Here is a 115,343-nt window from a genome sequence, read left to right as displayed (position 1 = left end):
ATCTGCTGGAGCAGCAATGGAACAACGTGAGCAAGCCGGGCGTGCTGTCCGTCGCGGGGATCACCTACGCCTACGACGACACGGCGCCGGCCGGGCACAAGGTGGTGCCGGGCAGCGTGCACATCGGCGGCCGGCCGTTGGATCCCGCTGCCTCCTACCAGGTTTCGACGAACAATTTCCTCGCCGCGGGCGGCGACGGATTCTCCGTGTTCACCCAGGGCAGCCAGACCGCGGTCGGCCCGACGGATCTCGACGCCCTCGAGTCCTATCTGCGGACGCGGGGGTCGGTCGAGCCGCCGTCGGGCCGGATCGAACGCCGCTGACCGGCGGCTCACAGCCGATCGGCGGTGAAGTTCGCCGCGGCGAGGATGCTGTCGCCGTAGGCGACCACGTGCGCCTCCGGGTCGAGGCCGCCCGCGCACACCGGATCGCCCGGGGCACACCAGTTTCCGGTGCGGCCCAGATACGGACCGGGTACGGCCCAGCCGCCCAGTCGCATCGGGTCGCCGAACAACAGCACCGCCACTACCCGGTCGCCGAGATCGCCGGGAAGCCGGAGCCCGCCCGGTATTCCGCCGGTGACGCCGGTGCCCAGCGCGGTGTGGATCACCGCCGCGCCCTGCGAATAGCCGGCCAGCACGAATCGCTGCGCCGGGCAGGCCGCCGCTTCGAATGCCAAGTGCGCCACCAGATCCGCGCTGCCCGCGCCGACCGAGTAGAGATCGGTCAGGTCCGCCGGATAGTTCACCCGATACCCGGCGACGCCGACGGGCAATCGTTCCCGGAGCGCGGCGAGCAGCGGATCGCCCACCGCGCTGCCGAGATATCCCGGCTCCCCGGTGCCCCTGGCCACCACCACCTCCACCGCCGCGCAACTCTGCGCCCGGGCCGCTGGAGCGGGATACAGCAGACCGGCCGTGACCACGGCCGCCGCCACCCCCGCGATGCGCCACTTCCTGGACAGCAACATTTTTCGGTCGCTCATCGTTCTCACCTACTCACGCCGTTGTGAGCGGCTCGACCTTCGTCCTCGACGAGGGCCGGAGCCGACAAAACCCAAGGTAGGTGCGGTCCCGGGCAGCGGCAACGCGCGAGCCGGGAGTATATCCAATTGTCGCGCAACCGTATCCGGACGGAATGCCCGGCCGACCGTCGGCGAACCCCCGGCATCCGTGCCGAGACCTCGCCGGCCGCAGCCGATTCCGGCGATCAGGTGCAGACCGGCGCGGCGGCCGCCGCTTTCGGATCCGGCCCCGGCGGCGCGGGCGGCGGGGATCCTTCGTACAGCGCGATCCCGGTGTGCTGCACCCGTCCCGGCGACAGCACGATGCCCGGCACCCGGACCTGATGCCCGTCGGTGTCGGTCACCACGGCGTCGAACGGCCCCCAGCCGAGACCGGACATCGTCCACCAGTTGTCACTGCCGCGGGTGAGACTGTGCGAGGCGCCCCCCGCGGTGGGCCGAACCTCCACCCGGCTCACCGGATTCCCGGTCTCGGCGACGAGCAGACCCAGCCAGTCGGACGAGGAGCCGCTCTCGACCCGGTACATCAGATCCGGCGCCGGATTCGGATTGTGCACGCGCCCCACCCGGATGTCGGCGACCCCGGCGGCGCGATTCGCGATCCGGGTGAACGCCGCCGTGCTCACGTCGTATTGGTGTGCGGCACAACCGGGACACCGGTCCACCACGGTCGCCCGCACCGATCCCAGCGGCCCGGTGAGGTCCAGGGTGGCGCCGCACAGTGCGCCGCCGCCGAATTCGTCGCTGGGCAGCCCGACGTAGAGACCGTCGGGCGGAAGTTCCGGGAACGAGCACGCCACCTCACCGCTCCCGAGCGCGAAGTACCGGGCCTGCCGCGGGACTGCGGCGTCGACATGTTCGGCGTCCGGACCAGGCTGCGCCACAGGAGATCTCACCACTTTGATGGTGTTCGCGGGCGGTGGATTCGACGCACCGTGGCAGGCCGCCGGCGCCGGCAGCAGCAGCCACACCACCGCCGCCGCGAGCGCGGCCACCGCGAATGTGGTCCACAGCCACGGTCGTACCGCCCGCACGTGCTCGTCCCGCGCCACCCGATGCATCGGCCCACCTCCGTCGCGTCACCTGCCGTTTCCCGATCACATGCTGTTCCGTACGGCACTGTTCCGGACAGCAATTTCCGTCCAGCAAAGCAGGACAACGCCGGACGTATGGGGTGAACAGTCAGGTCGGGGCGGCCTACTCGGCGTGTCTACGGCGTGTCAGGTACCAGCACCGCCGCACCGGCAAACTTCCCGTGAGCCAGATCGGACAGCGCGCGGTCGGCCGCGCCGAGCGGATACGGATGCACGGTCACGTCGAGCCGGTGCGCACCCGCGAAGGCCAGGAATTCCCGTGCGTCCGCGCGGGTATTGGCGGTGACCGAGCGAATCTCCCGCTCCTGGAACAGATGTCGCTGGTAGTTCAGCGCCGGGATGTCGCTGAGATGGATGCCGGCGATCGACAGCACCCCGCCGCGATCCAGCGCCGCCAGCGCGGGCAGCACCAGATCGCCCACCGGGGCGAACAGGATCGCGGCGTCCAGCGCCACCGGCGGCGGGTCGGCGGCGCCCTGCGCGGAGGCCGCCCCGAGGGCCAGCGCCAGTTCCCGCGCCGCCGGATCCCTGGTCATCACGTGCACCTCGGCCCCGCGGGCCAGTGCGACCTGCGCGGCCAGGTGCGCGCTGCCGCCGAAACCGTAGATCCCGAGCCGGCCGCCGTCGGGCAACGCGGCCCGTCGCAACGCCCGGTACCCGATGATCCCGGCGCACAGCAGCGGCGCCAGTTCGGCGTCGGAGTACCCGGCCGGCAGCGGATGCGCGTAATCCGCGGGCGCCACGGCGAATTCGGCGTAGCCGCCGTCGGCGTCCCAGCCGGTGTATCGCGAACGCGGGCACAGGTTCTCGGCGCCGCGCAGGCAGTACCGGCACTGCCCGCAGGTGTGCCGCAGCCAGGCGATGCCCACCCGCTGACCGGGCTCGGCCCGCACGCCGGGGCCGGCCGCCACCACCTCCCCGACCACCTCGTGGCCGGGGATCACCCCGGGCCGATGCACCGGCAGATCGCCCTCGGCCACATGCAGATCGGTGCGGCAGACCCCGCACGCCCGGACCCGGACGAGCAGCTCCCCCGCCGCCGGTACCGGGACGGGCGCCCGGACCCGGTCCAGCGGACCGGTGCCGATCGGGCCGGGCCGCAGCGCCCGCCAGGCCGTCATCTCGGTCGGCGCGTCCGAGAAGCTCACTGCCACACCCCTTTCCACGGCACCGGCCGGGCCGGGATCACTCCGCGGGCAACTCCAGGCCCTCGGCGGCGGCCTTGGCCGCCACCTCCTCGGGGAAGATGTTGCGGAACAGGTAGAGATCCTGTCCGAGCCGCCAGCCGGGGGCCAGCGCCTTGGCGTAGCGCTCGAAGTAGGCCAGCTGCTTACCCATCAGGATCAGCTGTTCCGGCCCGGATGCCTTGCGCCGCTTGCCGAATTCCACGAGCCGGGCCGCCACCTTGCCCATGTCGAGATTGGCCAGCTGCCCGGCCAGCACCGGCGCCAGCGCGGTGGCCAGCTGCCGGCCGATCGTGGCGTCGTCGCCGGCCTCGGCGTCGACCATGTCCAGTTCGCGCAACGCCCGCGCGACCGGGCGGAAATCCCCGTCGATCGCGCTGGCGTGGAACAGCGCGGCGACGAAATCGCGCCAGGGACCGGCCATCCGGCCCACGATGCCGAAATCGAGCATCGCCGCGCGGCCGTCCTCGAGCAGCCACAGATTGCCCGCGTGCACATCGCCGTGGAACATGCCGTGCGTGATCAGGCTCTCCAGCCACGCCTTCACCAGGCGGCGGATCAGCAGCTCCGGATCCGGGTGGACCAGCCGGATGTCGTCGAACCGATCCAGCGGCATGCCGCGCATGCGTTCCATGGACAGCACCCGCGGGCCGCAGTACTCCCAGAACACCTCGGGTACCGTGACATGGGTGTTGTCGCCGAAGGAGCCGAGATTGGCGCGGGCGCGGGCCTGATTCTCCGCCTCGTTGCGGAAGTCCAGCTCCGCGACCGTGGTCTCGTACAGATCGCGGACCACGCCCTGCGCGTTGGCGACCCGCGCGTTCTCCGACCGCTTCTCCAGCAGTCCGGCCAGCCGGTAGGCGGCGCGCAGATCCACGATCATGCGCCGGGCGATGTCGGGCCGTTGCACCTTGACCACGGCCTCCCGGCCGTCGAGCAGCACGCAGGCGTGCACCTGCGCCACCGAGGCCGCCGACAGCGGCCGGTCGTCGAACTCGCGGAACAGCTCCTCGATCGGCCGGCCCAGATCGGCCTCGATGGTCGCGCGGGCGGCGGCGGCCGGGAACGGCGGCACGTCGTCCAGGCAGCGCAGGCAGGCGTCGGCCAGCTCCTTCGGGAACGCGCCCGGCGAGGAGGCGATGAGCTGCCCGAGTTTCACGAACATCGGGCCGAGCGTCTCGAAGCCGTCGACGGTGCCGTCGGCCATCGCCAGCCGCCGCTTGCGTCCGGCGAAGCCGCCGCGCGACACGATCCGCTTGGTGATGTTGCCGCCGAGCACCCCGGCGATCGCCGCGGTGCGCCACCGCTCCGCGAAACCGAATTTCTCCAGCGCCGGGCGCAGCACCGCCGGCACGGTCTCCGTCTCCACCGCCGCCGTCACCGGTCACCCGCCCGGTTGCCGGTCCCTGTTCCCGCCTCTGTCCGAATGCGACTCTGCACCGCTGACGACCGCCTTGTCCTCGTTGTTCCGAAACGCCGACGTCCGAATGCCGCCGATCCACTGTCGTCGACCGAGCACGCCCGGCATATCGCCCACCGGACCCGAAGCACAGAGTGTACGACGAGATCGCCCGGTAACCCGCCGCCACGACCGTGTCCGCGTGCCTCAGAGCGAACCGCCACCACCGAGCAGCCATGGGTTGAACGTGCACACGAGATTCGGATTCTGTTGCGGGTCGAGGGTGTTCAGGATGATCGAGAGCACCCGCGGCGAGTACATCAGCGTCAGGTGGTCGGACAGATCCTGGTCGCAGCCGTCCTGCAGGGTGATGTTGCGGACCGTGGCGCCCGGACCGGCCTGCAGGAAGGTCAGATCATAGGGCGTGGTGATCTCGTCGTAGCGGGTGCCGACCACGGTGTAGTCCACGCCCGGCACGGTGTCGCCGCCCTCGTTCAGCTGATTCACGAAATCGGACCCGACGGTCTGCTGAATCCCGGAGTGGCCCACGAAGATCTCCACCAGGCCGAGCACATCGATGCCGAAGTTGTTGATCGCGCGGCCGAGCGCCCCGATCCCGACCAGCGTGGTGCCGTGATTGGTCGCCCCGAAGGTGATCTCCCGGTGCACCTTCGCCGCGCCGCCGTCGAATTTGAGGTACCACCGCGACATCGGCCCGCCCTGCGAATGCGCGACCAGATCCACCCGCGGCGCCCCGGTGGCCCCCAGCACCTTGTCGACGAACACCGACAGTTGCTGCGCCGAGTCCTGGATGAGGCCGGTCCCGTAGGCGCCCGGCAGCACCGAGCCGAGACCGCCGCCCTGCGGCAGATTCGACCGGCCGTAGTCGAAGGTGAACACACAGAACCCGGCCGCGGCGATCGGCCCGCTGGCGTAGGCGAAGTTGCTGTACGCGTTCTCCCAGGTGCCGTGCACCAGCACCACCGGCTCCGGATGCGCCGCGGACGGTTTACAGTTCCAGTCGTTGGCGCCCGGCGGCGCCACATCGGGGTGGAACATCGAATATCCGAACGCCGCGAGGAAGGCGGTCTGGGCCGGCCCGGAGCCGGCCGTGTCGGACGAGTACCCGCCCGACGATCCGGAACTGGATCCGGATCCGCCGTAGCAGTTGCCCGATCCGTTCCCGGAACCGGCGCCGCTGCCCGAGGTGCACGCGGACCCGGTCCCGGCGATCGGATGCGAATCGGGATTCTTCAATCCCTGGTCGATGTAGTCGACGAGTTGCTGCTCCGGATCGGCCGCGGTGAGCGGGATCGGATCCGCGCTCGCGCCGATACCGGCGATTCCGGCGGCCAGGATCGCCGCCCCCGTGAGGACGGCCGCGCGCAGCGGCCGGCGGCGGATGGTACGTGTCATTCTTCGAGCCCTTCTGCGAACCACGATGTTCTCGTTCCGGGGCGCGGGTCCCTCCGGCGTTCCGGCACCCTGGAATCGCGCTCACGCTAGAACGGCCGCGAACCGGTCACGACGGGTCTCGATCGAGCCTTCGAAACCTCACGAGCCCCGCCGAATCCCGGTGGTGAGAAGCTACAAGCCCTACATTCCGGCGTCGCGTGAAACGATTCGCGAGCACAAACGGGATCGCATACGAGAACACCGCGGTTCGCACATTGCGAACCGCGGTGCCGAATCACAGAATTATCACGAAGAAACAGTCCGCGATCACGGGACAATTCTCTCCGGGCGCCGGCGCGCCGGATCAGGCGGGCACGGCGACCTTCCGCCGCTCGGCACGATCGCGGCGGTTGAGGACCCGTTCCCGCTGTTCCTCGAAACGCCGGGCCTTGCCCTCCAGATCGTCGAGGTAGGCCGCCAGCCGATCGCGGGCCTGTTCGCCGGGGCCGGTCAGGTCCGTGCGCTCGAAGACGTTCCAGCTGCGCAGCACCGGACGGATCACCACGTCGAGATGCTGCCGCAGGTCGTAGATGCCGTGTTTGGCCAGGATCACCGCGTTGCGCCGGAAGTTGGGCTGGGTGAGGCCCGGCATCTGGAATCGTGTCACGACGTCGGTGATCGCCCGCATCATGTCGTCCGGGCACAGGTCCAGGATCGCCGCGGACATGCCGCGATAGAAGATCATGTGCAGGTTCTCGTCCGCGGCGATCCGCTGCAGCATGCGCTCGGCGATCGGCTCATCGCACGCGCCCCCGGTGTTGCGGTGGCTGATCCGAGTGGCCAGCTCCTGAAAGGTCACGTACGCAACGCCTTTCAGCAGCTGCGGCCCCTCCGGGCTGGCGATCCCGGTGGTCATGTGGGCCATCCGGGCCTGTTCCAGCGCCACCGGATCCACCGCGCGGGTGACCACCAGATAATCGCGCATGACGATGGAGTGCCGGTTCTCCTCGGCGGTCCACCGGCCCACCCAGGTGCCGAAAGCGCCGTCGAATCCGAAGGTCTCGGCGAGTTCCCGGTGGTACGAGGGCAGATTGTCCTCGGTGAGCAGGTTGGTGACCATCGCGATCCGGGCCACCTCCGACAGCCGCGACTGGCCCGGTTCCCAGTCCGTGCCGCCCAGCGCGGCGAAGTTGCGGCCGTCGTCCCACGGCACATAGTCGTGCGGATTCCACGGTTTCGCCTTCCCGAGGTGTTCGTCGAGGAGGCGGGCGGCGACCGGTTCCAGCTCGAGGAGCAGGTCCTCGTCGGTCATGCCTGAGGTCACGCAATCTCCTTAGGTGTGAGAGTCGGATATGAGATCGAGGGCGAGCAGCGCCAAACTGGCGCGTGAGATCCCGGCGGGATGGCTCAGATCCACTCCGGCGAGTCGTTCGACACGCCGCATCCGATGCGACACACTGTTCGGGTGGATCTCCAGCCGGCGGGCGGCGGCCTTGCGGTCCAAACCTGAATCCAGATAGATCCTCAGGGTTTCCAGCAGGTCGGGGTGGGGTGCCAGCGGCCCGAGCAGCGCCGCGAGATGTTCGCGGGCGGGTCCGGGCCTGGTGAGCTGATACTCCACCGCCACGTCGGCCAGCCGGTACAGCCCCGGCGGACGGCCCAGGGAGCGTACCAGGTCCAGCAATTCCCGCGCCTGGCCCGCGAGTTCGGGGATCCGCTCGGTATCGCCGTCCACGACGGCCGCGGTGAGCGGCACCGACGCGGCCTCCGACAGCACCTCGACGGTGTCCGCGGTCATGGTCTGCGCGCCCAGCCGGGCGGTGGCGGCGCCGTCGCGCGGATCCAGCGGGACCAGCACGATGCCGCCGTCGATCGACAGCAGCGACAGCGCCCGCGAACCCAGCGTCGGAGCCAGGGCGCTCTGCAGCCGGCGCAGCTTGCGGCGCGCGGCCGATTCCGGGTTGCCGTGCCCGTCGCGCTCGCCCGGATGCGGCGGGATCGCCAACGCCACCACCTGATACGCGGGCGCGACGCCGATGCCGGTGCGCTGGGCCAGGGCCGTGCGGCCGTGCCCGCTGAGCAGGGCCGTGACCAGGGTCTGCGCGGCGGTCTGATGATGCCGGGCGGCCTGCCGGTGCTCGTCCAGATAGGCCGCGGTGACCGCGACGGTGACGGTCTCCAGCAGCCGCAGCGCCGCCTCGAACAGGCCCGGCAACTCGTCCGGGCGCCGGCGCTCGGCGGCGATCGCGGCGAGTTCCCCGCGGACCGTCTCGTGCAGGCCGCGCAGCACGGCGTCCAGGTCGACGCCCTCGCGCGCCCACCGCGCGGCCCGGCCGACCAGATCCACCGTGACGGCGGGATCGGGCTCCTCGCCCGCGCCCGCGGCCAGCGCGAGGCAGTTCCGCAGCGCGGCGGGTAGATCGGCCTCATCGGACCCGTCGCCCGGCCGGAACCGGTCGGCGAGGGCGGCTTCGGGGGGCCGGGGAATGTGGCGCCCGGCGGGTGGGTGGACGCCGGGTCCGGCCGCTCGCAGCGGCCGCGCGCGGCCCAGCACAGGTGCGGATCTTGTCATCGCCGATCACCCCAGACTCTTGTCCCAGCGCGGTGCGGGAATACGCCGGAAGAAGTGATTCGGTCTCGCACCACGACGGGCGGGGCCGCCGCTGTTCCGGCGCGTGCGACGTTGTCGATGAGCGTGGCGCCGACCGCGCATCCACCGGCGCCACGCTCGGTTATCACGCTACGGATACGGAAAGGGCAAGTCACCGCATCCGGACATAACGATGAGAATTCTCAATCCGGATACGCGCCGATTCGGGGCGGCCCACAAAATCGCTGCGAGCGAAAACCGGGCTCGTTTCGGCGCGAATTCCGCGGGAATTCCGGTAACGGACCCGGGGGTCCCCGACGATGACTGGTTGCACAGGCCACGAACCGGTAACGTACGGAGGTGGTGCCGACCCTGGCACCCGCGACCGGACGGTTGGCCGCGGCGGTACGGAAAGGCATCAGAAGGCATGACGGGCACGGCCGAGAAGCTGCAGGAACTGCGCAAGCTCCTCGAGGTCGCAGAGGAACCGGCGGGGCAGGCCGGGATCGACAAGCGACGGAGCAAGGGCATCCCCAGTGCTCGCGAACGGGTCCGGATGCTGCTGGACAAGGGCACCTTCGTCGAGACCGGCGCGCTGATGCGCCAGCCGGGCTCCGAGAACGCCTACTACGGCGACGGCGTGGTCACCGGCCGCGGCTACATCGACGGCCGGCCGGTCGTGGTGATCGCGCACGACCAGACCGTCTACGGCGGTTCGGTCGGCGAGATGTTCGGCCGCAAGGTCTCCGCGGCCATGGAATTCGCCTACGAGAACGCCTGCCCGGTGGTCTGCATCAACGACTCCGGCGGCGCCCGCATCCAGGACGCGGTCACCTCGCTGGCCTGGTACGCGCTGATGTGCCGCTGGCAGGGCGAACTGTCCGGTTATGTGCCGATGGTCGCGGTCATGCTCGGCAAATGCGCGGCGGGTTCGGTGTACGGCCCGGTGAATATGGACATTCTGGTCGCGACGGACAATTCGTACATGTTCGTGACCGGCCCGGACGTCATCAAGGCGGTCACCGGCGAGGACATCAGCGCCGAGGAATTGGGCGGCGCGGCCGTGCAGGCCCGCGACGGACTGCTGCACGCGGTCACCCACACCGAGCAGGAGGCGTTCGACTGGGTGCGCAAGTACCTGAGCTACCTGCCGTCCAGCTGCGTCGAGCAGCCGCCGCTGATCAACCCCGGCCTCGAGCCCGAGACCACCGCGCACGACCTCGAGCTGGACTCGATCATCCCGGACGCCGACAAGTCCGGCTACGACATGCACGAGATCCTGCTGCGGATCTTCGACGACGGCGATTTCCACGAGGTCGGCGCCGGCAACTCACAGAACCTCATCACCGGCTTCGCGCGCGTCGACGGCCGGCCCGTCGGCGTCGTCGCCAATCAGCCGATGGTGCTCGGCGGCGCACTCGACGCGCAGTCCGGCGACAAGGCCGCCCACTTCATCAACATCTGCGACGCGTATCACATCCCGCTGGTCTTCGTGGTCGACACCCCGGGCGTGCTGCCCGGCGTCGAGGAGGAGCGCAACGGCGTCATCAAGAAGGGCGGCCGGTTCTTCCGGTCCCTGATCGACGCGACGGTGCCGATCGTCACGGTGGTCGTCCGCAAGGCGTACGGCGGCGGCTACGCGGTCATGGGCTGCAAGCAGCTCGGCGCCGACATCAGCCTGGCCTGGCCGACCGCCCGGATCGCGGTCATGGGCGCCGAGGGCATGGTCAGCATCGTCGGCCGACGGCAGCTGGCCGCGGTGCCGCCGGAGCAGCGCGAGACCGTGCGCGGCCAGATGATCGACTTCTACAACGCCACCGTCGCCACCCCGTGGATCGCGGCCGAGCGCGGCTACATCGACGCGGTGATCGAGCCGTCGCAGACCCGGCTGGAGCTGCGCAAGGCGCTGCAGGTGCTGCGCGACAAGCAGGCGGTCCGCAAGCCGAACCCGCGCAAGCACAGCATCGTCCCGCTCTGATCGCCCGCGGGCGCCGGGCGATCAGCACTCGTCCGGCGCCGGCACCCCCTGCAATCGCTGGTCCAGCCAGGCGATCGCCTCCGGGTATCCGACCACGCCCGCGATCACGTGTTCGCCGAACACACTCCGGTATTCCGCCGTCGCGCCGAGCGCGCACTGCTGCCGGAACAGGTTGCGGGCCCCCGCCGCCGGGATCCAGAACTCCTGCTCGCCGTTGTAGATGTACAGCGGCACCGCGGATTTCAGGTCGGCCATGGCGGTGATCCGATAGACCTCCGCCGCGACCGCGCCGTGCAGCGGGTCGGGGATGTCGGCGGCCAGATCGATCGGCAACTGGAGCAGGCCGGGCACGGCGAAGATGCTGCCGCAGGTGTCCTTCAGCGGCGACACCGCCGCCCATCGGCCGAGATTGTTCATCTCGCCCAGGATCTCCGGCCGCTCGCGGCCGACCCCGAAGGTGGCGGCCAGGAAGAAGCCGGCGGCGAGGTTGGCGTTCATGCTGCGCCCCAGCAGTTCGTAGTCCGCGGGCACGCCGCCGAGTGCCGCGCCGGCCACCACATCGGCCAATTCCGGTGCGTACGAACCGATCAGGGCCACCGCGCCGCGGGTGGCGATCGCGCCGCCGGAGTATCCGGTCATGCCGAACCGGCTGCCGGCGAACTCACCGGAGGGCAATTCCCGTACCGCGCGAATCGAATCCAGCACCGCGTGGCCCGCCACGTACGGCTCCGCGTAGGCCATCCGCGGGCCCTCGTGATCGGGGATCAGCACCGCGTAACCGCGCCACACCGCCAGCTGCGTGGTCGGCGGCAGGAAGTCGGTGACGTTCGTGTAGACCGGCGAAATACCGTGCGCGAGTGAATAACTCGCCGTGCACGCGCGGCCCAGCGCGTCGATCGGCAGATTGTTCACCACCACCGGCCGGGAGCCGGCGCCGGTCCACGGCGTCGACGGCAGCACCAGCGAGGCGGTGGCGAACGACGGCGCGTCGTGCGCGTCGGTGGTGCGGAACTTCAGCTGCAATACCTGCCGCACCGGCGAGGTGAGCACCGGCGCCGCGGTCGCGGTGACGTCCCGGACCTCCAGCACCTCGCCGGGCGCCGCGGCGTCCAGCCCGTCCGGCCAGGCGTCGAAGAACGGATCGCCGACCGCCGCCGGGAGGACCGCCTGCTGCAACCGCGCCAGATCCGGCGTCAAGCCGGGCAGCGACGCCACCGCCGCCGACTGTGGCACGATCGGCGGCGGCGGGATCACCCGATCGATCCACTGCTGCACCTCGGGCAGATCGGGCAGCGCGAGCCGGCCCATCGCCGGCAGCGCGGGCGCCGCCGCCGGATCCGCTTGCGGGGCAACCGGTTCCGGCAAAGGCGCGGGGGGCGGCAGCCCCGGGATCGCCGGTAGACCGGGTATCACCGGCAACGGCGGTAGCGCGGGCAGCGGCGGTTGGGCGACGGCCGTCGCCGGTGCCGACAGGATCAGAATCGCCGCAGCGGGAATCCACCAATTCCGCACGGTCCACCCCCAACAGGCGAGATCACTTCGTTGTGAGCCGTCCCAATGCGGTTGCTACTGCGGCCGTCTCGGGCCGTCGTCCCGACCGCGCCGGACAATTCGAGGGTAGCGACGCGGAACTGCCTGTTCGGGCACCGTTTTCGTTTCGTGCACGGCTGGTTGCCGGTTCGCAACCGGCGACCGCCGAGTGACTCGATGCGGACACGGCGCCCGTCTCGTGCCCTGGCGCCCGTCGCGCCGCCGGTATGCTGGGCGCCGACCCGATCAGCGGTACATGAGCGAGGGAGACCGGATGCGCATCGTCATCGCGGGTGGACACGGTAAGGTCGCGCTGCTGCTGACCCGGTTGCTCGCCGGACGCGGCGACGAGGTGTTCGGTCTGGTGCGCAATCCCGCGCACACCGGCGATCTCGAGGCCGCCGGCGCCCGGCCCGTGCGAATGAGCCTGGAGGACACCACCGTCGACGAGGTCGCCGCGCTGCTCGACGGCGCCGACGCGGCGGTGTTCGCCGCCGGCGCCGGGCCCGGCAGCGGGGCCGCCCGCAAGTACACCGTCGACCGCGACGGTTCGGTGCTGCTGGCCCGGGCGGCCGAGGCCGCGAAAGTGCCGCGCTTCCTGCAGATCTCGTCGGCGGGCGCCGGTCAGCCGGTCACCCGCGGCGACGAGACGTGGGCGGCCTACATCGACGCCAAGACCCAGGCCGAGGAGGATCTGCGCGCCCGCCCGCTGGACTGGACGATCCTGCGGCCGGGCAGCCTCACCGACGAGCCCGGCACCGGACTGGTCACCCTCACCGAGCCGCCGGGCGCGCGCGGTGCGATCCCCCGAGCCGATGTCGCCGCGGTCCTCGCCGCCGTACTGGACGCGCCAGGCACAATCGGCAAGACCCTGGAACTCATCGCCGGTAGCACCCCGATCGACCAGGCGGTCGCGGTGATCTGACCCGGTGGCCGGCAGTCCGACCGGCCCGGCGGGTCAGCACCGCTCGGCCAAGCGGGTCGGCAACACCTCTACCCGGCGGCTCAGCAGTTGGAGGGCGCCGATTCGCCGCGCATCCGGGCGTCGAGCCACGTCATCACCTCGGGGAGGCCCAGAACGGCGGCGGTCAGGTGGTCGGGGACCGGGATCGCCGCGGACTGCAATCGGACACCCGCGCCGCACCAGCGGTGGTCGGTGTCGATGATCGCGTCCACCGGGACCAGGCCGTCGATCGGTGAATGCCATTCGAAGACGGGCATATTCGGCACGCCGTCGAAGAGTTGCAGGCTGTTGTCCTCGACAACCTTGCGGGCCACCGGATCCTGCGTCATCGACGTGGTCTTCGCGAAGTCGATCATGCCCTTGCCGGCCGCGGCGGTGAGCAGATCGTTGGTGCAGCTGTTGGCCATCGACTGCCGGACCGCCAGACCGCGGTCGTTGAGCTGATCTGACAACGGGAACCGGTCGGGATACTCCCGTTCCAGCCCGAGCCCGGCGGCCAGCGCCAGCCCGAACACCGGATGCGCGCCGAAGCCGAGCCCCTCGAGCATCGTCACCAGGTTCATCGGCACACCGCCCGCGGCGGCGCCTGCCACCCGCAGCTCGGGCGCGTACGAGGGGGCGAGCGCCGCCGCCCACGCGGTCGCCATGCCGCCCCCGGAGTAGCCGGCCATCGCAACCGGGCTCGCCGACACCCGCAGCTGCGGCAGCCGCTGCGCCGCGCGGATCCCGTCCAGCGTGATCTGGCCGCCGAGACGTGCTGCGCCGTAAGCGAATTGCGGGCCCAGATGATCCGGCATGGCGATGGTCCAGCCGCGCCGCAACAGCACGTTGTAGGCCGGCGCCTCACGCACCTGCAGCTTCGGATCGCTGGTGTAGAGCACGTGCGAGACCGCGCATTCGGTGCCCAGCCCGTTGATGATCGTCTGGTACGACAGCAGCGGGCCGTTGTCCGGACGGTTGCGCGGACTCAGTACCGTCGTGGTGGCCGCGATCGGCCTGCCCTCGGAATTGGTGGAACGGAACTTGATCAGCGTGATGTCGGTGTCCGGGAAGACCGCCAGCGGCGGCAGCGCCCGGGTCTCCAGCACGTCACCGGGCTGGTGATCGGCGATGTCCGCGGGCGCGGCGTAGAACGCGTCCGGGTCCGGCTTCGGATAGATCGGCTGCGCCGCAGCGGTTTCCGACCCCGCGGCGACCAGCAGCAGCCCGGCGGCGACCCCGATCAGCGTCCGCCGGAGTGTGGTTTTCCCCATGTCCGAGCAGGCTATCCGCCGGTGGCCGAAAGTCCCAGTACTCCACGAGGGTCAGGAGATGTCACAACGGGCGCGCCGAACCCGCTGCCCGCCACCGCGAATCGGCCCGCCACCGGCGGTGAATCCGGTGCGCACCACACCTGTACGTTCACCTGCACATACAAGATGAAAGTTACCTTTCACTCCGCGTTTCAACCTTGTGCACCGGGTGGTTTCGCGGTAGACCACGAGGGTGACAGTCGATCGGGCGCAAACCTCGGCGCACCGTCGTAGTTGGGAGGATCTTCCGAGCGAGGCGCGAGCCGCGGTCGAGGCGGCGACGGGCCCCATCTACTGTTCCACGCCGGTGGCCGGCGGTTTCTCGGCCCATCTCGCCGAGCTCATCGATGTCGGCGGCCGGCAGTTGTTCGTGAAGGGCCTGCGCGCCGACGATCCCGATGTCTGGTCGCAGCAACGCGAGGCCGAACTCGGCCGTTACGTCTACCCGATCGGCCCGCGGGTGCGTTGTCATCTTCGCACGGGTGGCTGGGATCTGGTCGTCTTCGATTATGTCCCAGGGCATTTCGCGGACTATCGCAGCGACGCGGATCTGGCCGAGACCGCGGCGGCGATGACCGCGCTGGGCCGGCTGCGCTGCCCGCCGCGGCAGCCGCTCGAGGACGCGGTGCGGCGCTGGGGCAGTTATCTCACCGACACGGCCGACGTACTGCGGTTCGGTGGCGACGCGCTGCTGCACACCGATTGGAACTACAGCAACGTGCTCATCACCGACACCGACGCCCGCCTCGTCGACTGGCCGTGGGCCACCCGGGGCGCGCCGTGGATCGACCCGTGCTGCTGGATCGTCTGGCTCATCTTCGCCGGGCGCACACCCACCGAGGCCGAGCAGTGGGCCGCGCGCATCCCGGCCTGGCACGCCGCGACCGAACGCGATCTGGAGGTGTTCGCGACCGCACTCGCCGCGGAGTGGACCTCGACCGCACATCGCCATCCGAACATGTGGACCTTCGGCCTGCGAGATGCCGCGCGGCAGTGGATGATTCACCGCTGGGCGCCGTGAGCCGAGCTACCGGCGGGCCCGGCCCGCCGGCCGAGCGTGCCGCGCGGGGTCGTACTGCGCTGCGAGGCAGCTCCGCCCCGCAGCGGCGGGGCACGGACGACCGCGCCGCCCGCCGGTGAGGCCGCGCCACGGCGAACGATTCGCTCAGCCCCGCCGGCCGCGGTCGGCGGTACTGAAGCGTCGATCCAGCCGGCCGGCGTTGATCTGGCGCCCCGCGTTGGCGACCGCGGTCACCATCGAACTGCCGAACGCGCCCTCGCGGTCGAACAACGTGGCGGTGCCCACCGCGAGACCGTCGCGGCTGAGGTGATTGTCCGCCTCGACGCCCAGTTCGCGGCCGACCGGCATCCGGGCCAGGGCCAGCGTGAGGTCGGTGTTGATGAAGCCGATGCCCTCGTCGCTCCAGTTGGTCACCATGCTGGTCTGCTCCCCCACCAGCGCGGCCAGCACGAACGGCGAAGGATCCTCGCCGACCAGGACATTCATCGGGTGCTGCCAGGTGCGTTTGCGAGAGGCGTTCTCGTGCGCGCCGAACGACTGCGCCCACGGGCCGCCGGCATCGCTGCCGAACCACGGGATGCCGGGACCGGTGGCCGGGGGCGCGAGCTCGAGCGGAGGCGGGGACGGCTGCCGCTCCCGGGTCCAGATCTCCCCCGGCGGTTGTTCGGACGGCCGCAGCAGCACCACCGTGGCGCGGGCCACCGGGGTGGCGTCGTTGCTCAGCACGGCGTCCGCGACCCGGATCCGGTTGCCGTCGCGCACCCGCGTGGTCGCGACCGACAGCGAACGCATTCGGGCGGGCGCGAACATGTCCACGGTCAGCCGCACCGGAGCGAAACCGTCGCCACCGTGCCGGACCTCGAGCGTGTGGGCCAGCAGTCCGCACACGGCCGGACCGACCACCTGGTCCGAGGACCATTGGCTGACGGCGAGCGGCTCGGGAACGAAGTTGTCCCCGTCCGCGCGGAAGTACCCGAATGACCCGCTCACTGTGCTCGTCCTGCCTGGTCGGGCCGCGTTCGGCCGCCGATCTCGATCAGATTCGACATATAGCACGATCACCGGCGAACAGCCAACAAACGTTGAAAGGCCAAGACAGGCGGTTGGGAGGGCTCCGGAGCAACCCTCCAGCAGCCGAAATCGCCTCTGCGAGTGCATTTTCGAAGTTGCAGATGTACTTGCATTTGTGAGCTACATCGCCCTAGACTCGTCCTGCAAGGCAAAACAGGGGAATACCAGGGAGCCGTAGAGTGAACCCGGTGCCAAATCTTGCCATCGGATGACTCGCGGCCTGGCGCTCAGGGGCGTTCACATGAACCAGCCAATGGACCTCGGCCGGATCGGGATCATGGACTTCAGCCGGACCGACAACTATAGCAATTCGCGAGAGACCGCGACTCGTTTCGTCATCAATGCCGTCGAACACACCGGCGCGGCCAGCCGCGACGATTTCGACATCGATCGGATCGTCACCACCGCCCACAGCCTGGTGAACGACTGGGACTTCCAGGGCATGCAGCCGGAAGCCTTCTGGCGCATCGCATCCACCTGCATCAGGCAGTAGGACGGCGCCGTGGGTGGCAACCCCCGATCGGCCGCTGCCACCCGCTCCTTCTCAGCCGAGTTCGCCGATCGCCTTCTCCAGCATGCGCCGTGACCGTTCCGGCGCCTCGGCCTGGACACTCAACCGGTCCATGACCTGTCGGTACAGCTCCAGCTCGACCTGCTTGTCGAGATACAGCGCGCTGGTGAGCTGCTCCAGATACACGATGTCCGGCAGTTCCGGCTCCGCGAACCGCAGCATGGTGAACGAACTGCCCACTGCCGCATGGCCGCCCGCCGCGAAGGGCAGGACCTGAATGGTGATGTTGGACCGGTGCGAGATGTCCAGCAGATGCCGCAACTGGGCCCGCAGCACATCCGCGCCGCCGACCGGCCGATGCAGCACCGCCTCGTCCACAACGGCCCACAGGGTGGGCGCGCCCGGCCGGTCCAGAATCTGCTGCCGGCGTTTACGCAGTTCCACCCGGCGGGTGGTCTCCACGTTCTCGTGCCCGAGGGCCACGATGGCGCGGGCATAGTCCTCGGTCTGCAACAGACCGGGAATGACCTGCCCCTCGAAGGTACGAATGGACTTGGCGGCGTGCTCCAGTCCGAGATAGGTTTCGAACCAGGGTGGCAGCAGATCGCTGTAGCGGTGCCACCACCCCGGCTGATTCGCCTTGCGAACCAACTCCAGGAAAGTCTCGCGCTCATCGGCATCCGCGACGCCGTACAACGTCAGCAGATCACGAATGTCGCGCTCTTTGAAGCCGGTCCGCCCGAGTTCGAGCCGGCTGATCTTGGCATGGGAGCCACGAATGTGGTCGCCCGCACGTTCGCGTGTGATGCCCGCCTGTTCGCGCAACTTACGCAGTTGCCCGCCGACCGCGATACGCAATGCGGTCGGGCCGCGGTCCGCCACAAGCGATTCCACACGGCCGATCCGGACGGGTTCTGCGATCATGAGGGTTTACTCCGATGCTCGACTGATCACCGGCAGTGCGGGCCACAACCGCCTCGTCGCGAACCACACCGCGCCGAATGCCAATGTTACCGTCCGCTAGGCGAGATCGTCGAATTCCCCGCTCTTTGCTCCGCGCAGAAAAGCATCGATCTCCGGACGGGTGTAGACCAGCACCGCACCTTCGGGATCCCGCGAATTGCGCATGGCCACCAGCCCGTTCGCCAGATCCGCCACTTCCACGCAGTTTCCGCTCGGATTGCTGAAGGTGCTCTTGCGCCACTTCATTTCGGACGTACGGCCGATACCGGCTGCGGACATCTCCGACATCACAGTCTCCATCCTCTCGGATCCGGGCCTGCCGCCTGCTGCGGAGCCTCGGCGCTTGCATCTGTTCTCGCAACTGTTCTTGCATTTGAGCGGAACGTCATCACGATAGCACGGTGATTACCACGGATCGAGACCTCGAGCGAAACGAAAACATATGCGGGACAAGCTATTCGATCTTGATCACGGGCACCGACCGGAAGTTTGCCGCAAACCCGCCCGAACGGACGCACTGTGCAGATGTACTTGCATTTGCACAACGCACATCCCTAGACTCGACGATGACGCGACTGGCCGCGAGGTCCACCGGCTCCTGGACCGGCCGACGCCGGCGTCGGCACCGACACCCATCCCGTCACAGGTCAGAGGCTTCCGGTGAACCAACGTCTGTTTCAACCCGGTCCACACGAATCGAGCAGCGGCGCCGAAGGATTCGGCGACTGCGCGACCGAGCCCGGCAATCTCACCTTCCGCCGGGCGCGAAACATCCTGTGCGCCCACGATCGTCATCTGGGTTGCCGGCAATGGATCGCGGCGGCCGCCTACCTGTCGGCGGGCCTCGACGACGAGTGATCCGCCGAGGTCACGACGTCGCCGATGGCGCGGGTGCGACACCGGCGCGGGCATGCCCGATTTCTCGGTGAACAGGCGGGTATTCCGTATCCCGTCCGGGCCCACTCGTGCCCGGGCTGCTGCACAATTGCAGTAGTCGCCGGCACTCATCGAGGAATTATGAACAGGCACAAGTCCGTTTCGGTCGTTTCGACCATTGCCGCAGTGGCGGCCACAGCATTCCTGACCGGTTGCAGCCACAGTGCCGCCGCCAAATCCGTTACCGAACAAGTGCACTCGCCCGTGGCGGCGCCACAGGCCGCCGGAAAAGTCCCGATCGGGCCGGGCCCGTCCGGCACGTACACCGTTGCGGCGCAACCGGCTCCGGGTACGTGCCATTTCCGCTATACCGCCGGCGGTCAGCCGCTGCCCGATCCGGTCTGCACCCCCGGCGCGACCAATCCGAAGGTCACACCGGAAACCGTCGCCGACACGATCTGCCACAGCGGATACACCTCGTCGATCCGGCCGCCCGCGTCGATCACCGACCGGGAGAAGGACGCCAACGCGAAGTCCTACGGCTACACCGCCAATCTGCACGACGCGGAGTACGACCACCTGATCTCGCTGGAACTCGGCGGCGATCCCAACGATCCGCGCAACATCTGGGTCGAGCCGCCCTCCCCCGGGCACCAGTCCGGTTCCGGGCCGGAGAACCCGAAGGACAAGGTGGAGAACCAGCTTCACGCGCTGGTGTGCGGCAAGAAGGTCCCGCTCGGCGATGCCCAGTCCGCGATCGCGACCGACTGGACCACCGCCCTGGCCACCGTCGGGCACCCCGACGGGAAATGATCAGGAGCGGGTCGCGGTCACCAGACTGATCAGCGAAGTCACCAGGGAGGCCGACGGATCCGGCGTCGGCGGCGTCCGGCCCAGGGCACGGATGTACGCGTCGACCTCGGTGCGCTCGGCATCCCAGCCGTGGTCGGCGAACCAGGCGGCGGCCTCGTTGCGCGGCTCGTTGTAGATCAGTTGCACCCACTCGGCGCGGCCGTGGTCGTTCTGATCCGCGTACGACTGCATCTCCTCGAGCGCCGCCGGGCTCAGCATCTCGGTCTGCTCGACCGCGGCCCGGCTGTCCCGGCAGCTCAGCGCATCGATCGACTCGAACAGGCGGTCCTGGGCGGCGGCGGGCAGATACGGCAGCAGCCCCTCGGCCAGCCACGCGGTCGGCCGGGACGGGTCGAACCCGCCGTCACGCAGCGCGCGCGGCCAGTCCTCACGCAGATCGACGGCCACCTCGCGGCGCCGCGCCCGCGACATCCCGCCCGCGGCGGCCAACGCCTTCGCCTTGAAATCCAGGACCGGGGCGCGGTCCAGTTCGTACACCACGGCGTCGTCGGGCCACGACAAGCGGTACGCGCGGGCGTCCAAGCCGGCGGCCAGGATCACCACCTGGCGGATCCCCGATTCGATCGCGGCGTCGCAGAAGGCGTCGAAGTAGCGGGTGCGCGCGGCCAGATACAGCTGGAAGCCGGTCCCGAAGCCGGGATCGGTGAGCGGATGATCCGCGACCAGGCCGTCGAGCAGATCCTCCCATTCCGGCCCGGCGGCGCGCACGAAGGTCTCCGCGAACGGATCGGACGCGAGCGGGTCCGGTTCCCGCGAGGCGAAAGCCCGACCGGCCGCCACGAACAGCGCGGTCGACCCGACACCGGAGGTGATGTCCCAGGAGTCTCCCTCGGTACGCATGATCGTGAAAGTACCGGTGATCCGGGCAAATCGAATCGCGACACTCTACGCCGGTCGGCAAGCGCGTACGTGACTTTTCGGCAACATCCGCCCGGGGATGCCCGAATTCACCGGCTTTCCGCGCATGCCGCTGTCCGGACGGACCGAAGTTCGGCCTAGGCTCACCACGTGGTCTCACCGATGGATGTCGCCAAACGCCTGGTCCTCGGGCAGCCGTTCCGCAGCGATCGGCTCGGTGAGACGCTGCTGTCGAAGCGCATCGCGCTGCCCATCTTCGCCAGCGACCCGCTGTCCTCGGTGGCCTACGCGACGCAGGAGATCCTGCTCATCCTCACGCTGGCCGGGGTCGCCTATCTCGAGCTCGCCTGGTGGGTGGCCGCCGGCGTCGTGGTGCTGCTGGCGGTCGTGGTGCTGTCGTACCGGCAGGTCGTCCAGGCGTATCCGTCCGGCGGCGGTTCCTACGAGGTCGTCGCCGAGAATCTGGGGCCGACCGCGGGCCTGGTGGTGGCCGCGGCGCTGATGGTCGACTACATCATGACCGTGGCGGTGTCGGTGGCCTCCGGTGTCGACAACATCATCTCGGCCGCGCCGGGGCTCAATCCGCACCGGGTCGCCATCAACCTCGGCGTCGTCCTGTTCCTCACCGCGATGAATCTGCGCGGGGTGCGGGAATCCGGCCGGCTGTTCGCGATTCCCACCTACGCGTTCGTGGCCGGGGTGCTGGTCATGACGGTGCTCGGGCTGGGCCGCACCGCGTTCGGGCACGCGCCGGTCGCGGAGAGCGCCCACTACCAGATCCGGCCGGAGCAGATCGGGCTGTCGACGGCCGCGGTGGCATTCCTGCTGCTGCGGGCCTTCTCCTCCGGCTGCACCGCGCTGACCGGCGCCGAGGCGATCTCCAACGGCGTGCCCGCGTTCCGGAAACCGAAGGCGCTCAACGCCGCGCGCACCATGACCGCGATGGGCGTGCTGGCGATCGCCATGTTCGCCGGTGTCACCGCGCTGGCCATGATCTCCCACACCAAGGTCACCGAGAACACCTGCGATCTGATCGGCTTCCCCGGCGACTGCGCGACCGACGCGCAGAAGACCGTCATCGCGCAGATCTCGGCGGCCGTCTTCGGCGGGCACAGCGTGGCCTTCTACTACCTGATGGTCACCACCGCGCTGATCCTGATCCTGGCGGCCAACACCGCCTACAACGGCTTCCCGCTGCTGAACTCGATCCTCGCGCAGCGCCGCTACATGCCGCGGCAGCTGCACACCCGCGGCGACCGGCTGGCGCTGTCCAACGGCATCATCATGCTGGCGCTGGTCGCGGCCGGGCTGCTCTACGCCTTCCACGGCTCCACCACCCGGCTGATCCAGCTCTACATCGTGGGTGTGTTCACGTCGTTCACGCTGTGCCAGGCCGGCATGGTCCGGCACTGGAACCGGGAGCTGCGGTCCCGCCGGGCCGAGGAGTCGCGGGCCCTCCGGGCCGAGGGGAACTCCGCCGCCGAGCGCTCGCGGATCCGCCGGGCCCGGATCATCAACGCGTTCGGATCCTGTTTCACCGGCGTCGTGCTGGTCGTCGTGATGATCACCAAGTTCACCCACGGCGCGTATCTGGTGGTGTTCGCGATCCCGGTGCTGGTGCTGATCATGTACGGGATCCACCGGCACTATTCCCGGGTGCGCGATGAGCTGGCGATCGCGCCGGACGACGAGGAGACCCTGCCCGGCCGGGTGCACGCGGTGGTCCTGGTGTCCGGCTGGCACAAGGCGACCCGGCGGGCCGTGCAGTTCGCCCGGGCCACCCGCCCGGACGCGCTGACCGCCATCACGGTCAACGTCGACGACTCCGACACCCGCGCGCTGACCCGGGACTGGGAGCGCGCCGGGGTGCAGGTCCCGCTGAAGGTGGTGGAGTCGCCGTATCGGGAGATCACCAAACCCGTGGTCGACTACATCAAACGGGTGCGGCAGGCCCGGCCGCGGGACGTCATCGCCGTCTACATCCCCGAGTACGTGGTGGGCCGCGGGTGGGAGAACCTGCTGCACAACCAGAGTTCGCTGCGGTTGAAGGCGCGGCTGCTGTTCGTGCCGGGCGTGATGGTGACCAGCGTGCCCTACCAGCTGCACTCGTCGCATTCGCGCACCGACGACCCGGTGCAGCACACACCCGGCGAGGTCCGGCGCGGGATCACCGGCCCGGCCTGAGCATCCGGGCCAGCGGCGCGAGCCGGGCGCGTTCGCCGGGAGTGAGAGCCGCCAGCCGCCCGGTGATCGCGTCGTCGAGGCTGTGCCGGATCCGGCCACGCAGATCGTCACCGGCCGGGGTCAGCCTGATGCGGGTGACGCGGCGGTCGTGCGGATCGGCCGCGCGGTCGAGCAGCCCGCGCTGCTGCATCCGATCTACCATGCCGGTGACATTGGTCTTGTCGCAGCCGAGGCGGGCCGCGACCTCCCCGAAGGACGGCTCTTCGCGGCCGAGCAGGCACAACAGCTGGGTCTGCTGACTGGTCAGGCCGAACTGCCGCGCGACCTCCGCGTAGAGCACCGACGTCTCCCGGTGCAGGGTCATCGCGGCGGTGACCAGATCCGCGTCGTCGTCGCTCACGCCGCACAGTCTACGTCCTGGACTGTTGACATCCTCATCATTATTGGTCGATGATCTCGACTATCGATGAAGTCTACTTTCTGGAGGATTCGTGACGGTCGCACTGGTCACCGGAGGCTCGCGCGGGATCGGCGCCGCGATCGCCCGCCGGCTCGGCGCCGACGGGCTGCGAGTCGTGGTCAATTATCGCGAGAATGCTACTGCCGCAGGAAAAGTGGTGGCCGAGATCGAGGCCGCGGGCGGCCGCGCGGTCGCCGCCGCCGGTGACGTCGCCGATCCCGCACGGCTGCTGGGACTGTTCGAACTGGCCGAGGGAACCTTCGGCGGGCTGGACGTCCTCGTGGCCAACGCCGGCACGGCCCGGTTCGCGACGCTGGCCGATACCACCGACGAGGATTTCGACACCCTGTTCGCGGTGAACACCCGGGGCACCTTCCTGGCGTTGCGGGAAGCCGCGCGGCGCATTCGCGACAACGGGCGCATCGTGGTCGTGTCCAGTGGTTCCACCGTGACCGGCCGGCCGGGTGCCGGTGCGTACGCGGCCAGCAAGGCAGCCGTGGAACAGCTGGTCCGAGCGGCCGCGGCGGAGCTCGGGCCGCGCGGCGTGACGGTCAACAGCGTGCGTCCCGGGGCCACGCGCACCGACGCGCTGCGGGTGGATCCGGCAGCCCTCGAGCAACTGGCGGCCCAGGTGCCGCTGCGGCGGATCGGCGTGCCCGCCGACATCGCCGCGATCGTCGCCTTCCTGGTCTCCGCCGACGGCGGCTGGATCACCGGCCAGCATCTGCACGCCGGTGGTGGCTTGTTCTGAGCTATCAAGGGCCGCAGGTGATTTCGATCACCCGCATTTCCTTGAAAGTACGATTCGCGGGTACTCGGCTTGCACGCCCGGGAGGGCGGCTCGAGAATTCCGGCCCGTGGAGCGCAGCAGATGAACAATCCGGACACCCCCGTCGTCTTGTCGGTCGTCATCCCCGCTCTCGACGAGGCGCGGGCCATCGTGACCACCCTGGACCGGCTGGTCGCGCAGGACGCCGTCGACGAAGTGCTCGTCGTCGACAACGGCAGCACCGACGGCACCCGGCGCATCGTCGCCGAATACGCCATCCGGAACCCGAAAGTCGTTCTGGTGGAAGAGGATCGGCGCGGCGTCGCACGGGCCCGCAACACCGGCCTGGACGTCGCGCGCGGAGAGTTCCTGGCCCGCACCGACGCCGACACCCTGGTCGCCGAGAACTGGGGCGAGGTCGTCCGGCGGTATCTCACCGAACATCCCGGCACCGCGGCGCTCACCGGGCTCACCACCTACTACGACTCCCCGGTGGGATTCCTGCTGGAACTCGGCTACCGCATCCAGATCCGGCGCGGCAAGCTCGGCGGCCAGGTCGGAAATCTGCACGGCCCCAACATGGCCATCCGCCGCAGCGCGTGGGAGCAGGTCCGCGACGACACCTCGACCCGGCCGGACGTGGTCGACGATCTGGATCTGGCGCTGTGCCTGAGCAAGCGGGGACTGCGCATCGACCAGCTACTGGACATGCGCGCCGAGACCTCGGCCCGCCGCCGCCACACCAGCCCGCGCCGCTGGTGGGACTTCCAGCTCAGCGGCCTGCGGACCATCCAGGCGCAGGGGTTCCATGTGCTGCCCTACCACCGCTTCTTCATCGTGATGGCCTGGTTCGCGCATACCGCGCAATGGCCGCTGTACCGGTTCTGGGATTTCGACCGCCGCCGATTCACGGTGCGCCGCAGCACGGCTCGCGCCTTCCCGCTGGCCGGGCAGGCGTGATCGGCGGTCAGTGTGCCGGTCGCGCCAGGCGATTCACGATCGGATAGCCGACGCCGACCAGCACCGCCCAGACGGCGCCGACGATCAGCGCGGTGCGGCCGCCGTCGGTGCGGAACAGCAGCACGATCACCAGCGCCAGGAAGGCCAGCGCGACGATCGTGGTGACGGGCGCGCCGGGCAGCCGGTAGTCGGCCGCGGGCAGTTCACCGCGGCGCACCCGGGCCCGATACCTCCAGTGGCACACCAGGATCACCGCCCACACCACGATGATGCCGACCGTGCTCACCGAGGTGATGTAGGTGAAGGCCCGGTCCGGGGAGATCACGTTGACGATCACCCCGATCACCATCACCGCCGCCGAGACGACGATGCCCGCCTTCGGCACGTGCCGGCGGCTCAACCCGCCGAGCCCGGCCGGGGCCTCACCGCGCAGCGCCAGACTGCGCAGCATCCGGCCGGTGGAGTACAGCCCCGAATTGCAGGACGACAGCGCGGCGGTGAGCAGCACGAAGTTGATGATGCCCGCCGCGCCCGGAATGCCGATCTCGGAGAACACCTCCACGAAGGGGCTCGCACCGGAATGGAAGGTGCGCCAGCTCGCCACCGACATGATCACGATCAGCGCGCCGACGTAGAACAGCCCGATGCGCAGCGGCAGCGAGTTGATCGCCTTGCGCAGGGTGCGTTTCGGATCGTGCGCCTCGCCGGCGGTGACGCCGACCAGTTCCACACCGACATAGGCGAACACCACGATCTGCAACGCCAGCAGGGCCTGCCCGAACCCGTGCGGGAACACCCCGCCGTCGGCCCACAGATTGCGGACCGTGGGATTCGGCGCGTGGCCGACGTGCAGGGTCAGCACCGCGATGCCGATCACGATCATCGCCACGATCGCGGTGACCTTGATCGTGGAGAACCAGAACTCGCCCTCGCCGAACAGCCGCACCGAGATCAGATTCGCCACGAACAGCACGCCGAGCACCACCAACGCCGTCACCCATTCCGGGATCGCGAACCAGTAGCGCACGTACTTTCCCGCCACGGTGATCTCGGCCATGCAGGTGGACGCCCACACGGCCCAGTAGGTCCAGCCGGTCGCGAAACCCGCGAAGCGGCCGAGGAATTCGTTCGCGTACTCGGCGAAGCTGCCCGAGACCGGACGATAGGTGAGCAACTCGCCCAGCGCCCGCATGATCACGAAGATCACCAGCCCGGCCGCCAGGTAGCAGAGGATCAGCGCGGGGCCGGCCTGTTCGATGGCGCCGCCGGATCCGTAGAACAGGCCGGTGCCGATGGCGCCGCCGATGGCGATCATCTGGATGGTCCGCGGATTCAGCCCCCGCTGATAGCCCTCGCCGCCCTCGCCCGGCACGGCGGCCACGACCCCGCCGTCGCCGGTCTCCCGGTTCATGGTCATGATCGGCACGTTACCGGTGGGCTACGACACGATCACGCCGGGGGCGGGCGGCGACCCCGACGGTATTGGACAGTAAAACTTGCAAGTTTCCCTGTGCATCCTTACGCTGACCGGGTGGCCGAGTCAGCCCTGCCGGATACCCCGCGCACCCCGGAACAGATCGCGGCCGCTGCGACCGAACTGCGCGTCGTGGCGGGCCGATTGCTGCGGCAACTGCGCGCGGCGCGGGCCGATTCCGAGGTCACCATGTCGCAGGCGGTCGTCATCGGCCGGCTCGCGGAGGCCCCGGCCACCGTCGCCGACCTCGCCCGCGCCGAACGGGTCCGGCCGCAATCCATGCGGGTCACCCTCGCCGCCCTCGAGGAACGCGGCCTGGTCGAGCGCACCCCGCATCCGACCGATCAGCGCAGCGTGCTGATGTCGCTCACCGAGGCCGGTCACCGATTGCGGCGCGAGACCGAGCAGGCCAAACAGAGCTGGCTCACCCGCGCGATGACCGAGAAGCTGACCGCCGACGAACTGGACCGCCTCATGGAGGCGGTGGTCCTGTTGCGCCGGCTCGTCGAACCCTGACGGTGCGTCGAATCCGATTCGGCCCCGCCGTCATTCACCCCCGCTACCGAAGGAGTCCGCTGTGACACCGGACCTGCTCGATCCCACCACCGCCCTCGTCGTCATCGACCTGCAGCGCGGCATCGTCGGCGCTCCGACCGTGCCGAACCCCATCGAGGATGTCATCGCCCGCAACGTCGAGCTGATCACCGCCTTCCGCGACCGGCAGTTGCCGGTCGTCCTGGTCCGGGTGAGCTTCTCCGCCGACAACGGCGACGTCCCGCCCGGCCGCACCACCTATCCCGCGCGTGGGGACCGGCCCGCCGACTTCGACGTGCTGATCGACGAACTCGACGTGCGGCCCACCGACATCCTCGTCACCAAGCGCAACTGGGGTGCGTTCCACGGCACCGACCTGGACCTGCAACTGCGCCGGCGCGGGGTCACCGGCATCGTGCTGACCGGCGTCGCCACCACCTACGGCGTGGAATCGACCGCCCGCTCCGCGCACGAGCACGGCTACCACGTGGTCGTCGTCACCGACGCGATCAGCGACCGCAGCGCCGAGGGCCACGAGCACTCCGTCACCCGCATCTTCCCGGCCCTCGGCCGCACCGCCACCACCGCCGAGGTCCTCGCCGAACTGCCCGCACCGGTCGAGGTCTGAGCGGGCCGATCGACGCTCCCACCGCAGGGGCGGTCCGCCCGGACTCGTCCCGGGCCCGGCGGACGCGAATAAAATCACTCTGGGTAACGTTCGACGCGGTATGCGCCGACGGCCCGAAAGTTTCGCGGAGCGGACGTCCGGCGGGTCCGCCCGGCGCTCGCGCACAGTGTGGTGGCAGGCGAATTCCTATGTCAGAGAGGCGGATCCAGCCTTGCCGAAGAATCCTCTCCCGGCGCTCGGACGCGCCATCGCCAATCGCCCGGCCGCGATGCGGGCCGCGCCGCTGATCATCCGGGTCGAGCGATTCGTGCGCAGGCTGACCGGCGGGAGGCACGGGGTGCTGGACGTCGCCGGGCTGCCGTCGATGGAGCTGACCGTGCCCGGCCGCCGGACCGGGGTGCCGCGCACGGTGTCGCTGCTCTACGTGCCGGACGGTCCCGGGGCCTTCCTGCTGGTCGGCTCCAACTGGGGCCGGCCCGGCCATCCGTCCTGGTCGGCCAACCTCGGGGCCGTCGATCATGCCGAAATGCACAGCGGCGGTGACCGTTTCGAGGTCAAGGTGCGGCAGCTCGACGGCGAGGAGCGGGAGCGGGCCTGGCAGCGGGCGACCGCCTACTGGCCCGGCTACGCGATGGAACAACGGCTGGCCGGCGATCGCCGCTTCCGGTTGTACGAGCTGACCCGGATCTGACCCTCAGGGCACCACGGTGACCGGCCAGCGGCCCGCCTTCACCAAGCGCACCGCGACCGAGCCGACGATGCGGTGGCCGGTGCGCTCGGAGGCTCCGACCATCACCGCATCGGCTTTGAGTTCGTCTGCGGCACGGGCCAATTCGGCGTACGGGTCGCCGCGGCGGGTGAGGAACGTCCACGGCACCGCGAACACGTCCCGCACCTCGTCGGTGCGCTGCCGCAACTCCTGGGCCAGGTCCTGGGCCACGTCCTCGGTGACGCTGCGGACGTCGACGCCGTACGCACCGGCCATCGTCAGCAGCGGCTGGACGTACAGCAGCGCCAGCTGCGCGTGCTGACGGCGCGCGGCGCCCGCGGCGTAGGCGGTGGCCCGCCATGAGGAGTCCGAACCGTCCAGGCCGACCAGGATCACCCGCGGCCCATCGGTGCCCAGCTCGAAACCGGATCCGGCAATCGGCGCCCACTCCGGCGTCCGCTCCTCGGTCATGATCCGAGCTTAGAACAGACCATCGGGCCCGGTGCGGGGCGGTATGCCCGATTCGCCGGGCCGGGCCGGTCAGCCGAGATACTTGCCGTACCAGTCGCCGACCCGGTGCCACGCCTCGGCGGCTCCGGCCGGGTTGTAGCGCGCGCCGGTGTCGTTGAAGAAGGCGTGATCCGCCCCGTCGGCGACGAAGACGTCGTGCGGCAGGCCCGCCTTCTCCAGGGCGGCGACCGCGGCCGGGCGGGTGGCGCCGACCCGCGCGTCGAGCGCGCCGTAGACCGCGAGCACGGCCGCCTTGGCCTGCGACAGGTCGCCGCCGTCGGGGAACGGGCCGTAGAACGGGGTGGCAGCGGCCAGCTCCGGCGTGCCGTGCGCCAGCAGCAGCCAGACCAGGCCGCCGCCGAAGCAGAATCCCGTGGCGCCCAGCTTCTTTCCCGGCACCCGCTTCCCGAGCTCGGCCACGCCGGCCCGCAGATCGGCCACGAACCGATCCTGCGGGATCTTGCCCAGCGCGGCGGTGGCGGCCGCGGGGTCGGTGAAGGATGTGGTGCCGCCCTCCTCGGACAGCAGGTCGACCGCGAGCGCGGAGTAGCCGATCCCGGCGAACCGGCCGGTGACCGAGCGGATGTGGTCGGTGAGACCGGTGTTCTCGTGGATGACCAGCACGCCCCCGCGCGGCTGTTTCGCCGCCGCCCACGCACCATGCAACGTACGTCCCTCCGGGCCCGCGAAGGTGACCGGCTCGGCGGGCACCGCGCCGGCGCTGCCCGGCGGGGCGGAAGTCGGTGCGGCGCCGGAGGTTCCGGACGCGGCCACGGACCCGGTCGTGCTGCCGGAACCCGAGCCGGAGTCGTCGGAGCAGGCGGCCAGCAGCGCGACCGCAGCCGGTGCGCTCAGGCCCAGCAGGCCGAGCCGGCGCAGCGCCTCCCGGCGACCGAGCAGACCGTCGACGTGATCGTAGGCGATTTCCTCGGCGATATAGCGCTGCAAGGGCTCCATGTCCCCACACCCTAGAGCGTCGCCACGGCCGGGTCGAGGGGCGACACCCCGGCTCGACCGGCACCGCCCGCACAAATTATGCGGCACAACCGGATCCGAGCCCGACCAACCCCTCGCGCACCCCGCCCACGACATAACCGCCTCGGCCACAGCGGAATCGGAACCGTCCCCGGGCCGGCCCGCATAGGCCCCGATGCGTTCCCGAGCGCGGCGCGACGGCCCAGCAGCCCGGCAACGCGACGGCCCAGCAGCCCGGCGGCTCAACTGCCCAGCGGCCCAACGAACCAACGACCCGGCAGCCCCGCGAACCAACGACCCGGCAGCCCGGCGGCCCCGGCGGCCCCCGGCGGCCCAACAGCCCAGCGGCGCGGCGACCCAGCGGCGCGGCGGCGACCCAGCGGCGCGGCGGCGGCGGCGCGGCGGCCCCGCGAACCAACGACCCAGCAGCCCGGCGGCCCGGCGGCCCAACTGCCCAGCGGCTCAACGGCCCAGCGGCGCGGCGGCCCAACGGCGCTTCAGTTCTCGATCTTGAGCAGTAGATCTCGCAGGGTGCGCAGCTCGCCGGGGGTCAGGCGGGCCAGTGCCGGTGACGGCGGGTCCGGTGTGGCGAGGGCCTCGGCCAGCAATGCTCGTCCGGCCGGGGTGATGGACACCAGCTTCGAACGCCGGTTGGCGGGGTCGATCTCGCGCACCACTAGTTCGCGTTCCTCGAGGGCGTTGACGGTGACCGTCGCGGCGGGTGGATCCATCCCCGCCGCCCGGGCCAGCTCCTTGACCGTCATCGGGCCCTGCGCGAGGCGGCGCAGCACTCGAATCCGGCTGAACGCCATACCCGTTCGCTCGATGACCGACCGCTTCCACTGGTCGCGGCTGTCGGCGACGGCGCGGCCGAGCAGGGCCCAGACCTCCTCGGCCACGGCAGGGTCCGGAACCTCCTCGACCACGGCAGGGTCCGGAACCTCCTGCGGCGCAGGCTCATTCGGCATGGCTGGACACTTTCTGTTCGAGCAACGGGGCGACGCGATCGCGGGTGCGGAACGCCCAGCCGGTACTCGCGGTGACCCCGAGTGCGACGATACCGGCGGCGAGCCCGGCCAGTACCCACCACAGGCCGGTATCGCTGAGCGCTCCGGCCAGCGCCACCCCGATGCTGATGCCGACCTGGCGGCTGGTGGACGCCACCGCCGACGCCGCGCCCGAGCGGTCGGCGGGCATCCCGCTCACCGCCGCCGTCGTGATCGGCGCGTTCACCAGGCCGAATCCGGCCCCGATCACCGCGAACGCGCTCAGCAGCAACCAGATCGGCGTGGTGGGGCCGAGGCGGGTGAGCGCGAGCGCACCGACGGCGATCAGCACGCCCGCCCCGACCATCGACGGCCGGGTGCCGTACCGTCCCACCAACCGGCCCGACAGCGGCGAGCAGACCAGCATCGCGAGCCCCATCGGCAGGTACAGCAGGCCGGTGTGGACGGCCGAGAAGTGCCGGGCGCCTTGCAGATAGATCGAGGCGGCGAACAGGAACCCGCCCAGGCCGGCGAAGGCGAACACCGCGGTGACGGTCGCGGCGGTGAACGGGAAACTCCGGAAGAACCGGGGATCGATGAACGGCGAGGCGTGCCGGCGCTCGAGGTACAGGAAGGCCGCCAGCGCCACCGCGGTCACCACGAAGATCACCGGCTCGCGCTCGATCAGCCCGAACACCAGCGTGAACATCACCACCATGGCCAGCAGTTGACCGAGCGGATCGATCCCCCGGCGGTGCACCGATTTCGACTCGGGCACGAACACGGTGGTGAGCACGAAGGCCAGGACACAGATCGGCAGGTTGATCCAGAACACCGACTGCCAGCCGAAGGACCCGATCAGGAAACCACCCACCAGCGGGCCCATCGCCGTGGAGATGCCGACCACCGCACCCCACACGCCGATCGCGCGGGCGCGCTCGACGCGTTCGGTGAACACCGTGGTGATGATCGACATCGCGACCGGGTTCAGCATCGATCCGCCGACGGCCTGCGCGAACCGCGCGCCGATCAGCACCTCGACCGTCGGCGCGAGGCTGCACAACAGCGAGCCCAGGGCGAAGACGGTGAGTCCGATCCGGAAGACCAGCTTGCGGCCGAACCGGTCGGCGGTCGCGCCCGACAGCAGCAGCAGGCTGGCCAGCGTGAGGGTGTAGGCGTCGACGATCCACTGCAATCGCGACAGCGGCGCGTGCATCTCGGTGCGGATGGTCGGGATGGCGACATTCACGATCGTGGCGTCCATCGACACGATCAGCAGGCTGAGACAGCAGGTCAGCAGCACGATCGCCTTGCGCCGGGCACTCATCCCCGAGACAGTTGTATGCACACAACTATTGTGTGGACACAACCGTCGGCCGGCAAGACCCGCGGCCCGTTGTGCCGCAGATCACCGGACGGGACCGGCGGCGGGCGCCGAGGTTCGCGGTTTGCGGCGGCAAGGCCCGGGTATTGGCTGAACAAGCGTTGGACGACGTTGGAGTGAACAATGATTCTTCTCATCGGTTTGATAGTGCTGATCGCGGCGATCGTCGTCGGAGTCTCCGCTATCTCCGCCAATTCCGGTCAGGGTCACATGCTTTCGACCCATTTCACCATTTTCGACCACCAGTTCAGCGGCTCGGAGAGCCAGCTGTTCGCCGCCGGGGCCGGCGTCGGCGCGGTGGCGATGCTGGGTCTGGTGCTCCTGCTCACGGGGCTGTTCGGTACGCAGCGGCGGCACGCGCAGACCCGGCGCGAACTGCGTCAGACCCGCCGGGAGGCCACGGCCGCCCAGCGTGATCTGGCCAAGACCGGCCCGGCGCCGGTCGCCACGCCGGCGGTCAGCAAGCCCGCCGTCACCAAGCCCGCCGCCACCGCGACGAGCTGATCCGTCCGAAATATCAGTCGATCGTGAATTCCGGTGAGACGCCGGTGAATTCGTTCACCGCGCCACCGGAATCACGGCTGTTTCCGGTGTATTCGATCCGGTAGCGGCCGGCGGCCGTGCCCGCGGGAACCGTCCATCTGATCTCGATCAGGGAGGCGGCGGACCGGCCGTCCGGCCGCGACCAGTGCAGTTCGGTACACCAGTCGTTGTCGTCGAAGATCCGGCGCCAGCCCCCGCCGACGCGCTGCTGCACCTCGAAATACGTTCCGCCCGTGCGGAAGTCGTTGTTCGGGTGCGCGCCACAGAAGGTCACCGAAATCGTCTGTCCCGCAACGCCGGACGTCGGCGGCGCGGTCACCACGTCCCCGAATCCGTACCCGGCCACCGGAACGTCCGGCGGCGGCGCGGGCAGCAGGTCCGGCTGCGGGCCGGAGGTCCAGTCCAGCGGCGCCGGGCCGCGGCCGGGATCCACCCGCGCGGCCAGAGCCCTTGCGAGCCGGTCGAATTCCTGCATGTACGCCGAGAGCGTCCACCGCCCGAACAGCGTCTCACCGCCCTCGTACTGCTGCGAGACGTATTCCTCCGGGGTGGTCACGTAGCCGCAGTAGCCGTTCGCGTAACCCTGCACGAGCACGTTGCCCAGCGGCACGCCGAGCGCCCGCGCCACCACCCGCCGGATCCGCAGGCCGGACACCACCGTGTACTCGGCGGGACCGGAGGCCAGCACCAGATCACCGATCCGCACGATCTGGATCGGCACCACCAGCGGCACCCAGGGCCGCGGCGGCAGGATCCCGAGCGGGACCGCGATCAGCTTGGGCGCCTGGGCATCCCGGATCCACTGCTCGATCGGGGCGGCGACACCGCCGAGCGCCGACACCACCGGATTCGTCTCGCCCTCGAACAGGAAGGGCAACTGGGTGTTCCAGTTGTCCTCGGAACTCGTGGCGGCGGCGGCCGCGCCCATCATCGCGGGGGTGGTGCGGGCCGGTTTCCCGTCCGGGGTGTAGTCGCCGTCGATTGCGGTGTCGCCCATGTCGACGTACCGCAGCACGGCGTCCACCCCGCCGGTGGTCATCGGCCGGGCGCCGTCGAAGGCCGACCGACCGGCCCGGTACTGCCGCTCGCCGATGAGCGCGCAGTCGGCGCGGTTGTCCCCGGCCGGGCCGGTGGGATGCCACGGCGTCACCGACAGGTTCGGCGTGATGTCGCCGGCGTTGGTCTGCGCGAAGGCGGCCACGAAGGCCGCCGGGCCGTCGCCGGGCCGCACGCCCCGCTCGTCGTGCTCCCAGCGGTAGCTGGCGTACCCCTTGTTGTCGGCCGAGATCAGCGTGTTGTGATCGGTCAGCGAGGTGCCGTGGGTGGCGAACCAGGTGATCGCGCCGACGTCCCGGCCGCCCTGCCGCAGCCGCAGCACCGTCACCGCCGGATCGATGCCGTCGGGGAATTCGGCCTTGTCCTCGGGAGGATTCAGCTCGAACGCCACCCGGGAGCGGTTGGCGCCGGCGTCGTGCAGTTCGCCGTGCCCGAGCGCGATGGTGCCCGGGGCGAGCCGATCGTGCGCGGCGGCGACGGCCGCCACGATGCCGTTCACCTCCGCCTCGTGCGAATTGCGCCGGAAGCCGTAGGCGGCAAGGGAATACGCGTATTCGCGGGCGGTGCCGCCACAGGAGTTGTGGTTGTGGGTGGCGTTGAGGTTGACGTTGCGCTCGGTGTACAGGTCGCCGTAGCGCTGCGCGAGCCGCCGCAGCACGGCCAGATGCACGGATTGGAACAGGCAGGCGTTGTCGGTGTTGACGAAGACCACCCGCCCGCCGGTGATCCGGTCGACGATCACATAGGCGCGAGCCCAGCAGCGGGAGAGCAGGCCGGTGGCGACCTGATCCAGTTCGGAGTAGCCCATCATGCCCTGCCCGGCGACGGCGCCGGTGATATCGGCCATGCCGCACCCGACCAGATAGTCCTGGCCGTCGGCGGGTTGCGCGCCGGCCCGCGTGGCGCCCGCTCCCACGGCCAACGCGGCAGCGGCGCCGCCCAGTATCGAGCGCCGGGTCATCGTCACGGGCAGCCCCTTCTCCGCGGCACTGGAACCTGTTCCGGCCGAATCATTGCCCGCACATTACTGGTCGTATGACCAGTACGCCAGCCGATCGCGCGGACCCCACATCGGATCCCGGCCCGCGGCAGCCGGCGGCGACACCGCCCGGCAGTACGGAAGGGGCATTTGTTCACCGATTCACCCTTGTATCGATACCCGGACGGCCGCGATGATCGGTTACCACAGCGCAAACGACAAGCGCCCGGCAGGATCGGTCCCCTTGATCCTGCCGAGCGCTCGGCGTTCGATCGTTCCTCGGACTCGGGCGCGAGCGCCTACCGTCGTCGGCGGTTCGCACCGCCCGGTGAATCCACGAACCATCGAAAGTTAACGCCGGCCGACGTGATTCACAATTGCCGAGCACGAACTCTAGGCCAGTTCGACGTGGATTGGCAGCCCCCTCCCAGCCAGAACCGCGAACTGACAGGATTTTCCCAGGTATGCCCCACCTGGGCGCGTGCTGGATCAGCGGGTGGACCGGCCCGGATCGATCCGGGTGATCACCGTGGCGCCGTCCTGCGGGCCTACGGTGACCAGCTGGCGGTAGGTGCGCGTGGTGTGGTCCGGCCGGGATTCGGTGACCACCACATCGAACCGGCCGTCCGGCTGCGGGGTGATCTGCACACAGTGATGGGTGCCGACGGGCACGGTCGCGATCCCGGCGTCGATGGTCTGCGCGCCGGACACCCAGGCGTCCGGCGCGGTCACCGTCCGCGCCGTGGTGCCGGAGCGGTCGACGTAGTAGGCGTGCTGGAAGGCCAGGATCGCGTCGGGGCCGGACCCGGTGGATCCGATGCCGTTGCCGCGCACCAACTCCGGCGAGCGCGTCGGCTCACAGCCGGGCCCGCCGCCGAGCGCCAGGTCGGCGGTGCTGGCCATGGTGGCCGGCGCGGCCTGCTGGATGCGGACCTCCAGCGAGAACACCACCCCGCCGACCACGGCCGCCGTCCCGACCACCGCGGCCGAACCCACCACCATCCGGCGCCGGCGGTCCGGCCGCGGCTTCGGCGCGGGAATCATGCCCGGCCAGATCACCGGTGGTGTGTCGTCCGATCGCGAACGCCGATGCCGTCGGCGGCGCCCACGCGCCACCGCCGACAGTGATCCCCCGGACCTCGCCCCCCTGCGCTGCCCTGCCATGACCCCACCGCACCCCTCTCCGAGCGTGACCGGTCGGTATCAGCCCGTCAAACATGTTGTGCTGGAACAACATTTTCACATTTGCGCCGATTCCGCGCGGCAAATGGGCAGTCCAGCGGTGATTTCTGCGCGCGGGCGACGGGTCAGCGGGTCCGCAGCGGGCCCGGCCGGGGTGCGCCGGCGACCGATTCGAGGAACTCCTCGAGCTCCGCGTTGAACGACAACGGCCGCTCCAAGCTGGGCGTGTGCCCGGAATCGGCCACCACGGCCAGGCGGCTGCCGGGGATGAGCGCGGCCAGTTCCGCCGCGAGGACGCCGCGATCGAAGGAGTCCTCGGCGCCGACCACCACCAGGCTCGGTACCGTCAGCGCCCGGGCCACCTCGGTGTAGTCGGGACGTTCGGCCCGGCCGCGCAGCGCGGCCGCGGCGCCCTCCGGATCGGCGGCCGCGATCATGGTCAGCGCATGCTCCACCACCGACGGACGGTCGCGCAGGGTGCGCGCCCCGAGCAGATGCGGCAGGAACTCCTCGGCGTAGTCGTCGACGCCCTCGGCCGCCAGCCGATCGGCCAGGGCGAGCCGCTCCGCGCGTACATCCGGGCCGTCGGCCGCGGCGGACGTGCCCGACAGCACCAGCGCGGTGAGCCGATCCGGCTGCGCGGCGGCGAAATCCAGCGCCACCTGACCGCCGATCGAATAGCCGATTACGGTCGCGGTCTCCGCGCCGGCGGCGTCCAGCACCGCGGCCAGGGCCGCCGAATGCGCGGTCAGCGGGATGGTGCCCGGCGCCGGCGTACTGTCGCCGAAACCGAGCAGATCCACGCACAGCACCCGATAGCCCAGCGGTACGAAGTGCACGATCTGCGGTAACCACATGCTCTTGTCGAGCAGGAAACCGTGTACGAAGACCAGCGCCGGACCGGCACCGTGGTCGGTGTAACCGACCGATCCGCTGGGGGTGGGAACTGCTCGCATCGTATCTCCGCTGGCGCTGCGAACCGGGCATTCGCCCCGCACGTTAACACCCGAACGGCGCTCGCGCGATCCATGGCGGAAATCGGGCCCGCAGAACCGATTCCGGACGCCGGTGCGCTCGGCGCAGCCGGAAACCCCGGTTGCCCAACACCTCTCGCGGCCGTTGCCGGCCGAGGGGGCCGGCGCCGGGGCGCGGTCAGTGCGCCAGGTCGTACCAGACGTGCGGGATCGACCAGTCCCACTCCTCGGCCACCGGCTGTTGCCCCTCGGCAGCGGCGGCGGCGTCCGGATCCACGTGGATGTAGTCGACATACAGCTGGATGGCACCGGAACTACCCGCGCCGAGCAGCACCAGGCCGCGCAGGAAATAGCGCCATGCCACGGATGTCGTGATGCGTCGTCGCATCTGAACCCTCCTCGTCGGCGAAGGATTGCGCCAGTGTGGTTGCAGCGATCGACGGACGCCGCCCAACCGGCACGGCATCGTCGCCAGGTTCGATCTTCGCCCGAGCGGGCCGATCAGGTGTACGATTTGTCGAAATTCGCGCCGGTACTGTGACATCCACGCCACGCCGTGACATTCGCGCCATCCGTCCGTCGCCCCCTCGCCGCTCTAGACGGCGTCCGACTGCCGCGCCACCTTGGCCGCGAGCAGCTGCTCCACCTCGTCGGCGGAGAAACCCAATTCGGTCAGCACCTCGGTGCTGTGCTCGCCGATCCCGGGCAGCATCGGCCGGGGTCCGTGCGCGGCGGCCGGGCCGTAGCGCAGCAGCGGGCCGATCTGCTCGAAGAAACCCCAATCGGCGGTCCGGTACGCGAGCACCCGGCCCTGCTGCCGGTTCACCGGATCGTCGAGCACCGCGCGCCGGAACCCGTCCCGATCCAGTGGTTCCACCGGCTCGGCGAGCAGACCCAGGCCGCGCAACCGCTCGGCCCACACGGCCGCCGGCGCGGTGGCGAACGCCCGCTCCAGGATCGGCTCCGCGGCCCGCGCGGCCGCGTCGGCGGCCCCACCGCGCAGCGGCGCGTACTCGCCCGGGAGACCGGCCGCCTCGGGCAGTTCGGTCAGCCGCCGCCAGCCGTCGTGATCCGGCACCACGAGCGCGAACCACTCGCCGTCGGATCCCGCGTAGAGCCGGTAGCCGGGACCGTAACCGGTCTGCGCGGCATCGAGCGCCGGCCCGCGAACCGGTTCTCCGTCGGACAGATAGACACCGCTGTGCGGCAGCATGCCCGCGGCCAGCAGGCTGGTGACCACCCCGTAGCCGTGCCCGTGCGCCGCCCGGCCGTACAGTCCCGCCAGCGTCCCGGCGGCGGCCAGCCAGCCGCCGGCCATGTCCAGCGGAATCCAGGTCGCCGCGATCGGGTCGTTACCCGCGCCGCCGATGGCCCGCTCGAAACCCGTGACCGCCTGCATCAGCGCGTCGTTGCCCGGCGCCTTCGCCCGCGGCCCGACCGCCCCGAAGGCGCTGGCGTGACAGTAGACCGCCCGCGGATTCAGCCGCGCCACGGTGTCCTCGCCGATCCCCAGCCGTTCGGCGACACCGACCCGGAAGTTGTGCACCACCACATCCGCCCCGGCCAGCAACCGTTCCACCACCGGCCCCGCGCCGGGCGCGTTGAGATCCAATGCGAGACTGCGCTTCCCGCGCTGACACGCCGCCACGGCATAGGCCGCCGCCCGCATCGCCTCACCGTCGGGCGGCTCGACCTTGATCACGTCGGCGCCCAGATCCGCGAGGATCTCCGCCGCCAGCGGCCCCGCCACGAACGCCGAGAAGTCCACCACCTTCAGCCCGGCGAGCACATCGCCGTCCGGGACAGCGGGTTCCGCCGCGCGCACAGCGGATTCCGCAGGCAGCGCGGCGGATTCACTTCGATTCGGGACGGACTCGGCCACACCCCCAGCGAACTCGGCCGCAGGCTCAGCGGACTCGGTCCCAGGCTCAGCGAACTCGGCCGCACGCTCAGCGGACTCGGTCCCAGGCTCAGTGGACTCGGCCGCACGCCCCGCGGACTCTACTGCGCGCCCCGCGGATTCAGCCGTCGATGCGGCAAGCCCGGCATCCGGACTCGCGGCGCGGGCTCGGATCCGGATCGGGTTGCCGATCGTCACGATCTCCCGGCCGTCGATGGATTCCGTTGCGGACAGGCCGATTTCGGCCAGGTGCGGATCGGCGAGGACCTCCCCGGGGCCCAGGACCGGTTCGCAGGCCACGCCCGCGGCTCGTAATCGCTCGACCCAGTCGGCGCGCGGGCGGGTGGCGAAGAATTCGGTCCAGCGGCGGGCGCGGTCGCCCAGCTTGCCGGTCATCTGGTCGGTGTAGTAACCCTCGGCGCTGGGTTCGTCGCCGAGCACCCGGATCACGGCCTCGTACATGCCTTTTCCGCCGAACCACACCTGCAGCAGTTCGCCGTCGGCGCAGCGGTACAGGAAGTTCGGGAAGGTCGAGCCGTGTTCCCAGTAGTACTCGACGTCGGCGGCGGCCCGCTCGGAGCGGCCGATCATGCAGCCCAGCGTCGCCAGAAGTCCGTCGTAGAGCGAGGTTTCGGCCCAGCCGCCCGCGCCGGTGCGGGCGCGGCGGCCCAGCAGCGCGAACACCGAGGTCAGCAGCAGCGAGGCGGTACCCCCGGCGGCGGCCCGCGCGTCGACGAAGATCGGCCCCGGCCGATGCCCGGACAGCTGGGTGCAGAACCCGGCGCGCGCCTCGACGGCCAGCCCGTAGTCGGCGACCGCGCCGCCGGAGGTGCGGCTGGGCCGGCACCGCGCGTAGATCAGTCCGGCGTTGTGCGGCGCCAGATCCCGGTACCCCAGCCCGCGGCCCTCGACGATCTCCTCGGACCCGTACACCAGCGCGACGTCGGCGGCCCGCAGCAGCGCCGCCGTCTCGTCGCGCTCGGCGCGCACGATTCGCTTGTGCCGGTGCCAGACCCGGCCCCACGGGACCTCCGCGTCGATCGGGACCGGCTCGCCGACCACCCGGACCACCTCGGCACCCAGTCCGGCGAGAATCATGCCCGGCACGCCGGCGGCGGCCCCGAATCCGAGTTCGCTCGTGCCGACCGCGAGTTCCACCACCGACAGACCCGCGCACAGCGGGGCGGACGCGCTGCTCACCGGATCGTCCCGGCGAGCGGGGTGGCCGGCAGCTTCAGCCGGGGCAGGACCTCCTCGGCGGCGAGCCGGACGATCCCGAGGGTGTCCTCGTGCGCCGCCGGGGAGATCACGAAGTGCCGGACCCCGGCGTCCACGTATTCCTGCAACCGGGCGGCGACCTGTTCCGGCGTGCCGGAGGGCGCGATCTTGTCCAGCATCGACGCGGGCTTGTCGCCGTAGGCGCCGCCGAGGAAACCGGCGACATCAGCCCGCGCCCGATCGCCGTCCGCGCGGACCGAGCAGTAGAGGTACATCATCCACTCGAACCCGGTCAGGTCGCGGCCCGCGGCGGCGGCCTCGGTGTGGATGGTCTGTACCGATCGGGCATAGGCCGACGGTGAGATCAGGTACGGCAGCCACCCGTCGCCGAGGCGCGCGGCCCGGCGCATGGCCGGTTCCTTGCGGCCGGAGACGATCAGCGGCGGGCCGCCCGGCCGCATCGCCGGACCGGACGCGCCCGGCGGCTGCACCGGCCGCAGTCGCAGATTCTCGAACCGGAAGAAGCGGCCCTCGTGGTCGACCGGATCGCCGCGCCACAGCGCGCGCAGGATGGCCATGGCCTCGTCGGTACGCGCGCCGCGTTCGCGCATCGGCACCCCGACGGCCTCGAACTCGTGCTGGAACTCCCCGCCGACCCCGATACCGACCGAAACCCGGCCGCCGGAGCGGGAATCCAGGTCGGCGAGCTGTTTCGCCACCATCACCGGCTGATACAGCGGCAGCAGCAGCACCGCGGTACCGATCCGGACCCGCTCGGTCCACGCGGTCATGAGGGCGAGGCGGGTGACGGCCTCACCGGTGTGGGTCGGGGGCAGCAGGTGCCCGCCCTGCCAGATCGAGCTGATCGGCAGGCGTTCGGCGGCCGCCAGCCACTCCCGGTCGGGCTCGGGGATCGCTGCCGCCCCGAAAAGGATGCTGTCGGTGGACAACTCGGCTCCTTCGGCAAATGACGCTCCGATCGGCGCCCTGCGCCCTAAGATAGCAAATGCTCACTTAGAAAGAGGCTGGATTCGATGGATGCGATCGACGCGACGACCGGGATACCCCCGGCCGTGACCGAGGAGACCGAGCCGTTCTGGGCGGCGGCCGCCGAGGGACGACTGGTGGTCGAGCGCTGCGCGAGCTGCGGCGCGGAGACCTTCCCGCCGCGCGGCATCTGCCACCACTGCCGTGGCCGCGACCTGGCGATCACCGAGATCACCGGCCCCGGCGAGGTGTACAGCTACACGGTCGACCACCAACGCTGGCTACCGGACCTGCCGGTCCCTTATGCGATGGTACTGGTGGAATTCCCGGATCATCCCGGCGTCCGGGTAGGGGGGCGGTTGCGCGGCTGCGCACCCGAGGACGCGGCCATCGGCATGCCGGTCGAGATCGGCTTCCAGCCCGGCCCGGGCGGATTCCACATCCCCAGCTTCGTCTACACCGGCGGCGCCCCGGCGAACGCACCGGTCGACGACGGCCCCGGCGGCGACAGCGGTACCACCGGCACCTGGCAGGCACCGCCCGAGCCGACCACCGTCGCCGCGACCGGCACGCCCGAAGCGGCCGCCACAGTGCCGGGCTCGGCCGGACGGACCCCGATCCGCCCGGCCGGGGACACGCTGCGACGCACCCCGGGCGCGGGCCTCGGCACCGAGTTGTTCGAGCACAAGGTGGTCATCTCCGGGGTCGGGCAGTCGGCGATCGGCCGGCAGGTGGATCGGTCCGGATTCCAGCTGACGCTGGACGCGATCATCGCGGCGGTCGCGGACGCGGGGCTCACTCTGGACGACATCGACGGCCTGGCCATGTATCCCGGTGGCGGCGTGGCGAATCTGCCCGGCTACTCCAACGGCAGCCTGTACGAGATCCAGGACGCGCTGCGGCTGCGGACCACCTGGCGGCAGGGGCTCGTGGAAGGGATGTCGCTGCCGTTCTACGGGCCCGCGCAGGCCGTCGCCACCGGAGCGGCCCGGCACGTGGTCATCTGGCGCACGGTGAAGGAGGGTAGCGCGGCGCGCAACGCCGGCGGCCGGCCCGCCTACGGTTCCACCAAACCGGTCGCGGAGGGTCCGAACGCCTGGCTGCTGCCGATCGGGATGCTCTCACCGGTCTGCCAGATCGCGCCCTACGCGACCCGCTACATGCACGAATACGGCGTCACCCGGGAACAATTGGCATGGTTGCCGGTGACCCAGCGCGCGCACGCCGCGCTCAATCCGGACGCGGTGTACCGCTCCCCGCTGACCGTCGAGGACTATCTGGCCGCCCGCGTGATCTCCTCACCGATCTGCCTGTTCGACTGCGACGTCCCGGCCGACGGGGCCACCGCGATCGTGGTGTCCGCGGCGGAGACCGCGCGGGATCTGCGCGCACCGGTCCGGATCGAGGCCATGGCCGGGGTGGTGGACGGCCGTCCGTCCTGGGAGCAGTGGGAGGACATGGGCCGGGTCGGGCACGGCACCGCGGCCGAGCTGTGGGCCCGCACCGATCTGCGGCCCGCCGATGTCGACGTCGCCGAGCTCTACGACGGCTTCACCATCGAGGCGGTCTGGTGGCTCGAGGCGATGGGATTCTGCGGGGTCGGCGAGGCGGGTTCGTTCGTCGAGGGCGGCAAGCGGATCGCGCTGGACGGCGAACTGCCGCTGAACACCTGGGGCGGGCAGTTGTCCGGCGGGCGGCTGCACGCCGGATTCGGGCACACCGCCGAGGCGGTGCGTCAGTTGCGCGGCGAGGCCGGGGAACGGCAGGTGCGCGACGCGCGGGTGGCCGCGGTCACCAATGTCGGGGGGATCGAGGCCGGAGCGGCGCTGCTCACCACCTGGTGAGTCGGATTGGATCGAAAGATGGAGCGGGACATGGCATATCGGACAGGCCGGGTCGAGGGCAAGGTGGCGATCGTGACCGGGGCCGGCTCGACCCCCGGGCCGGGTATCGGCACCGGCAAGGCCACGGCCGTGGCGCTGGCCCGGGAGGGCGCGAGCGTGCTGCTGGTGGACGTGGCGCCCGAGCGCGCCGAACTGACCCGGGAGCTGATCGAGGAATCCGGCGGCAAGGCAGCGGTTTTCGCGGGCGATCTGACGAAGGCCGCGGACGCCGAGGCGATGGTCCGCACCGCGGTCGACACCTTCGGCACCCTCGACATCCTGGTGAACAACATCGGCCGCGCGGCGGTCGGCACGGTGGTCGACACCGAGGAGGCGGACTGGGACCGCACCTTCGACATCAACCTGCGCACCGCATTCCTGGCGTCGAAATACTCCGTGCCGGTGATGGCGGAGAAAGGCGCGGGGTCGATCGTCAACATCTCCTCGATCTCCGCGCTGCGCGGCGACGGCACCATCGCGTATTCCGCGGCCAAGGGCGCGCTGCAGGCGATGACCGTCGACATGGCGTATTCGCACGGGCGCCAAGGCATTCGGGTCAACGCCGTCGCGCCGGGGCATATCACCACGCCGATGGTGCTGTCGGTGAGCGCTCCCGGTTCGCGCGCGGAGTTCATGAACACCATGCGCTCCGAGGCGGGCCTGCTCGGCACCCCCGGCGACGGCTGGGACGTGGCCTGGGCCGCGGCCTTCCTCGCCAGCGACGAGGCCCGCTGGATCACCGGCGTCACGCTGCCGGTGGAATCCGGCGTGCTGACCGTGACTCCGCTGATGATGGCCCCGCACCTGCGCGGGGTGCCGGAACCGGCGGAATGACGGTTGTGCGGTCCGGGCCGCCCTGGTTAAAGTAAGTAAGTAGATACTTTCATTAGGGTCGGCCCGAGCCCTGCTTCAGCCCTGTTCGCCGAATCGGCCGGTCACACTTGCGTTTCCGCTCATCCCGGGAACGCCTCAGTCAGGAGTACAACGTGGACGACACGCTGATGTACCGCCGGGAGTTCTTCATCGGCGGTCGCTGGGTGGCGCCGGCCGGCACCGAGCGACTGCCCGTCGTCTCACCGTCGACCGAGGAGGTCGTGGGTGAGGTCCCCCTCGCGACCACCGCGGACATCGATCGGGCCGTGGCCGCGGCCCGGTCCGCCTTCGACGACGGCCCGTGGCCGCGGATGTCCCCGCAGGAGCGCGCCGACGTGCTCGCCCGCGCCGCCGAACTGCTGCGCAAGCGCGAGGCCGATATCGCGGGTATCACCGTCGACGAGATGGGCTGCGCGATCAGCCAGGCCAAACAGGCTCAGACCGGCCTGGTCGCGCCGCTGTTCGACTACTACGCCGACCTGATCCGCACCTTCGAGTTCCGGCGCACGGTGAGCGTCGGCGAGCGCCGCGGCCTGGTCACCAACGAGCCGGTCGGCGTGGTCGCGGCGATCAACCCGTGGAACGCCCCGGTCACGCTCGCGGCCTGGAAGACGGCCCCCGCGCTGGCGGCCGGCTGCCCGGTGGTGCTCAAGCCCGCGGCCGAATCCCCGCTCAGCACGTTCGTGCTCGGGGAGGCGCTGGACGAGGCGGGCGTGCCCGCGGGCGTGGTGAACGTGGTCCCCGGCGGCCGGGAGGTCGGCGAACATCTCGTCACCCACCCGGGCGTGGACAAGATCGCCTTCACCGGATCGACCGGCGCCGGCAAGCGGATCATGAGCCTGTGCGGCGAGCAGGTGAAGCGGGTGTCGCTGGAACTCGGCGGCAAATCCGCGACCCTGGTCCTCGACGACGCCGATCTCGCCGCGGTGCTGCCGCCGCTGGTGAAGGGCGGTATGCATCTGTCCGGGCAGGTCTGCGGCGCGCACACCCGGGTGCTGATCCCCCGGGCCCACTACGCCGAGGCCGTCGAGATCGCCGCCGCGGCAGCGAATTCCGTGTCCGTCGGCGATCCGCACGATCCGGCCACCCTGGTCGGGCCGCTGGTCGCCGAGCGGCAGCGGGACCGGGTCGAGAGCTACGTGGCCTCCGCGCTGGCCGACGGCGCCCGGGTCGCCGCCGGCGGCGTCCGGCCCGCGCACCTGCCGAAGGGCTGGTACTACGCGCCGACGATCATCGCCGACGCCGACAACACCATGCGGGTCGCCCGCGAGGAGATCTTCGGCCCGGTGCTGTGCCTGATCGCCTACGACGGCGACGACGAGGCGGTCGCGATCGCCAACGACTCGCCCTACGGCCTGTCCGGCGGCGTGTGGACCGCCGATCCGCAGCGCGGACTCGACGTGGCGCTGCGGATCCGCACCGGCAGCATCGCGATCAACGGCACCTATCCGCCGTTCCCGGCCGTGCCGTTCGGCGGCTTCAAGGAGTCCGGGCTCGGCCGGGAACTCGGGCCCGAGGGGTTGCGCGGTTTCCTGGAACCACGCAGCATCGGACTTCCGCCCGCGTTGTTCTGACCCTTCACCCACCGGTCGCCGCGCTGCCCGGGGCGGCGGCCGGGGACCTATTCGGACGGTGCACCATGACGACTGTCTCGACCAGCGACTCCTTCCTCCCGGCCAGCCTGGAGTCGACCGGCCCGTGCCCTGCGCGGGCCGACTATCTGGAGTTGCGATTCGCCACCTCCGTCGGCCGCTGGACCTGGTGTGTCCCGCATCCCGACAACGAACCGCCGTACCCGGACGAAGAACCGGTGGATCGGCTGGCGATCGCGATGGGCCGCTACGGCATCCAGGCGTATAGGCACACCGACTCCGGTACCGGGACGGCGCTGCCGAGCGCGGCGGCGATCCCGCTGATCCTCGACGGCACGCCGGTCCAGGTCGCCCTGCGGCTGATCGAATCGGGCCGCTCGGGATGACCACGGGACCCCTGCACGGGGTGCGGGTGGTGGAGGTGGCGTCGCACGTCTTCGTGCCGATGGCCGCCGCCGTGCTCGCGGAGTGGGGCGCCGACGTCGTCAAGATCGAACATCCCGGCACCGGCGACCCCTACCGCGGGCTGGTGACCACCGGCCTGCACAAGGTCCATCACGGGGCCGACGTGCAGTTCCAGGCCGCCAACCGCGGCAAGCGCTCCGTCGCGGTGGATCTGAAGCGCCCCGAGGGCAGGCGGCTGCTGACCACGCTCAACGCCGGCGCCGATGTCTTCCTGACCAGCGTGCGCCCGGCCGGCCGCCGGACGCTGGGCATCGACCTCGCCGGGGTCCGCGCCGACAACCCCGCGATCGTCTACGCCTCGGGCACCGCGTTCGGCGCGCTCGGCCCCGACGCCGACCGCGGCGGCTACGACGCCGGCGCGTACTGGGCCCGCAGCGGCATGCAGCATCTGCACCGGCATCCCGCCGAGGACCATCCCGCCGCGCCCCGCACCGCGTTCGGCGACGTCACGGCGGCGCTGTCGATCGCCGGGGCGGTCGGCGCCGCGCTGTACCGGCGGGCCACCACCGGCGTCACATCCACCGTCGACGCCTCGCTGCTCGCGTCGGGAATGTGGCAGATCCAGGCCGATCTGGTGAATTCGGTGATCGACGGCCGCAGCCCGGCCCCGGCGCGGCCGGAACGCCACCGGGCCGCCAACCCGCTGATGCTCCCCTACCGCACCGCCGACGACCGCCACATCCTGCTGCAACTGCTCGCCCCCGACCGCCGCTGGCCCGACCTGTGCCGCGCCCTCGGCGAACCCGAGGCCGCCACCGACCCGCGCTTCGCCGACCTGGGCGCCCGCGCCCGCAACGCGGAGGCCTGCGTGACCTGGCTGGACGCGGTGTTCGCCCGGCGCACCTTCGACGAATGGCGCACGGCCCTGGCCGATTTCGAGGGTGAGTGGGCGCCCGCGCAACAACCCCACGAACTCGCCGCCGACCCCCAGGTCCGGGCCAACGGCTACCTCGCCGAGGTCGACCTCGGCAACGGCCACACCCTCCCCATGGTCACCACTCCCGCCCACTTCGACGGCGGCCCCGCACAACCGTCCCGCGCCCCCGAAACCGGCGAGCACACCGAGACGGTATTGCTGGAATTGGGCCTGACCTGGAACGACATCGCGGAACTCAAGGACCGCAAGGCGATCGGCTGATCTCGAGTTCCCACGACTCACCTGTTTGCCCGATTCGTCCTGCGGTAGCCTCGGCTCGACTCCGGGTGCGGACGACAGAGGTCCGGGCGGGGCGGAGAAGGGGACCTGATGTTGAAAGCCGACATCGACCAGCTGAACCGGCTGGCCGTCGTACTCGACGCGCTCGGCGACACCGTCGACGGTATCCGGGTGCGGGACAAGGACAACGATGTCGCACCGTGCATGCCGGGCTCGTCGGTACCGCTCGCCTGCGCACAGCTGGGCCTGCACGTCGAGGGCGCGTACCTCCGGGTGGCGGCGCGGATGAAGGGGCTGGCCGGCAAGATCCGCGACTGCGCCGGCAACCTGCAGATGTCCGACGACCAATTCGCGCAACAGATGCACGCGCTGGACTTCCACACCGCCGGGAACGCCTGATGCCGTCACGGTCGGAACTGGACCGCTGGAACCTGCGGGCCCTCGACGACTGGGCCGCCACCCTGCGGACCGGCAACGAGAAGTTCCTGCTCGAAATCGACCGGAGCCGAAAGCATTTCACCGACGTCGGGCCGGATTGGTCCGGCACCGCCTACCATGCCGCCTACGACCGGGTCGGCCAGGACCACGACGAGGCCCGGAAGATCCACGGCGACATCGAGGATTTCCTCGAGGCCTTCACCCGCGCCGTCGGCGACGTCGCCGCCCACCGAGACGTGTTGCGCACCAAGGCAGCCGATGCCGAGGCCGCGCAGCTCACGGTCACCGACGACTGGGTCGTCTCGGGCCACGGCACCGACGCGGTCCACGCCCACCAGGACGCCGTCGACACCGCCCGCCGCGAATTGGCCCGCACCGAAGGCGAACTCGCCCGCCTGCTCGGCGAACGCGCCGAACTCGTCCGTGCCGCAGGCGATCTGTACGGCTCCTCGATCGAGGTCGGCGAAGCCGCTTCGCAGGGTGGGCGGCTCGGCGCCGAGGACGGTAAACGCCTCGCCGACGCGGTGCGGGCCGGCGATCGCGACGCCATCGACGCCGTGGCGGCGGACATGCCCGCGTACTTCCTCACCCCGCAGGACCTCCAGAACCTCGCCGACGGAAAGGATGTCGCCACCGTCCCCGCCGAGGTCCAGGACTACTACCGGGAATTCCTCGACAAGTCCGGCAAGGACGGACTGCTCGGCCTGTCGGACCATCTGGCGCAGCAAGAAGCGCTCGCCCGCGGCGCGGGCTCGCCGAACCCGCTCGCCGCCGCCCAGCGCGACAACCTCGCCAACGCGATCATGATGCTGTCCAACGAGAAGGTGGGCAGCACCGCCGCCGACGGCACCTTCCGCCCCGGCGGCTACGGCCAGCTCCCCGACTACCTGCGGCATCTCGTGGCCGACCGCCTGGAGATCGCGCCCCCGCCCGGCCCGCTGGAGATGCACAACCGCTTCGCCGACCAGGCGAGGTTCGCGCAACTCCTCGGCGAGGCCAACCCCGGATTCGTCCCCGGCGCCGCGATGGCCTCGCAGATGCAGATAACCGCCGCCAGCATGAGCAGCTACCTCGACGGCCGTAATCCCGCCGCCACCCACCTCGTGGACCGATTCGAACACCTCGGCGCCGTCGACATCAACGCGGAGTACTTCGACCGGGACAAGCCGCGGATCGGCGACACCGCCCGCGCTTTCCTGGACCTCGGCACCCGCAACCACTCCGTCGACTACGGCATGCTCACCGACCCGCCCGGCACGGTACGCACCCCCGGCGACCTCTACGCCGACCCGAAAACCTTCCGCGAGCAGGTCTTCCACCACGATTGGGGCGACCAGGGCAAGGTCGCCTCCCAGCTGTACAGCTGGGCCGGTGAGCACGCCCACGACCAGACCCCCGACGGCGACCTGTCCCGCAAGACCATGGTCGCCCTGCCACACCTGTTCGCCCCCACCGATTCCGGCGGCGGGTCCGCGCTGACCGCCGGGACGGACGGGCACACGGTGTTCCAGAACAACGCGGACCTGTTCCGGAAGTATCCCGAGTTGGCGACCGGGTTGTCGAAAGTGCTGGCGCCCAACCTGGATGCGCTGGCCGATCCGGCCCAGATGACATCGCTGGCGCTGCCCGTGCCGGGCGACCCGCATCGGTACCCGGTGCCGGGCTCATCCGAGGTACGACTGGGCGTCGACGACGGCGACCGGTTGCTGTTCCTCGCCAACCAATCCGAGGACGGCCGTACCCTCTTGGAGACGGGTCGCGCACTGCGCGAGGCCGCCGTCTACGACCAGGCGATGCGTGCGGGAGGCGATCATGTCGGGGACTGGTTGTCCGAGAACGACGCGTACACGCACCTGCGAGACCTCAACGCCCGCATGACCGCCCAGCATTACAACGCGCTCTTCTATCAGGACGACACGAACGCCTCCGATACCGCGAAGCACCTCCAAGAGGTGTACGAGAGCAAGCAGAAGGCCGCCGAGATCGCCAAGCAGATCATCACCGACACCATCCCGATGGACAAGGTCACGTCGCCGATCACCGACCTGCTACCGGGCGTGGCGCAGGGCGCTGCCAAGTCGTATCTGAACGGGTTGCCGGGGTTGGCGATGGACAAGGTCATCGCGGCATGGAACCCGTTGCCGGATCCCGTTCATGTGCAGGACCCGAGCGGGAATCAGATCTCTTCCGAGATCCGGCGCGAGGCCATGAATAAGCTTATCGACGCCGACTACCGGTCCGGCCGGCTTCCCCAGAACCTACTGACCGGTGATCACAGCGGGCCGATACATTACGAGGACAACAGCGCCAAAGAAGCGATCAAGGACATAACCGCCCGCCTCAAGGAGCGCGGTCTCACCGGTTACATCGATGGTATCGAGACACGCGGCGACATCGCGGTGGTCAAGGACCTCGCAGGCGACCGGCAAAAGTTGCAGAACTTCCTGAACGGTGGATCCGAAAAGATCGAGGTCAAATGACAGGGTCCGGCAGTTCTCGCCGCTCGGGCCGAGTCGCATCGATTGCGATCGCGTGCACCGTAACCGGCATGCTACTGAACGCCTGCTCGACCGGACATCACCGATCCCCGAACCTGTCACCCGCGCCGCAACCGACGACACCGACCCAACCGGCGAAACAATATCCTCCGATCACGTCGACTTGGAACATGGTCACGCCATCGTCGGGACCCGCGCAGGAAGCAGCGCAGTTCGCGGCCGAAACCGAAGTGGCCAGCGATTTGTATACGCTCGCCAACGATTACAGTCCCGATCTGATGCGGCGATACAACGAACGCGTCGTCGGGACCTATATATGGTCCGAGAACTCTTGGCACGCAGCACAAACCTCGAGGCCCGGCACCGGCGGAACACTCTGGCGTGTAATAGATTCCATCCAGATCGACTCCGGATTCCGAGTTACCCTCTGCGATTTCGACAGTCCCGGCCTGTACGACATCATCGACGGCACACCGGTCCACGCTCCGAACGACAAGAAATCATTGTCCGCCGAGTGGGTGACAGTATCCAGGACAACGAAACCTTCCGCCCTCGATACACGCGACGCATCCACGCCTCGATTGTTGGTCACCGAAATCCAAAGTGCTGTCGGCAATCAAGTTCCCGGCACCTTATGCGACCAATATGCACCGGAACCGTTCATCCGGCAGCCACCCGAACCGGTCCAGTCCGGTCAGAAGTAGCACTGCCTCGCTCGACACTGAGGACGCCGCGCGCACGCGGTAGTACGAGCGCAGGCCCAGCGGCACCGGTAAAACGGCCGGACACCCTGCGGTCCAGCCGTATGCTAGGCGGGTAAGTACTCACTCAGCTGGAACCGCGCCCCGGGTCGGGCGCACCCCCGGACCCCGGAAGAGCACATGATCGAACTCCCCGCCGCCGACCGCTTCGGCGAAGGCCGCGACGACAATCCGTACTGGAACGAGAGCGTCTGGTTCTCCTTCTCCATCCCGCAGCGCCGGGTGCACGGCATGATCCAGTACTACTTCCGGCCGAACATGGGCATGCTCAACGGTGGTCCGGTCATGTGGGATCCGTCCGGGACGTCGCAGTGGGATTGCCTGTACTACAACTGGAGTCACCTTCAGGCGATGCCGGCGGGTGCGGAGAAGTTCGCGATGACGGCTCGCAACTCGTTGACCGTCGAGGTGCTGGAACCGCTGAGTCGCTACCGGATCGGTTACGACAAGGACGATTTCCGGATGGAGCTGATCTGGGAAGCCGTCGGCCCGATCCATGAGCTGCACACCGGCGACCGGGGCCAGCAGGCGACCGCGAAGTTCCATCTGGAGCAGCCGGGCCGGATGACCGGTACCGTGCACCGCCACGGCGAGAGTTATCCGATCGACTGCTTCTCGATGCGCGACACCTCTTACGGCGCACGTGATTACGAGTCGCTGGCCTGCGGCGGCTACTTCTGGGGCATCGCGGACGGCTCCGCTTTCCACGCGCTGTGCATGGGCGAGGGGCGCACGGCGAAGTGCGTCGGCGGATTCCTGTGGCGCAACGGCGAACTCGGCAGCCTGGTCGACGGCGGCCGGGAGATCCTGGCGTACGGCCGATTCGGCCCGTCCCGCGTGGCGTTCGACGGCACCGACCATCTGGGCCGCACGGTGCACGCCACCGGCGTGATCGATCCCGGCCTGATCTTCACCGGCTACACCGATCACACCGTCGTGTGGTCACTGTCGGAATGGGACGTCGACGGCGTCACCCATTGGGGTGACAATCAGGAGTTCTCCCCCGCCGAGCGATTCCGCCGCCTGGCTCGCGGCGAAATCGCCAGGGAGGCATGATGTCCGGGCAGATCGTGATCGTCAACGGCACCTCCGGATCCGGAAAGTCCACCGCCTGCCGCCTGTTCCAGCAACGCGCCGACGACTACTGGCTCTGTTACGGGATCGACGACTTCCTCGCCAACACGCTGCCCGCGCGGTACGGCCACCACGGACCGCTGGCGTCCGAGGGCATCCAGGCCGTCCCCGTCGATCCGGCCGCCCCCGACGGACCCTTACGCTGGACCTTCGGACCGCACGGGGTACGAGCCTTCGAGGTCCTCCACGAATGGATCGCCTCGGCCGCCCGGGCCGGTGCCAACATCGTCGTCGACCACCTGCTGATGAGCGACACCCCGGTCCTCGCGGACTGCGTCCGCCGTCTCGACGGCCTCCCGGTCCTCCTGGTAACCCTGAAACCCCCGTTCGAGGTGCTCGAACGCCGAATCTCCGAGCGCCGGATGGACAAGAAGCTGCCCGTCGAGATCCTCGGAGAGGACGCCGCCCGTCGCATCGTCGACCGCCTCACCCGCCTGCGGCCCTGGTTCTACGATTCGGTGTACGCCAACGACATCGCCGATCTCACGATCGACACCGACGCTCACGGTCCGGACGAGGTCTGCGCGTTGATCTCCGCTCGTCTCGCCCAGGGGCCCGGCACCGCATTCGCCCGTCTCGGAACGACATTCGCCGTGTCGTGAGCCCGGCACCGCGCCCCGGAACGGTCAGTCACCCAGAGTCGCGAGGATCTGCCGGGCGGCGTTGCGATGCCCGGCGGCATTGGGGTGCAACGGAATCGGCGCACCAGGGCCCGGATAGACACCGGTGATCCAGGTGCCGGCGGGATCCGCGCAGGCGTCGTGGCCACGAGTGGACGGAAGCAGGTCGACGTAGGTCGCGCCGTGGGCGGCGGCCTGAGCGGCCATGACGTAGTCGAGTTGCTCGACTTTCGCTTCCAGGTAGTCGGCGTCGGCGGACCGCATCGGCTGCGTATCGGGGCAGCCCCCGGCTCGGACACCGGTCGGGTAGCCGACCAGCACGATCCGGGCGCGCGGGGAATGTGCGCGGACCTGCTCGACGACGGTCCCGTACACGGGTGCGAACCCCTCGATCCGCTGTCCGACAGGGTCTCCGGCGCCCGCTGCCGCCGCACTGCACGACGGCAGCGGAGCGAGACAACTGCCCGCGAGTTGTTCCAGGCCGATGTCATTACCGCCGATCCCGATGGTGACCAGCGTGGTGTCGGTGGTCAGGGCGTCGAACTGCGGTGGGACCGGCTCGCTGATATCCGGTTGCGGCCCGGTCAGATTCGCGGTGGTCGCGCCGCCGCAGCTGACGTCGCGGAACTCCGCGGCGCCCAGTGCCGCCGCGACGAGCCGCGGATAGTCGACCATCGACCGCCCACACACGCTCGGCAGGCCACCCGGTGTCGGTGCCTGCGGATCGAGACCCACCCCCGCGGAGAACGAATCCCCCAGTGCCACATAAACCAGCGTCGCGGCGATCGGCTGCGCGTGCGCGGTGCCCGTGGCGGCAGCGCAGGCGGTGAGGAGACAGGCGGCGGCGACCGCCGGACGCAGGGACAGGGTGTGGGGCATCGTTGCTCCTGGGATGAGGGTCGAAGCGGTCATGATCCGAGGGTGGAGTGCTGGTCCGGTGGCGAGGTGTAGGCCGCCGTGGACAGGTCGCCTCCGACGACTCGCCTCGATCGCGCCCGTGCCGCGGTCGTCGTGCCGACCTCGTCCCGCGGCTGCACCGCCCCCCGCGTCCCGACCGGCCGCGCGGCCACCAGCCCCACCACCGCGGCCGGCACGTGCCGCCGCATTCCGGCCGGTACCCGACGCATCCGTCCACCTCTTCCCCGGGGCGCGCCGGGACTGACATCCGGCGAAGTTCCTGCACCGGAACACATTCCGGTTCCTCACGAGTAGTGTTGATCAATCGGTTAACACACGTCAAGAGGACGGATCACAGTAGCGGGAGAGCAGGGGTTGGCCTTCGGAACAATTGGCGGGTTCGCTAGGCGATCGACTTACTCCAACCGGCGGCGCGCCCACGGGCGTTTCCGCCGCCGGGATATCGGCAGAGCTCACCCCGAACTCCTCCGCAGCGGCCACTCGCCCGCGACGCCGAGTGGAGCAGGCCGGCGATAAGCTCGGAACCGGTACCTCGGCACCCCGCAGCGAGAGGATCTCGATGAACGACACCTTCACGCCCGCGGCCACGCTGCGGGATGTCACCCTGCGTGACGGGCTCCAGCTGACCCGCGGCATGCTGCCGACCGAGACCAAGGCCGACCTGGCACGGCGGCTGTTGGCGCTCGGGGTGCCGGAGCTAGAGATAGGTTCGCTGGCGCGAGCGGATCTCGTTCCGCCGCTGGCCAATTCGCTGGAGTTGGTGGAACGGCTGACCCCCGGGGAACTGGAGCGCTGCTGGCTGTGGGTCGCCACGCCGCGCCATATCGAGAAGGCGATCGCCGCGGGCGCCCGCAACTTCCAGTACTGCCTGTCGGTGTCGGACGCGCACAACCAGGCCAATATCGGCCGCACCGCCGAGGACAGCATCGCCGCGATGCCCGCCGCGATCGAGCGCACCCGCGCCGCCGGTGGCCGCATCCAACTGACCCTGGCGACCTCGTTCACCTGCCCGTTCGACGGCCCGGTCGACCCGGACCGAGTACTGGCCCTCGCCGCCGACCCGCGCACCGACGGCGCCGACGACATCGTCCTCTGCGACACCCTCGGCCAGGCGGTGCCGGCCCAGGTCACCAGCCTGATCGAACGAGTGGCGGCCGAGACTCCGCGCCGCCGCATCGGCTACCACGGGCACGACACCTGGGGGCTCGGCGTCGCCAACACCCTGGCGGCGATCTCGGCCGGGGCCGGTTTCGTGGACGGGTCGCTCGGCGGCCTGGGTGGCTGCCCGTTCGCGCCCGGGGCCAGCGGCAACACGTCCACCGAGGACATCCTGTTCGCCACCCGGCCGGGCTGGTTCACCCCGGCGATCCTGGCCGAACTGGTCGGCACGACCGAGAAACTCCTCTCCGACCTGGGCGAACCGAACCGGTCCAAGACCGCCCAGGGCGCCCGCTCGAAGGCCACGGCCTTCGAATGGGTCGTCCGGTCCTGAGCACCCGGCCGAAAATACCGGCAGGGCAACCACATTCACCGTCCCGACCGGCGGACGTACCGGCGGCGCACCTGCCGGGAATACAATATTCGCCAGAGCGCTCGCGCATCGCCGGTCGCGCCGCATTCGATCACGGCCCGGCGACATCGCGGAGGCGCCCAGCTCCGGCCGGGTAATCCGGCCGTCACTGTGAGATCACCACGTCAACCAGTCGACTCAGGAGTACACGATGTCCACCATCCATCTGACGCACACCACCACCGCGACGCCCGAGCAGTTCCTCGCCGCCCTCACCGACTTCGGACCGGGCCGGGGGCAGTTGTTCGGCAACAGCGCCGATTCGTACCTCCGCGTGCACGACCGGGACGCCACCCACGCCGACGTCACCGAGGGCTCGAATCACATCTGGGAGCGCCTGCACTACGACTGGTCCGACCCGCGCCACATCGTCATGACGACCACGGACTCCAACCTGTGGGGCGGCGCGTCCGGGCATACCTACACCCTCACGCCGAGGCCCGACGGAACCACCGAGGTCGACGCCGTCGTGGTCCGCGACGGCAAGAACGCCACCGGACACGTACTCGGGGCGGTGCTGGGCACGGTGGGCAGAGGCGTCCTGGACCGGCAACTCGTCAAGACCATCCACGCCGTCGAGACCCGCGATTCCGGCGGCCCGTCGACCGGCTCGCCGCGTGGACGCTGAGCTCGCGCACCGCGCGATCGAACGCGCCGGCCGCCGTGTTCGGGCGCTTCGGCCGAACCGACTGCGTCGCAGCGACGACAGCACCGGTGGGATCCGCGTCAGCGGCGGTTCGCCTCGCGCTCGGCCCACCACTGCGGGGCGTCGACGAAGTGGTTGTCGTAGGTGTCCTGCGCGGCAAGGAGTTCGGCGTATTCGGCCTGCCCGGCGAGCACCCGGTCCAGGACCCGGAAGTAGCCGAAGCGCTCCAGGCCGGGTGTGAGCGCGATGAGGATGCGGGCCGGGCTGTCCGGGGCGGCGCCGAAGGCGTGCGGCATGAAACGCGGCACGACCAGCGCCCCGCCCGCGCCGACGGTGACGATCTCGTCGCCGGTCAGCACCTGCAACTCGCCCTCGGCCACGTAGAACAGCTCCTCGGAGCGGGTGTGATAGTGCGGTGTGGCGCCGTCGGCACCGGCCGCCATGGTCACCTCGAGGGTGCTCACGGCGCCGCCGGTCTCGTTGCCGTCGATCAGCAGGCGGGCGGTGACGCGGTCGTTGCCGCCGGTCTCGGCGTCCTCATGGCGACGGATCGCGGCGGGCATGGCGGGGGTCGGGATGCTCATGACACTCACTCCAGAAGATTTGGTGACTGATAGTTCGATATCTAACTATATTCCATCGAATAAACTTCTGTCCATGGTGGAGCGGGACTCGGATGCGATCGACGCGATCGTGGCGCAATGGCAGCGGGAACGGCCCGAACTGGATCTGGAGGCGATGGCGATCCTCGGCCGGCTCGGCCGGATGTATCAGCTGGGTGAGCGCGCGATCGAATCGGTGTTCACCGCGCACGGCCTGGGGCGCGGGGAGTTCGATGTGCTGGCGGCGCTGCGGCGGGCCGGGGAGCCGTTCGAGCTCAACCCGTCCGTACTGGCCGACACGCTCATGCTGTCGCGGGCCGGGATGACCAGCCGGCTGGACCGTTTGGAATCCGCGGGGCTGGTGCGGCGGATCGCCGACGCGGGCGACCGCCGCGCGGTGCGGGTCGCGCTCACCGCGGCCGGGCGCGAACGCATCGACATCGTGGTGGCGGCCCACACCCGGAACGAGACCGCGCTGCTGTCGGTGCTGTCCGCGCCGGACCGGCGCGAGCTCGACCGGCTGGCGCGAATCCTGTTGCGCAGCTTGGAGGAACGGCACTGACCGGCCCCGGCGGCGCGCCGCCGGGGCCGGTGGCTCAGTCCTCGATCAGTTCGTAGACCGTGACGATCGGCGGCGGATCAGCGCTGAGCAGTTCGGCGCCCGCGGCCCGGTCGGCGCCGTTGCGTTCCCGCAGCGCGACCAGCGGCGCGTTCAGGTCGTCGGCCTCGAGTTCGTAGACGGCCAGATAGGACGGCAGCCCCTGCGCTCCGCGGTGGACACGGTAGCGGCGGGCGCTGACGAAGCCCGGCACCGACAACAGTTCGGGCAGATGCTGTTCCGCGTACCACGTGTTGAACTCGGCGTCTTTCGCGGGATCGGCGGGGCTGGACTGCACCACCATGATGCCTTTCGGCACGGAACCACCTCCGGATACTCCCCCGGTGCCGGATGCGCCGGGGCTCAACGGCCGTACACGATCTCCTCACGTACGGCCAGGAACCAGGACTGGGCGAACATCGCGTCGCCGCTGCCGATGTCGTTGTCCCGGAACCATTCCACCCGGGCGCGCAGGCCGGCGGCGTCGTCGAACCAGACCTCGTTGACGGCATCGTAGGGCCGTTCCGCACCGAGCGGATGGTTCTGGACGTAGGCCCGGCCGCGGACGTGCTCGGGAATGATGGTGGCCGCCACGGGATTCGGGCCCGGCGCGGTGCCGGCGTGGCCGCGCCACCGGTCGGCGAAGTCGGCGGTGGTCAGCGACGGGTCCCGGACCGCGAGCGCCATGTGCTTGAGCTTCACGCCACCCTGATGCCAGCGCCCGGCGAGCCAGTCCGCCCCGCGCAGCACGCTCTCGTCCGCGCACACCACGGTGTCGCCGCCGACAGCCGTCAGCCCGGCCGCCACCGTACGGCCGCGGCCCTCCGTCAACCAGCTCTCGTACTGCGCCAAATGCCCGGTGTCGTCGAACCATTCGATGCCGACTCCGTCGTGGCGAGGCCGGAGGTCGCCGATGTTGGGCACGGTCGTGCACACGGCGATCCGCCGCGGCCGCACTGCGGGCGGGGCCTCCGCGCCCGCGCCGACCGCGCTGCACCACAACACCGGAAAGTCCTGCGCACGCAGTTTTCCGGGCCGGCGAGCGAAGCGGATACGTTTGATCACCCCACGATTCTCCCGCCACGATCCGGACGACGCACCCCGACCGGACCGTTCGTTCCCGCGAACACCCCGGATCTGGCCACTCGCGGCACCGCCGTACGGTTCCCGGCAGAGAACCGGTGCCGCGCCGGCGCATCTCCGACGCTGCCGCCGGCGAACCCCGGCACGCCGGGGCCGTCCGCCGTATCGGCGAACGAATCCTCCGGCAGCGCACTCGTGCCGTATCCGCCGGGCATGAGCGGGGATCCCGCATGGGTACGCTCCGCTGCCGCCTCCGGCCCGTGACCGCTCATGCGGCCGCTCGCACCGGCTCGGTCGCGTCGGCCCGGATCACACGGGCGCCCCGGTGTCAGCCGCCCGCAATCGAGCGACCCGTTCCCGCCATCGTTCGATCGACCGATCCTTGATCCCGGCGTAGCCCTTGACATCCAGGATCGAGGCCGCGAGTTCGACCCGGTGCGCGTAGTCCGCGCCGGGCTCACCGAGTACCGCGTCCTCGACCAGCTTCTCGTACTCCCCGATCAGCCGGCGCTCGGCGGCGCGATCCGGGTGCAGGCCCCAGACGTCGAACGGCGTGCCGCGCAACCGCTTCGTGCGGCGCAGGAACCGGAAACCCCACTCGTACGGCTTGCCCATCGGCAGCTTGGACTCCCGGCCGAACAGCCGCAGCATCGGCGGATGCAGTTGGTAGGACACCGAATACGCGCCCTCGATCCCCATGTCCCGGGCGATGCGGTCGTAGTCGGCGGCCAGGTGCAACCGGGCCACCTCGTACTCGTCCTTGTAGGCGAGCACCCGGAAGTACCCCTCGGCGACCGCGCGGGTGAGCTCCCACTCGTGCGCGGCGTCGTCGACGGTCGCCGTCCGTTCCACCAGATCGAGGTACCGCTCGGCGCGGCGGGCGTTCTGGTAGTCGACGGCCTGGCCCGCGCGGCGGATCACCAAGTCGCGCAACTGGTCCGGGACGGTCCGGCGGCCGACCAGTTCGGCCGCGGTGGTGGCCGCGGCCGCACCGGGATCGTTGATGTCCCGGACACCCTGCGCCGCGGCGTGTTCGGCGAGCACGGCAGCGACCGCCGCCGGATCGTGCACGGCCCACCGGCCCCACTCGAACGCGGCCCGGTTGGATTCCGCGGACCGGCCCTGCCGCCGGAGCGCGGCGTCCAGATCGGCCGCGGTCAGCGGCAGCGCACCGGCCTGGAAGGCGGCGCCGAGCAGGATCACGTTCGCCAGCAGGTTGTCGGCGAACACCCGCGCGGCCAGATCGTTGGTGTCCAGCAGGACCGACCGGTCGGCCCCGACGTGCGCGGCGATCGCCGCCTCCAGGCTCGCGAGATCCGGTGCGGCCACCCCGGCCTGCAACATCGTCGGAGTCGGGGTGATCGACCGGTCCACCACCGCGCGGGTGCGGCCCGGCGCGGTCTTGGCCAGATGGTTGGGCGAGGCCGCCTGCAGGATGTCGCCGGACAGATAGAGATCCGCGCCGCCGGCACCGACGACGTTGGCGCGCAACGTCTCCCGGTCCTTCGCCAGCCGCAGGTGCGAGACCACCGGACCGGCCTTCTGCGACAGGCCGGTCTGGTCCATGCCGCCGATCACCAGCCCGCCGGCCTCCGCGGCATGCGCGAGGATGCGCGCCGCGGTGATCACGCCGGTGCCGCCGATTCCGGTGAAGTAGACGCCGAACACCTTGTCCAGCTCCGCGATTCGCGGCTCCGGCAGTTCACCCGGCGGCAGCGCGGGCCGCGGCACCGCGCGCCGGCGGCCGCGTGCGGGCCACCAGGACCGCCGGGTGCGCGGGGTGATGGTCACGAACGACGGGCAGTCGCCCTCCAGACAGGTGTAGTCCCGGTTGCAGGACGCGTCGTGGATCTGCCGTTTGACGCCGAATTCGGTCTCCACCGGCAGCACCGACAGGCAGTTGCTCTTGGTCGAGCAGTCGCCGCAGCCCTCGCAGACCGCCTGGTTGATCACGACTCGCTGTGGCGGCGTGGGTAGTTCGCCACGTTTGCGCAGCCGGCGCGCCTCGGCGGCGCAGCGCTGGTCGTAGATGATCACCGTGACGCCGGGCACCTCGCGCAGCCGCTCTTGCGTCGTCGGCAGTGCGGAGCGGTCCAGCACCTCGACCCCCGGCGCCCAGCGCGCGCGGCGGCCGTAGCGGTGCGGTTCCTCCGCGCACACCACGATCTCGCGCACTCCCTCGGCCTGCAGGGCCCGGGTCATCGCGGGCACGTCCAGCAGGCCGGTGACGTCCTGGCCGCCGGTCATGGCGACGGCGGCGTTGTAGAGGATCTTGAACGTGAGGTTCGCGTTCGCGGCGACGGCCGCGCGGATGGCGAGCGTGCCGGAGTGCGACAGCGTGCCGTCGCCGAGGTTCTGGATCACGTGCGGCTCGGACACGAACGGCGCCAGGCCGATCCACGGCACCCCCTCCGCACCCATCGGCGTCGGTGGCAGCGCGCGCGTATCCGCGTGCCGCGCTTCGAAATACACCATGCCGTGACAGCCCACCCCACCGCCGACCAGTGCGCCGTCCGGCGCCACCGTCGAGCGGTTGTGCGGGCAGCCGCTGCAGAACGCCGGCGCGCGCGACGGAATCGCCAGCAGCGGCAGGTCGATTCGCACGCCGGGCGAGCTCGCGGGCTCCGGGCGCACGAGGTCGGGCAGCAGCACACTCAGCGCCTTGCGCACCGCGGAAGCGTCCAGCTCCCCCACCGCCGAGATCAGCGGCTGCCCGGAGCCGTCGCGCTTGCCCGCGACCGGAACCCGGCTGCCCGCCTCGTGCAGGATCGCCCGCAACTGATGTTCGACGAACGGCCGCTTCTCCTCGACCACCAGGATCCGGTCCACCGACCCGGCGAACTCCACGGCGGTCTCCTCGACCAGCGGGAAGGTCATCGCGAGTTTCAGCACCCGCACCCCGGCGTCGGCCGGATCGTCGTAGCCGAGATCCGAGAATGCTTGCAGCACATCGAAATACGTCTTACCGGCGCAGACCACGCCGAGTCGCGCGCCCGGCGCCGCCCCGGACACCCGGTCCAGGCCGTGCTGCCGCGCGTACGCCTGCGCGGCCCGCAACCGCCGATCGGTCACCAGCGCTTCCTGATCGGGTACCGCGTGCGGACCGATCCGCGCCAGCGGCTGATGCGTCCAGGGCTCGCCGTCCACGAAAAGTGGTGTCCCGAAGCCGCTTTCGTGCCGCCCGGGATCCAGTTCCACGGTGCCGACACCGTCGGCGACGGCCGTCACCATCTTCAGGCCCACCCACGCGCCGGACTGCCGGGACATCCGGAACGCGTGCACGCCGAGATCCAGCACGTCCTGCTGATCGCCGGGATACAGCACCGGCATGCAGGCGTCGGCGAAGGTGTATTGGCTGTCGCAGGCCAGCGTCGACGATTTGGAGCCCGGATCGTCGCCGCAGAACATCACGACACCGCCGTTGGCGCCGGCGCCCATCGCGTTGGCGTGCTTCATCGCGTCGCCGCTGCGGTCCAGCCCGGGGCCCTTGCCGTACCAGGCGCCCGCGACGCCGTCGACACCCTCGTAGGGCACCACCGCGCCCATCTGGCTGCCCCACACGGTGGCCACCGCGAGTTCCTCGTTCAGGCCGGGGCGATGCAGGATCCGATGCTCGGCCACCTCGGCGGCCCGCTGGTCCAGCGCGAGATCGACACCGCCCAAAGGAGATCCGGGATATCCGGAGACCATGGTGGCGGTGTTCAGCCCGTCCCGCTCGTCCAGGCGATGCCGCAGGACCAGCAGGCGCACCAGGGTTTCCGCCCCGGACAGGATCACCTCGGTGGAGGTCCGCTCCGCGATCGTCACGGATAGACCTCGGGGTTCACGTAGGCGAAGGCGCCGTCCTTGAGCACGGCGCGGCGCAGCTCCGGCCGCTGCAGCACGGTGACGTCGGCGCTCGGATCACCGTCCACGATCAGCAGATCCGCGAGATAGCCCTCGCGGATCTGCCCCACCCGCAGGCCTGTCACCGCCCCCATGTTGCGAGTCGCGGTGTGGATCGCTTCCACCGGCGTCATGTCCACCAACTCCACGTATCGTTGCAGTTCCGCGGCGTAGGTACCGTGCCGGGTCCACTGGTGTCCGAAGTCGCCGCCGGCCAGGATCGGCACCCCGGCGGCCTTCAGCTTGTGCAATCCGTCCACCTGGGAACGGAATTCGTCGGGATACCCGGAGGCCACGACCTTCTCGTCCGTGATGCCCCAGGGTCCGGCGTGCCCGTTGACCATGGCGTAGAGGTAGTGCAGCCCGGGGCAGACCCACACGTCACCGTGCCGGGCCTCCAGCGCCGCGAGCGCCTCGTCGTCGAGGAAGCAGGCGTGGTGGACGATCCGCACCCCGGTGCGCGCGGCCATCGCTACGCTGGCGCTGCCGCGGGCGTGGGTGGTCACGAACGCGCCGTACTTGTCCGCCTCGTCGACCGCGGCCGTGAGCATCTCGTCGTTCATGTAGATGTCCTCGGACGGGAACTGCGGCACCACACCGTCTCCGGAGATGAACAGTTTCAGCGATCGCACCCCGCGCTCACACTGTTTGCGGACCACCTCGCGCAGATCGGCCGCGGTGGCGACGACCTCCATCATCCCGCCGTCGGCGCCGAGCCCGCCGGCCTCCGCGATCATCGGGCCACAGGGAATCAGCTTGGGGCCGGGCAGGATTCCGCGATCGATCGCGTCCTTGACCAGCAGATCGTCGTCCGGCTGCGTGGCGCCCGCGCCGATGATCAGCGTATAGCCGCTCTCCAGATAGGTTTTCGCGACCGCCGCGACGTCCAGCAGGTGCTTGCCCTCCGGCGTCGCCGCCACCGCCCCGTGGTCGAAGACGAAGTCCAGCGGCCAGCTGATGTGGGTGTGGGCGTCGCCGAGGCCCGGCAGCACGGTGGCCCCGTGCAGATCCACCACCCGCACCGCGGCGGGGTCGACCTCGAATTCGGCGTCGAGCCGCACCTCCGCGATGCGGTCGCCTTCGATCAGTACCGACCCGGCCGTGGGCTTCTCGACCGGATCACCGTTACAGGTGAGGATGCGCGCGTTGGTCAGCAGCGTCCGCTCGCCCATCGTCCTACCTCCTGATTGAGCGAATACTTACTTATCTTAACCGCGTCGCGGAGCCCACCGCTGCCCAACCGGAGAATTCGTCCGGAATGATCGGCGCTCCGGACGGGCGCATCGGGCGGAGGTCCCGCAGGTCGTCTCGATGCCATTTCCGGCGCGAGGCTCCGGCGGCGCGCATTTCGCCCGCGATCCGGCGACCGCGGACCCAGGCGGCGGGGCGGACCGGTCCAGCGACACGAACGCCCGCCGCGGTGGGACCGCGACGGGCTACGGCGTGACATTCGGCCACCGGATCCCGAAGCGGCCCACCGAGAGTCCTCGTACCCGGATTCAGCCCAGCCGCGCGCCCGGGGTGAAGCTGATCGGCAGGTGCAGCGGGGTCCGGGTCAGTCCCGCGTGGTACCGGATGGAGTCCTCGTCGACCAGCGCGATATCGCCCAGTCTGGTGAGGATCTCCTCGAGCGCGATGCGAATGTTCAAGCGCGCCAAATTGGATCCGGCGCAGCGGTGCGGTCCCGCGCCGAAGGCGAAGTGCCGGTTGCGGGTTCGATCCAGATCGAAGCGGTCCGGGTCCGGGAACTCGGCGGCGTCGCGGTTGGCCGAGGCCCAGTGGATGAGCACCTTGTCGCCGCTGCTGATCGGGCAGCCGCCCACCACGGCGTCCTGCACCGCGGTGCGGCCCACCGACACGAACGAGGTGTCCAGCCGCAGGAGCTCCTCCACCGCTTTGGGGATCAGGCTGGGCCGTTCCCGCAGCAGGGCCGGGATCTCCGGCTCGCGGCAGAACCGCACCAGCATCTGGCCGAGCGCCCCCGCCGTGGTCTCCAGGCCGCCGAGGATCAGCAGCTGGACGACGCCGATGGCCTCGTCTTCGCCGATCGGCCGGCCCTCGATCTCGGCGGCGATCACCGCGTCGACCACGTCACCCTTCGGCGGCTGCTCGCGGCGGGCCGCGAGGAAGTCGCGCACCCAGGCGTACAGCCCCGCCCAGCTCTCCCGGGCGTTGGGGGCGGTCGGATTGGAGGAGGTGGAGGCCAGCTTCGCGACCGCTTCCATCTCGTCGGCCGGCGCGTTGATGGCCAGCTGGAAGAAGCCCAGGCTGGGGAACGGCCGCGCGAACGCGTCCATGAAGTCGCAGGTGCCCGCCTCGATGAACTCATCGATCAGCCGGGTCACCAACTCCCGGGTCGGCTGTTCCCACTCGGCCACCACCGCCGGGGTGAAATGCGGGTTGATCAGGCTCTTGTAGAGGCGCTGCACCGGCGGATCGGCCTCCACCGGCAGATTGCGCACCGAACCGCCGCCGGAGGTCACCGACAGGCCGTGCGCGGAGCTGAAGGCCTGCCAGTTCTGCGCGACCGCCAGCGCGTCGTCGTAGCGGGAGACCACCCAGAAGCCGTCGTAGGAATCGCTGTGCGCCACCGGGCACAGTTCACGCATCCGGGCCATCGTCGGGTGCAGATCGGCCGCCAGCTCCGGCGACAGGTGGTCGAAATGGTGTTCGCACCAATCGTCGGACAGTCGGGTGGCGTCGGTCGAGGTCATCTGCGAATCACTTTCTCGGGATGGTCTGCGGTCGGATCAGCTGCGGACCAGCCGGCCGCCGGCGGCGTCGGCCAGATCGGCACCGGACTCCCGCGTCGGGACCCCGTTGACCCACATGTGCTCGACGCCGGTGCTGCGCACGATCAGCCGGTCCGCGGCGCCGGGCTGGTCGTGCACCCGCTCGATCGGGGTGGTGCCGACGGTGTCGGGATCGAAGGCGACGAGGTCGGCGTAGTACCCCTCGGCGATCAGGCCGCGCTCGGCGATGCGGAAGGCCTTGGCGGGCTGGCCGGTCAGCCGCCACACCGCGTCCTCCAGGCCGATCGCCTTGCGCTCGCGGACCCAGTACCCGAGCAGATGCGTCGAGTAGCAGGCGTCGCAGAGCTGGCTGGCATGCGCGCCGGCGTCGGACAATCCGAGCAGGGTTCGCTTGTCCGCCAGCAGATCTCCGATCTCGTCCTCGGCGTCGTTCTCCAGCACCACCCGGAACCGGGTGGTGACCGTGTCGGAGAGGGCCAGATCCAGCATCAGGTCGAAGGGTGTCGTATTCCGCTGCGCCGCAAGGTGATCCAACGGGATGCCGACGGCGTCACCGTGCGCGCCGGTCTCGTCGACATCGACCTTCGGCCACCGATGCGCCCACTTCGCGAGCGTGGCCGCGCGCGCCCGGTCGCGCCATTCGGCGTTGCGGTACAATGCGAACCGCTCGGCGCGGGGCAGGCCCAGCACTTCCTTCCACTCGTCGATCTCCCCCAGCGTGGTGGGATCCTCGAGGGTGAACTGCATGACGATGGGCCGGCAGGCGATCTGCGGATACACCTCGCCGGGCAGCGCGCCGCCGCGGGCGACCGTGCGCAGCGCCGCGCCGGGCTTGTCGGTGCGGGTCACCAGCGCGGTCCAGGTGACCGGAATCCCGTGCCGCACAGACAGATCCGAGAATTCGTTGAGGAACATCCCCGGCCCGATCGACACCTGCAGCACACCCTTGCCGGACTCCCCCAGCACCGCCGCGAGCGTGTCGACCTCGTCGACCTCCGCGAACCGGCTCGGCACCGGCCGGCCGAACGCCCCCTGATGGGCCGGCTGCCGCGACGTGGACAGCCCGATCGCCCCGGCGGCCAGTGCTTCTCGCACCAGCGCGCGCATCCGCTCCAGCTCGTCCGGGGTGGCCGCGCGCTCCTCGCCGCCGAGCACGAACAGCCGCAGTGGGGTGTGCCCCAGGAAGGCGCCGACGTTCAGGCGCTTGCGCCGGGACTCCAACGCGGTCAGGTATTGCGGGAAAGTCTCGAAGCACCAGTCGATTCCGGCGTTCAGCGCCTCCATCGACATACCCTCGACGTTCTCCAGGGTGCGGACGATGATCTCCCGGTGCGGCGGCAGCGTGGGGGCCACGCCGAAGCCGCAGTTGCCCATGATCGCCGTCGTCACGCCGTGCCAGCTCGACGGCGTGAGGTCGCCGTCCCAGAGGATCTGGGCATCGTAATGCGTGTGCACGTCGATGAATCCGGGCGCCAGCACCAGGCCGTCCAGGTCGACCACCCGGGTGCCGGGGCCCGGGGTGAGCTCGCCGGGCCCGGCGACGGCGGTGATGCGGTCGCCGGTGACCGCGACATCGGCGGCCCGCGCGGGCTCACCGGTACCGTCGATGACGCGGGCGCCGCGCAGCAGCAGATCCATCGAATATCTCACTTTCCCTGGGGGACGGCCGATTCGCGGGCGGCGGAGTCCGATGCCGCCTCGCGGGCGGCATAGTCCGATGCCGCTTCGCGGGCGGCGTCCAGTGCCGCCTCGAAACCGCGGTGCAGGTGCTGCGGTGCGGGTTCGTTGCGGCCGAACAGGATCGAGTCGAGCAGGCCGGCGTGCAGACCGGGCTCGGTGCGGCCGGCGACCCAGAAATCCTCACCGTCGACGACGGTTTCGCAGATCCACGGCGCCATCTCCGCGTACTTCTCCCGCTCCGCGTCGGACAGGCCCGGCCGCAGATACGCGGTGTGCACCACCTCGCAGGACTTCTCGTCGATCGGCACGATCTGCCACAGCTCGACGTGCCGGCTGTCGAAGGTGATGTTGGTGTTCGGGAACAGCGCGTACTGCAGGCTGATGTGCTGCCCGACGTCGCCCCACTCCGCCTCCGGCAGTTCGCGCAACGCGTCGATCGACTTCAGCGCGGAGCAGTTGCGCAGGTGCGGGCCGAACGAATCGAAGGTCAGCACGCCGCCGTGCGCGTAGGTGGCGAGGGTGCGCCGGTGCAGGAAGCGGAAGTGGTAGTTCTCCCGGAACGTGTCCAGGGTGACCTTCCAGTTCCCGGCCACCGGATGCACATGCGGCTCACTGAAGATCTCCCAGTCTGCGAAATCGAGCATCGCCAGCTCGTCCACCAGTCCGGGGCCGAGGTAGTCGTCGATGTCGATCGGATCGCCGGGACGCAGCCGGCCGACGATCAGGCCGTAGCCCTCGGCGACCGGCAGTTCCACCAAACCCTTTTCCGCCGTGCACAATCCGGTGAAGAACTCGCTCGAGGTGACGGCGACCAGCTTGCCCTCGAGGTCGTAGGTCCAGGCGTGGAAGGGGCAGGTGAACCGCTTCGCCGCACCCGCGCCGTCGACCACCCGGACACCGCGGTGCCGGCAGACGTTGGCCAGCGCGCGCACCTTCCCATTCTCGTCCCGGGTCAGCAGGATCGGGGTACCGCACAGGTCCACGGTGCGATAGGTGCCCGGGCCGGGCAGCGCGCCGGACAGGCACAGCACCACCGGCTGCCGATGGAAGAGCACGTCGAGCTCCTCGCGGTGCCGGTCGGCCGAGTAGATGTCCGTCGGCAATTCGAGAATGCTGTCGGCGAGATCGGTGGTCCGATGCTCGAGGTGATCCAGCAATCTGTGCGCGAGTTGATATTCCAGCGCTTCTCTGTCCATGACTTTCCCTGCTCGGCCTCGTCCGGCGGCGGAATGGCGGAGACGCCGGTCTTGTGCGCGCCGCCACACCGCCGAAAGATCACGGTGACCGGAGTCACTGTCCCTACGGCAGTTTAGACAGTAATCACTTACTCAGCAAGCCCGCTTCGGCAACGCGCTCACCGGGCAAAACGGGTGACCGACACCACGCCAACCCGGCCATCGGTGCCCGCACATTACGATAGAGTGTGTACCCACTCACCTGCGTTCCGCGGTAGCGGAATCCCCCGCGATACGAGGAGGCCCTGTGGCCAGGCCCGGCACGATTCCGCCGTCCGGCAGCGACACCCCGCCGGTACGGCGGCGCATGACCGCCGAGGCGCGCAAGAGCTCCATCCTCGCCGCCGCGCGCCGCGCGTTCACCGAGACCGGTGACATGAACGGTACGACGGTCAAGATGATCGCCGAGCACAGCGGGATCAGCGAAGGCATCATCTACCGCCACTTCGAGAGCAAGGATCAGCTGTTCTTCGAGGCGGTGGTGGAGCCGCTGGAGTCCGCCATCGACGAATTGGTCGCCGCCACAGCACTTGTCGACAAGGACGGCCCGCTCAACGCCGCCCGCCAGCTGGAGACCATGAAAGGCCTCTACAAGCAACTCATCTCGACGCTCGAGGAGGTGCTGCCGCTGCTGGGCCTGGTCCTGTTCGGAGATCCGCAGGTGGCCAAGCGCTTCTACCGCGACACCTTCGCCACCGCGATGGACCGCCTGGCCGAGGCGTGGCGCGAGGTCGAGGACCGCTACGGCTTCCCGTTCGAATCGCCGGACATCTCGGCGCGCGCGGTGATGGGTATCGCGCTGATGCAGGCGCTGGAGAACAAGCACGGCAAGAAGGCCAACCGCGGCCGGTCGGTCGCGCTGCTGTCCGAGGGCACCATCAAGGGCTTCTTCCCGACGCTCGAGGCCATCGCGGAGCTGAAATGAGCAGCGCGCCCGATGGTTTCGCCGAGCCCGGCACGCCGGACGGTGTCGAAGTGCCCGGCACGCCGGACGGAGTCGCCGTCGTCACTGAACTGAACCGCCGCTTCTCCGCCGGCGACGGCGCGGGCGCGATGCAGCTGTTCGATCCCGGGATCCGGATCGAGCAGCCCGCCTCGCTCCCGCACGGCGGCTGGTACTCCGGCCACGAGGGCGTCGCCGCGATGGGGGCCGTCTTCGCCCGCCATTGGGACCGGACCATCACCGCCCCAAGGATTTTCGGCGACGGCGCCGCGGTCGTCCAGCTCACCACCCAGACCTGGACGGCCAAGGACTCGGGCCGCGCGGCCACCGTCGACGTGGTGGAACTGTTCCGCGTCACCGCCGGCCGAGTCACCGAAATCCGTGTGTTCCAACAGGATACGCATCTACTACTGAAAACCCTCGCCGACCGCGACTGATCGCCGCGCATCCGATCGCCCCGCCCGGGCCGATCACCGCCCCGGCCCGCCCCGCACCCTGCCCGGGCCGACCATCCAGTGGACCGGCCCAGCCGATCGCGCTGCCCCGGGCCGATCACCCGGCAGGCCGGCCCACCCCGTCGCGCTCGAGCGCACCGCGTAATCGCGAAAGAGTCTGCGCGACAGCCGGTAACGCCGAGTCGCTCGCCACCGCGCCCAACAGTTCGCGCAACCGTTCGGCGAAGGTCCGCTCCGCCGCCGCCAGCAGTTCCGCCCCGTCCGCGGTCAGTGCCAGCAGCGACGACCGCCGGTCGGCCGGATTGGCCTGCCGCACAACCCAGCCCTGCTTCTCCAGGCGGTCGACCCCCTTACTGATCGCCCCGACCCCGGCGGCGAACTCGTCCGCGAGATCCGCGACCCGTGCCCCCGGATGGTCGCGCAGGAAGCGCAGGGACTCGAATTGCGAGGTGACGATCCCGTGCCGCTCGCGCAGGCGATCGTTCAGCGCGTTGTACAACCGCGTCTCACACCGGACCAGATCGGCGAACAGCCCCGTCAGGTCGACGCCGCCACCGGATATATATTCCATGGCATATACTGTACCGGAAGATACTTCTCGGGAAGGTACAGCGATGAGCAGGGAACAACGGGCCCGGATCGACACACTGCTGCGGCAGCCCCGTCCGGCCGGGGACGGTTCGGTGGCGGAGATCCGAGCGAATTTCCGGGCGTTGATGGCGCGAATGCGCGTCCCCGAGGGGATCCGCACCCGCACCACCACACTCGGCGACCGGCCCGCGGTCCTGGTCGAACCGGCAGAAGCACCCCGGGCCGGGACGATCCTGTACTTCCACGGCGGCGCCTTCGTCTTCGGCTCCCCCGAGACGGCGATGTCACTGACCGCGAACCTGGTGACCCGCACCGGATTCCGCGCGTTCTCGGTGGACTACCGGCTGGCCCCCGAACATCCGTTCCCGGCGGCGATCGAGGACACCCTGAGCGCCTACCGTGCCCTGCTCGACGGCGGCGAGGACCCCGCGACGATCGCCTTCGCCGGCGATTCGGCGGGCGGCGGCCTGACCGTCACGACCTGCCTGGCCGCCCGGGACGCGGGACTGCCGCTGCCCGCCGCGATCGTGGCCTTCTCCCCCGGCCTCGACCTGACCCGTACCGGCGAGAGCATGGACACCAAGGCGGGTGCCGACCCGCTGTTCACCCGCGCGAGCCTCGACCACACCGCCGCGATGTATCTGGACGGCCGGGATCCTCGCCAACCCCTGCTCAGCCCAGCGGTTTTCGCCGATCTCACCGGTTTCCCGCCGATGCTGCTCCAGGCCGGCACCAACGAACTACTGCTCGACGACGCCACCCGCCTGGCCGCCCGCGCCCGGGCCGCCGGCGTGGATGTCATCCTGGACATCACCGCCGACGTACCCCACGTGTTCCAATCCTTCGCGGGCACCCTCGACGAGGCCGACGCGGCGCTGGCCCGCGCCGCGTTCTTCCTCGGCGGGCACCTGAACAGGGACTGAACCCGCTACGGGACCTCGATCACCACGGCGCTGCCCATGCCACCGCCGGCGCACATCGCGGCGACGCCGATACCTCCACCGCGGCGGCGCAATTCGTGCGCCAGGGTGAGGATCATCCGGGTGCCGGTGGTGGCGATCGGATGGCCCAGGCTGCATCCGCTGCCCAGGACGTTCACGGTGTCCTCGTCCAGGCCGAGTTCGCGCGTGGCGGCCACGGCCACGGAGGCGAACGCCTCGTTGATCTCCCACAGCTTCACGTCGCCGACCGCGAGCCCGGCGCGGCCGAGCGCCTTGCGGATCGCCGGCGAGGGGGCGAGCCCGGTCTCCACCGGCGGCACCCCGACCGAGGCCCAGGACCGCACCACGGCCAGCGGCCGCAGGCCGCGCTCGCGGGCCAGGTCGCCGTCGGTGATCACGACCGCGGCCGCGGCGTCGTTCACGCCGGAGGCGTTGCCCGCGGTGATGCTGAAGCCCTCGATCTCCGGATGCAGCGGCTTCAGCGAGGCCAGCTTCTCCAGAGTCGTTGTGCGGCGCGGATGTTCGTCGACGGCGAAGGTGACCGTGCTGCCGTCGCGGCGGGTCACCTGGATCGGCACGATCTCGTCGGCGAACGATCCGGCGTCGATGCCGGCGATCGCGCGTTCGTGCGACCGCAGCGCCCACTCGTCCATGTCGGCGCGGGTCAGCTTCGCGCGGACCGCGGTGTTCCAGCCGACCGTGATGCCCATGTCGTCGATCGGGGCGTCGGGGGTGCCGCGGTGGCTCGGCGCGAGCCAGCGCTCGTCCCATTCGTCGGTGCCCGGGATCCGGCGGCTGGCCTTCGGCGAGGTCGAACTCGACTGCGCGCCACCGGCGATCACCACCCGGTCCATCCCGGCCAGCACCGAGGCCGACGCGGTCTGCACCGAGGACAGGCCCGAGGCGCAGTGCCGGTTGTGCGCGATACCGGGCGCGTTCACCAGGCCCGCCTCGATCGCGACGTACCGGGCGATCGCGCCGCCGCCATACAGCGACTCGCCGATCACCACGTCGTCGACCAGTTCCGGTTCCAGACCCGACCGCCGGACCGCCTCCGCGACGGCCGCCGTGCCGAGTTCGAAGGCATCCGTGTCGACCAGCGTGCCCTTGAACGCCGTCCCGATCGCGGTCCGAGCGCCCGCGACGATCACCGCTTCCCGGCTCATCGGACTCACCTCATTTCTGTGTGTGCGAACGTGTTCGCGCTGCTGACGTTTCAGCCTCTTGTAATAGAGACGGTAAGTACTACGGTAGGCCCGTGGCAACCGTCGCCGTTCAGGCGGCGGTCACGATCCGCCCCGGCAACTCGCCGGTGAGTTCGTCGTGGTCGACCAGCACCACGCCGTTGACCAGGGTGTAGTCGTAACCCTGGGCCCGTTGCACGAATCGGTTGGCGCCCAGCGGGAAATCGGACGCCATCTCCGGCGTGAACAGGTCCAGCCGCTCCAGATCGAGCACGTTGACGTCGGCGAAGGCGCCGGGCCGCAGCACCCCGCGGTCCGGGATGCCGAACAGGTCGGCGCCCTCGTACGTGAGTTTCCGGATCGCCGTGCCGATGTCGAGCAGGGCGCGCTCGCGCACCCAGTGCTTGAGGAAGAAGGTCGAATTGCCGGCGTCCATGGTCAGCGCCACGTGCGCCCCCGCGTCGGCCACCCCGACGACCACGTCCGGGTTGGTGATCATCGCGGCCACCGCGGCCAGGTCCTGGTTCAGCACCGGGTAGTACAGCAGCCCGCGGCCCGCGGTCTCGACGAAGTAGTCGAGCAGCGCCGCGGCGGGACCCGCCCCGCGCCGATCCGCTTCCGCGGCAAGGCTGTTGCCGGCGCTGACGTCGTATTCGGCGGAGCCGGGCGGCATCAGGTACATCTTCGACGGATCCTTCGGCGCCAGTGGCCCCGACAGTTCGACCGGGCGTCCGGCGGCGTCGGCCAGCCGCTTGCGGACCGTCTCGTCGGCCAGCGCGGCCAGGCGCGCCTCGAACGGCTTCGCCATCAGCTCGGCCCATTCCGGCAGCGAGTCGTACGGCGTGCGGCCGACCAGCCCGTAGAGGATGGCGCTGCCGCGCACCGCGGTCATCGGCCGCAGATCGGCGTCGCGGCCGCGCGCGGCGGACACCTCGTCCATGACCCAGGCCCACAATCCGGGCCGCCGATCGCTCTGCATGATCGAGAAGGCAAGGGGGCGGCCGGATTCCCGGCTCACCCGTTCCATCCACGCCATCTCGGCGCGGGAGTTGGCGCGCTCGGCGCCGTCGCGTTCGCCGATGCGGGGCACCACCTGGAAGGTGCCGCGGCCGCGCTGCGCGAGCACCGCGCCGATGGCGGACAGTTCGTCCTCGGCGGCGAAGGTGCCCGGAACCGGGCGGCCGTCGGGCACGGTGTGCATGTAGGTCCGCGAGGTCGAGAAGCCCAGGGCCCCACCGTCGATCGCCTCCCCGACGAGCGCCGCCATCGCGGCGATGTCGTCCGGGCCGGCCGGTTGTTCGTCGAGCCCGCGCTCCCCCATCACGTGGTACCGCACCGCGCTGTGCCCCACCAGACCGCCGACATTGAGCCCGAATCGCCTGCTGCCCAGCTGTTTCAGATACTCGCCGTAGGTCTGCCAGCCCCAGTCCAGCCCGGCCATGATGGTGTCGGCCGGAATGTCCTCCACCGACTCCATCATCCGGGCCAGGTACTCCTCCTGCCCGCCGCGCACCGGCGCGAAGGTGACCCCGCAGTTGCCCATCACCACGGTGGTGATGCCGTGGTAGCAGGACGGCGTGGCCAGCGGATCCCAGAACAGCTGGGCATCCAGATGGGTGTGCACGTCGATGAAACCGGGTGTGACGTAACGTCCTTCGGCATCGATCTCGCGCCGGCCGGGCTCGGGCACCGATCCCACCGCGGTGATCCGGTCACCGTCGACGGCGATGTCGGCGCGGCGCGGGGCCACGCCGGTCCCGTCGACCACCTCACCGCCACGGATCACGACGTCGTGCATGGTTCACGTCCTTCCGGGGCATCCGGCCACTACTGAGCAGGTACTCACTCAAGATAGCCGGGCCGGGTCCCGGATATCTAGAGAAAGTGGGTACTCACTTTGCTACCATGAGGCCCGGTCCGGCGAAGGGCGCCGGTCGACGTTGTCGCGGGGAGCAGTTGTGGGATCGATGGACGGCCGCGTGGCCATAGTCACCGGCGCCAGCCGCGGCATCGGCGCGCGGATCGCCGAGCGGTTCGCCGCCGCCGGAGCCGCGGTCGCGGTGGTCGCCCGCACGGCCGGCCCCGGCGAATCACGCCTGCCCGGTTCGATCGAAGAGGTGGTCGAGAACATCCGCACCGGCGGCGGTCGCGCGGCGGCGATCCCGGCCGATCTCACCGATCCCGATCAGCTCGACACCATCGTGGCCCGCGCCGAGGAGGCGCTCGGCCCGGTCGACACCCTGGTGAACAACGCCGGCGTCAATTTCTACGGTCCGGCGCTGGATGTCGCGCCGCGCCGCAACGCGGTGATGCAGCAGATCATGGTGACCGCGCCGTTCCGGCTGTGCCAGCTGGCCGCCCCCGGCATGGTCGACCGCGGCCGCGGCTGGATCCTCAACATCACCTCCAAACAGGCCCGCCACCCGCTCGGCCCGCCGTACCCGGAGTGGGCCAAGGACGGCTGCGTGCCCTACGGCATGTACAAGTCGGCCCTGGACCGCCTCACCACCGGCCTCGCCGCCGAGTTGCACGGCAGCGGCGTGAGCGTGAACTCGCTCGGCACCTCCGGTCTGGTGATGACCCCCGGCGTGGCCGTGGTCTCGCCGCACACCCCCGACAACGCCCCGGTCGAGCCGGACGACGCCATGCCCGAGGCCGCGCACGTGCTGTGTACGTCCGATCCGGCGGCGGTCACCGGTCGTATCGTCTTCAGCATGGAAGTGCTCGGCCGCCCCTTCACCGAGGGCCCGTGGGCCGTGTCCGCCACCTTCTGATCCGAATCCCGCACCACGCCTAGGAGATCCGTTCATGCACGTCGCCGTCGATCCGGACCGCTGCCAGGGCCACGCCCGCTGCTGGGAGATCTGCCCGGAGGTCTTCGACCTCGATGCCGAGGGCCACGGCACCGCCCTCGTCTCCGACGTCCCCGCCGAACTCGCCGACAAGGCGCGCGAGGCGGCCGACAACTGCCCCGAACGGGCCATCGTGCTCACCTGACGGAGTCCCGTCCGCCAATTTTCTGGAACAGGTGTCAATTTTCTGCGCCTGATGTACAGATCTGCCCAGCCGGATCCGCTACCTTACAAAGAGAACCAGTTGCAGTCTCGGCACTGGGTGAGGAGCAGATCATGGCCATCGTTCAATCCGCCCCGGCGGCCGCCGGTGACCGGCGCCGGCTCGTCCTGGACAGTCCGGTGGATCGCCACCGCATCGACGAGGTCGAGGTGAGCACCGCCGACGACGTGGCGGCGGCGGTGGCGCGGGCCCGCGCGGCGCAACCCGCGTGGGCCGCGCGGCCGGTGGCCGAGCGCGCCGCCATCCTGCGCTCGGCGATCGATGTGCTGGTGGCCCGGCGCGACGAGATCATCGCGACCGTCCGCGCGGAGACCGGCAAGCCGCAGACCGAGGCGCTGGCCGTGGAGATCGTGCCGTCGTGCGATTTCCTCGCCTTCTGGACCCATCGCGCGCCGCGCGACCTGAAGCCGCACCGGCAGCCGCTGCACGGCTACCTGAAGCCGACGAAGAAGCTGTTCGTCCACTATCAGGCGCTGGGTGTGGTCGGCGTGATCACGCCGTGGAACGGCCCGTTCGTGTTGTCGCTCAACCCCGTTGTGCAGGCGCTGCTGGCCGGCAACACCGCGGTGCTGAAGCCCTCGGAGGTCACCCCGCGCTCGGGCGAGTGGGCGGTGAAGATCCTGCACGAGGCGGGGGTTCCCGCCGATGTCGTGCAGGTCGTGCACGGTGACGGCGAGACCGGCGCGGCGCTGGTCGCGGCCGAGATCGACAAGGTGTGCTTCACCGGCAGCGTGGGCACCGGGCGCAAGATCGCCGCGGCCTGCGCCGAGCGGCTGCTCCCCTGCACGCTGGAACTCGGCGGCAAGGACGCGATGATCGTCTGCGCCGACGCCGATCTGGATCGGGCCGCGGCGGGCGCGGTGTACCTGTCGATGTTCAACACCGGCCAGGTGTGCATGAGCGTCGAGCGGATCTACGTGGTGGACAGCGTCGCCGACGAGTTCATCCGGCTGGTGTCGAAGCGGGCCGCCGAGGTCACCTACGGTCCCGGCGACACCGATATGGGCCCGCTGTTCTGGGATCGGCAGATGGACATCGTGGCCAAGCACGTCGACGACGCCAAGGCCAAGGGTGCCGACATCGTCGTCGGTGGCGCGCCGGCCGCCGGTAACGGCCTGTACTTCCAGCCCACCGTGGTGGTCGACGCGAACCACGACATGGAGATCATGACCGAGGAGACCTTCGGGCCGATCGCGGCGATCATGCGGGTACGGGACGAGGAGGAGGCCATCCGGATGGCCAACGACTCGCAGTACGGCCTCAGCGGTTCGGTGTTCACCAAGGACGCGGACAAGGCCCGGCGCATCGCCGCTCAACTGCACACCGGTTCGGTCGTGCACAACGACGCGTCCGTCATCTACGGCGTCCCGGAGGCGCCGTTCGGCGGCCGCAAGAACAGCGGCCTCGGCCATGTCAACGGCCTGGACGCGCTGCGCGGCTTCACCCATCCGCTGCCGATCCTGATCGACCGCTGGCAGCCGAAGCAGGAGAGCATCTGGTACCCGTACTCGGACAAGACGATTCGCAGCCTGGAGATGGTGATTAAGCACGGCTTCGGCAACAAGCTGCTCCGCCGCCTGCTGTCCTGAGCGATCGGAACACCCGGCGGCGCAGCGTTCGCGGCGGGCTGCGCGCCGGGCCGCCGGGGCGACGACGCAGCCGTGCCGCGCGGGCAGGCCCGTGCTCGACCACCACGCCGATGCGAAGCGACTACCGTGCACAACTTGTTTGTCTAGTTGGTAGAGTTTCTTTTCGTGCAGAAGCGGCGCAGCTACGATCAGAACTGCCCGATCGCGAAGGGGCTCGACTCCCTCGGCGAGCGGTGGACGCTGCTCATCTTCCGTGAATTGCTCGGCGGCGCACGGCGTTACAGCGACCTGCGCGCGCAGCTGCCGGGCATCGCGACCAACCTGCTCGCCGACCGGCTGCGGGAACTCGAGGAGTCGGGGCTGATCGAGCGCACCGAACTCCCGCCGCCGGTGGCCCGCACGGTCTACTCGATGAGCGAGACCGGCTGGCGGCGAGTGTTTCCGGTCTTGCAGTCGCTGGCCTGGTTCGGCCTGCCGATGGTGACTCCGCCGGACGCCGGCGAGGACGCGACGCCGCTCAACGGCTTCCTCGCCGGGGTCCTGCTGGCGTTCGCCCCCGCGCGCGCGGGGGCGACGGACGCCACCTACCGGGCGAGCATCGGCGGACGCGGCTTCGAATTCTCGGTCCGGGACGCGACTCTCGGGCCGCGCCACGGCGAGCCGGTCGTGCGCCTGACCGCCGACGCGGCCGATCTGGTCCGCTTCCGCTCGGGTGACGCGGACCTGCGGCGAGAGCTGTTGCCGCGGATACGGTTCGACGGCGACCCGGCGGCGGTGGACCGGTTCCGGGACATGTTCGTGCTGTCCGCGTAGACCCGCCTCCGGCGGCCGGTGCCCCGGCGGCCGTGGGGTATCGGCCGCCGGACAGCAGCGCTCAGGCGACGGCCGGTGCCGCGGAGATCGGTTCCGTGGCACGCGCATTCGCCATCGACAGCACGTGCAACACGAACAGCACCGGCACCGCGGCGGTCGGCACCAGCACCAGCGGCAGCATCGAGATGTGCTCGGTGGACGGCGTGAGGTGCAGTACCCGCGTGCCGCCGGGCGCGGCGAGGATGCCGATCGCGAACGCGACCACGAAGTCGGCGATGCCGAAGATGTTGAACCACAGCACATTCTGGTCGGCACCGCCGGCACGCAACCGGCGGACCACCCGGGCCGCGGACCAGCTGATCGCGATGTCGCCGAGGGCGGCCGGCCACGCGAACAGCGGCGGCAGATCGCTCATCGCCAGCCCGAGCAGGAAGACGACGCCCATGATCCGCACCTCGTGCGGGCGGATCAGGTGCACCCGCGCCGCGGGATGCGTGAGCACCCGGGCGACGACCGGCACTCGGGACAGCGCCAGCAGGATCAGCACCGGAACGGCGAATCCCACTGCCAGCCAAGGCTTCACCGCATCGTCGCGGAATCGGTAGACCTCCGCTGCCGCCAGCCCCGTGGTGAGGACGGCCCAGGCCACCCAGACCAGCGCGAAGCCGAGTGCGACCGAACGCGCCGCGCGGCGACCGGTACCCGCGGCCAGGGCGGCCGCGTGCAAGGACAACGTCGTCGCGGATGCCACCGCGACGGTGCCGAGGACGGCGAGAAGCCAGAGAAGGGACGAGGCCGAGAACATGACGTGCTCCGTTTCGATGCGCCGGGCAGCGGACCCGGCACCGAGGTCCCGAGGGATCGGAGGCGGCCCACACTCGAAACCGTAACTCATAGACAAGTATTTCAACAAGATAGTTGATTTACTTGTCTCCATGCCGCGACAGCAGCGACCCGGAAGCCGTTGCCGGCCGGAGTGTTCGGGCCTCGGCGGTGACCGCCGCTCCGCCGGGACGGGTGATCGCAGACGTGGTCGGCGACGGCCACTGCGCCAGGATGGGTGTCCGGGGTCTGCGGCCCGATGCCGAGCCGCTCCGCACGGAGTGTTCCGGCACCCCGTGCCCGGCGGCTGGGGCAGCTCAGAAACCTTGCCAGGCAGGCTTGTTCACGAAGGCGAAGTGGTAGTAGTCGATCGCCTTCAGGTAGGCGGCGGCGGGCGGGTCGACGATCACCGTGACGTGCGGGTGCATCTGGAGGATCGAGGCCGGGCAGAACGCCGACACCGGGCCCTCGACGGCCGCGGCCACAGCCTCGGCCTTGGCCGCGCCGGTGGCGATCATCAGCAGATGCCCGGCGTCGCCGATGGTGCCCAGCCCCTGGGTGAGGACGTGGGTCGGCACCCGGGCCAGGTCGCCGTCGAAGAACCGGGCGTTGTCGGCCCGGGTCTTCGGGGTCAGCGTCTTCACCCGGGTGCGCGAGCGCAGGGAGGAGCCCGGCTCGTTGAAGCCGAGGTGCCCGTTGCCGCCGATCCCGAGGATCTGCACCGCGATCGGGCCGCGGGTGGCGATCATCCGCTCGTAACTCGCGGCGGCGGAGGGGATGTCGGCGGCGTTGCCGTCCGGACTGTGCACCGCGTCGTCGGCGATGTCGACGTGCGCGGTGAATTCGTCGCGGATGAAGCGCGCGTACGACTGCGGATGGCCCGGCGGCAGGCCGATGTACTCGTCGAGCAGGAACGCCTGTACGCGCTGGAAACTCAGGTCCCGCTCGCGATGCTGCCGGATCAGTTCCCGGTAGGCGCCCAGCGGCGACGATCCGGTGGCCAGGCCGATCGCGTGCGCACCACCCCGGATGTGGTCGGCCATGATGCCGCCCGCGAGGCGGCCCGCAGCCGCGGCGTCGTCGGCGATCACGAGTTCCACAGGGCCCCTTCCTTGTACACCCGCACCGGACGCAGCCGGGTGTCGGTCACCAGCACGTCCGCGACCGCGCCGGGCCGTAGCGTACCGATCCGATGCGCCCGGCCGAGCAGCCGGGCACCGGTGCCCGATGCTGACATGACCGCCGAGCACAGATCCACTGAGGAACCGAACACGGTGTGCCGCAACACATCCGATGCGGACGCGGTACCACCGGCGATGGCCCCGGGCCCGTCCGGACCGGACAGGCGGGAAACCCCGTCCACCACCACCACATCGAGGCTACCGAGCCGGTAGTGCCCGTCGGGCTGCCCGGCGGCGGCCATCGCGTCGGTGATCAGCGCGATGTGCCGGGCGCCGAGGGTATCGAACAGCATCCGCACGGTTCCGTGGGCGAGATGCACTCCGTCGCCGATCACTTCGGCCACGGCCACCCCGTGCGCGGCGGCCGACAGCGCGGCGGTGAGAAAGTTCGGATGCCGGTGCTCGAGCGGCGGCATGCCGTTGCACAGGTGGGTCACCGAGATCCGGCCGCCGCGCCACAACGCATGCGCGGATCGCGCGTAGTCGGCGACCGTGTGCCCGAGCGACAACACGGCGCCCGCCTCCCCGACCAGATTGCCGAGTTCATCGAAGTTCTCGGTCTCCGGCGCGATCGTCACCGACACCACGCGCCCGTCCGCCCGTTCCAGCAGGCGCCGCAGCATCGCCGGATCGCCGGGTACGATCCGATCGAGCGCATGCGCTCCCGGCCGATCCACACTGATGAACGGACCCTCCAGATGGATCCCGGCCAGCAGCCCGTCGTCCACGGCCCGGCCCAGCACCCCGATCCGCTCGCCCAGCTCCGCCTCGGTCGCCGACACCAGCGACCCGACCAGCGTCGTGGTCCCACGCCCCCGATGAAAACCCGCGGCCGCGGCCACCCCCGCCTCGTCCGCATCCGGAAACCCGAACCCGCCACCACCGTGACAGTGCACATCCACCAGACCGGGCAGGATCAGCACCGGCTCGACCGGCGGCAGTTCGCCCTCGAATTCCTCGGCCGGACCGGCGAATTCGATCGTCGGCCCGTCGAAGGCCACCACCGCGTCGGTGATCGCCCCCGCCTCGGTCCCGGTCACCACCCGCCCGCGCAGCACGGTCCTCATATCCGGCCCCCATTTCCCCACACTCGCCGTCCGACGCGAAACACCCTGGGCCGAAGAGACTTCGAGGTCAACCCCGCAGGACCCGCCGGCCCCGGGCGGGACTCGAGGTTCATATCGGACGCCCGGCCCGATCGAACACGGCCCCGACCGGGTCGGCGCTCATTCGGCCGGCCTCAGTTCGGCGCGGGCGGCGCGGGCGGCTTCGGCGGCGGTGGCCTCGGTGAGGACGGCCACGGCGGCGGCGCGGCACTGATCCAGGGTCACCGCCGACAGCGCGGCGCGCACGGCCGGCAGCGAGCGCGGCGCCATCGACAGGGTGGAGACGCCGAGACCGACCAGGACGCAGGCGAATTCGGGATGCGAGGCGGCCTCGCCGCAGACGCCGACCGGGATGTCGTCGGCGCGGGAGCCCGCCACCACGGCGGCCACGGTGGACGCCAGGGCCGGTTGCCACGGGTCGTGCAGGGCCGCCAGGGCCGAGGACATCCGGTCCGCGCCGAACAGGTACTGCGACAGGTCGTTGGTGCCGATGGAGAAGAAATCGACCTCGGCGCCGAGGAATTCGGCGCGGGTCGCGGCGGCGGGGACCTCGATCATGATGCCGCAGTCGGACAGTCCGGCGCCCCGGGCGGCGGCGGCGAAGCGGCGGGCCTCCTCCACGGTGGCGACCATCGGCGCCATCACCTTCACCGGGGTACCGGTGGCGGCACGGGCCGACGCGATCGCCGCCAGCTGCTCGTACAGGGTGCCTTCGTCGATGTCGCGCAACCGGATTCCGCGCAGGCCGAGCGCCGGATTCGGTTCGACCGGCAGGCGCAGGAACGGCAGCGGCTTGTCGGATCCGGCGTCGAGGGTCCGGATGGTGACCGGCCGGTGCCCGAGGATCGCGAGGATCTCCCGGTAGTGCGCGGTCTGCTCGGCGATGGTGGGCGCGGTTTGCCGGTCCAGGAACAGGAATTCGGTGCGCAGCAGCCCCACGCCCTCGGCCCCGAATTCGACGGCCAGTCGCGCGTCGGCGGCGTTGCCGACATTGGCCAGCAGCGGCACGGCGTATCCGTCGGCGGTGCGGCCGGGTCCGGTGGCCGCCCGCTCGCGGCGCTCGCGCAATTCGGAAACCGTTGCGCGCCGGGACGAGTCGGGGGCGAGTTCGACCAGGCCGGTGGTGCCGTCGAGCAGCACCTCGGTGTCCTCGGCCACCTCGACCGCGCGCGGGCAGGCCACCACGGCCGGAATGCCCAGGGCCTTGGCGAGAATCGCGGTGTGCGAGGTGGGGCCGCCGGCGACGGTGAGCAGGCCGACCACCTGTTCCGGGTCCAGCGTGGCGGTGTCGGCGGGGGCCAGATCCTCGGCGGCGAGCACGAAAGGCACAGCGGCGTGCGGGATTCCGGGCGGATCGACGCCGAGTAGTTCCGCCACCACGCGCTGGCCGACGTCGTGCAGGTCGGTGACCCGCTCGGCCATCAGCCCGCCCAGCGCGGCCAGCTGGCCGGCGAAGTGCGCGACCGCGCCGCTGACCGCGTGCGCGGTCGGCTCCCCGGCGCGGATCCCGGCGTGCACCTCGTCGCGCAGGGCGGGATCGGCCGCCAGGGCGGCCGTCATGGTGAGGATGTCGGCGGCCGGCCCCTCGGCGCGTCCGGCCAGGTCCGCGTAGCGGCCGGACACCGTCGCCAATGCGGTGTCGGCGCGGGCGATCTCGGCGTCCGGGTCGGCGCCGCGCGGATCGTCGGGACTGGTCACCGGTGCCGGCGCCAGCCATTTCACCGGTGCGACAACGAGTCCGGGCGCGGCGGCCACGCCGTGCAGTTCAGTGGTCAAGATCGGTCTCCAGCACTCCGACCAGCCGCTCCAGCACGTCGTCGGCGCCGTCCTCGGCGTGCAGCGTCACGGTGTCGCCGCATTCGACGCCCAGCGTCATCAGTTGCAGCAGACTGCCGGCCGCCACCGGCTCCTTGTCGCGGACCGAGATACGCACGGGCACCGGCGATTCGGCGGCGGCCTTGGCGAACAACGCAGCGGGCCGGGCGTGCAGGCCGGTCTTGGCCGCGACCACGGCGGTGCGGGTGATCATTGCGCGACGTTCTCCTTCTCGATCTGGTCCTCGTCCGGTTCCCGGCCCGGGGTCTGCAGGTTCCAGCGCCGGATGATGAAGCCGAAGACGGCGTAGTAGAGCACCGCGTAGCCCAGCCCGATCGGGATCAGCAGCCAGCCCTTCGTGGCCTTGCCGAAATTCAGCAGATAGTCGATCGCGCCCGCGGAGAAGGTGAAGCCGTCGTGGATGCCGAGCGCGTTGGTCAGCGCCATCGACGACGCGGTGAACAGCGCGTGCAGCACCAGCAACGGCCAGGCCACGAAGATGAACGAGAACTCCAGCGGCTCGGTGATTCCCGTGACGAAGGAGGTCAGCCCGGCCGAGAGCATGATGCCGCCCACCGCTTTCCGGTGCTCCGGCCGCGCGTTGCGCCAGATCGCCAGCGCGGCGGCGGGCAGGCCGAACATCATGATCGGGAAGAAGCCGGTCATGAAGGTGCCCGCCTCCGGATCACCGGCGAGGAAGCGGGAGATGTCGCCGTGGGCGCCGTGATAGTCGCCGATCACGAACCACACCACCGAGTTCAGGATGTGGTGCAGCCCCAGCGGCAGCAGCAGCCGGTTGGCCAGCCCGAACAGACCGCCACCGGCAACGGCGTTGTGCGACACCGCATTTCCCAGCCAGGTCAGCGCCGCGTGGAAGGCCGGATACACATACGACAGCAGCACGCCCAGGACGACGGCCGCGGCGGCGGTGAGGATCGGCACCAGGCGGCGGCCGGAGAAGAAGCCGAGATAGTCCGGCAGGGCGGTGCGGTGATAGCGTTGCCAGAGGATTGCCGCGGTCAGGCCCATCACGATGCCGCCGAGCACCCCGAAATTCACCAGCTCCTGACCACCCTTGGCATCGGTCTTCCCGCGCAGGACCACCGGCGACATGGCCTTCAGCACGCCCTCGAACGCCAGATAGCCGACCACCGCGGCCAGCGCCGTGGAGCCGTCGGCCTTCCTGGCCCAGCCGATCGCGATGCCGAGGGCGAACAGCAGCGGCAGATTGTCGATCAGCGCGCCGCCCGCCCCGGCCAGCACGTCGGCCACCCCCCGCGTGGCCGTCCAGCGGCCGAGCATGTCCTGCTGGCCGAGCCGCAACAGCAGACCGGCCGCGGGCAGCGTGGCGATCGGCAGCATCAGGCTGCGGCCCAGTTTCTGCAAGCCGGACAGGTCGAGCTTCTTGCGGGCGCCGGGGTCGGCAGTGGCCATGAAGGTCCTCGCGGGTGCCTGGGGTCGCCGAACAGGTATGGTAGCTGGATATTAACTGCATACCTGTGGCGCTGACCAGTCCCGTCCCCTCGACACGCGTGGAGGAACCATGTCCAAGGTCGACCAGATCCTCGCCGGGCTCGGCGGGCCCGGCAACATCGTGGAGGTCGAGGGCTGCATCACCCGGTTGCGGGTGGAGGTCAAGGACCCGCAGCAGGTCGATCAGCCCGCGCTGAAATCCGCCGGAGCGCACGGCGTGGTGATGGCCGGGAACGCGGTGCAGGTCGTGGTCGGCCCGACCGCCGACGCCCTCGCCGAAGACATCAACGATCTGCTGTGACCACCGAGGTCCTGGCGCCGCTGCCCGGCCGCGCCGTGGCGCTGGCCGAGGTGCCCGATCCGGTGTTCGCCGCGGAGATGGTCGGCGCCGGGGCCGCCGTCGAACCCGCCGACACCGACGACCCCACCACCGTCGCCGCGCCGATCGCGGGCACCCTGGTGAAACTGCATCCGCACGCCGCGGTGATCGTCGCCGACTCCGGGGTCGGGGTGCTGGTGCACGTCGGCATCGACACCGTCGGCAAGCCCGAACTGTTCACCGTGCACGCCGCCGAGGGCGCCCGGGTGGCCGCCGGTGATCCGCTGATCACCTTCTCCCCCAACGCCGTTCGCCGCGAAGGCCACAGCGCCGCCGTCCCCGTCGTCGTGATGGACTCCGCGCCCGGCTCGGCGCGCGATGCCGCGGCCGGGCCGATCGCGGCGGGTGCGGTGCTGTTCACCGCCTGACCGCGGGCCTCAGGCGGTGATCGTCGAGGGATCCGCCGGGGTGAAGTTGTAGACGCGGGTGGCGTTGCCGATCGCGATCTTGTGCTGCACATCGGCGGGCAGGTGACCGAGCCACTTGGTGGCCAGCTGGATGGTGTCCGGCCAGGTGGAATCCGAATGCGGGTAATCGCATTCGAGCATCACGTTGTCCTCGCCGATGATGTCCAGCAGGCGGATGCCGGCCTGATCCTCGATGAAGGTGCCGAACACGTGATCCTTGAACAGCCGGCGGATGTCGGTGTCGAGATCGAAACTGGCCGAACCCTTCTCCTCGCCGCGCTCGTGGCTGGCGTTCATGTCGATGTCGAACCGCGACGCCCAGAAGCGCTGCTTGTCGACGACCTGCTCGGCCCGCTCCAGGAAGTAGGGGATCCAGCCGATCGAGCCCTCGGACAGCGCGATCTTCAGGTCCGGGAACTTCACGAAGTTACCGCTGAACAGCCAATCCAGCAGTGTCCCGGCCTGATTCGCGGCCGCGGAGTAGGCCATGAAGGCCAACGTCGGCATGTCCTCGGAGGTGCGGATCAGGTTGGACGAGGAACCGACGTGCATCGAGACCACGTAGCCGGTGTCGTTGCAGGCCTGGAACAGCGGGTCCCAGTGATCGTTGTGGATCGACGGCAGGCCGAGCTTCGTCGGGTTCTCCGAGAAGGCGATCGACTTGCCACCGAGGGCCGCGGTGCGCTCGACCTCGGCGGCGGCGGCCTTCGGATCCCACAGCGGGATGATCATCATCGGAATGAAGCGGCCCGGGTACGCCTGGGCGAACTCCTCCAGGATGAAGTCGTTCCACGCCTGCACGCAGAGCAGCCCGAGCTCCTTGTCCTTGGCCTCGTGGAAGACCTGGCCGCAGTACCGCGGGAAGGACGGGAACAACATGGACGACAGGACGTGGCCCTGGTTCATGTCGGCCACGCGGTCGGCGGGCTCGTAGCAGCCCGGCCGCATGTCCTCGTAGGTGATCGGCTCGGGGGAGAACTCCTCGCGGCTCTTGCCCGCGACAGCGTTCAGCCCGGTGGTGACGATCTGCCGGTCCTCGTAGACCCAGAACTCCGACTTGCCCTCACGCACGATGCGAGGACCGGTGTCCCGCCACCGCTGCGGCAGCCTTTCCTGCCACAGCCTGGCCGGCTCGATCAAGTGGTCGTCGACCGAAATGAACCAGCTGAACGACATCGGGATCTCCCAACTACCTCGTCATAGATAAGCGAATACTCACATACTAAAGGAGGGCCCCGTCCCGCACCAGCGCGGATCAGCGGTATCGCGCGGCCAAGCGCCGCCGGTGCGCGGCGGGAGTGCCGAACAGCACCCGATTCAGCGTCGCCCGCTTGAGATATCGGTGGATCCCGCTCTCCCACGTGTAGCCGATACCGCCGTGCAACTGCATGGCCGCGCCGGCCACCTCGACGGCCGCGGCGCAGGTGTAGGACTTGGCCATGGCGATCGCGGCGCTGCGGCCCTCGATCGCACCGTCACTCTCGGTGGCGATGGCGCCCTCGGTCGCGACGGTGCCCTCGGTCGCGACGGTGCTCTCGATCGCGACGGTGCCCTCGGTCGCGACGGTGCTCTCGATCGCGACGGTGCTCTCGATCGCGGCGTCGATCAGCCGGCGCGCGACGGTGGTCCGGACGAACATATCGGCACAGGCGTGCTTGACGGCCTGGAAGGAGCCGATCGGCCGGCCGAATTGCTCACGCACCTTGGCGTATTCGACAGTCGCGGCGAGCATGGCCTCGGCGATACCGAGACTGTCGCAGGCGACGGCGAGGGCGGCGCGGTCGTGCAGGGCCCGCGCGGCGGCGAGCGGATCGCCCGGAAACCGCAGCAGCGCATCGCCGCTGATCGCGAGATCGTCGGCGGCGACGGTGCCGAAGGCACGGGATTCGTCGACGACGGGGGTGCCGGTGCGGGTGAGTCCGGCCGGGGCACAGACGAGTACCGGGATGTCCTGCGGATCGGTCGCGATCACCAGCAGTCGATCCGCGGTGAGCGCGTCGGGCACGAATTCCGCGGTGCCGGACAGCCGCCATCCGTCGCCGTCGGCGCGCAGCTGGAACGGCGTTTCGAATTCGGCTGCCGCACTGCGTAATACGATGGACAGGGCGGTCGTACCGGCGGCCACTGCGGTCAGCAGTTCTTCCCGTCGCGGGCCGGTGGTAGCGGTGAGCGCCGCGATCCCGAGGGCGGTACCGAGGTACTCGCTCGCCGCCGCGGCGCGCCCCAGTTCCTCCAGGACGACGGCGGTTTCGGCGAAGGTGACGCCGGCGCCGCCGAATTCCTCCGGGACCTCCAGCCCGGACCAGCCGTGGCGTGCGAGGGACTGCCGGTCCAGCTCGCGCGACTCGGCCTTCGCCAGTACCGCGCGGGCCACGGTCCGCAGCTCGTCCCGGACCTCCGCGAGTTCGTCTGCCGCCGTGCCCGTTTCGCTGTTCATCTACTCTGCCTCCGACGTCCACCGGTTCTCGCGGCCCGCGCTGGCGGGGTGTCACAGCCTTGCGCCCTACCGTCCCCGGTCGCACGGTGGTGTGTACTGGTCGCCGATGTCCGCGCGCCCGACCGGCGACCGGTCCCGGGTCCGCGGTCGGGCGCCCACGACCGCAGTTCCGGAAGATGTCCTCCAGCAATGAGAGCGGCCGTTCGCCGCTGTTCACCACCTTGCCGGGGCACCGGAGAGCGCGGGGGCACCGGAAAACGTTGCCGGCCGCTGGGGATGTGGCGATCGCTTCGGAGCGCCTGCGAGCGGGAGTGCGGTGTCGTCATGGGGCGCTGGGCTCCCGGGGTAGGCCGAGTCCGCGTTCGCCGATGATGGTCCGCTGGATCTCGCTGCTGCCACCGGGAATGGTCCACTCCCACGAGCCCACGAAGTCGAGGACCCACGCACCCGACTCCCAGCCCCCGGACGACGGCTTCGCCACCACCGACTGCGCCGCGAGCCCGCCGGCCTCGGCACCGAAATCGGTGAGCCGCTGCAACAACTCGCTGTAGAACAACTTCACCACCGACGCGTCCGCCGGACCCGCCGTACCCGCCTCGTGCCGCTGCACCACATCCGCGCACAACAACCGCAGGCCCGCGATCTCGGTTTCGAAGGTCGCCAAACGATCCGCGACGACCGCATCATCTAGCGGGCGACTACCGTCCGGGCGCGGGCGCGCGCATTCCTCCACCAGCCACCGGAACCCGGCATGACCGAGCCGCTCGGCCAACTCCAGCATCGTCAATCCCCGCTCGGCGCCCAGGGTGGACTGCGCCACCTGCCACCCGGTGTTCTCCGCACCGACCAACTGCGACACCGGGATCCGCACCTGATCCAGGAACAGCTCACAGAAATGCGACTCCCCTGTGGCCTGCTTGATCGGCCGCACATCGATCCCCGGCGACCGCATATCCATCAGGAAATACGAGATCCCCTTCCGCTTCGGCGCATCCGGGTCGGTGCGTGCCAACAGCAGGCACCAGTCCGCGTGTTGTGCGCCACTGGCCCACAACTTCTGCCCCGTCACCACGAAATCGTCACCGTCACGCCGCGCGACCGTCCGCAACGACGCCAGATCCGACCCCGCGCCCGGCTCCGAGAACCCCTGACACCAGATCTCACCATCCAGGATCGCCGGAAGATGCCGTCGCCGTTGTGCTTCCGTCCCCGCCGCCAGCAACGTCGACGCCGCATGATGAATCGCCACGAACGCCAGCACCAACCGAGGCGCATCCGCCGCAGCCAACTCCTGATACAGCACAACCTGCTCCGCGACGCTCATCCCGCCACCGAATTCCTTCGGCCAGTGCGGGACCGCGAACCCACCCGAGCGCAGCGTCTGGAACCATTGCTGCTGGAACGCCACGAATTCCGCATCGGAGACACCGGTCTGCGCCGCCCGCCACTCCGCCGGCACATTCGACCGACACCAATCCCGCACCCCCACACGGAAATCCGCCATTACCGCACTACTCATCACGGCGCTTCTCTCCTACCTCCGGATGCGGCGTCCCGGCAACACCGCACGACCGTGCCGGCGGCGAATCCAGTTGCGCCACCACCACGTGCGTCAGGGACGAGACGAGACTTCCTACCGTCGTACTTCGCTGCGGCGACCGGTGGCGCCGCACATCGCAGACAGCCTCGAATACCGTTGCACCGCAGCCACATGCGCCCGGAACCAGGCGACAGGCCGACCCGCTCGCCCCGGAGGGGGAGCAGATCCGACGGTGTCGCACCGAGTTTCTGCTTCCCGATGTTCCGCTCGGCCCGCCACTCACAGGCTGCTCGTCTTCTGCCGCAACGCCGGCAACCGCTCCCGGTGCTCCGATCAGCCCGGCCCTCACCGGCTGCTCGTCTTCCGCCGCAAGGCCAACAACCGCTCCCGATGCTCGACCGTCTGCATCGACACCACCTCCGCCGCGAACCCCGCCTGCAACGGACCCGACAACGCCTGCGACAAATACATGTTCACCACCCGCTTCGTCCCCCGCAACGCCTCCACCGGCTGCCCCGCCAACCGATCCGCCAATCTCCGCGCCTCCGCCAGCAGGTCGTCCGCCGCCACCACCCGCGACGCCAACCCCAACTCCACCGCCGTCACCGCATCGATCCGATCACCGGTGAACAGAAACTCCCGCGACCGCATGATCGGAGTCAGCAACGGCCACAACGCCGCACCACCATCACCGGCCACCAACCCCACCGCCACATGCGGATCCGTCAACGACCCCCGCTCCGATATCAGCACAATGTCACTGAGCACCGCCACACTGCACCCCAGCCCCACCGCCGCACCGTTGACCGCCGCGATCACCGGCAACGGAAACCGCAACATCTCCTCCACGATCTGCGCACCCTCACGCACACTCTCGTCCCGCGCGACCGGATCCTCGAGGAACGAGGTGATCCAATCGAGATCACCACCCGCAGAGAACGCCCGCCCCGCACCCGTCACGATCACCACCCGCGCCTCGGCATCCATCGCCAACTGACGCCACACCTGAGCCAAACCCCAATGCAGGCGCTCGTTCACCGCGTTCAACTCATCCGGACGATTCAGGATCAGCGTCCGCACCGGGCCGTCGCACTCCACGATCAACTCGTCGGGAAGGTCGTACTTCATCCGCTCACACCCCCCGCGGATCGGAGAACAGACCGGCCAGACCGGACCGTGCGAGCCGACGGGTGAGCAGGTTCTCGGTGGCGGCGCGACCGAGCGGGAGCCGGCGCACGGGCCAGCTGTACCGGGACAACCACGACAACGTCGCCTCGTCACAGAAACCGAGAGCGCCGTGGAGTTGATGCGCCACCCGCAGCACCACATCGGCGGCCTCGATGGCGGCCAGCCGCAACGCCAGGGCGTCGTCGACGGCCTGGTCGTTGCCCTCCTGGATGCTCCAGAGGGCGTACCGGGCCAGCATTTCCACGCCGGCGCGCTCGACCTCGGCGTCGGTGAGCTGGAACTGCACCGACTGGAACTGCGACAGCGCCTGCCCGAACTGGTGCCGCACCGCGACGTGGTCGCGGGCGAGATCGATGGCGCGGTCCAGCATTCCGAGCAGGGTCCAGCACGGCAGCACCAGGCCGAGGGCGATGTCGCCCGCGCCGTTCTCGTCCTGCGGGGTCGATCGCAGGGGTGAGACGAAGGCCGAATTGCGCGGTGGCACATCGGGTTGCGCGGCGGTCACCAGGCTGCGCCGACCGTCGAGATCGACCGCGGCCCAGCGCAGGTCGAGTCCGGCGATCGCGGCCATCGGGTTGATCTCGCCGATCACGACGAGCCCGTCGACGTCGAGATCGGCGGGGCGGGCGAGGCGTTCGGCCACCGGGTACGGCGCCGCCCAGTATCCGGCGCTCCGGCACACCGCCGCGGCGGCCTCCAGTTCGACCGCGTCCGCACGGGGTGTGAGCTCCCAGGCGCCCAGGTCGCCGAGGACACGGGCGATCGTCTCGCGTTCCGCCGGTTGGGCTTCGGCCTTGCGGACCAGTTCGTCGCCGCCGGCGGCCTCCAGGGCGCGGCGGACCTGGATTCCGTATTCGAGTGCCTCGTCGGCCAGTTCGATGTTCACGAGGCCGCCATCAAGGAGCGGGCGAGCAGGATACGTTGCATTTCAATACTTCCCGAGGCAACGGTGGAGGCGTTGGTGTAGCGCCAGTGGTCTTCCACGGCCCGGCGGAAGCGCCGGGTCCGGTCGTCGTCGGCGACCGCGCAGGTGGCGATCTCGGTCAGCACCGCGGCGCTGTCCTGGTCGAGTCTGGTCACCGCGATCCGGTAGGCGGCGGCGTCGCCGGGCCGTACCCGGCCGGTGCTCTGCACCGCCAGCACCCGGTAGGCCAGCAGCCGGGCGCGCCGGCAGTGCACCAGCATTCGCGACCACCCGGCGCGCAGCTGTTCCGGCAGTCGCTCCCACTGGTCGCCGAGTACCTCCGGCGCGGCCAGCAGCAGTCGCTCGCAGCGCGCGTATCGGGCGATGCCGACCCGTTCGAAGGCCAGCACCTCCTGGACCACCCGCCAGCCGTCGCCGACGGTGCCGAGGACGTCGGCCTCGGTGACCCGGACGTCGTCGAAGAACACCTCGTTGAGGTGGTGCGGGCCGAGAATGCTTCGGATGGGCCGTACTTCGATGCCCGGCGCCGACATCGGCACCAGGAAGATCGTCAGCCCCTGCTGCTTCTTCTCGCCGCGCGAGGTGCGCGCGAGCAGGAAGCACCACTGCGCCATCGACGCGTAGGAGGTCCAGATCTTCTGCCCGGACACCAGCCAGCCGTCACCGTCGCGACGCGCCGACGTCCGCAACGACGCCAGATCCGACCCCGCGTCCGGCTCACTGAACCCCTGACACCAGATCACCTCACCCCGCGCGATCGGCGGCAGATGCCTACGCTGCTGCTCCTCCGTACCGTGCCGCATGATCGTCGGCCCCACCCAGTTCACACCCATGTACTGCGCACCACGCGGCTCGTGATGCGCCCACATCTCCTCGCGCACCACGGTCTGCTCCCACACCGAGGCGCCGGCGCCGCCGAACTCCTCGGGCCACGCCAGGCACAGCAGGCCCCGCTCGGCGAGGGTGCGGCAGAACCGTTGCGCGATCTCGAGATCGGCGGGATCGTCGGTGAAGGCGCCGAGGAAGTCCGGCGGCACCTCGTCGGCGACCAACTGCCGCAAATCGTCTCGCAGTCCGGCCGCGTCCGGGCCCATTCGGAAGTCCACTGTCATACTCCGTTTCTCGCCCGGCTAGCGGGCCGTCCAGCCGCCGTCGACGACGATGGTCTGGCCGGTCACGTACCGCGCGGCGTCGCCGCACAACCACAGCACCGCACCGGCGATGTCCTCCGGCCCGGCCTCCAGCGGCAGCGGGGTGTTGCGCCGCAGCCACGCGGCGGATCGTTCCTCGTCGTACAGACTGTCGGTGATCTCGCTGCGGAAGAAGCCTGGCGCCACCGTGTTCACCCGGATGTGGTGCCGGGCCCACTGCACGGCCAGTTCCGCGGTCAGCCCGGACAGGCCGAGTTTGGTTGCGGCATAGGAGGCCTGCGGGATGCCCGGCACGCCCACCCGGCCGCTGATCGAGGACACGTTGACCACCGCGCCCCGGCCGGCGGCGACCATGTGCGGAAAGACGGCCTGCGCCAACCGGAACGGCGCGATCAGGTTCAGGTCCGTGGTCTGCCGGATCGCGTCGAGGGTTTCGTCCTCGGCCCGTTCGTGGCTGAAGATGGTGCCCGCCGCGTTGATCAGGATCTCCGGCGGGCCGAGGCGGTCGGCCACCTGCGGCACCACCGCGTCGACCACCGCCGCGTCGAGCAGGTCGGCCTCGACCGCGAGCCCGTCGATCCGGTCGGCCAGTTTCGCCAGCCGGTCGTAGCGCCGCGCCACCAGCGCCACCCGCGCGCCCGCGGCGGACAGGGTCTCGGCGAGCGTCTCGCCCAGCCCGGAGGAGGCGCCGGTCACGATCGCCACCCGGCCGGTCAGGTCGAATCGCCGCAGCGCCGCGGGCATCCGGTCGGAATCCATACTGCAATCCTCGATTTCGCGGGTGGTGGCTACACCACGATGGTGCGGACGCCCTCGCCGCGGGTGAGCAGCTCGAAGCCCTGGTTGATCTCGTCGAGCTTGATCCGGTGCGTGATCATCGATCCCAGATCGAGCCGGCCGGCCTCGGCCAGCCGGATGTAGCGGGGGAAGTCGCGCAGGATCTGCGAGCCGCCGACCACGGAACCGCGAATCCGCTTGCCGGAGAAGATGGTCGAGATCGCGGGCAGGGTCAGCACATCCGTGGTGGCGGGCATGCCGACCAGGGTGACGGTGCCCGAGGTGCGGGCCATGTCGATGGACTGGGTGATCAGCTCGGGGCGGCCCACCACCTCGAAGGTGTAGTCGGCGCCGCGGCCGGACGTCAGGGCGCGCACCTGCTGCACCGAATCGCCCTCGGCGGGATCGACGGTGTGGGTCGCGCCGGCGGCGACGGCGGCCTCGCGCCGGTTCGCCATCATGTCGACGGCGATGATCGTCGCGGCGCCGGCGATGCGCGCGCCCTGGATCACCGACAGGCCGACCCCGCCGCAGCCGATCACCGCCACGCTGGATCCCGGGACGACCTCCGCGGTGTTGAGCACGGCGCCGAGCCCGGTGGTGACGCCGCAGCCGAGCAGCGCCAACTGCTCGTCGGGCAGGTCGGTCTGCACCGCGACCACCGACGCCTCGTCCACCACCATCGCCTCGGCGAATGTCCCGCAGCCGCAGACGGCCCCGGCCTCGCGCCCGTCGGCGACGGTGAAGCGCTTCTTCGCCTTCACGCCGGGATTGAGTTCGCAATGGTTGGACATGCCGTTGATACACCACCAGCAGTGCCCGCAGGCCGGGGAGACCGACGCCAGCACCCGGTCGCCGACGCGCACCCGGCGCACCTCCGAGCCGACCTCCTCGACGATGCCGCAGCCCTCGTGGCCGGGCACGATCGGCAACGGCAGCGGCGACAGCCCGTTGATCACCGTGAGGTCGGTGTGGCAGATGCCGCTGGCGCTGACCCGTACCAAGACGTCGCGTGGCCCGATCGCCGGCACGGGCAGATCCTCGAGCACGAGCGGCCGACCGGCCTCGTAGGCTACCACTGTTCTCACTGCAAACCCCTGGTGACCAGGTCCGACTCATCGAAGGACACGCTGTAAGGCCGCTCGCAGACCTACGCCTTAGCGAGCGAGGACTCACTTATATTAGGCACAGACCGAGCGGGCCGTCAGCAATCCGCTCCAGCACCCGGCCGCCTTGACAGCAATCGGGGCGCCGGGCACAGTTAGTAACTAGGCACTCACTTACTGAGTGAGCACATTGCGTTCCCGGTCGATGGACCGTAGCGGAGGGTATCCGGTGATGGATTATCGGTTGGTCGATGCCGATGGGCACTATTACGAGACCGACGACTGCTTCACCCGCCATATCGAGTCGAAGTTCGCGAACGAGACGATCCGCGTGGAGCGCGGCAGCGACGGGCTCGGGCGCGTATTCCTGCGTGGCAAGCGGACTTTCATGAGCGTGATGCCCGGCGACTACGCCTCGGCGCCCGGTGCGCTGCAGGGCCTGTTCGTCGGCGGCGTATCCGAGGGCATGACCCACCGGGAGGTGGTGACCGCCAAGGAGTTCCCCGAGTTCATCGAGAAGACCGCTCGGGTGAAGCTGCTCGATCAGCAGGGGGTCGAGGCGACGATCATGCTGCCGACCCTCGGCGTCTCCGTCGAATACGACATGCGCGACGATGTGGACCTCACCTACGCCAGCCTCGCGGCCTACAACCGCTGGCTCGAGGACGACTGGGGTTACGGCGACGACGGCCGCATCTTCGCGGTGCCCATGCTGTCGCTGCTCGACATCGACCGTGCCGTGGTCGAATTGCACCGCGTCATCGAGGCCGGCGCCCGGATGGTGCACCTGTGTCCCGGCCCGATCGCCGGCCGCTCCCCCGCCGATCCGATCTTCGACCCGTTCTGGTCGACGGTCGCCGAGGCCGGGATCCCGGTGGTGTTCCACGTGTCCAACAGCGGATACCAGCACTTCTACGGCACCCAGTGGTCCGAGAATCCGGACAATCCGTCGCATCAGCAGTCGCCGTTGCAGTGGGCGCTGTGCAATACCGAACGGCCGCTGGTGGATACGCTCATCGCGCTGACCCTGCACAATCTGTTCGGCCGCCATCCGAAGGTGAAGATCATCTCCATCGAGAACGGATCCGCCTGGCTGCGCCCGCTGTTCAAGATGGTCGACAAGGCGGCGGCGCTGGGCCGCCGCGGCCCGATGATCGGCGGCAAGCTGCCGGACAAGCCGAGTGCCGCACTGGCCGAACACCTCTGGGTGTGCCCGTTCCCGGAGGACGACGTGCACGACCTGATCGACGCGCTCGGCACCGAGCATGTGCTGTTCGGCTCGGACTGGCCGCATCCGGAGGGATTGCGCGAACCGCGCGACTATCTGGTTCGCCTGGACGGCTGCGATCCGGTGGTGGCCCGGAAGGTCCTGCGGGAGAACACCGCCGAACTGCTCGGACTGCGCTGATCCATCGGATTCCCTCAGGCCGCGCACGGATTCGGCGGCCATGATGGGGTCCGTGCGAGTACTGGTGGTCGAGGACGAACGGTTGCTGGCCGACGCGATCGCGGTCGGCCTGCGCCGGCAGGCCATGGCGGTCGACGTGGTCTACGACGGCGGCGCGGCACTGGAGCGCGCCACCGTCAACGCGTACGACGTGATCGTGCTCGATCGGCAACTACCGGTGGTCCCCGGCGACGACGTGTGCCGGGCGCTGCTGGAATCCGGTTCGCCCGCACGCGTTCTCATGCTCACCGCGGCCGTCGCGATCGCCGAACGGGTCGCGGGCCTGGGCCTCGGCGCCGACGACTATCTCACCAAGCCGTTCGCCTTCGCCGAGTTGACCGCGCGCATCCACGCGCTGGGCCGCCGGTCCGGCCCCGCGACGCCGCCGGTGCTCGCGCGCGCCGGGATCCGGCTGGATCCGCAGCACCACACCGTGACCCGTGACGACGAGCCGATCGCGTTGTCGCGCAAGGAGTTCGCGGTACTGGCCGAACTGCTGCGCGCCGACGGCGGCCCGGTCTCCGCGGAACAGCTGCTGGAGAAGGCGTGGGACGAGCACATCGACCCGTTCACCGGCGTGGTCCGCTACACGATCATGATGGTGCGCCGCAAACTCGGCGCCCCGGACCTGATCGAGACCGAACCCGGTGTGGGATACCGGATCCGATGACCCGCTCGACGATCCGGATGCGGCTGACCCTGCTCTGGGCGGGGGCGTTCTTCCTGGCGGGCGCGATACTGATCGCGCTCATGTACTTCTCGCTGGACCAATGGCTGGAGCGACGGCCCGGCGCCGCGCTACGGCAGATCCTCACGCAGAACCTGCCCGAGCCGCCGATGCGCGCGAAACCGATGTTCACCGAGAACATCTACGACGCACTGGTCGATCAGGCCGAGCGGCAGCGCCGGGACACCCTGCACGCCATGCTCGGCTGGTCGCTCGCGGCGCTGGGGGCCGTCGGGGTGGCCGCGGCGGGCTTCGGCTGGCTGCTGGCCGGGCGGGTGCTGCAACCGCTGCAGCGCGTGACCGCGACCGCTCGCCGGGTCGCCGACCGGAATCTGCACGAGCGCATCGCGCTCGCGGGTCCGCCCGACGAGATCAAGGATCTCGCCGACACTTTCGACGCGATGCTGGAACGGCTGGACCGCGCGTTCGACAGTCAGCGCCGGTTCGTCGCCAACGCGTCGCACGAACTGCGCACGCCGCTCGCGATCAACCGCACCCTGCTGGAGGTCGCGCTCGACGATCCGGCGGCCGCACCGGCGTTGCGGCAGCTGGGAACCACCCTGCTGGAGGTGAACCGGCGCCACGAGCGCCTGATCGACGGGCTGCTGGTGCTGGCGGGCAGCGAACAACACCTCACCGAGGTTCGCCGCACCGATCTGGCCGAACTGACCAGGCGCGCGATCGCCGCCGTCGCGCCCGGCGAGGTGACCGTGCGCGCCGAGACGGCACCGGCCCCGGTGGCCGGTGATCCGATCCTGCTGGAACGCCTGGCGCACAACCTGATCGACAACGCGGTCCGGTACAACCGCCCGGCCGACGGCTGGGTCGCGGTCACCACGGCGGCCGCGGCCGATACCGCGCGGCTGATCGTCGAGAACAGCGGGCCGATGGTCCCGGCCGTCGAGGTGGACGGGCTGTTCGAGCCGTTCCGCCGACTGCCGGGCGAGCCCGCGGAGGGCGGCCGCCGCGGCGCCGGGCTCGGATTGTCCATCGTCCGTTCGGTGGTCCGCGCGCACGGCGGCGCCGTTACCGCCGTCGCGCGGCCGGAGGGCGGGCTGGCGATCACCGTCACGCTGCCCGCCCCACGCTGACATCCCGCCCTCCGGCCATAACGAAGATGCTGCGCCGCACCCGCTTTCACCGGTGCGCGCCGCGAATCAGTAGTTGTGGCAGGTGTCGAGGACCTGTTGCAATTCGCCCCGCACCGCACCGGAGTCCACGCCTTGCGGCATCGGCCGGTTGCCACCGAGGTCGGGATGTTGCTGCCGGAAGGACTCGATCCGCTGCTGCCGTTCGGCGGGGGGCAGATTCAGCAACTCGTCGAGGCGGCTCTTGAATTCCGGATGCGCGTCGACGCGCGCCGCCAGATCCGGCGCATGCTCGTGCAGCGCCGACTCCACCTGTGCCGCATTGCAGGTGGTCCGGAGGAATTCCGCGCCGGCCGGCGGCTGGGCGGCGCCCACCGCGGGAACCAGCAGGCCGGCCACACCGATAGCGCCGGCGATCGCCAGGCCACCGGCCACCCGCGCGGATCGCGCCGACATTCCCGAAACAGCCATTTGTGAACACCTTTCACCGAAATTTCGATCACGACTCCGTGACCCGTTCCCAGTGCACCACCGCGGCCGTTTGCCCAGCGCTAGGTACGGCGCCGGCGGTTCGGCGCGAATACGGCCGTCCGGATTCCGCACGGCCCGTTGACAGTACGCAACGATGTCGCTAATCTCCAGACCGCATTGTTGGTTTTCGTTCGATCGATAGTAGAAGTGTCCGTTACTGCCATGTGCCATGGGATTTTCGCCGGATGGTCTGCCACCGGTCACTCGATATCCCGGCCTAGGAAATCCTGTTGATCGAGAAATCACCGGCAGCACCGGACGAGCAACGCCCGCCGCGGCGTTCCCGGCTGCGGTTGCCCGGGCTTCGCACCGCGCGCAGCATTCGCACCCGCATGCTCGCGATCGCGCTGGTGCCGTCGGTCGCCCTGCTGATCACGGGCACCACCATCGCGGTGAGCCTGGGCGATCAGGCCCGCACGGCGGGCCGCTGGTCGGACCTGCTCAGTCATCGGATCACCCCGCTGGTGGCCTTCGCCACCACCATGGAGGACGAACGGACGCTGAGCCTGATGGCGGTCGCGGGCGACTTGCAGGCCCTGGCCGATCTGCCCGCGCAACGGGCGAAGACCGATGCCGCCCTCGCCGCGGTGAACGGGCTGGCGGTGGAGATGCGGCCGTTGAATCCGGGCCTCGCCACGGTGTCGCCGGAGTATCTGGCACTCGGTGGCCGGATCGGTCCCCTGCGCCAAGCCGTCGACCAGCGCCGGGCGACCACCGCCGACGTGGACGATTTCTACACCAAGCTGCTCGGCACCGCGCCCGTGGGTTTCGAGGGTATCGCGCACTACACCCCGGATTCGATGAGCGGCGCCGAGGAGATGACGACGGCCGCCGCGCTCCGGGTGATCGATCTCCATTCGCGCGCAATCGGAATCGCGGACGCGGCGCTGACCGGCGGCTCCCTCGGCCCGGACGACCGGCGCGACATCACCGCGCTGCTCGGTGGCTACCGGACCTCGCTCGAAGCCCTCGCCACCCGGTTCACCCCCGCCGACCGCGCGCTGTACACCACGCTGACCTCGAGTCCGCAGTGGCGCACGGCATCCGACTCGGAAGATCAGCTGATGTCGCGGGGAACGCCCTCGGTGCCGGTCGAGGAGTGGCGCGCGGCCGAGCAGTCCGTGCAGGGCCGGCTCGTGGGCATCTTCGAAAGTCATGCGCGGTACGCGAATTCACTGGTCGGCGATTCGGCGAACCGGATGCTGAACCGGGCGATCCTGGCCGCGGCGAGCATCGCGGCCATCACGATCGCCGTGTTCGTGTTCGCGATCCTGCTCGCCAACGGACTCGTGCGGCGCCTGCGCTCGCTGCGGTCCCGGAGTCTGGAGCTGGCCAACGACACCCTGCCGTCGATCATCCGGCGCCTCAACGACGGTGAACAGGTCGACATCGAGGCGGAGGCGGCGGTGCTCGACGACGGCGCCGACGAGATCGCGCAGGTGGCCGAGGCGTTCACCGTCGCGCAGCGGACGGCGATGGCCGCCGCCAGCTCCGAGGTGCGCACCCGGGACGGCTTCAACAAGGTCTTCGTGGACATCGCCCGGCGCAGTCAGGTCCTGGTCCGCCGCCAGATGGACGTGCTCGATGTCGCGCAGGCCAAGCAGAACGATCCCGAACATCTCGAAATGCTGTTCCAGCTGGACCATCTGGCCACACGCGGGCGGCGCAACGCGGAGAACCTGCTGATTCTCGGTGGCGCGCAACCCGGCCGGCGCTGGCGGGAGCCGGTCGCGGTGGAGCAGATCGTCCGCAGCGCCGCCTCCGAGACCCAGGACTTCGCGCGGGTCAGCGCGATCCGGCTGCCCGACGCCTGGGTGCACGGCAACGCGGTGGCCGACCTCATCCACCTGCTCGCCGAGCTGATCGACAACGCCACCCTGTTCTCCCCGCCCGAGGCCCCGGTGACCGTCCACGGCAACCTGGTCAGCCGCGGCATGGTGATCGAGATCATGGACCAGGGCCTCGGCATCCGGTTCGACGAGCGGGAACGCCTCAACGAATTGCTCGCCAGCCCACCCGAATTCGAGGAGATGACGCTCGCCGGGCACCGATACCTCGGCCTGTTCGTGGTCGGGCGGCTGGCCCGGCGGCTCGGCGTCACGGTCAGCCTGCACCAGTCGGCCTACGGCGGAGTCAACGCCATCGTCCTGATTCCGCGGGACATCATGGACACCGTTGCCCCCGAAGGCGATTCCGCCCCTGCCGAGACCGGTCGCGCGGCCGGGCGGGCGACGGTGCCGCGGCCGGTGACCGACGCGGTGCCGCCGATGCCGGGATCGGCCGTCCCGCAACTGCCCCCGTGGCCGGTCGCCCCGCCGGCAGCCGAAACCACCGAGCCGGCAAGCGATTCCGGTGCCGACCGGTCCGCGGCGCCGGTGCTGACGCCGTCGCGGCGCAGCCGCACCCCGCTGCCCAAGCGGCAGCGCCTCGCCCATCTCGCCCCCGAACTGCGGCCGGACACCGAGCCCGCGCAGACCACCGAGCCCGAACCACCGGCCGATCGGCGCCCGCCGGAGCAGATCCGCCACTCCATGGCGGCCTTCCAGCGCGGCACCCGCCGGGCCCGTGACACCACCGCACGCACCGAACACGAGAACGGACGGTCGGAACATGAGCACTGACGCGAAGGCCCAGAAGGCCCGCAACGCCCTGGACTGGCTCCTCGACGGACTCGTCACCCGGGTGCCGGGGTCCGAACACGCCCTGGTGCTGTCGGCCGACGGCCTGCCGCTGGCGCATTCGAAGAGCCTGGGCCGCGAGGACTCCGAGCACCTCGCCGCCATCGCGTCCGCGCTGCACAGCCTGGCCCGCGGGGTCGGCGACCGCTTCGAGAAGGGCGAACTCCAGCAGACCGTGGTCGAACTGGCCAAGGGCTACCTGGTGGTGACCGAGGCCGGCCAGGGCACCTGCCTGGCCCTGCTCGCGGAGATCGATGCCGACCTCGGCCTGATCGCCTACGAGGTGAACGTCATCCTCGGGCAGGTCGGCGAGCAGCTGTCGGCGATGCCGCGCGGCGCGGCGGGCACCCTGCGGGCGCCGCTCGTGTCGTGAGCTATTTCAGCGGCGATCCCTGGGCGGAGGACGAGGATCCCGGCCCGCTGGTGCGGCCGTTCGCGGTGACCCGCGGCCGCGCCGGGAAGTATGTCAACACCCTCGACATGCTGAGCCTGGTGGTCGCCGTCCGATCCGAGACCGAGGCCGCGACGCTGGACCGGGAATACGCGGAGATCGTGCGCCTGTGCCAGGCCCGGCCGGTGTCGGTCGCCGAACTCGCCGCTCACCTCAATCTGTTGCTGGCCGCGGTCAAGGTCCTGGTCGGCGATCTGATCGAATCCGGCTACCTCATCTTCCGGTCGCCGACACCGGCCGCGAACACCCCCGATCCGGAACTACTGCAGGCGGTGCTCGATGGCATACGCAATATCTGAATACGCCGATCCCGACCGCCTGAACACGGTGCAGACGATCAAGCTGCTGATCGCGGGCGGATTCGGCGTCGGCAAGACGACCCTGGTGGGCGCGGTCAGCGAGATCGCCCCGCTGCGCACCGAGGAGCGGCTGTCCGAAATCGGTACCGCCGTCGACGATCTGACGGGTGTGGAGGGCAAGTCCACCACCACCGTGGCGCTGGACTTCGGTCGCATCACGATCAATCCGGAACTGGTCGTCTATCTGTTCGGCACTCCGGGGCAGGACCGCTTCTGGTTCGTCTGGAAGGAACTGTCGGTCGGGGCGATCGGCGCCGTGGTGCTCGCGGATACCCGGCGGCTACCCGAATCCTTCGCCGCGGTGGACTATTTCGAGTCCCGCGGGATCCCGTTCGTGGTCGCGGCGAACTGTTTCGACGGTGCCGAGATCTACGCCGAGGACGAGATCCGCGGCGCGCTCGACCTTTCCGCCGACATCCCGGTCCAACTCTGCGATGCCCGCAACCGCGAATCTGCCAAGAACGTGCTCGTCCGGCTGCTCGAACACATCCAGGCCACCGCCGCCGTCCGCTGACACCGGCCCGCCGGGCGCGGCACTAGGATGCGAAGCGTCACCGCTCTACGCTGCGCTCGGTTGGGAGCCCGCCATGCATGACGATCGCCGGTTGATCGAGGATCGCCTCGCGCGAGTTCTGCGGGAGCGGATCGTCCCCGCGATCCATCCGCGATCGGTCCCGCTGCGCGCGTCCATCTGGGTCGCCCCCGACGAGCCGGTCCCGGTCGCCGAGGGCCTGGCGGCGCCGCGGACACCGATCGAATCCGGCGCCGAGTGGGGCGCACCGTGGGGAACGAGCTGGCTCACCCTCGAGGCGACCGTGCCCGAGGACTGGGCCGGACACACCGTGGAGGCGCTCGTCGATCTCGGATTCGAGGGCGGCATACCGGGTTTCCAGTGCGAGGGGCTGGTGTACCGGCCGGACGGCACGCCGGTGAAGGGCCTGCACCCGCGCAACCAATGGGTGCCGGTGGCGGCGCCCGCCGCCGGCGGCGAGCAGGTGCTGCTGCACGTGGAGGCCGCGTCCAATCCGGGTATCCCGTTCCAGCCGAACGACCTGGGCGACAAGGCGACCGCCGGCACCCGGCCGCTGTATCGGCTGGGCCGGCTGGATCTCGCGATCTTCGACGAGGAGGTCTGGCACCTGGTGCAGGACCTCGAGGTACTCGGCGAGCTGATGCACGAATTGCCCGAGGACACACGGCGTTACGAGATCGCGCGGGCGATCGAGCGCGCGCTGGACGCGATCGACCTCGCCGATGTCGGCGGCACCGCGACAGCGGCCCGCGACTGCCTGACCGAGGCCCTGTCGCGCCCGGCTTCCGCCTCCGCACACCGCATCTCGGCCATCGGGCACGCGCACATCGACACCGCCTGGCTGTGGCCGCTGCGCGAGACGGTCCGCAAGGTCGCCCGCACCACCGCGAACATGATCGCGCTGCTGGAAGCCGAACCCGAGTTCGTCTTCACGATGTCGCAGGCCGCGCAGTTCGATTTCCTGAAGCAGCGGCATCCGGAAATCTACGAGCAGGTCCGCAAGGCGGTGTCGGAGGGCCGGTTCGTGCCGACCGGCGGCATGTGGATCGAGGCGGACACCAATATGCCGGGTTCGGAGGCCATGGTCCGGCAGTTCTCGTTCGGGAAACGGTTCTTCCTGGACGAATTCGGGATCGAGAGCCGGGAGGTGTGGCTGCCCGACACCTTCGGCTTCGCCGCCGGGCTGCCGCAGATCATGCGCGCGGCGGGCTCGGATCGGCTGCTGACGCAGAAGATCTCGTGGAGCCGCACCAATTCCTTTCCGCACCACACCTTCCGGTGGGAGGGCATCGACGGATCCCGGGTCTTCACCCACTTCCCGCCCGTCGACACCTACAACTGCACCATGTCGGGCAGCGAGATCGCGCACGCCGCAAGGAATTTCAAGGACAAGGGCCGGGCGACCCGATCACTGGCGCCGACCGGTTTCGGTGACGGCGGCGGCGGGACGACCCGGGAGATGATCGCGAAAGCGGCCCGGCTGCGCGATCTCGAGGGCTCCCCGACGGTGCAGTGGCAGTCCCCCGCCGAATTCTTCGACGCCGCCGAGGCCGAATACCACGATCCGCCGGTGTGGGTCGGCGAACTGTATCTGGAACTGCACCGCGCCACCCTCACCAGCCAGGCCGGGACGAAACAGGGCAACCGGCGCGGCGAACATCTGCTGCGCGAGGCCGAGCTGTGGGCGGCCACCGCGGCGGTGCGCGCGGGCGCCGGCTACCCGCTCGAGGCGCTGGAGCGGCTCTGGAAGACGGTGCTGCTCTTGCAGTTCCACGACATCCTGCCCGGTTCCTCGATCGCCTGGGTGCATCGCGAGGCGGAGCACACCCATGCGGAGGTCGCCACGGAACTCGCGGAGATCACGCGCCGGGCCCAGTGGGCGCTGGGCGGCGAGCAGACCGGCCCGCACCTGTTCAACCCGGCCCCGCACACCTGGTCGTCGATTCCCGCGGGCGGGGCGGCGATCGCGGACAGCGCCGCACCGCCCTGCAGCGTGACCACCTGCGACGACGGCGGCTACGTCCTCGCCAACGAACTGGTGCGGGCCGAGGTCGACCGTCGCGGCCTGGTGGTGTCGCTGGTCGATCTCACCAACCGCCGCGAGACGCTGCCACCGGGCGCGCCGGCGAATCTGCTTCAGCTGCACCCGGATTTCCCCAACGCCTGGGACGCGTGGGACGTCGACGCGTTCTACCGCAACACCGTCACCGACCTGATCGCGCTGGATTCCCTGACGGTGCTGGCGGATTCACCCGGCACCGCGGCGTTGCGGGTGGTCCGCTCCTTCGGCAACTCGTCGGTCACCCAGACGCTGGCCCTGCGCGCGGGCGACGCGGGCCTGACCGTCGACACCGAGGTCGACTGGCACGAGACCGAGAAGTTCCTGAAACTGGCCTTCCCCCTGGACATCCACGCGGACCGCTACGCCGCGGAGACCCAGTTCGGTCACCTGTTCCGGCCCACGCACACGAACACCAGCTGGGAACAGGCGAAATTCGAGGCGTGCAACCATCGGTTCGTCCACTTCGCCGAACCGGGCTGGGGTGTCGCGCTGATCAGCGCCTCCACCTACGGCCACGACGTCACCCGCACCGTCCGCGACGACGGCGGCACCACCACGACCCTGCGCTTCTCGCTGCTGCGCGGCCCCCGCTTCCCGGACCCGCACACCGACCAGGGCCTCCACCGCTTCCGGCACGCCGTCTTCCCCGGCGCGGACCTCGCCGACGCGGTCCGCGAGGGCTACCGCCTCAACCTGTCCGCCCCGGAAACCGGTGTGGCACAACCGGTCCTGCCGCTGTTCACGGTCGACAACGACGCCGTGGTGACCAGCGCGGTGAAACTCGCCGACGACGGCTCCGGCGACGTGATCCTGCGCGTCTACGAATCCCTCGGCGGCCGCGCCACCGCGGTGATCACCCCGCATTTCGGCACCGCCGGAATACACACCTGCGACCTGCTGGAACGCCCGGTCCCCGACCCCGCCGCCACCATCACCGACGAAACGCCGGTCCACGTCCGCCTCCGCCCCTTCCAACTCCTCACCCTCCGCTTTCCCCGCACGACCACGTAACCGATTCCCTCGCAACATATTTCGCGATCATCCGGCGCCCGGGAGACGCCGCCAGGGACGGACGACGGTGCAGAAGATCAGGATCGAGGTGGCGGCCAGCGCGGCCATCGCCACGGCCATCGGGGCCGCGGTGGCGCCGCTGCCGAACGAGATCAGGATCGGGGACAGGGCCGCGGCGCCGAACTGCGCGGCACCGAGGAGCGCACTGCCGGTGCCGGCCGCGGTGGCGGCGCGATCGAGTGCCAGGGAGGTACTGGTCGAGAGGATCAGTCCCATCGCGGACACGGACAGGAACAGCAGACCGGCGATCCACGGCAGCCCGGCGTCGCAGTGCACGGCGATCGGCAGCGTGCCGGCGGAGGCGAGGAGCAGCAGCAGTCCGGATCCGAGCACGACGTGCGAAGGCACGCGGCCCAGCAGCAATCGGCCGTTGATCTGGCTGGTCACCGCGAGGCCCACCGCGTTCAGGCCGAACAGCAGGCTGTATCCGGTCGGCGTGACCCGGTAGATGTCCTGCGCGACGAAGGAGAAGCCGGACACGTAGCAGAACATGACCGCGAACGCGGAACTCTGGGTCAGGAGATATCCGGTGAAACGGGTGTCGCACACCAGCGCCGACGCGGCGGCGGCGCTGCGACGCAGGCCACCTCGGATGCGCTGCTCGGCGGGCAGCGTCTCCCGGACCGTGCGGGCGCAGGCCACCAGCATCGCGGCCCCGAGTACGGCCAGCAGGACGAAGACGCCGCGCCAGCCGGTCACTCGCAGTACGAGGCCGCCGACCACGGGTGCGAGGATCGGCGCGAGGGCCGACACCGCCATGAGACTGCTGTAGAAACGCGCGGCCGCCAAGCCCTGGAACAGATCTCGCACGATCGCCCGGGCGAGGACCACTCCGGCGGCACCGGTCAGGCCCTGGGCGAAGCGGGCGCCGATGAGGACCTCGGCATTCGGGGCACAGGCGCACAGGATCGTCGACAGCAGGTAGCCGGACATTCCGATCAGCAGCGGGCGGCGGCGGCCGAACGAATCGCTCAGCGGACCGGCGAGCAACTGACCCGCCGCCAGGCCCAGCAGGCACGCCGTCAACGTCAGCCGGATCCGGTCGTTGCCGGTGGCCAGGTCACCGGCCATCCGCGGAAAGGCGGGCAGGTACATGTCCATCGACAGCGGAGCCAGCATCGACAGCGATCCCAGCACGAGGATCAACCCGGCGCCGGTTCGGGATGCGGTGCCCGGCGAGGACTGCCGGGCCGGGACGGTGATATCGGTCATGGATGACGCTCCGGCACAGGAGGAATGCCCCGGCGGTCGCCGGAACATGAAGGGACAGAGAAGATTTCAGGACAGTGAGGTATCGCCGGCGAGCCGCAGCATGTCCAGTGCGAGCGTGACGCGGGCGATGTCCCGATAGGAGTGCAGATCCAGCCCCGTCACCTGTTCGATGCGCTGGATGCGCTGGTGCAGGGTGTTGACATGGATGGACAGCTCGGTGGCGGTCTCCGCGATCTGCCCGCTGTGCGCGACGTAGCGGCGGAGGGTATCGACCAGGCCGGTGCCGCGGCGGGCGTCGTAGCGGCGCAGTTCGCCCAGCGTCGCGGTGACGAAGTCGGTGATCTGTTCCGGTTCGAGGGCCGCGGCGACGTTGCCGAAGGAGCCGAAATCGCCGTGGTAGGCGACCCCGCGGTCGGTGGCGGCGACCGAGGCCGCCGCGCGGGCCTGCTTCAGCGCCTGGGGCAACTGGTCCAGGCCGATGAACGGTGAGCTGAGACCCATCCGCGCGGCCTGCGGGCTCATCGCCATGAAGTGGCGCGCGCTGGCCCGATCGGGCTCGTCGCCGTGGAGCAGCAGGAGTACGTCGCAGCCGTCGGCACAGGCGGCGAGCCAGCGCCAGCCCGCCGACCGCAGGGTTTCGTGCTTGCGGCCGAGCCGGAACGCGGCCTCGGGGGTCGGCGTCCGGGCGACGGCCAGGTACAGCGCGGTGGTCTCGGTGATGTTCAGCAGCCCGTAGGTCTCCTGGATCTGCGGATCTCCCGCCAGCCCGTGACACAGCGTGAGCAGCACCGCCGGCAGCGCGAATGTGCTCAGCGCGGAATCCATTTCCTGGGCCTGGAGATGACCGCCCATCACCAGGGCCGCCTGCGCCGCGATGATCTGCCCGTATTCGTCCCGCGGCGACAGCGCGGGCGTGATGATCAGCGATCCCTGGGCCGCCGGTGAACGCCCGCCCTCCATCCGGATCACGGTGCAGTCGCCACCGTCGGTCCGGCGCCGGCTGAGGGCGGCGCGCAGCGCCGGCAGATGTTCCTCGGCCGCCTGCACCGCCAGTTCGACTCCGTCGGCGCGGCAGACCATGACGGAACGGCCGATCGCGGACGCCAGGCTGGTGGCCGTCTGCTGGATGGTGCGCGCGGACCGGTCGGCGAGCAGCCGGATCATCGCGCTCTGCGCCGATTGGACGACCTGCAGGCCCTTGTTGTCGTGCTCGAGATGCCGGTAGACGTCCTCCAGTTCCGACCTGATCCGGGCCGCCTCGTCCGCGATGGTCGCGGTGGTGATGGCGACCGCGGCCAACCGGCACATCGTCGCGACCAGCGACCGGTCACCGCGATCGGGCAGTTGTTCGTCGCGCCAGTAACAGGCGAGCACGCCCACCGTGGTCCCGTTGCGCACGATCGGTGCGAAATACATCGCGCCGATACCGCATTCGCGCATGCTCGAATAGCGGTCCGACGAGGTGTCGAATTCACCGACGCGCGCGGTGAACGGGCGGGCGCGCAGGAACACCTCGATACTGGGCGCGCGCAGGCCGGAACGGAGATAGGACACCGGCGGATCGCTGAGGAACAGCGGATCGTTGCGACCGTACAGTGCCGCTTCCGGTATGCGGATCCGGCCGCGCGCCACCAGTTCCTCCTTGTCCGGGTCCAGCACCCGGATCTCGACATCGGCGCAGCGCAGGGACGAATAGACGTAGAGGCAGATCTTGTCGAGCGTGTCGTCCAGCGAGCGGAAGGCATCGGAATCCAGGGCGCTCTCCGCGATTCGCACGAGAATTTCCGCGGTGTCCTCGCCGATGTGCTCGCGCGCTCTTTCCTCCGGTACTCCCTGCATCGAAAACGCCTCCGTGACAGTCATGCCGTCGAATGCCGCAACGGGTGCATGGACCGCCGGAAGTAGACCAGCGGCACCTCGTCGAGACGGTCGACGCCCGCGTCCTTCACCTCCGCGAAGAACACGCCGTGGGTACCTATCCGCCGGGCTTCGGTGACCGTGCAGTCCAACCACGATGCCGCTCCGGCGATGATCGGGCAACCGGTGCCGGCCCGCGTGGTGTCCAGCCGGGCGAATCGCTCGTGCTGGGACAGACCTGGTGTGGCGAACAACTCGGCGATCCAGGCCTGCGAGCCGCTGAGCACGTTCACCGCGAACCGGCCGCTCTCCGCAACGGCCGCGTAACCACGATTGCGCGTGTTCAGGCAGATCATCACGGTCGGGGGTTCCAGGGTGATCATCGTGAACGAATTGATGGTCGTCCCGGCGTCGCCGTCGGCGCCGTGGGTGGTGACGACCGTCACGCCCGTGACCAGTCTTGCCATCGCCTCCCGCACATCCAGATCGGTGAGGCCGCTGCTGATATTCGTCATATCGACTTTCTGAGGTACCGCCGCGGGCGCGAGACCGGCGCCGGAAATGCGATGTGCATCCGCCGTACGGGATCCGGATGACTGGGCCGATCTTCACGGTATGGCGCGCGGCGCGGCCGGACCATGGTCCGCCGCCCACATTCCGATCCCGGCGCATGTGCTCCGGCACGCGGATCCCTTGGCCCACAAGGCAACCGCCGTCCTACCGCAGCTCGTATCCGGCGATCTTGTCGATCGCGACGTCGAGGACGTTCTGGACGCTCAAAGTGCGGGCGTTGCGCCAGAACCTGTCCAGATTGTGCTCGTTGGCGGTGGATTGACCGCCACAGAGCCGGTGCATCTCCCCCGTCACGAGCAACGCGGCCTCCACGATCGTCACCTTGGCCTTCTCGGTCTCGGCGGCGGCCGCGGCGATCCGGTCCCGGTCACCGCTGCGGTCGGCCGCCACGGCTTCGGCGGTCGCGGCCCGGAACAAGGCTTCGGCGGCGGCCAGCGACGCGGCGAACCGGCCCAGATGGTGACGAATCACCTTGTCCTGCGGGGCATCCCGGTACGCCGCGCGGTGCTTGACGAAATCCACGACGGCGTCGAAGGCGCCCAGGCCGATACCGAGCACGATCGCGGTGATGCCCAGCGAACCGGTCGCGTTGGCATCCCACCGGAAATCCGGGACCGAATAGTGGAAACCGTCCGGCACGAATACCCCGTCGTAGCCGAGCGAGCCGCTGGTGGTCGATCGCTGACCCATGTTGTCCCAGTCGTCGTAGCGGGTGACGCCGGGGTCGTCGAGATCGATCACCACCCGGTGCAGGGTACCGTCGGGGATGTCCGGGAAGTCCTTCGTGACGCCGAACGACACCGCGTAGCGTGCCCCGCCGCTGCCCGTCGCGAAATACTTCCGGCCGGTGACGACGACCCCGCCGGTGGCACGGCGGATTTCCATCTCGTAGCGGCCGAAGGTCGCGGAATGTTCGTTGTTGGGCGCGCAGAACCGCACTCCGTCGTGCCGGAACCGGTCGAGCAGGACCGTACGGGCCTCGGCGCCCAGCGGGCCCGCCGGATGCAGCATCGACCGTGCCGTGGACTGGTGGAACAGCCACATCTGCGCCACCGAGCTCTCCCCGGCGGCGATGTTGGTGATGATCTGCATCATCGCCTCCGTGTCGTCGAGCGGCACGTCCGCGGCGATCCCGCCGGCCGAGCGGGGCAGCGCCAAGTCCCGCAGACCGGAGTCGTCGACCAATTCCATTGCCGCGGTGGGATAGACGCCGGCCCGGTCGATGTCCGCGGACATGGCCGCCAGCCGGGTCCGCACCTCCCGGGAGATCGCGACGCAGTCCTGGGCGTCGCGCGGAGCGGCGGTGAGGCGGGAGGGAGCGGAGGTCATGGAACATCCTTTCCGAGCGGAATCGTCCCGGCACCGGCCGGATTCGGTCGAGCGGACCGCAGTGGATGCGGGCCGGCGGAGAGCAGCGTCCGGGTGTAGTCGTGCGTGGGTGCGTCGAGGACCGTGCCGGTCGGCGCGTACTCCCGCAGCCGGCCCTGCTGGAAGACGGCGACCTCGTCGGCCAGACCGCGCACCAGCGGCAGCTGATGGGTGATGAAGACCATTCCCACGCCGCGGCGCAGGACGAGGTCGCGCAGCAGTTCGACGATGGTGGCCTGGACCGAGACGTCCAGGGCCGAGGTGACCTCGTCGCAGATCAGGAAGCGGGGCTCGCCGACCAGGCCGCGCGCGATCGCGACCCGCTGCCGCTCCCCACCGCTGAGTTGATGGGGGTAACGGCACCAATAGGTCTCGGGCAGCGCGACGGATTCCAGGGTCGCGCGGACGGCGGATCCCGGGTCCGGATCCTCGGGGACCAGGACCCGGCGGGCCGCGGCGACGGTGTCGAACACGGTCCGCCGCGGATTCAGCGCCGCGGCCGGATTCTGGAAGATGTACTGCACCGCGCGGCGGTGCGCCGGCGACCGGCGCTCGACGGCCGTGGCCATCGTCGCGCCGTCCAGCTCGACCGCGCCGGTGTAGTGAATGTGCAAGCCGGCCAGCACTTTCGCCACAGTGGTCTTGCCGCTGCCCGACTCACCGACGATCGCGAGGCAGCGGCCGGGCGGCAGCCGCAGGTCGATACCGTGCAGCACCTGCAGCCCGCCGTAACCCGCCCGCAGGTTCGTGATCGTGAGGCCGGCGGACTCGGTCGCGGCGACCGGCCCCCGTGGCGCGGGCCGCGCCGTGGAGCCGCTCGTTTTCTCCCTCTCGTAGGGGCACGCGACCAGGTGGCCCGTCCCGATCCGCCGCAGCGCCGGCGCCTCGCCGTGCGCGCAGGAGGCGCGGGCCACCGGGCACCGGGGCGCGAAAGCACAGCCGTCCGGCCGCCGGAACGGCGACGGGGCGTGTCCCGGGATGCCGGTGACCGACTCCCGGCCGGTCCGGTCCGGAACCGCCGCGATCAAGCCGCGGGTGTAGGGATGGCCTGCGGCGTACGCGATCCGGTCGGCGGCCCCGGACTCGATGATCCGCCCGGAATACATGACCGCGATCCGGTCGGCGAGTTCGGCGACCACCTCCAGATCGTGGCTGATGTACACCGCCGCCGTCGCGTCGTCGCGGCACAGGCCGCGGACCAGCTCGAGTACCCGGCGCTGGGTGACGACGTCCAGGCCGGTGGTCGGCTCGTCGAGGACGACCACGGCCGGATCGCAGGAGAAGGCCACCGCGATGGCGAACCGCTGGGCCTGCCCGCCCGACAGCTGATGCGGGTAGCGCCGCAGGAACTCCCGGGTGTCCGGCAGGCCCACCCGGTCCAGGAGTTCGCCGATCCGCCGCGAGCGCTGCGCACCGGACAGCTCCGGGGCATGGGTACGCAGCATGCGGTCGATCTGCCGGCCGATGCGCCGCACCGGATTCAGCGCGGCCCCCGGATCCTGCGGCACGTACGAGATGACACCACCGCGCAACCGCCGCCGGCCCGCCTCGTCGGCGCTCGAAACATCGTGCCCGGCAACGACGACGGTGCCCTCGGTGATCGTCAGCCCCGGCATCGCGTAACCCAGCAGGGCCATGCCCAGTGTGGATTTGCCGGATCCGGATTCGCCGACGAGGCCCAGAATCTCCCCGGGAGCCAGCTCGAGATCGAGCGGCAGGACGATGGCGGTGCCGTCCGGCGCGCGTACCGCCAGGTCATGAACAGTCAGAACGGCTTGCCGCCGTATCAAATTCGGCCGCGTCGGCGCGAAAGTCGTTTCCATGTCAGGATCCTCGATCAGCTGTCGGCGGCGGCCGCGGCGCGCGACAGATGCGCGGCGATGCCGTCCGAGACGAGATTGATTCCGACGCACAGCACCGCGATCGCCACGACCGGCGCGAGTACGCCCAGTGGCGCGACCACCAGGCCGTCCTTGTTCTCCATGATCATCACGCCCCAGCTGGGGGTGAATCCGCTGACGCCCAGGCCGAGGAAGTTCACCACGGTGATCAGACCGGTGGCGGCGATGAACTGCATCGGGATCAGGACGAACAACGGCGCGGTCACATTGGGCAGAATCTCCCGGCGGATCACCGCGATCCGGCCGAGGCCCAGGGCGCGGGCCGCCGCGACGAAATCGCGGACCGCCACCTCACCGGCGGCCACCCGCATGATGCGGAACGCGCCCGGGGTCAGGACCAGCGCACAGGAGACGACCACCAGCCCGGTCGACGACGGGGCACGCGCCATCAGCATGAGGATGAGCACCAGGGCGGGGAACGCCAGCAGGACGTCCACGACGCGCGGGATCCACTCGCCCGCCCGGCCGCGGGAACAGCCCGCGACCAGGCCGAGCGCACCGCCGCACAGCACCGACACCGCGGTGGCGGCCACAGCGGGCCACAGCAGCAGGCCGCCCCCGCAGAGCAGTCGGCTGAGCACATCGTGGCCGAGGTTGTCGGTGCCCAGCGGCGCGCCCGCTCCGGGGCCCTGAAAGGCCGCTCCGACATAGTCGGTGGGCGCGTGCGGCGCCAGGAAGCCGCCGAATACGGCGATCACCACGACGGGCGCGGCGAGTGCGGCGCCGGCCCACACCCGGCCGGGCAGCCGGCGCCACGGCCGCCGCGCCACCGGTGTGCCGGGTGCGATCTCGATGGTCACAGTGCGGTCCTCAGTCTCGGATTGAGCAGCACGGCCAGCATGTCGAAACAGAGCACGACCGCGACGGTGGCCGCGGTGAGCACCACCGTGATCCCCTGCAGCAGTGGCACATCGCGGCCGTTCACCGCGTGCGCCAACGCCAGGCCGACACCGTCGTAACCGAAGATCGTCTCGATGACCGTGGTACCCCCGACCACGATGACGATCATCAGCGCGGTCGCCTGGCCGACCGGGCCCAGCGCGTTGGGCAGGGCCTCCCGCCAGAGCACGGTCCGCTCGCGCAGGCCGTTGAGCCGCGCCATCCCGATGTAGGGGCCGCGCAGCACCTCGAGCATCGACGCCCGGACGTTGTAGGTGATGGGCGGCACAGCCGTCAGCGCCAGGGTCAGCGCGGGCAGCACGAGCTTGTCGAGTTGGCCGAACAGGCCGCGGCGGGTGTCCAGCAGCGACACCGCGGGCAGCCATTGCCACACGTTCGTGGCGAACAGGTAGATGAGCACGATCCCGAACACCATGCTCGGCACCGCCGACAACACCACCGTCGCCCCGGACACCGCGCGGTCGAGCAGGCCGCCCGGCCGGGTCGCGGCCCGCAGGCCGAGGCCGAAGGAGATCGGCACGGCGATCAGGCAGGACAGCCCGGACAACACCAGGGTGTTGCGCAACCGGGACCCGATGTAGGCCGACACCGGCTGCCGATTGCCCAGGGAGACACCGAGATCCCCGTGCAGCAGGCCACCGAGCCACTTCACGTACTGCACAATCATCGGGTCGTCGAGGTGCATCGTCGCCCGGACCTGCGCGAGGCGTTCCGGGGTCGCGGTATCGCCGAGGATCACCGCCGCCGCGTCTCCCGGCAGGGCCTGGGTGGCCACGAAAACCAGCACGGTGACGACCCAGATCAGCACCAGGCCCCAGCAGAACCGCCGAAGCAGGTAGCGCGCCAACGGCCGGGACGCGGCCGGTCGCCTGCGCAGCGCGCCCTCGGAGCGCGGCCCCTCCACGCCGGGCGCGGCGTCGTCGAGCAGGACGGTCATCGGCTGCTCCACAGCGTGCGGACGTCGACGTTCTGGGTCATCGACTGCGCTGCCATGCCCTGGATGTGCGGCGCCGCCACATCCGTCAGCTTCGGATAGAGCACCACGATCATGCTGCCCTCGGCCGCCTCGATGTCCTGCATCTCCCGGAAGATCTCAGTGCGCTTCGCGACATCCATCTCCGTCATCGCGTTCCGGTACAGGGCATTGAAACGCTCGTTGCTCCAATGTGTGCTGTTGTACGGCGAATTCGGCAGCCGGGTCTTCTTCACCATGCTGGTGAACGATTCGCCGGGCCAGAAGGACGTGGACAGTGGACGGTTGGCGTATCCGGCCCCGTAATAGGTGGCCGCGTCGAGTTCCTGTGCCTTGAACGGCAGGCCCGCGGCGACCGCTTGCTGCGTGAATGCCTTCGCCATATCGACGATTCCGGCGGCGCCGGCCGTGGTGGACACGGTCAGTGGCAGTTTGTCCAGGCCCGCTTGCCGCAGCACCGCCATCGCCCGTGCGGGGTCGGCGGCCGGCGGCTTGCGCGTGGTGTCGTAGGCGGCGTCCAACGGCGTGTACACATCCGTGCCCGGGCTGGCCAGACCGCCGTAGACCTGAGCGATGATCTCCTGCCGATTGATCAAGGTGCGCAACGCCTGCCGGACCTCGACCCGGTCCAGTGGTGCGAACTGCGTGTTCATGTTGATGATGTAGTTGTTGCCGGTCGCGTACTGGGTCTTGCGGAATCCCTGGGCCTCCACGACCGGAATGCTGTTCGCGGGAATATTGCTCGCGAGATCGATCTGCTTGCCCAGCAAGGCGGTCACAATGGTCGATTTGTCTGCGAGAGTGAGTGTTTCGACGGTGTCGAAGTACGCGAGCTCCGAGTTCCAGTAGTTCTCGAATCGCACGCATACGCTGCGTTCACCCGGGACGTAGGAGGCGAGGCGGTAGGCACCGCTGCCGACCGGCGCGGCGATATCGTAGTCGGCGGGCATGATCGGCACGGCCACGAAGTTCTCGGCGAATGTGCTCTCCGGGCTCTGCAGCACGCACCGCAGCGTGCGCGCGTCCAGTGCCCTGGTCGCGCCGAAATCGACATTCGTGAAGGCCGTCGAATAGGAGCTGCCCGGCTCGGTCCCGGCGCGCCGCATCGTGGCGACGATATCGTCGGGGCCGATCGGCTTGCCGTTGTGGAAAGTAAGGCCCGGTTTCAGCACGACCGTGCATTGTGTCGCGGAATCCATGGTGATCGACTCCGCCAGCATCATCGCGAGGCCGTGATTTCCCTCGCCGGCTTCGAATTGCACCAGCGGATCGAACATCTGGAAACCCCGCAACTGCATCGCCGGCAGGATCAGCGGCATCATCTTCTCGGCGGTGGTGGCGGGCTGCGCCATCCGCAGCGTCCCACCGCGCTTCGGCGGCGCCGACGCCCCGCCGGTCGTCCCGCCGGTTCCGGCCGGACCGGCACACGCTGCCAGGATCGGGCCGGCGGCGAGCGCGGCCGCTCCGGACAGCCCGGCGCGCAACAGTCCACGCCGGGAGAAACCCGGCGAGCCGGCTCTGGTCAATGTCATGGCAACCTCTTCTCGGAAACCCGCTTCCAGCCACCGCGATGTGCCGGGCCGATGAACGGCGGCACGGCTCGGAATCGAGCTGCGAATGTCGCCGGGTGCACATCGGCGCCCGTCGGGTTTTTCTGTCGAACGGCGCAAGTCTAGGAAAATCGGAGCGGGCCGGAATATGGTCCTTCATACATTCGGCAGCCGAGGTATATGGCGTGATCCACATTTCCCTACCATCGGATTCGAAAATCCGTCACCCGAGCCGGGTTTCGGGATTGTAAAAACATTGGCCGGGATCCCGGCGGGCACCCGAGGCGCTGCGCCACGCGGCGGCGCACCCGGCCGGCGGCCGGCCCTCCGGTTCCCTGATCTTGCCGACTGTTTCGCAGCGGGATACATTGTATCCATTCCTGGACCGTGGATCCGACGGCCACCGGGACCACGACAGCAACCAGACACGGAGCGCGACGCGGCCCGTGCCGGAACGGAGCCGGCCTCATGGCAGATCTCACCACCGCGACGCCGGGACCGCTACACGACCTGCGGGTGATCGAGATGGGTCAGCTGCTGGCGGGCCCGTTCTGTGGTCAGCTGCTGGGCGATTTCGGGGCCGAGGTGATCAAACTCGAGTCGCCGGGGCAGGGCGATCCGATGCGGGAATGGGGTCGCGAGAAGCCGAAGGGCCGGTCGCTGTGGTGGCCGGTGGTGGCGCGCAACAAGAAGTCGGTGACCTGCAATCTGCGCACTCCGCAGGGCCAGGACCTGGCCCG

At 70.1% G+C, this 115,343-nt stretch carries 106 protein-coding genes (2 of these 106 cut by a window edge); 45 read left to right on the top strand and 61 right to left on the bottom strand.

The annotated features are described in order from the left end of the window. On the top strand, positions 1–323 hold the 3' end of the coding sequence (locus tag NRB56_RS08965) for a bifunctional metallophosphatase/5'-nucleotidase (RefSeq protein WP_153340209.1). 1,372 nt of this gene lie to the left of the window's left edge; only the last 323 of its 1,695 coding nucleotides appear in the window; its start codon lies beyond the left edge, outside the window; the stop codon is at positions 321–323. A gap of 8 nt (positions 324–331) precedes the next feature. Here NRB56_RS08965 and NRB56_RS08960 read toward each other — a convergent pair whose 3' ends face one another. From NRB56_RS08960 to NRB56_RS08930, 7 genes are all read right to left on the bottom strand, one after another. Further along, the gene (locus tag NRB56_RS08960) at positions 332–985 is read right to left on the bottom strand and encodes a cutinase family protein (RefSeq protein ID WP_153340207.1); all 654 of its coding nucleotides are present in this window, start codon (positions 983–985) and stop codon (positions 332–334) included. Positions 986–1,209: 224 nt separating this feature from the next. After that, the gene (locus NRB56_RS08955) at positions 1,210–2,085 is read right to left on the bottom strand and encodes an expansin EXLX1 family cellulose-binding protein (RefSeq protein ID WP_153340204.1); all 876 of its coding nucleotides are present in this window, start codon (positions 2,083–2,085) and stop codon (positions 1,210–1,212) included. A gap of 149 nt (positions 2,086–2,234) precedes the next feature. Beyond that, a complete protein-coding gene (locus NRB56_RS08950; protein ID WP_153340497.1) occupies positions 2,235–3,239 on the bottom strand; it encodes a zinc-binding alcohol dehydrogenase family protein in 1,005 nt (334 codons plus the stop codon). 64 nt (positions 3,240–3,303) lie between these two features. Continuing rightward, positions 3,304–4,683: an ABC1 kinase family protein gene (locus NRB56_RS08945; RefSeq protein ID WP_319942743.1), complete on the bottom strand. Its 1,380-nt coding sequence runs from the start codon at positions 4,681–4,683 to the stop codon at positions 3,304–3,306. A 225-nt stretch (positions 4,684–4,908) separates the two neighbouring features. Beyond that, the gene (locus tag NRB56_RS08940) at positions 4,909–6,117 is read right to left on the bottom strand and encodes an esterase/lipase family protein (protein WP_153340202.1); all 1,209 of its coding nucleotides are present in this window, start codon (positions 6,115–6,117) and stop codon (positions 4,909–4,911) included. A 343-nt stretch (positions 6,118–6,460) separates the two neighbouring features. Further along, positions 6,461–7,420 (bottom strand): acyl-ACP desaturase, encoded by a 960-nt coding sequence (locus NRB56_RS08935; RefSeq protein WP_319942742.1) that lies wholly within the window; start codon positions 7,418–7,420, stop codon positions 6,461–6,463. Positions 7,421–7,429: 9 nt separating this feature from the next. Next, positions 7,430–8,668, bottom strand: a complete 1,239-nt coding sequence (locus NRB56_RS08930; RefSeq protein ID WP_153340201.1) for a PucR family transcriptional regulator — start codon at positions 8,666–8,668, stop codon at positions 7,430–7,432. A gap of 445 nt (positions 8,669–9,113) precedes the next feature. Here NRB56_RS08930 and NRB56_RS08925 point away from each other — a divergent pair, with 445 nt between their 5' ends. Then, positions 9,114–10,664 (top strand): acyl-CoA carboxylase subunit beta, encoded by a 1,551-nt coding sequence (locus tag NRB56_RS08925; RefSeq protein ID WP_153340199.1) that lies wholly within the window; start codon positions 9,114–9,116, stop codon positions 10,662–10,664. Between the two features lie 21 nt (positions 10,665–10,685). Here NRB56_RS08925 and NRB56_RS08920 read toward each other — a convergent pair whose 3' ends face one another. Continuing rightward, positions 10,686–11,972, bottom strand: coding sequence for a lipase family protein (locus tag NRB56_RS08920; RefSeq protein ID WP_153340491.1), 1,287 nt, complete (start codon positions 11,970–11,972; stop codon positions 10,686–10,688). 496 nt (positions 11,973–12,468) lie between these two features. On the opposite strand from NRB56_RS08920, the gene NRB56_RS08915 reads away from it, so the two are divergent. Then, positions 12,469–13,119 carry an NAD(P)H-binding protein gene (locus tag NRB56_RS08915; protein WP_153340489.1) on the top strand — a complete coding sequence of 217 codons (651 nt, stop codon included), beginning with the start codon at positions 12,469–12,471 and terminating at the stop codon, positions 13,117–13,119. Between the two features lie 80 nt (positions 13,120–13,199). Here the strand turns inward: NRB56_RS08915 and NRB56_RS08910 are convergent, their stop codons facing one another. Continuing rightward, the gene (locus NRB56_RS08910) at positions 13,200–14,411 is read right to left on the bottom strand and encodes a lipase family protein (RefSeq protein WP_153340197.1); all 1,212 of its coding nucleotides are present in this window, start codon (positions 14,409–14,411) and stop codon (positions 13,200–13,202) included. A 232-nt stretch (positions 14,412–14,643) separates the two neighbouring features. Here NRB56_RS08910 and NRB56_RS08905 point away from each other — a divergent pair, with 232 nt between their 5' ends. After that, a complete protein-coding gene (locus NRB56_RS08905) occupies positions 14,644–15,471 on the top strand; it encodes a phosphotransferase family protein (protein ID WP_153340195.1) in 828 nt (275 codons plus the stop codon). Positions 15,472–15,615: 144 nt separating this feature from the next. On the opposite strand, the gene NRB56_RS08900 is transcribed toward NRB56_RS08905, so the two are convergent. Next, positions 15,616–16,461, bottom strand: a complete 846-nt coding sequence (locus NRB56_RS08900; protein WP_319942740.1) for an acyl-CoA thioesterase domain-containing protein — start codon at positions 16,459–16,461, stop codon at positions 15,616–15,618. A 289-nt stretch (positions 16,462–16,750) separates the two neighbouring features. Here NRB56_RS08900 and NRB56_RS08895 point away from each other — a divergent pair, with 289 nt between their 5' ends. Continuing rightward, positions 16,751–17,035, top strand: a complete 285-nt coding sequence (locus tag NRB56_RS08895) for a hypothetical protein (protein WP_227837373.1) — start codon at positions 16,751–16,753, stop codon at positions 17,033–17,035. Between the two features lie 51 nt (positions 17,036–17,086). On the opposite strand, the gene NRB56_RS08890 is transcribed toward NRB56_RS08895, so the two are convergent. Together NRB56_RS08890 and NRB56_RS08885 are read right to left on the bottom strand one after the other, a co-directional pair. Further along, complete coding sequence (locus NRB56_RS08890) at positions 17,087–17,977, bottom strand: helix-turn-helix domain-containing protein (RefSeq protein WP_153340193.1); 891 nt, start codon at positions 17,975–17,977, stop codon at positions 17,087–17,089. Between the two features lie 96 nt (positions 17,978–18,073). After that, complete coding sequence (locus tag NRB56_RS08885) at positions 18,074–18,304, bottom strand: DUF397 domain-containing protein (protein ID WP_052172617.1); 231 nt, start codon at positions 18,302–18,304, stop codon at positions 18,074–18,076. Between the two features lie 372 nt (positions 18,305–18,676). On the opposite strand from NRB56_RS08885, the gene NRB56_RS08880 reads away from it, so the two are divergent. Further along, positions 18,677–18,874, top strand: a complete 198-nt coding sequence (locus tag NRB56_RS08880) for a hypothetical protein (RefSeq protein ID WP_319942739.1) — start codon at positions 18,677–18,679, stop codon at positions 18,872–18,874. Between the two features lie 204 nt (positions 18,875–19,078). After that, positions 19,079–19,705 (top strand): hypothetical protein, encoded by a 627-nt coding sequence (locus NRB56_RS08875; protein WP_319942738.1) that lies wholly within the window; start codon positions 19,079–19,081, stop codon positions 19,703–19,705. Here NRB56_RS08875 and NRB56_RS08870 read toward each other — a convergent pair whose 3' ends face one another. Continuing rightward, positions 19,706–20,605 (bottom strand): SAM-dependent methyltransferase, encoded by a 900-nt coding sequence (locus tag NRB56_RS08870; RefSeq protein ID WP_153340187.1) that lies wholly within the window; start codon positions 20,603–20,605, stop codon positions 19,706–19,708. It abuts the gene before it with no gap. 168 nt (positions 20,606–20,773) lie between these two features. Between NRB56_RS08870 and NRB56_RS08865 the strand changes: the two genes are divergently transcribed. Beyond that, complete coding sequence (locus tag NRB56_RS08865) at positions 20,774–22,807, top strand: APC family permease (protein ID WP_319942737.1); 2,034 nt, start codon at positions 20,774–20,776, stop codon at positions 22,805–22,807. Here NRB56_RS08865 and NRB56_RS08860 read toward each other — a convergent pair. Further along, entirely contained in the window at positions 22,791–23,207 is a 417-nt protein-coding gene (locus NRB56_RS08860; RefSeq protein WP_319942736.1) for a MarR family winged helix-turn-helix transcriptional regulator, read from the bottom strand. The genes NRB56_RS08865 and NRB56_RS08860 overlap by 17 nt on opposite strands. Positions 23,208–23,298: 91 nt before the next feature. Here NRB56_RS08860 and NRB56_RS08855 point away from each other — a divergent pair, with 91 nt between their 5' ends. Together NRB56_RS08855 and NRB56_RS08850 are read left to right on the top strand one after the other, a co-directional pair. Then, a complete protein-coding gene (locus NRB56_RS08855) occupies positions 23,299–24,018 on the top strand; it encodes an SDR family oxidoreductase (protein WP_319942735.1) in 720 nt (239 codons plus the stop codon). Positions 24,019–24,138: 120 nt separating this feature from the next. Next, positions 24,139–24,996, top strand: coding sequence for a glycosyltransferase (locus NRB56_RS08850; RefSeq protein WP_153340185.1), 858 nt, complete (start codon positions 24,139–24,141; stop codon positions 24,994–24,996). 7 nt (positions 24,997–25,003) lie between these two features. On the opposite strand, the gene NRB56_RS08845 is transcribed toward NRB56_RS08850, so the two are convergent. After that, positions 25,004–26,407 (bottom strand): amino acid permease, encoded by a 1,404-nt coding sequence (locus NRB56_RS08845; RefSeq protein WP_153340475.1) that lies wholly within the window; start codon positions 26,405–26,407, stop codon positions 25,004–25,006. 120 nt (positions 26,408–26,527) lie between these two features. Here NRB56_RS08845 and NRB56_RS08840 point away from each other — a divergent pair, with 120 nt between their 5' ends. The 3 genes from NRB56_RS08840 to NRB56_RS08830 all read left to right on the top strand — a co-directional run bounded on the left by NRB56_RS08840 (position 26,528) and on the right by NRB56_RS08830 (position 28,323). After that, positions 26,528–26,986, top strand: coding sequence for a MarR family winged helix-turn-helix transcriptional regulator (locus tag NRB56_RS08840; protein WP_319942734.1), 459 nt, complete (start codon positions 26,528–26,530; stop codon positions 26,984–26,986). 61 nt (positions 26,987–27,047) lie between these two features. Further along, a complete protein-coding gene (locus NRB56_RS08835; RefSeq protein WP_319942733.1) occupies positions 27,048–27,632 on the top strand; it encodes an isochorismatase family protein in 585 nt (194 codons plus the stop codon). A gap of 211 nt (positions 27,633–27,843) precedes the next feature. Next, positions 27,844–28,323, top strand: coding sequence for a nitroreductase family deazaflavin-dependent oxidoreductase (locus NRB56_RS08830; RefSeq protein ID WP_153340183.1), 480 nt, complete (start codon positions 27,844–27,846; stop codon positions 28,321–28,323). 3 nt (positions 28,324–28,326) lie between these two features. On the opposite strand, the gene NRB56_RS08825 is transcribed toward NRB56_RS08830, so the two are convergent. The 4 genes from NRB56_RS08825 to NRB56_RS08810 all read right to left on the bottom strand — a co-directional run bounded on the left by NRB56_RS08825 (position 28,327) and on the right by NRB56_RS08810 (position 32,160). Then, complete coding sequence (locus tag NRB56_RS08825; protein ID WP_153340181.1) at positions 28,327–28,812, bottom strand: universal stress protein; 486 nt, start codon at positions 28,810–28,812, stop codon at positions 28,327–28,329. 69 nt (positions 28,813–28,881) lie between these two features. Further along, on the bottom strand, positions 28,882–29,808 hold the full coding sequence (locus tag NRB56_RS08820; RefSeq protein WP_153340179.1) for a dienelactone hydrolase family protein: 927 nt from the start codon (positions 29,806–29,808) through the stop codon (positions 28,882–28,884). A 515-nt stretch (positions 29,809–30,323) separates the two neighbouring features. After that, entirely contained in the window at positions 30,324–30,794 is a 471-nt protein-coding gene (locus tag NRB56_RS08815) for a MarR family winged helix-turn-helix transcriptional regulator (protein WP_153340177.1), read from the bottom strand. Next, entirely contained in the window at positions 30,784–32,160 is a 1,377-nt protein-coding gene (locus NRB56_RS08810) for an MFS transporter (RefSeq protein WP_406603449.1), read from the bottom strand. The genes NRB56_RS08815 and NRB56_RS08810 overlap by 11 nt, the downstream gene beginning before the upstream one ends. 159 nt (positions 32,161–32,319) lie before the next feature. Here NRB56_RS08810 and NRB56_RS08805 point away from each other — a divergent pair, with 159 nt between their 5' ends. Continuing rightward, positions 32,320–32,700 (top strand): hypothetical protein, encoded by a 381-nt coding sequence (locus NRB56_RS08805; RefSeq protein WP_153340173.1) that lies wholly within the window; start codon positions 32,320–32,322, stop codon positions 32,698–32,700. A 13-nt stretch (positions 32,701–32,713) separates the two neighbouring features. Here NRB56_RS08805 and NRB56_RS08800 read toward each other — a convergent pair whose 3' ends face one another. From NRB56_RS08800 to NRB56_RS08775, 6 genes are all read right to left on the bottom strand, one after another. Beyond that, on the bottom strand, positions 32,714–34,762 hold the full coding sequence (locus tag NRB56_RS08800) for a neutral/alkaline ceramidase (protein ID WP_319942732.1): 2,049 nt from the start codon (positions 34,760–34,762) through the stop codon (positions 32,714–32,716). A 501-nt stretch (positions 34,763–35,263) separates the two neighbouring features. Next, entirely contained in the window at positions 35,264–35,833 is a 570-nt protein-coding gene (locus tag NRB56_RS08795) for a hypothetical protein (protein WP_319942731.1), read from the bottom strand. A 248-nt stretch (positions 35,834–36,081) separates the two neighbouring features. Next, on the bottom strand, positions 36,082–36,912 hold the full coding sequence (locus NRB56_RS08790) for an alpha/beta fold hydrolase (protein WP_153340171.1): 831 nt from the start codon (positions 36,910–36,912) through the stop codon (positions 36,082–36,084). Between the two features lie 196 nt (positions 36,913–37,108). Next, positions 37,109–37,318: a hypothetical protein gene (locus NRB56_RS08785; RefSeq protein ID WP_153340169.1), complete on the bottom strand. Its 210-nt coding sequence runs from the start codon at positions 37,316–37,318 to the stop codon at positions 37,109–37,111. Between the two features lie 207 nt (positions 37,319–37,525). Next, entirely contained in the window at positions 37,526–40,030 is a 2,505-nt protein-coding gene (locus tag NRB56_RS08780) for a CoA transferase (protein WP_319942730.1), read from the bottom strand. Then, complete coding sequence (locus tag NRB56_RS08775; protein ID WP_153340167.1) at positions 40,027–40,998, bottom strand: LLM class flavin-dependent oxidoreductase; 972 nt, start codon at positions 40,996–40,998, stop codon at positions 40,027–40,029. The genes NRB56_RS08780 and NRB56_RS08775 overlap by 4 nt, the downstream gene beginning before the upstream one ends. Before the next feature lie 84 nt (positions 40,999–41,082). Between NRB56_RS08775 and NRB56_RS39650 the strand changes: the two genes are divergently transcribed. From NRB56_RS39650 to NRB56_RS08725, 10 genes are all read left to right on the top strand, one after another. Next, positions 41,083–42,879, top strand: a complete 1,797-nt coding sequence (locus NRB56_RS39650; RefSeq protein ID WP_153340165.1) for a thiolase C-terminal domain-containing protein — start codon at positions 41,083–41,085, stop codon at positions 42,877–42,879. Positions 42,880–42,909: 30 nt separating this feature from the next. Next, positions 42,910–43,752, top strand: coding sequence for an SDR family NAD(P)-dependent oxidoreductase (locus NRB56_RS08765; RefSeq protein WP_153340163.1), 843 nt, complete (start codon positions 42,910–42,912; stop codon positions 43,750–43,752). A gap of 167 nt (positions 43,753–43,919) precedes the next feature. Next, complete coding sequence (locus NRB56_RS08760; protein WP_153340464.1) at positions 43,920–45,365, top strand: aldehyde dehydrogenase; 1,446 nt, start codon at positions 43,920–43,922, stop codon at positions 45,363–45,365. 65 nt (positions 45,366–45,430) lie between these two features. Then, complete coding sequence (locus tag NRB56_RS08755) at positions 45,431–45,769, top strand: hypothetical protein (RefSeq protein WP_153340161.1); 339 nt, start codon at positions 45,431–45,433, stop codon at positions 45,767–45,769. After that, entirely contained in the window at positions 45,766–46,986 is a 1,221-nt protein-coding gene (locus NRB56_RS08750; protein ID WP_153340159.1) for a CaiB/BaiF CoA transferase family protein, read from the top strand. The genes NRB56_RS08755 and NRB56_RS08750 overlap by 4 nt, the downstream gene beginning before the upstream one ends. Positions 46,987–47,094: 108 nt before the next feature. Beyond that, on the top strand, positions 47,095–47,403 hold the full coding sequence (locus NRB56_RS08745) for a hypothetical protein (protein ID WP_153340157.1): 309 nt from the start codon (positions 47,095–47,097) through the stop codon (positions 47,401–47,403). Further along, a complete protein-coding gene (locus NRB56_RS08740) occupies positions 47,403–49,922 on the top strand; it encodes a TPR repeat region-containing protein (protein WP_153340155.1) in 2,520 nt (839 codons plus the stop codon). The genes NRB56_RS08745 and NRB56_RS08740 overlap by 1 nt, the downstream gene beginning before the upstream one ends. A gap of 188 nt (positions 49,923–50,110) precedes the next feature. After that, positions 50,111–50,644 (top strand): hypothetical protein, encoded by a 534-nt coding sequence (locus tag NRB56_RS08735; protein ID WP_153340153.1) that lies wholly within the window; start codon positions 50,111–50,113, stop codon positions 50,642–50,644. Positions 50,645–50,821: 177 nt separating this feature from the next. Further along, entirely contained in the window at positions 50,822–51,757 is a 936-nt protein-coding gene (locus tag NRB56_RS08730; RefSeq protein WP_153340151.1) for a DUF7065 domain-containing protein, read from the top strand. Next, complete coding sequence (locus NRB56_RS08725; protein WP_153340149.1) at positions 51,757–52,437, top strand: phosphotransferase-like protein; 681 nt, start codon at positions 51,757–51,759, stop codon at positions 52,435–52,437. The genes NRB56_RS08730 and NRB56_RS08725 overlap by 1 nt, the downstream gene beginning before the upstream one ends. A 24-nt stretch (positions 52,438–52,461) precedes the next feature. On the opposite strand, the gene NRB56_RS08720 is transcribed toward NRB56_RS08725, so the two are convergent. Then, complete coding sequence (locus NRB56_RS08720; RefSeq protein ID WP_153340148.1) at positions 52,462–53,334, bottom strand: SGNH/GDSL hydrolase family protein; 873 nt, start codon at positions 53,332–53,334, stop codon at positions 52,462–52,464. A gap of 29 nt (positions 53,335–53,363) precedes the next feature. Then, positions 53,364–53,582, bottom strand: coding sequence for a hypothetical protein (locus NRB56_RS08715; RefSeq protein ID WP_153340146.1), 219 nt, complete (start codon positions 53,580–53,582; stop codon positions 53,364–53,366). A gap of 350 nt (positions 53,583–53,932) precedes the next feature. Here NRB56_RS08715 and NRB56_RS08710 point away from each other — a divergent pair, with 350 nt between their 5' ends. Both NRB56_RS08710 and NRB56_RS08705 read left to right on the top strand, forming a co-directional pair. Then, entirely contained in the window at positions 53,933–54,865 is a 933-nt protein-coding gene (locus NRB56_RS08710; protein ID WP_153340144.1) for a beta/alpha barrel domain-containing protein, read from the top strand. A 229-nt stretch (positions 54,866–55,094) separates the two neighbouring features. After that, positions 55,095–55,571 carry a hypothetical protein gene (locus NRB56_RS08705; RefSeq protein WP_153340142.1) on the top strand — a complete coding sequence of 159 codons (477 nt, stop codon included), beginning with the start codon at positions 55,095–55,097 and terminating at the stop codon, positions 55,569–55,571. 98 nt (positions 55,572–55,669) lie between these two features. Here NRB56_RS08705 and NRB56_RS08700 read toward each other — a convergent pair whose 3' ends face one another. After that, positions 55,670–56,173: a cupin domain-containing protein gene (locus NRB56_RS08700; protein ID WP_153340140.1), complete on the bottom strand. Its 504-nt coding sequence runs from the start codon at positions 56,171–56,173 to the stop codon at positions 55,670–55,672. A 73-nt stretch (positions 56,174–56,246) separates the two neighbouring features. Here NRB56_RS08700 and NRB56_RS08695 point away from each other — a divergent pair, with 73 nt between their 5' ends. Further along, complete coding sequence (locus tag NRB56_RS08695) at positions 56,247–56,753, top strand: MarR family winged helix-turn-helix transcriptional regulator (RefSeq protein WP_194290773.1); 507 nt, start codon at positions 56,247–56,249, stop codon at positions 56,751–56,753. A 34-nt stretch (positions 56,754–56,787) separates the two neighbouring features. Here the strand turns inward: NRB56_RS08695 and NRB56_RS08690 are convergent, their stop codons facing one another. The 7 genes from NRB56_RS08690 to NRB56_RS08660 form a co-directional block, all read right to left on the bottom strand. Then, positions 56,788–57,108: a DUF4286 family protein gene (locus NRB56_RS08690; RefSeq protein ID WP_319942729.1), complete on the bottom strand. Its 321-nt coding sequence runs from the start codon at positions 57,106–57,108 to the stop codon at positions 56,788–56,790. A gap of 44 nt (positions 57,109–57,152) precedes the next feature. Further along, positions 57,153–57,854: an EthD domain-containing protein gene (locus NRB56_RS08685; RefSeq protein ID WP_227837371.1), complete on the bottom strand. Its 702-nt coding sequence runs from the start codon at positions 57,852–57,854 to the stop codon at positions 57,153–57,155. Positions 57,855–58,181: 327 nt separating this feature from the next. Continuing rightward, positions 58,182–61,679: an indolepyruvate ferredoxin oxidoreductase family protein gene (locus NRB56_RS08680; RefSeq protein WP_319942728.1), complete on the bottom strand. Its 3,498-nt coding sequence runs from the start codon at positions 61,677–61,679 to the stop codon at positions 58,182–58,184. After that, the gene (locus NRB56_RS08675) at positions 61,676–62,929 is read right to left on the bottom strand and encodes a metal-dependent hydrolase family protein (RefSeq protein WP_153340138.1); all 1,254 of its coding nucleotides are present in this window, start codon (positions 62,927–62,929) and stop codon (positions 61,676–61,678) included. Before NRB56_RS08675 ends, NRB56_RS08680 begins: the two co-directional genes overlap by 4 nt. A gap of 327 nt (positions 62,930–63,256) precedes the next feature. Continuing rightward, positions 63,257–64,471: a cytochrome P450 gene (locus tag NRB56_RS08670; protein WP_153340136.1), complete on the bottom strand. Its 1,215-nt coding sequence runs from the start codon at positions 64,469–64,471 to the stop codon at positions 63,257–63,259. Between the two features lie 36 nt (positions 64,472–64,507). Then, positions 64,508–66,148, bottom strand: a complete 1,641-nt coding sequence (locus NRB56_RS08665; RefSeq protein WP_153340135.1) for an N-acyl-D-amino-acid deacylase family protein — start codon at positions 66,146–66,148, stop codon at positions 64,508–64,510. A gap of 8 nt (positions 66,149–66,156) precedes the next feature. After that, positions 66,157–67,386 (bottom strand): aromatic ring-hydroxylating oxygenase subunit alpha, encoded by a 1,230-nt coding sequence (locus tag NRB56_RS08660; protein ID WP_153340133.1) that lies wholly within the window; start codon positions 67,384–67,386, stop codon positions 66,157–66,159. Between the two features lie 286 nt (positions 67,387–67,672). Here NRB56_RS08660 and NRB56_RS08655 point away from each other — a divergent pair, with 286 nt between their 5' ends. Both NRB56_RS08655 and NRB56_RS08650 read left to right on the top strand, forming a co-directional pair. Continuing rightward, positions 67,673–68,350, top strand: a complete 678-nt coding sequence (locus tag NRB56_RS08655; protein ID WP_319942727.1) for a TetR/AcrR family transcriptional regulator — start codon at positions 67,673–67,675, stop codon at positions 68,348–68,350. Then, a complete protein-coding gene (locus tag NRB56_RS08650) occupies positions 68,347–68,805 on the top strand; it encodes a nuclear transport factor 2 family protein (RefSeq protein ID WP_227837369.1) in 459 nt (152 codons plus the stop codon). Before NRB56_RS08655 ends, NRB56_RS08650 begins: the two co-directional genes overlap by 4 nt. Positions 68,806–68,920: 115 nt before the next feature. Here the strand turns inward: NRB56_RS08650 and NRB56_RS08645 are convergent, their stop codons facing one another. Beyond that, positions 68,921–69,394, bottom strand: coding sequence for a MarR family winged helix-turn-helix transcriptional regulator (locus NRB56_RS08645; protein ID WP_153340131.1), 474 nt, complete (start codon positions 69,392–69,394; stop codon positions 68,921–68,923). 43 nt (positions 69,395–69,437) lie between these two features. On the opposite strand from NRB56_RS08645, the gene NRB56_RS08640 reads away from it, so the two are divergent. After that, on the top strand, positions 69,438–70,337 hold the full coding sequence (locus NRB56_RS08640; RefSeq protein ID WP_153340129.1) for an alpha/beta hydrolase: 900 nt from the start codon (positions 69,438–69,440) through the stop codon (positions 70,335–70,337). Positions 70,338–70,342: 5 nt separating this feature from the next. Here NRB56_RS08640 and NRB56_RS08635 read toward each other — a convergent pair whose 3' ends face one another. Next, a complete protein-coding gene (locus NRB56_RS08635; RefSeq protein WP_153340127.1) occupies positions 70,343–71,521 on the bottom strand; it encodes a thiolase family protein in 1,179 nt (392 codons plus the stop codon). A gap of 109 nt (positions 71,522–71,630) precedes the next feature. Further along, positions 71,631–73,337, bottom strand: a complete 1,707-nt coding sequence (locus NRB56_RS08630) for an N-acyl-D-amino-acid deacylase family protein (protein ID WP_153340125.1) — start codon at positions 73,335–73,337, stop codon at positions 71,631–71,633. A 181-nt stretch (positions 73,338–73,518) separates the two neighbouring features. Here NRB56_RS08630 and NRB56_RS08625 point away from each other — a divergent pair, with 181 nt between their 5' ends. From NRB56_RS08625 to NRB56_RS08610, 4 genes are all read left to right on the top strand, one after another. After that, entirely contained in the window at positions 73,519–74,313 is a 795-nt protein-coding gene (locus tag NRB56_RS08625) for an SDR family NAD(P)-dependent oxidoreductase (protein ID WP_319942726.1), read from the top strand. Between the two features lie 34 nt (positions 74,314–74,347). Next, positions 74,348–74,536, top strand: coding sequence for a ferredoxin (locus NRB56_RS08620; protein WP_153340123.1), 189 nt, complete (start codon positions 74,348–74,350; stop codon positions 74,534–74,536). Between the two features lie 131 nt (positions 74,537–74,667). Continuing rightward, on the top strand, positions 74,668–76,203 hold the full coding sequence (locus NRB56_RS08615; RefSeq protein WP_153340121.1) for an aldehyde dehydrogenase family protein: 1,536 nt from the start codon (positions 74,668–74,670) through the stop codon (positions 76,201–76,203). Positions 76,204–76,368: 165 nt separating this feature from the next. Continuing rightward, the gene (locus NRB56_RS08610; protein ID WP_319942725.1) at positions 76,369–77,016 is read left to right on the top strand and encodes a winged helix-turn-helix transcriptional regulator; all 648 of its coding nucleotides are present in this window, start codon (positions 76,369–76,371) and stop codon (positions 77,014–77,016) included. 61 nt (positions 77,017–77,077) lie between these two features. Here NRB56_RS08610 and NRB56_RS08605 read toward each other — a convergent pair whose 3' ends face one another. From NRB56_RS08605 to NRB56_RS08580, 6 genes are all read right to left on the bottom strand, one after another. Further along, the gene (locus tag NRB56_RS08605; RefSeq protein ID WP_153340117.1) at positions 77,078–77,821 is read right to left on the bottom strand and encodes a hypothetical protein; all 744 of its coding nucleotides are present in this window, start codon (positions 77,819–77,821) and stop codon (positions 77,078–77,080) included. Between the two features lie 334 nt (positions 77,822–78,155). Then, positions 78,156–78,938 (bottom strand): glucosamine-6-phosphate deaminase, encoded by a 783-nt coding sequence (nagB, locus tag NRB56_RS08600; protein ID WP_319942724.1) that lies wholly within the window; start codon positions 78,936–78,938, stop codon positions 78,156–78,158. After that, positions 78,926–80,086 carry an N-acetylglucosamine-6-phosphate deacetylase gene (locus NRB56_RS08595; RefSeq protein WP_153340115.1) on the bottom strand — a complete coding sequence of 387 codons (1,161 nt, stop codon included), beginning with the start codon at positions 80,084–80,086 and terminating at the stop codon, positions 78,926–78,928. The genes nagB and NRB56_RS08595 overlap by 13 nt, the downstream gene beginning before the upstream one ends. 159 nt (positions 80,087–80,245) lie before the next feature. Further along, positions 80,246–81,901, bottom strand: a complete 1,656-nt coding sequence (gene ptsP, locus NRB56_RS08590; protein WP_227837367.1) for a phosphoenolpyruvate--protein phosphotransferase — start codon at positions 81,899–81,901, stop codon at positions 80,246–80,248. After that, positions 81,891–82,154 (bottom strand): HPr family phosphocarrier protein, encoded by a 264-nt coding sequence (locus NRB56_RS08585; protein ID WP_153340114.1) that lies wholly within the window; start codon positions 82,152–82,154, stop codon positions 81,891–81,893. Before NRB56_RS08585 ends, ptsP begins: the two co-directional genes overlap by 11 nt. Beyond that, entirely contained in the window at positions 82,151–83,374 is a 1,224-nt protein-coding gene (locus tag NRB56_RS08580; RefSeq protein ID WP_153340112.1) for a PTS transporter subunit EIIC, read from the bottom strand. Before NRB56_RS08580 ends, NRB56_RS08585 begins: the two co-directional genes overlap by 4 nt. A gap of 109 nt (positions 83,375–83,483) precedes the next feature. Between NRB56_RS08580 and NRB56_RS08575 the strand changes: the two genes are divergently transcribed. Both NRB56_RS08575 and NRB56_RS08570 read left to right on the top strand, forming a co-directional pair. Continuing rightward, a complete protein-coding gene (locus NRB56_RS08575) occupies positions 83,484–83,714 on the top strand; it encodes a glucose PTS transporter subunit EIIB (RefSeq protein ID WP_153340110.1) in 231 nt (76 codons plus the stop codon). Further along, positions 83,711–84,160 carry a PTS sugar transporter subunit IIA gene (locus NRB56_RS08570; protein WP_319942723.1) on the top strand — a complete coding sequence of 150 codons (450 nt, stop codon included), beginning with the start codon at positions 83,711–83,713 and terminating at the stop codon, positions 84,158–84,160. Before NRB56_RS08575 ends, NRB56_RS08570 begins: the two co-directional genes overlap by 4 nt. Positions 84,161–84,169: 9 nt before the next feature. On the opposite strand, the gene NRB56_RS08565 is transcribed toward NRB56_RS08570, so the two are convergent. From NRB56_RS08565 to NRB56_RS08530, 8 genes are all read right to left on the bottom strand, one after another. Next, positions 84,170–85,375, bottom strand: coding sequence for an amidohydrolase family protein (locus NRB56_RS08565; protein ID WP_153340109.1), 1,206 nt, complete (start codon positions 85,373–85,375; stop codon positions 84,170–84,172). Between the two features lie 79 nt (positions 85,376–85,454). Next, positions 85,455–86,636: an acyl-CoA dehydrogenase family protein gene (locus NRB56_RS08560; protein WP_153340107.1), complete on the bottom strand. Its 1,182-nt coding sequence runs from the start codon at positions 86,634–86,636 to the stop codon at positions 85,455–85,457. A gap of 322 nt (positions 86,637–86,958) precedes the next feature. Next, complete coding sequence (locus NRB56_RS08555; protein WP_153340105.1) at positions 86,959–88,155, bottom strand: acyl-CoA dehydrogenase family protein; 1,197 nt, start codon at positions 88,153–88,155, stop codon at positions 86,959–86,961. 366 nt (positions 88,156–88,521) lie between these two features. Continuing rightward, a complete protein-coding gene (locus tag NRB56_RS08550) occupies positions 88,522–89,304 on the bottom strand; it encodes an enoyl-CoA hydratase/isomerase family protein (protein ID WP_153340103.1) in 783 nt (260 codons plus the stop codon). 4 nt (positions 89,305–89,308) lie between these two features. Next, positions 89,309–90,250, bottom strand: coding sequence for an acyl-CoA dehydrogenase family protein (locus NRB56_RS08545; protein ID WP_319942722.1), 942 nt, complete (start codon positions 90,248–90,250; stop codon positions 89,309–89,311). After that, positions 90,247–91,401: an acyl-CoA dehydrogenase family protein gene (locus NRB56_RS08540; protein WP_153340101.1), complete on the bottom strand. Its 1,155-nt coding sequence runs from the start codon at positions 91,399–91,401 to the stop codon at positions 90,247–90,249. Before NRB56_RS08540 ends, NRB56_RS08545 begins: the two co-directional genes overlap by 4 nt. An 18-nt stretch (positions 91,402–91,419) precedes the next feature. After that, positions 91,420–92,199 carry an SDR family NAD(P)-dependent oxidoreductase gene (locus NRB56_RS08535; RefSeq protein ID WP_153340099.1) on the bottom strand — a complete coding sequence of 260 codons (780 nt, stop codon included), beginning with the start codon at positions 92,197–92,199 and terminating at the stop codon, positions 91,420–91,422. A gap of 29 nt (positions 92,200–92,228) precedes the next feature. Beyond that, positions 92,229–93,305: a Zn-dependent alcohol dehydrogenase gene (locus NRB56_RS08530; RefSeq protein WP_319942721.1), complete on the bottom strand. Its 1,077-nt coding sequence runs from the start codon at positions 93,303–93,305 to the stop codon at positions 92,229–92,231. Positions 93,306–93,555: 250 nt separating this feature from the next. Here NRB56_RS08530 and NRB56_RS08525 point away from each other — a divergent pair, with 250 nt between their 5' ends. The 3 genes from NRB56_RS08525 to NRB56_RS08515 are packed head-to-tail and all read left to right on the top strand — an operon-like array spanning position 93,556 to position 96,588. Beyond that, complete coding sequence (locus NRB56_RS08525; protein WP_153340097.1) at positions 93,556–94,731, top strand: amidohydrolase family protein; 1,176 nt, start codon at positions 93,556–93,558, stop codon at positions 94,729–94,731. A 52-nt stretch (positions 94,732–94,783) separates the two neighbouring features. Further along, positions 94,784–95,440 (top strand): response regulator transcription factor, encoded by a 657-nt coding sequence (locus NRB56_RS08520; protein WP_319942720.1) that lies wholly within the window; start codon positions 94,784–94,786, stop codon positions 95,438–95,440. After that, on the top strand, positions 95,437–96,588 hold the full coding sequence (locus NRB56_RS08515) for a sensor histidine kinase (RefSeq protein ID WP_153340095.1): 1,152 nt from the start codon (positions 95,437–95,439) through the stop codon (positions 96,586–96,588). Before NRB56_RS08520 ends, NRB56_RS08515 begins: the two co-directional genes overlap by 4 nt. Positions 96,589–96,654: 66 nt before the next feature. On the opposite strand, the gene NRB56_RS38275 is transcribed toward NRB56_RS08515, so the two are convergent. Further along, positions 96,655–97,056, bottom strand: a complete 402-nt coding sequence (locus NRB56_RS38275) for a hemophore-related protein (RefSeq protein WP_194290772.1) — start codon at positions 97,054–97,056, stop codon at positions 96,655–96,657. Positions 97,057–97,346: 290 nt separating this feature from the next. On the opposite strand from NRB56_RS38275, the gene NRB56_RS08505 reads away from it, so the two are divergent. From NRB56_RS08505 to NRB56_RS08485, 5 genes are all read left to right on the top strand, one after another. Then, positions 97,347–99,737: a sensor histidine kinase gene (locus NRB56_RS08505; protein ID WP_153340091.1), complete on the top strand. Its 2,391-nt coding sequence runs from the start codon at positions 97,347–97,349 to the stop codon at positions 99,735–99,737. Next, complete coding sequence (locus NRB56_RS08500) at positions 99,727–100,167, top strand: roadblock/LC7 domain-containing protein (RefSeq protein ID WP_153340089.1); 441 nt, start codon at positions 99,727–99,729, stop codon at positions 100,165–100,167. The genes NRB56_RS08505 and NRB56_RS08500 overlap by 11 nt, the downstream gene beginning before the upstream one ends. Beyond that, entirely contained in the window at positions 100,164–100,544 is a 381-nt protein-coding gene (locus NRB56_RS08495; RefSeq protein ID WP_319942719.1) for a DUF742 domain-containing protein, read from the top strand. The genes NRB56_RS08500 and NRB56_RS08495 overlap by 4 nt, the downstream gene beginning before the upstream one ends. Further along, entirely contained in the window at positions 100,525–101,118 is a 594-nt protein-coding gene (locus tag NRB56_RS08490; RefSeq protein ID WP_153340087.1) for a GTP-binding protein, read from the top strand. Before NRB56_RS08495 ends, NRB56_RS08490 begins: the two co-directional genes overlap by 20 nt. A 73-nt stretch (positions 101,119–101,191) precedes the next feature. Next, on the top strand, positions 101,192–104,209 hold the full coding sequence (locus tag NRB56_RS08485) for an alpha-mannosidase (RefSeq protein ID WP_153340085.1): 3,018 nt from the start codon (positions 101,192–101,194) through the stop codon (positions 104,207–104,209). Positions 104,210–104,236: 27 nt separating this feature from the next. On the opposite strand, the gene NRB56_RS08480 is transcribed toward NRB56_RS08485, so the two are convergent. The 8 genes from NRB56_RS08480 to NRB56_RS08445 all read right to left on the bottom strand — a co-directional run bounded on the left by NRB56_RS08480 (position 104,237) and on the right by NRB56_RS08445 (position 114,585). After that, positions 104,237–105,481: a multidrug effflux MFS transporter gene (locus NRB56_RS08480; protein WP_153340083.1), complete on the bottom strand. Its 1,245-nt coding sequence runs from the start codon at positions 105,479–105,481 to the stop codon at positions 104,237–104,239. 66 nt (positions 105,482–105,547) lie between these two features. Further along, positions 105,548–107,320, bottom strand: coding sequence for a helix-turn-helix domain-containing protein (locus NRB56_RS08475; RefSeq protein ID WP_194290771.1), 1,773 nt, complete (start codon positions 107,318–107,320; stop codon positions 105,548–105,550). A gap of 20 nt (positions 107,321–107,340) precedes the next feature. Continuing rightward, a complete protein-coding gene (locus NRB56_RS08470; protein ID WP_153340079.1) occupies positions 107,341–107,853 on the bottom strand; it encodes a flavin reductase family protein in 513 nt (170 codons plus the stop codon). Between the two features lie 202 nt (positions 107,854–108,055). After that, a complete protein-coding gene (locus NRB56_RS08465) occupies positions 108,056–109,240 on the bottom strand; it encodes an acyl-CoA dehydrogenase family protein (protein ID WP_153340077.1) in 1,185 nt (394 codons plus the stop codon). Further along, positions 109,237–111,102, bottom strand: a complete 1,866-nt coding sequence (locus NRB56_RS08460; RefSeq protein WP_153340075.1) for an ABC transporter ATP-binding protein — start codon at positions 111,100–111,102, stop codon at positions 109,237–109,239. Before NRB56_RS08460 ends, NRB56_RS08465 begins: the two co-directional genes overlap by 4 nt. A 14-nt stretch (positions 111,103–111,116) precedes the next feature. Further along, complete coding sequence (locus tag NRB56_RS40070; protein WP_194290770.1) at positions 111,117–111,980, bottom strand: ABC transporter permease; 864 nt, start codon at positions 111,978–111,980, stop codon at positions 111,117–111,119. After that, entirely contained in the window at positions 111,977–113,017 is a 1,041-nt protein-coding gene (locus NRB56_RS08450) for an ABC transporter permease (RefSeq protein WP_153340071.1), read from the bottom strand. Before NRB56_RS08450 ends, NRB56_RS40070 begins: the two co-directional genes overlap by 4 nt. After that, positions 113,014–114,585, bottom strand: coding sequence for an ABC transporter substrate-binding protein (locus tag NRB56_RS08445; protein ID WP_153340069.1), 1,572 nt, complete (start codon positions 114,583–114,585; stop codon positions 113,014–113,016). The genes NRB56_RS08450 and NRB56_RS08445 overlap by 4 nt, the downstream gene beginning before the upstream one ends. A 486-nt stretch (positions 114,586–115,071) precedes the next feature. Here NRB56_RS08445 and NRB56_RS08440 point away from each other — a divergent pair, with 486 nt between their 5' ends. Beyond that, positions 115,072–115,343: the 5' portion of a CaiB/BaiF CoA transferase family protein gene (locus tag NRB56_RS08440; RefSeq protein ID WP_153340066.1), read on the top strand. The gene runs 943 nt beyond the window's last position; only the first 272 of its 1,215 coding nucleotides appear in the window; it begins with the start codon at positions 115,072–115,074; its stop codon lies beyond the right edge, outside the window.

This window comes from Nocardia aurantia (assembly GCF_009604425.1).
Taxonomy (GTDB): Bacteria; Actinomycetota; Actinomycetes; order Mycobacteriales; family Mycobacteriaceae; genus Nocardia; species Nocardia aurantia.
The sequence above is the reverse complement of the archived record's forward strand: the minus strand, read 5'-3'. Positions and strand labels throughout refer to the sequence as shown.

Bases quoted from the DNA above. Each gene is read 5' to 3' on its own strand.
- NRB56_RS08960 (WP_153340207.1), bottom strand. From the start codon at position 985: ATGAGCGACCGAAAAATGTTGCTGTCCAGGAAGTGGCGCATCGCGGGG.
- NRB56_RS08955 (WP_153340204.1), bottom strand. From the start codon at position 2,085: ATGCATCGGGTGGCGCGGGACGAGCACGTGCGGGCGGTACGACCGTGG.
- NRB56_RS08950 (WP_153340497.1), bottom strand. From the start codon at position 3,239: ATGACGGCCTGGCGGGCGCTGCGGCCCGGCCCGATCGGCACCGGTCCG.
- NRB56_RS08940 (WP_153340202.1), bottom strand. From the start codon at position 6,117: ATGACACGTACCATCCGCCGCCGGCCGCTGCGCGCGGCCGTCCTCACG.
- NRB56_RS08930 (WP_153340201.1), bottom strand. From the start codon at position 8,668: ATGACAAGATCCGCACCTGTGCTGGGCCGCGCGCGGCCGCTGCGAGCG.
- NRB56_RS08925 (WP_153340199.1), top strand. From the start codon at position 9,114: ATGACGGGCACGGCCGAGAAGCTGCAGGAACTGCGCAAGCTCCTCGAG.
- NRB56_RS08920 (WP_153340491.1), bottom strand. From the start codon at position 11,972: ATGGGCCGGCTCGCGCTGCCCGATCTGCCCGAGGTGCAGCAGTGGATC.
- NRB56_RS08915 (WP_153340489.1), top strand. From the start codon at position 12,469: ATGCGCATCGTCATCGCGGGTGGACACGGTAAGGTCGCGCTGCTGCTG.
- NRB56_RS08910 (WP_153340197.1), bottom strand. From the start codon at position 14,411: ATGGGGAAAACCACACTCCGGCGGACGCTGATCGGGGTCGCCGCCGGG.
- NRB56_RS08895 (WP_227837373.1), top strand. From the start codon at position 16,751: ATGACTCGCGGCCTGGCGCTCAGGGGCGTTCACATGAACCAGCCAATG.
- NRB56_RS08890 (WP_153340193.1), bottom strand. From the start codon at position 17,977: ATGATCGCAGAACCCGTCCGGATCGGCCGTGTGGAATCGCTTGTGGCG.
- NRB56_RS08885 (WP_052172617.1), bottom strand. From the start codon at position 18,304: ATGTCGGAGATGTCCGCAGCCGGTATCGGCCGTACGTCCGAAATGAAG.
- NRB56_RS08870 (WP_153340187.1), bottom strand. From the start codon at position 20,605: ATGCGTACCGAGGGAGACTCCTGGGACATCACCTCCGGTGTCGGGTCG.
- NRB56_RS08850 (WP_153340185.1), top strand. From the start codon at position 24,139: ATGAACAATCCGGACACCCCCGTCGTCTTGTCGGTCGTCATCCCCGCT.
- NRB56_RS08845 (WP_153340475.1), bottom strand. From the start codon at position 26,407: ATGAACCGGGAGACCGGCGACGGCGGGGTCGTGGCCGCCGTGCCGGGC.
- NRB56_RS08825 (WP_153340181.1), bottom strand. From the start codon at position 28,812: ATGACCGAGGAGCGGACGCCGGAGTGGGCGCCGATTGCCGGATCCGGT.
- NRB56_RS08820 (WP_153340179.1), bottom strand. From the start codon at position 29,808: ATGGAGCCCTTGCAGCGCTATATCGCCGAGGAAATCGCCTACGATCAC.
- NRB56_RS08815 (WP_153340177.1), bottom strand. From the start codon at position 30,794: ATGCCGAATGAGCCTGCGCCGCAGGAGGTTCCGGACCCTGCCGTGGTC.
- NRB56_RS08805 (WP_153340173.1), top strand. From the start codon at position 32,320: ATGATTCTTCTCATCGGTTTGATAGTGCTGATCGCGGCGATCGTCGTC.
- NRB56_RS08790 (WP_153340171.1), bottom strand. From the start codon at position 36,912: ATGCGAGCAGTTCCCACCCCCAGCGGATCGGTCGGTTACACCGACCAC.
- NRB56_RS08785 (WP_153340169.1), bottom strand. From the start codon at position 37,318: ATGCGACGACGCATCACGACATCCGTGGCATGGCGCTATTTCCTGCGC.
- NRB56_RS39650 (WP_153340165.1), top strand. From the start codon at position 41,083: ATGGATGCGATCGACGCGACGACCGGGATACCCCCGGCCGTGACCGAG.
- NRB56_RS08765 (WP_153340163.1), top strand. From the start codon at position 42,910: ATGGCATATCGGACAGGCCGGGTCGAGGGCAAGGTGGCGATCGTGACC.
- NRB56_RS08760 (WP_153340464.1), top strand. From the start codon at position 43,920: ATGTACCGCCGGGAGTTCTTCATCGGCGGTCGCTGGGTGGCGCCGGCC.
- NRB56_RS08755 (WP_153340161.1), top strand. From the start codon at position 45,431: ATGACGACTGTCTCGACCAGCGACTCCTTCCTCCCGGCCAGCCTGGAG.
- NRB56_RS08750 (WP_153340159.1), top strand. From the start codon at position 45,766: ATGACCACGGGACCCCTGCACGGGGTGCGGGTGGTGGAGGTGGCGTCG.
- NRB56_RS08745 (WP_153340157.1), top strand. From the start codon at position 47,095: ATGTTGAAAGCCGACATCGACCAGCTGAACCGGCTGGCCGTCGTACTC.
- NRB56_RS08740 (WP_153340155.1), top strand. From the start codon at position 47,403: ATGCCGTCACGGTCGGAACTGGACCGCTGGAACCTGCGGGCCCTCGAC.
- NRB56_RS08735 (WP_153340153.1), top strand. From the start codon at position 50,111: ATGGTCACGCCATCGTCGGGACCCGCGCAGGAAGCAGCGCAGTTCGCG.
- NRB56_RS08730 (WP_153340151.1), top strand. From the start codon at position 50,822: ATGATCGAACTCCCCGCCGCCGACCGCTTCGGCGAAGGCCGCGACGAC.
- NRB56_RS08725 (WP_153340149.1), top strand. From the start codon at position 51,757: ATGTCCGGGCAGATCGTGATCGTCAACGGCACCTCCGGATCCGGAAAG.
- NRB56_RS08720 (WP_153340148.1), bottom strand. From the start codon at position 53,334: ATGCCCCACACCCTGTCCCTGCGTCCGGCGGTCGCCGCCGCCTGTCTC.
- NRB56_RS08715 (WP_153340146.1), bottom strand. From the start codon at position 53,582: ATGCGTCGGGTACCGGCCGGAATGCGGCGGCACGTGCCGGCCGCGGTG.
- NRB56_RS08710 (WP_153340144.1), top strand. From the start codon at position 53,933: ATGAACGACACCTTCACGCCCGCGGCCACGCTGCGGGATGTCACCCTG.
- NRB56_RS08705 (WP_153340142.1), top strand. From the start codon at position 55,095: ATGTCCACCATCCATCTGACGCACACCACCACCGCGACGCCCGAGCAG.
- NRB56_RS08700 (WP_153340140.1), bottom strand. From the start codon at position 56,173: ATGAGCATCCCGACCCCCGCCATGCCCGCCGCGATCCGTCGCCATGAG.
- NRB56_RS08695 (WP_194290773.1), top strand. From the start codon at position 56,247: ATGGTGGAGCGGGACTCGGATGCGATCGACGCGATCGTGGCGCAATGG.
- NRB56_RS08675 (WP_153340138.1), bottom strand. From the start codon at position 62,929: ATGGGCGAGCGGACGCTGCTGACCAACGCGCGCATCCTCACCTGTAAC.
- NRB56_RS08670 (WP_153340136.1), bottom strand. From the start codon at position 64,471: ATGACCTCGACCGACGCCACCCGACTGTCCGACGATTGGTGCGAACAC.
- NRB56_RS08665 (WP_153340135.1), bottom strand. From the start codon at position 66,148: ATGGATCTGCTGCTGCGCGGCGCCCGCGTCATCGACGGTACCGGTGAG.
- NRB56_RS08660 (WP_153340133.1), bottom strand. From the start codon at position 67,386: ATGGACAGAGAAGCGCTGGAATATCAACTCGCGCACAGATTGCTGGAT.
- NRB56_RS08650 (WP_227837369.1), top strand. From the start codon at position 68,347: ATGAGCAGCGCGCCCGATGGTTTCGCCGAGCCCGGCACGCCGGACGGT.
- NRB56_RS08645 (WP_153340131.1), bottom strand. From the start codon at position 69,394: ATGGAATATATATCCGGTGGCGGCGTCGACCTGACGGGGCTGTTCGCC.
- NRB56_RS08640 (WP_153340129.1), top strand. From the start codon at position 69,438: ATGAGCAGGGAACAACGGGCCCGGATCGACACACTGCTGCGGCAGCCC.
- NRB56_RS08635 (WP_153340127.1), bottom strand. From the start codon at position 71,521: ATGAGCCGGGAAGCGGTGATCGTCGCGGGCGCTCGGACCGCGATCGGG.
- NRB56_RS08630 (WP_153340125.1), bottom strand. From the start codon at position 73,337: ATGCACGACGTCGTGATCCGTGGCGGTGAGGTGGTCGACGGGACCGGC.
- NRB56_RS08620 (WP_153340123.1), top strand. From the start codon at position 74,348: ATGCACGTCGCCGTCGATCCGGACCGCTGCCAGGGCCACGCCCGCTGC.
- NRB56_RS08615 (WP_153340121.1), top strand. From the start codon at position 74,668: ATGGCCATCGTTCAATCCGCCCCGGCGGCCGCCGGTGACCGGCGCCGG.
- NRB56_RS08605 (WP_153340117.1), bottom strand. From the start codon at position 77,821: ATGTTCTCGGCCTCGTCCCTTCTCTGGCTTCTCGCCGTCCTCGGCACC.
- NRB56_RS08595 (WP_153340115.1), bottom strand. From the start codon at position 80,086: ATGAGGACCGTGCTGCGCGGGCGGGTGGTGACCGGGACCGAGGCGGGG.
- NRB56_RS08585 (WP_153340114.1), bottom strand. From the start codon at position 82,154: ATGATCACCCGCACCGCCGTGGTCGCGGCCAAGACCGGCCTGCACGCC.
- NRB56_RS08580 (WP_153340112.1), bottom strand. From the start codon at position 83,374: ATGGCCACTGCCGACCCCGGCGCCCGCAAGAAGCTCGACCTGTCCGGC.
- NRB56_RS08575 (WP_153340110.1), top strand. From the start codon at position 83,484: ATGTCCAAGGTCGACCAGATCCTCGCCGGGCTCGGCGGGCCCGGCAAC.
- NRB56_RS08565 (WP_153340109.1), bottom strand. From the start codon at position 85,375: ATGTCGTTCAGCTGGTTCATTTCGGTCGACGACCACTTGATCGAGCCG.
- NRB56_RS08560 (WP_153340107.1), bottom strand. From the start codon at position 86,636: ATGAACAGCGAAACGGGCACGGCGGCAGACGAACTCGCGGAGGTCCGG.
- NRB56_RS08555 (WP_153340105.1), bottom strand. From the start codon at position 88,155: ATGAGTAGTGCGGTAATGGCGGATTTCCGTGTGGGGGTGCGGGATTGG.
- NRB56_RS08550 (WP_153340103.1), bottom strand. From the start codon at position 89,304: ATGAAGTACGACCTTCCCGACGAGTTGATCGTGGAGTGCGACGGCCCG.
- NRB56_RS08540 (WP_153340101.1), bottom strand. From the start codon at position 91,401: ATGACAGTGGACTTCCGAATGGGCCCGGACGCGGCCGGACTGCGAGAC.
- NRB56_RS08535 (WP_153340099.1), bottom strand. From the start codon at position 92,199: ATGGATTCCGACCGGATGCCCGCGGCGCTGCGGCGATTCGACCTGACC.
- NRB56_RS08525 (WP_153340097.1), top strand. From the start codon at position 93,556: ATGGATTATCGGTTGGTCGATGCCGATGGGCACTATTACGAGACCGAC.
- NRB56_RS08515 (WP_153340095.1), top strand. From the start codon at position 95,437: ATGACCCGCTCGACGATCCGGATGCGGCTGACCCTGCTCTGGGCGGGG.
- NRB56_RS38275 (WP_194290772.1), bottom strand. From the start codon at position 97,056: ATGGCTGTTTCGGGAATGTCGGCGCGATCCGCGCGGGTGGCCGGTGGC.
- NRB56_RS08500 (WP_153340089.1), top strand. From the start codon at position 99,727: ATGAGCACTGACGCGAAGGCCCAGAAGGCCCGCAACGCCCTGGACTGG.
- NRB56_RS08490 (WP_153340087.1), top strand. From the start codon at position 100,525: ATGGCATACGCAATATCTGAATACGCCGATCCCGACCGCCTGAACACG.
- NRB56_RS08485 (WP_153340085.1), top strand. From the start codon at position 101,192: ATGCATGACGATCGCCGGTTGATCGAGGATCGCCTCGCGCGAGTTCTG.
- NRB56_RS08480 (WP_153340083.1), bottom strand. From the start codon at position 105,481: ATGACCGATATCACCGTCCCGGCCCGGCAGTCCTCGCCGGGCACCGCA.
- NRB56_RS08475 (WP_194290771.1), bottom strand. From the start codon at position 107,320: ATGCAGGGAGTACCGGAGGAAAGAGCGCGCGAGCACATCGGCGAGGAC.
- NRB56_RS08470 (WP_153340079.1), bottom strand. From the start codon at position 107,853: ATGACGAATATCAGCAGCGGCCTCACCGATCTGGATGTGCGGGAGGCG.
- NRB56_RS08465 (WP_153340077.1), bottom strand. From the start codon at position 109,240: ATGACCTCCGCTCCCTCCCGCCTCACCGCCGCTCCGCGCGACGCCCAG.
- NRB56_RS08460 (WP_153340075.1), bottom strand. From the start codon at position 111,102: ATGGAAACGACTTTCGCGCCGACGCGGCCGAATTTGATACGGCGGCAA.
- NRB56_RS08450 (WP_153340071.1), bottom strand. From the start codon at position 113,017: ATGACCGTCCTGCTCGACGACGCCGCGCCCGGCGTGGAGGGGCCGCGC.
- NRB56_RS08445 (WP_153340069.1), bottom strand. From the start codon at position 114,585: ATGACATTGACCAGAGCCGGCTCGCCGGGTTTCTCCCGGCGTGGACTG.